Below are 108,977 nucleotides of genomic sequence, written 5' to 3'. Positions count from 1 at the left end.
GCTCCGGCAGGGCCGAGAACTCGTGCCCGAGGAGCGTCACGGTTCCGCCGTCCAGGCTCTCGAGCCCCAGCGCGAGCCGCGCGGTGGTGCTCTTGCCCGACCCGGACTCGCCGACGATGCCCAGCGTCTCCCCCGCGCGCAGCTCGAAGGACACGCCGTCGACGGCGCGGGTGACCGTGCCGTCCGCGGTGTGGAAACGCTTCTCGAGGTCGTGGCCGCTCAGGACCACGTCGCCGAGGGCGGGTCTCGGCGCAGGCTCCGGCGCTCCCGGAGTGAGCGCCCGGCCGCGCGTCGCCTCGCTCGGAACGGCGGCGATGAGAGCGCGCGTGTAGTCGTGCTGCGGATCCCCGAGCACCTCGGCGGACGGCCCCTGTTCCACCACCTCGCCGCCGCGCATCACGAGGATGTGGTCGGCGAGCCGGGCGACGACCGAGAGGTCGTGGCTGATCAGGATGAGCGACGCGCCCCGATCCTTCATCCCCTCCAGCTGCGCGAGCACCTGGGCCTGCACAGTGACGTCGAGCGCGGTCGTCGGCTCGTCGGCGATCACGATGTCGGGGTCGAGCGCGATGGCCGAGGCGATCAGCGCGCGCTGGCGGAGGCCGCCGGAGAGCTGGTCCGGCCGCTGCTTGGCGCGCTGCACGGGGAACGGGACGCCGACCCTCTTCAGCAGGTCGAGCACCCTCGCGGCGCGCGCCCGACGGTCGCCCCAGCCGTGCAGGCGGAGCGCCTCGGCGATCTCCCGACCGACGGGACGCAGCGGGTCGAGGGAGACCAGCGCATCCTGCAGCACGAAGCCGATGTCCCTGCCGCGCACCCGCCGCCACTGACGCGGACCGAACGCGAGGGCGTCCCGGTGATGGATGGTCAGCTCGTCCGCGTGCACGACGGCGTTCCTCCCGGCGAGACCGACGAGGCTCCGCGCCGTGACCGACTTGCCGGAGCCGGACTCGCCGACGATGGCGACGCACTCCCCCGGCAGCAGGTCGAAGCCGACGTCGTGCACGACGGGACGCAGCGCGCCGTCCACCCGGAAGCCGGTCCGCAGCCCGCGGACCCGCAGTCGCACCGCGGGGAAGTCGAGCTCGGCGACGTCCACATCCTCGGTCTCGGTGATCACGCTCATGAGCGCTCCCCTCTCTCCAGGCGGGCCTGGATGTGCCGCCCGATGGTGGTGGCCGCCAGCGCGACCGCGACGATGACGAGTCCAGGGATGACGACGAGCCACCAGGCCGTCGTCAGGTACGCGCGGCCCGCGTCGAGCAGCGCGCCCCACTCCGACGCGGGCGGCGCGACACCGAGACCGAGGAACGACAGGCTCGACGCCCAGACGATCGACTGGCCGATCGAGAGCGCGAACACGGCGACGAGCGGACGCAGCGCGTTCGGCAGGATGTGCGCGCGCACGATCCGCCAGCGCGAGTGCCCGAGCGCGGTCGCCGCCTCCACGTATCCCGAGTTCTTCGCGCCGAGGATCTGGCCACGGATCATCCGCGCGTACCCCGGAGCCGTTCCGATGCCGACCGCGAGCACCTGCGTCGCGGCACTCGGGCCGGCGATCGCGATGAGCAGCAGCGCGAGCAGCAGGGCCGGGAAGGCGAACAGGATCTCGACGAACCGGTCGATCACCGCGGCGACCGGCCGGACGCCGAGCGCGGCGAGCGTGCCGAGCACGAGCGCCAGCCCGACGCCGACCGCGGCCGCACCGAGCCCGATGGTGAGCGAGTCCCGCGCGCCGTAGACGACGCGGGTGTAGAGGTCGCGGCCCGACTCGTCGGTGCCGAAGGGATGCGCCCAGCTCGGCGCCTGCAGCGACGCCGCGTAGTCGGTCGCGGTCGGCGAGTGCACGGTGAGCAGCTGGGGCGCGATGACGGCGATCGCGAGCAGCACGGCGAAGGCGATCGCGGCGTAGAGGCCCCAGGGGGCGCGGGACAGACGCTCGCCCGCGGTGGGCCGGACGGGGGTGGTGGCGACGGCGGTCATGACAGCTCCAGCCGGGGGTCGACGACGGTGTAGACGACGTCCACGATGAGGTTCGCGACCACGTAGACGACCGCGACGAGGGTGACGATGCCGGTGACCACCGGCAGGTCCTGGGAGTTGACGGCGGCGACCAGCACCGATCCGATCCCGGGCCGGGAGAAGATCGACTCCACGATCACCGCACCGGAGAGGGTCGCGCCGAGCGCCCACCCCGAGAGCGTGACCGCGGGGATGACCGCGTGGCGGAGCACGTGCGTCAGGCGGATGCCCCACTCGCCCATCCCCCGCATCCGCGCCGACAGCACGAACGGCGCCTCGAGCGCGCGCTCGAACTCGGCGCGCACGCTCTGCGCCATGAACCCGGCGAGCGGGATCGCGAGGGTCAGCGCCGGCAGGACGATGCCGACGGGCGCGGTGCCGGAGATGATCGGGAACCAGCGCAGGCCGAGCCCGAACACGAGGAGCAGGATGATGCCGAGCCAGTAGGCGGGCAGCCCTGCGGTCACGACGTCCACCGTCGAGCCGAGGCCGCCGAGCCGGGGACCGCGCCCCGCCGTCAGCGTCACCCAGACCACCATGATCAGCCAGGCGAACAGGATGGCCGTGAGCGAGAGCGCGACGGTGCTGCCGAGCTGCTCGCCGATGACCTGGGTGACCGGGCGGAACTGCTGGTACGAGGTCCCGAAGTCGCCCGAGATCAGACCGCGCAGGTAGTCGACGTACTGCACGATCACCGGCTTGGTGAGGCCGTACTGGGCGTTGATCGCAGCCAGCTCCTCCGGCGTGCGCTGCTGCGCCTGACCGGCCCGGATGTTCAGGATGGTCGTCGCCCGGTCGCCGGGAAGCGCGAGCTGCGCGAAGAACGCGACCGTCGCCGCTCCCCACAGCACGACGAGCGCCGCGCCGACCTTCTTCAGCAGGGTCAGGCCGACGGCCCGAGCCCGGCGGGGACGGACGGAGGAGACGACCGCGGTCGCCGCCTCCGGCCGCTCCGCGACCGTGTCACTTGGTGAGATACGCGTCATAGAACGTCGGCCCTCCCTGTGCGTGCTCCTGCCAGACGTCGTGCAGCTTCGGCGAGACGGCGAGGGTGCTCAGCCGGTCGTAGACGCCGATCGAGAGGGCGTGCTCGGCGATGTAGTCCTGGGCCTTCTGGTAGGCCGCGTTCTGCGCGTCCACCGTGGTGGCCGAGTTGCCCTCGAGGATGTACTGCTCGAGCGTCGCGTCGTTGTAGAACGCGCTGTTCGAGTAGTTGGGGTGGTCGGCGGTGGACGGGCGCCAGTTGATGTAGAGGATGCCAGCGGTGACGCTGGTCCAGTACCCGGCCTGCAGGTCGTACGAGTCCGGCGTCGAGTACTTGCCGGAGAAGAACTCGCTCTGCGGCACCGGCACCAGCTTGACGTCGAAGCCGGCCTTCGCCGCCTGCTCCTTGACGCCCTGGAGGATGGCGGCGCCGTCGGCGTTGATGATCGAGCCCGCGCCGTAGGGCAGCGTGACGGTGAGCGTCGTGCCGCCCTTCTCACGGACGCCGGAGGCGTTCTTCCTCCAGCCCGCCGCATCCAGCAGGGCCGCCGACTTCTTCAGGTCCTGGCTGTAGAGCCCCGCCGCCTTCTCGCTGTAGCCCGGGGTCGCCTGGCTGACGCCGCCGTTGCCCTCGAACGGGATGACGCCGCGGCCGATCGTGTCGACGATCTGCTTGCGGTCGAGGCTGTACGCGAACGCCTGGCGCACGCGCTCGTCGGTGAACGGACCGACCGCGGTGTTGAACGAGATCTGCTGCGGACGGCCGGGCGTCACGTACTTCTCCAGCTGGTAGCCGCCGTTCTTCAGCACGCTCCACTGCACGGCAGGCACGTCGTAGATCGCATCCACCTGGCCGCCCTGCAGCGCGGCGACACGGGTGGTCGGGTCGGCGACGAACTTCCAGTCGATCTCGTCCACGTAGGCGGGCCCGGTGTGCTTGGCGTTGGCCGGCGGGGAGGTGTAGTCCTTGTTCTTCTTCAGGATGATGTCCTGCCCGCGGTTCCACTTCGACACCGTGAACGCGCCCGTGCCGATCGGCGCCTCGCAGTTCTGCGCCTGGGTCCGGGTCTGCAGCGCGTGCTGCGACTGGATGCCGAAGTAGCCCTGGCTGAGGTTGTCGGCCAGCCGCGGGTACGGCTTGGCGAGGTTCACCTGCAGGGTCTGGGCGTCGACGGCGACGGCGCTCTTGTAGTACCCGTCGAGCCACACCTTGGCGGTGCTGTTGCCGCCCTTCACCCAGTAGTCGAAGTTGTAGGCGACGGCCGCGGCCGTCAGCGGCGTGCCGTCGGTGAACTCGACGCCCTTCTTGAGCGTGAACGTCCAGGTCAGGCCGTCGGCCGACTGCTTCCACGCGGTGGCCAGCCACGGCACGACCGTGTGGTCGGCGTCGAGCGAGGTGAGGTTGTCGAGCACCTGGTACGAGAGGTAGGCCTGCTCGATCCAGCCGCCGAACACGCAGGCCGGCTCCTGCTGGTGGGCGTAGACGATGGTGCCGCCGTCGACCTTCTGGCCGGAACCGGAGGCCGCGGAGCCGCTCGCGCACGCCGACAGCGCGATGGCTCCGGTGAGCACGAGCGCCGCTGCGGCGAGGGGGCGGAGAGAACGGGAACGCATGAGGGACTCCTGGGATACGTCGATGGGGTGCGTCCCAGGATGCGAACTCCGCCACCCTCTGTCGACCGCCCGTGACGCCGTGTTTCGGCCCGAAACACGGCGTCACGCGGGCTGGTCGCCCGGCCTCCTCCGCGCTATGCGGGGCGCTGGGACGCGGCCAGCGGCAGGGTGCCAGCGGCGAGGATGCGGCCGTCGGCCGCCGCCGCGAGCACCCCGCGCGCGCCGTGGCCGGTCGCCCAGGGCACGCCGGCCTCGCCGAGCGCGAAGACCGCGGTCGCCAGCACGTCCGCGGTCGTCAGGTCCGCCGCGAACACGGTCGCGCTGACGAGTTCCCGCGCCGGGGCGCCGGTTCGCGCGTCGCGGATGTGCTCGCCGCGCTCGTAGGCGCCGGACGTCGCGACCGCCGCATCCCGCACCGTGAGCACGGCGAGCATCCGCTCCGGCGACTCCGGCGAGCGCACGCCGACGTTCCAGCCCTCCGACCCGGCGGGCGCCGCACCGACGACGACGTCGCCGCCCGCGTTCAGGCAGAACACGCGGACGCCGTGGCGGCGGATCGCTTCAGCCGCCCGCGCGGCCGCCCAGCCCTTCACGACGCCGTCCGTGTCGAGTTCGCCGTCCGGTCCGCGCACGTCGAAGGCGCCGCCGGTGGCGAGCCTGGCGCGCGCGGCGATGTCGAGCACCTCGCGCAGGTCGGGGCTCGCGTCCGCCTCGGTGCGCCTGCCGTCCAGGATGGCGCTCACCTCGCTGTCCGCGCGGTACCGGCTGAACCGGGCGTCCGCCTCCCGCAGCACCGCGAACGCCGCTTCGGCCGCGCGCGCCGCTGTCGCCTCGTCGGCCTCCCGGATGTCCACCGACATCGGGATGCCCATGACCGTCTCGACGCGCCTCACGCCTTGTCCAGTGCGGACTGGAGCGACTGGATGTAGCCCTCCGACGTGTAGGTCGCCCCCGACACGGTGTCGATCTTCGCCGACTGCGAGGCGAGCACCTCCTGCTCCAGCATCGGGGCGGCCTGCTGGTTGATCTCGACGCTGCGGCCGTCGCGGTCCGGGGACTGCAGCTCGGTGACCGCGGTGATGGTCGAGCCGTTGAGCGTGACCCGAACCTGGATCGCGCCGTAGCGCGTCTGTACCGTGTCGCCGTCGATCGTCCTGGCCGCCGGGTCGGCGGTCGCGCTCGGGGACGCGGTCGCGCTCGGGGACGCGGACGCGCTCGGGCTCGCGGTCGCCGTGGTGCTCGGTGTGGCCGCCGCGCTCGCCGTGCTGCGCGGGGCCAGCGCGGACACCTGCGCGCTCTCCGGCTGCGTCACGCCGTACAGGCGCACGCCGACCGTCAGTCCCAGGACCGTCAGGATGCCCGCGAACAGCAGGGTCCCGCGCCATCGTCTTTGTCTCATGCCATGCTCAGTTCTTCTCGGTGGATGAAGCGCCGCGGCACCATCAGCTCCCGCAGCGATCGTTCGGCGGTCACGGCCATCCCCTCCGGCCCGCAGATGAAGGCCTCGCGGGCGTGCGCGTCCGGCACCAGCCGGGCGAGCGCGGCGCTTCCGAGCGGGTCGTAGCCGAGCTCAGCGCGCCGGCCCGTCACCGGGATCACGGTCAGCCCGCGCATCGCCTGCAGCTCGGGCAGCAGGGCGAGGTGCGCCACCGAGTGGGCGCGGTACAGCAGCACCGGCTGATGCCCGCGCGCGGTCAGCTCCTCGGCGAGCGCGCGGATCGGCCCGATCCCGGCACCGCCGGCGATCAGCAGGATGCGCTCCCGGCTCGCGCGGTCGGCGGTGAAGTGGCCGAACGGTCCCTCGACGAAGGTCAGCGTCCCCGGCTTCAGGTGGCGCACGAGCGTCGAGTGGTCGCCGAGTGCCCCGACGGTGATGCGCAGCCGTCCCTGATGCGGGACGCGCGAGATCGAGTAGGGGTGCGCCGTCAGCAGGTGACCGCGCGCCAGGAACCGGAACAGCAGGAAGTTGCCCGCCCGGATGCCCAGCTCGTCGACGTGCGGGCCGTGGAACCAGACGGACGTCGTGCCCGCGTTCTCGGCGACCACCGCCTCCACCCGCAGCCGGTGCCGCCAGGCGCGAGCGGTCGGGAGGACGAACCGCCAGGTGAGCACGGCGGCCGCGGTTCCGAGATACAGCAGCAGCCACGCCGCCCGGTTGACGGGGTTGGCGACGAAGTGGGTGCCGCCGCTCAGCTGGTGGAGGAAGGTCAGGAAGATCGCGACGTACGTCGTCAGGTGCAACCAGTACCAGACCTCGTACGAGAGCCGGGCCCGCAGCAGCCTCGCGCTGCTCAGCCCGATGGCGAGGAACGCGATCGTGCCGACGAGGGCGGTGAGCATGTCGGGGTAGTCGCGGAGCACCCCGAGGAACGCGTCCCAGGGCAGCGACCGGTCGAGGATCATCGTGCCGAGCACCATGAACAGCACGTGCGTGACCACCAGCAGCACCACGGAGGTGCCCACCCACCGGTGCCAGAGCACCAGCCGGTCGAGTCCGACGGCGCGCTCGAACCACGGGATGCGCGCGATCAGCAGCACTTGCACGCACACCAGGTACGCGCCGACGAGGCCGGTCAGCTCGCCCGCCGTGGTGGCGAGAGCCGCGGGCGTGGCCGCGTAGGCCGCGGGCACATCCACCCACCACATCGCGAGCACGGCGAGGAACCCCGCAACCAGCACCGTGCGCAGGACCCGCTGCCGCCGCCGCTGCCGCGGCGCGTCGTCGGCGCGGGCGGAGACGCGGCGCGGGGTGGCGATGCTGGTCATGCTTCGACGATCCCGGACTTTCCTTTCCGGATTCTTAGCGCGGCTGGAAGCGCCCTGGGAATGGCCTATGGAGCCGCCCGTGCCTGTGGGCCTACGGGAAACTGTCGCCGATCTCGTAGGAGGCGAGCGTGTCCTCGTCGACGACGAGGTCCCGTTCCCCGTGCGACGTCGCGATCGTGAGGATGTACGAGGTCGGCGTCACCATGATGGCACCGGGCGCGGTGCCGTGTGCCGGCAGTCGCAGCTCACCGTGCTCGGCGCTCACGCGCTTGCCCGCGACGATCCCTTCCACTCCATCGCTCGAGAGGACTCGGCGACGCGCCGCCTCCATCCGCCAGATGGCGACACCTCCGACGGCCGCGACGGTGCCGAGCGGGCCCAAGAGGACGAGCACGCTCATCGTTCGTCACTCCTGCCGGAAGAACTGCCCGACATTCGCGGCAGCGGCCGATCGCCGTCTGTCCGCCAGGCGTCGAGCAGAACCCCTTCCCCGTCGCGGAGCTGGATGGAGAACAGTCGGCTGCCGGGATCGTCCGCCGGCTTCGTCACGCAGATCGCGGCGTACCCCTGACGGTCGGGCCACACGTCGGTGATCTGTTCCATCGCGACGGGAGACGACGCGGCGAGCGTTCTGATCGTCTGCATGTCGCTGTCGCGCGCTGCCACGACTGACCACCTCGACGCCCCGTCGCCCACCCACGAACCGCAACGCTCGGTCGCCTCTGGATCACTCGCGTGGGCGGCCTCCAAGCTCGTCGCATAGCCTCTGAGGTTTGTGGTGCTGCTGCACCCCGCGAGAAGCGCGGCGACAAGAAGGAGGGGGACGGCCGCGCGCCGCCTCCGGTGCCGCCCGCGCGCACCGACGGCTTCGGCGTTGATCACAGCCATCCGTTGATCGTCTCCACTCGATCAGGCGCGCCGAGGAAATCGAGACACACGATGCCGACGAGCGCGCCCGCGAAAACCCAGACGAGCGGCGAGTCCCAGCTGACGAACGCGAGGGCGAGGAGCGTGATCGATAGCATCCCTTTCCACGCCTGCTTGAGATAGAACGCCTGTGCGCCCACCAGGCCCCCGAAGAGCGCGAGCCGTCGCGCGGCCTTCACGGTTCGGGGCGTCCTCCCGAGAGGCCCGGGGAAGGTGTCGTAGACAACGATCGGGGACGGCGAGTTCCTCGTCTCCCGGATCCCGGCCGCGGCCGCCCCGAGCAGGGCCAGAGTGGCGAGGACGGCGACGACAGTGGCGAAGACGAATCCCGTGGCGGTCGCGAAGATTCCTGCGAGCCGGAAGAGAGCAGCGAAGACGAGCATGGTCGCTCCGCCGCGCCTTCGCTCCAACAACCGTGCCGCGCCGCGGAGTGGGAGAACGACGGCGGCCGACCATGCGAGAACGCCGATGATGACGACCGCGACGGCGATCACCGCCAACGGCACGTCGAAGTCATTCCGGAGCGCCAGCCGAATCAGACCGGCGACATTCACCAGGACGTTGGCACCACCGGACAACGCGACGAGTCCTGCCAGCACCCCGATCGCACGCGATGTCGGCGACGTCGTCCACCACGTCCACCCCGAGCACGACCTCCCGCTCGGCATCGTCGTCACGCGTCGCCCCAACGACACCGGCGAACGCAACCCTCAATGCTTCGCCTGCAACGTAGATGATCGGCCGCGGACCGACGTTCACGCGCAGATGGATGACTGAACACCGACCAAGGAAAGCAGCGAGCGGCGTCGATACTCACTGTTCGATCGAGATACCCGTGCGGACGCCCGCCGGAGCGCCGAGAAGCAGTGCCTCGCCGCGGCTGCTCGGGGGCTCACCCTCCTCCCCTCCGTGCACGGATGCGCGGTCTCCCGCCATCCACGGCCGCCCGTTCGCGCGGGCGTCGGCGGTGCGGGTTACCCTCGCCGGGTGACCGAGTCCTGTGCCGTGTGCGGTGCCGCCGCCCATCCGGGGGCGCCGCTTCCGCTGTGCCTTCCACACCTCCTGGTCGCGCACGACTGGGTGGACGGCGAGTACGGGATGACCGACCTGCTGCCCGCGCCGTGCGCCTTCTGCGGGTCACGGCTCGGGGTGCGCTACCCCTCCGGCTGGGTCTGCGCCGTCTGCGAGTGGCGTGCGGGCGAGCTGCCGCCGGAGGGCGTCACGTCGTCGCGGGTCGACGTCGTCTACTACCTGCGCTTCCGCGACCGGATCAAGATCGGCACGTCGGCGAACCCCGCGCAGCGGTTCACGAGCCTCCCGCACGACGAGGTGCTCGCCTTCGAGCGCGGGGATCGCGTGCTCGAGCAGCGCAGACACGCGCAGTTCGCGGGCCTGCGCATCCCGGGCACCGAGTGGTTCGAGACGGCCGACGACCTGCTCGCCCACGTGGATGCGGTGCGCGCGGGCGCCCCGGACCCCTGGGCGCTGCTCGCCCGCTGGCGCAGCGAGGCGGCCGCCCTGCGCGCCTGAGGCCGAGGGGCGGGTCGTTGCGCACGCCATCGGCGTCGGTCGCAACGTCTCGCCCCTCGGCCTCAGACGTGTGTGTGGGTCAGGCCACGGCGGGTTGTGTCACCGTGTCGCGGTCGTCGCCGTCCAGCTTCGCGGCGAGGCGCGCCATCTCCGCCGCCTCCGCCTCACGGGCGTCGAGGATGGACACCGCGCGGTCCCCGTCGGGCACCGCCGGCTCCAGCACGGCCACGGTGCGGTCCGAGCCGGCCACCTCGGCCTCCAGCCGGGCGAGTCCGGCGACCGCCGCGAGGTCCGCCGCCGCCGACGCGCTGGCACGCCGGGCCCTGACCACGAGGGCGGCAGCCACCGTCACGGCGCCCGCGCCGAGCGCGAGCACTCCCGCCGTGGCGAAGCCCTCGGTGTACCCGGCCTCCGCCGGCAGACCGCCGACGCCGAGGGTGCCGGTGACCAGCGCCGTCATCACGGCGGCGCCGAGCGCGGATCCAACGGTGCGCAGGTTGGCGTTCATCCCGCTGGCGATGCCGGTCTGGGTGGCTGGGACGCTCTGGACGACCACGCTCGTGATCGCCGCGTAGATGAGGCCGAGGCCGATTCCGAAGACGCCGGACGCGGTCGCGACGGCGAGAAGGGAACCGTGCCAGAACGCGAGCGACAGGCTGGCCGCGGCCATCAGCACGGCGGAGACCACGATCTGAGCGCGGAACGAGAGCCAGCGCTCGAGCGGTCCGCTCGCGAACCCGGTGACCGCCATGGTGACGAGCATCGGCAGCATCAGCATCCCCGACTCCGCGACGCTCGCGCCGAGCCCATAGCCGGTGCTGGCGGGGGTCTGCACGAAACGCGGGAAGTACGAGAACACCGAGAACATCGCGGCGCCGATGAAGATCGCGGCCGCGTTCATGGACCACACGCCGGGCTCGCGCATCAGGCGCATGTCGACCAGCGGGTGCCGGGAACGCAGCTCGACGACGATCCACGCCGCCAGGAGCACAGCGGCGACGACGAACAGGCCGACGACCTGCGGGGACGCCCATCCCCACTGCGAGCCGGTGCTGAGCGGAAGCAGCAGCGCGATCAGCCAGCCGGAGAGCAGCACGGCCGCCCACGGGTTCACCCCACCGGTCGCGCGGGTGGGCGACTCGGGGATGATCGCGAGCGCGAGCACCGCAGCCGTGACCGTCAGCGCGACGGGGACGAGGAACAGGCCGCGCCAGCTGAGCGCGTCGGCGAGCGGGCCGGCGAGCACAGTGCCGAGACCGCTGCCGATGGCGATGACGGACGCGATGGCGCCGATCGCCGAGGGCAGCCGGCGGGCAGGGAACTCGTCGCGGATGATGCCGAACGCCAGCGGGAACATCGCCCCGCCGAGGCCCTGGACGACACGGCCGCCGATGAGGACGCCGATGTTGGGCGCGACGGCGGCGATCACGCTGCCGAGGGCGACGGCCAGCAGCGCGAGGACGAACACGCGGCGCTTGCCGACGAGGTCGCCGACGCGGCCGAGCAGGGGCGTTGCGACCGCCGCGGCGATGAGCCAGGCGGTCATGGTCCAGGTGACGCCTGCGGTCGTCGTGTGCAGGTCAGACTGGATGACGGGGAGGACGGGGACGACGAGCGACTGGAGGGTCGCGAAGGAGCCGACGCTCAGGGCCAGGACGGCGAAGGTGGCGGCGGGACGGGATCGAGACATCAGGTTTGTTCCTTTTCTCGAAGGGATGCCGATGGTGGGCTACAATTGGAGGGAGGCTCCGATCGGAGGTTGCCTCCGGTTATGTAGAAGACATTACCGGAGGGTGCCTCCGGTTTGCAACCCCGAGTTTCGCGGACCCGCCACGACGGTCCCGTGCAGACTCCCGAATGGACAACCAGAGAGGTTCGAGACCGTGACCGCCCCCGCAGCAGCGACAGAGACCGTGCGCAGCCCGCTCGCCAAGCCGCAGCGGGCGGACGCCCGACGCAACTACGACGCGCTGCTCGCCGCGGCACGCGAGGCGTTCGCGGCGAACGGCACCGGCGCATCCCTCGAGGAGATCGCCCGCCGCGCGAACGTCGGCATCGGCACGCTCTACCGCAACTTCCCCACCCGCGACGCCCTGGTCGAGGCCGTCTACATCGACGAGGTGGATGCGGTGGTCCGGGCCGCACAGGACGCGACCTCCCTCGAGCCGTGGGCGGCCGTCCAGGCGTGGCTGCGCCGCTTCGTCAGCTACATCGGCACCAAGCACGCTCTGCTGGAGGGCCTCAACAAGGACTCCGCGGTGATGCTCAGCTGTCGCACCTCCCTGTACGACGCGGGCGAGCCGCTCATCCGCCGCGCGCAAGCGGCCGGCGAGCTGCGCGAGGACGCCACCATCGGCGACGTGATCCGCATGGTGTCCGGTATCGCCGGGGTCGCCTTCGACGACGACGAGCAGCGCGACCGGGTGATCGCGATGGCGATCGACGGCCTCCGCGCCCGCTGAGCGCCGCGGTTCCCTAGGCTTACTGCATGGAGCTGGGCGTCTACGCGGTCATCGCCGTCGCGGTGATCGTCGGCGTGGCCGCCTTCGCCCGAAAACTCGGCGTCGCCGCCCCGATCATCCTCGTGCTGGTCGGCGTGACGCTCTCCGTGCTCCCCGGCGTCCCTAAGATCGAGGTGCCGCCGGAGATCATCCTGGACGGCCTGCTCCCGCCGATCCTGTACGCGGCCGCGATCAGCGTCCCGCTCAACGACTTCCGCCGCAATCTGGCGCCGATCGCCGGGCTCTCGATCGTGCTCGTCGTGATCACGGCGTTCGCCTCCGGCTTCGTCCTGTTCACCCTGCTGCCCGACCTGAACCTCGCCGCGGCGATCGCGCTCGGCGCGATCATCAGCCCGCCGGACGCCGTCGCCGCGACCTCCGTCGGCCGCAAGCTCGGCCTCCCGCCCCGCCTGCTGACGGTGCTGGAGGGCGAGGGGCTGGTCAACGACGCCACCGCACTGGTGCTGCTGCGCACCGCCCTCGCCGCCGCGGTGGGGACGCTCGCCACCCCCCTCTCCGGCGTGCTGGACTTCTTCTCCGCCGTCATCATCGCGCTCGTGGTCGGCCTCGTCGTCGGCTTCGCGTCGGTGTGGGTCCGCTCCAAGCTCAGCGACCCGGTGCTCGACACGGCACTGTCCGTCGTCGTGCCGTTCGCAGCATTCGCGCCAACGGAGGCGCTGCACGGTTCCGGCGTGCTCGCGGTCGTCGTGACGGGTCTCTACACCGGGCACGCGGCGCCCCGGCACTTCACCGCGCAGGCACGGATCAGCGACCAGATCAACTGGCGCACCATCCAGTTCCTGCTCGAGAACGGCGTCTTCCTGCTCATCGGCCTCGAGCTGCGGACGCTGATCCTGGACGTGAAGCATCCCGAGATCCTCAGCGTCTGGGATGCGGTCGGCATCGGGTTGATCGCGATGGGCGCGCTCGTCATCATCCGCTTCGTGCTGATCGGCCCCCTCATCTACTTCCTCAAACACCGAGGCGAACGGCAGGAGAAGGCCGTGCTGCGGGAGTGGCTGATGATCAGCTACTTCCGAGATCACCCGGTGCGCTACCGCTGGCAGGCACTGCGCAAACAGCGCGCGGAGGCCCGCTACACGCGGCACCGCAGCGACCTGGAGGAGTACCGGCAGGAGGCGATCGACTGGCGGGGCGGCGTCGTGCTCGGCTGGTCTGGGATGCGCGGCGTCGTGACGCTCGCGGCGGCGCAGTCGCTGCCGACGGGGATCCCGTACCGCCCGCAGCTCATCCTGATCGCCTTCACGGTCGCGTTCGTCAGCCTTGTCGTGCAGGGCGGCACGCTGCCGTGGCTGATCCGCGTGCTCGGTCTGCAGGGCATCGACGTGAAGGACGACCGCCGGCTGCTCGCCCAGCTTCTCGACGACCTCAGCGAGACCGGACTGGCGGTGCTCGACGATCCGGAGGGCGCAGCAGGCACCTCCGCGCCGGTCGACCCGGAGGTGGTCGAGCGGGTTCGCCAGACGACCTACCTGCGCGCCGAGGCGGCGTGGGAGCGCTCCGTGATGTTCGACGAGCCGCCGGAGAGCCGGCCGCACCACGTCTACCGCAGCCTGCGGCTCGCGGTCGTGGACGCCGAACGCGACCGGCTGCTCCTGGAGCGCTCGCGCGGCGCGTACCCGTCGCGCATCCTGAGCGAGGCCCAGGCCATGCTCGACATCGAGGAGACCCGGCTGCGCTCGCGGTCCCGGTGAGCCGGCGGCGTCAGAAGTCCACGGGGTCGCGCAGCAGCGGGCAGGTCATGCAGTGCCCGCCTCCGCGTCCGCGCCCGAGCTCGGCGCCGACGATCGGGATGACCTCCACGCCCGCGCGGCGCAGGGCCTCATTCGTCGCGGTGTTGCGGTCGTAGGCGTAGACGACGCCCGGGCGCAGGGCCACCGCGTTGTTGCCGCTGTCCCACTGCTGGCGTTCGCTCTCGTAGTTGTCGCCCGCCGTCTCGATCACCCGCAGGCGCGGGAGGCCGAGGGCGGAGGCGACGACGTCGACGAACGCACGGTCGCCCTCGTCCCGGACGTCGACCGGAGACGCGCCGTCGCCCGGGCGGAGCGTGAACGTGTGCACGCGATCCATGATCTCCGGGTAGAGGGTCACGAGGTCGCGATCGGCGAACGTGAAGACGGTGTCCAGGTGCATCGCGGAGCGCAGCTTCGGCATGGCGGCCACTATGACCTGCTCGGCGGCTCCGGCGTCGAACAGGGCCGCCGCCGCCTGCGTGATCGCCTGGCGGGAGGTCCGCTCGCTCATGCCGATCAGGACCGCCCCGTTGCCGACGGGCATCACATCGCCGCCCTCCAGCGTGGACTGCCCCCAGTCCAGCTCGGGGTCGCCCCACCACACGGTCGCACCGGCGAACGCAGGGTGGAACCGGTAGACCGCCTTCATGAGCAGCGTCTCGTCGTGACGCGCCGGCCAGTAGAGCGGGTTCAGCGTCACGCCGCCGTAGATCCAGCACGTCGTGTCGCGGGTGTACAGGGTGTTCGGAAGCGGAGGCATCAGGTACTCGCGTACGCCCGTCGACTCTCGGGCGAGGGAGATGTAGCCGGTGCGGTAGTCCTCGGGGAGGTCGAGTGTCGACATCCCGCCGATCAGGAGCTCGGCCAGCCGGTCGTCCGGCAGGGCGTCGAGGAAGGCGCGGGTGCCCTCCACCAGCCCGAGGCCCACCCGGTTCGGCACCACCTTGCGGTCGAGCAGCCAGTCCCTCGCGCCGGGCTGCGCCATCGTCTCGGCGAGCACCTCGTGGAGTTCGAGCACGTCCACCCCGTTGGAGCGCAGGTCCGCCACGAACGCGGCGTGGTCGCGTTTCGCGTTCTCGACCCAGAGCACGTCGTCGAACAGCAGCTCATCGGCGTTCGTCGGCGTCAGCCGGTGGTGCGCGAGCCCCGGGGCGGCGACGAGCACACGCCGCAGCTGCCCCACCTCCGAGTGGACACCGAACGTCGTCTCCGTCATCTGTCGCCCTTCCCCTTGTCCTGGCTCAGTGTGTACCGACCCTGCCGTCGTCCCGGCCGTGTCGTCCCCCGGTCCGTGCCTCACAGCCGGATCCAGCCGACCGAGAGCGCGACGATCCCGGCGATCGCGCCGGCGATCGAGACGACGAGGATCACGATCTCCCGCCCACTGAACCACCGCCGCCCTTGCTCCCGTCGCACCATCACGAACAGGATCGTCGCCGGCGCGTAGATGATGAACGACAGGAGCACGAACGTGAGCCCGGCCGCGAACAGCAGGAACGCGGTGTAGACGGTCGCGAGGACGACCACCACCAGGTCGCGGCCCCAGCCGCGCGGTGACTCGTCGTACGTCTCCCGCGTGATCACGAGCTTCAGTCCATACAGCGCCGCGAGGAAGAACGGGATCAGGGTGAGCGCACTGGTGAGGTCGAGTGCCAGGTTGAGCGCGTCCTGCGCGAAGTAGATGACGACGAGGACGGCCTGCACGAAGATCGCCGTCAGCAGGAGCGCGGCCACGGGCACGTCCTGCGCGTTCGACCGGGCGAACACGCGAGGCATGTCGTGGTCCTTCGCCGCGACGAACAGCACCTCCGCCGCCATCAGCGACCAGGCGAGGTAGGCGCCGAGCACCGACACGATCAGGCCGATGCTCACGAACCAGGCGCCCCACGGGCCGACCGCGGCCTCCAGCACGCCGGCCATCGACGGCTGGCGGAGCTTCGCGATGTCCGCCATCGGGAGCACCCCGTAGGAGACGATCGTCACCGAGGCGAAGACCGCGAAGACGCTCACGAAGCCGAGGATGGTCGCCCGGCCGACATCCTGCCTGCGCTTGGCGTGCCGGGAGTACGTGCTCGCGCCCTCCACACCGAGGAAGACGAAGACCGTCACCAGCATGGTGTTACGCACCTGGTCGAAGAGCGAGCCGGCGTAATCGGCGCCGCCCCAGTTCGCCGCGAACACGTCCGGCTTCAGCACGAAGAGCGCGAGGAGGACGAACACCACGATCGGGACCAGCTTCGCGACGGTGACGATGCGGTTGATCGCCGCGGCCTCCTTGATCCCCCTTCGGATCAGGAAGTAGAAGCCCCAGAGGGCGGCCGAGGAGATCGCGATCGCGATGATCGTGTCGCCGTCGCCGAATGCCGGGACGACGGCGCCGATCGTCGACATGATGAAGACCCAGTAGAAGACCAGGCCGACGGAGGCGCTGGCCCAGTAGCCGAAGGCCGAGAAGAACCCCAGGTACTCGCCGAATCCCGCCTTCGCGTAGGCGAAGACGCCCGCGTCGAGCTGGGGCTTGCGGTTGGCCAGCAGCTGGAACACGAACGCGAGCATCAGCATCCCGACGCCGGCGATCGTCCACGCGATCAGCGCCCCGGCGACCCCCGTCTCCTGAGCGAAGCGGCGCGGGAGCGAGAACACCCCGGCGCCGACCATCGACCCGACGACCATGCCGGTCATCGTGATCAGGGAGAGTTTGGCGGGTGTCGACGCGGAGGTCCGCGTCTCCGTGGCCTGCTTCGTCATCCCGTCCGCCTCCCGAAACCCGAGTAGCAACCGATTCGGTGCCACCCTTTCACACACGCGGGCGCCCCTGCTAGGACGCAAATCGCGGCGGTACCCTGGTGGGGTCGAGGGAGGCACCATGAGCGACAGGCTCTTCGGCATGAGCTTCGCCAAGATCCACCCGCTGTACGTCGCGAAGGCGGAGCGGAAGGGCAGGAGCGAGGAGGATGTCGACACGGTCATCCGCTGGCTGACCGGCTACGACGACGCGGGGCTCCGCGATGCGATCGACGACGGCAGGGACTTGCGGGCGTTCTTCGCCGAGGCCCCCGCCATGAACCCCGACGCCGCACTGATCACCGGGATGATCTGCGGCGTGCGCGTGGAGGAGATCCAGGATCCGCTGATGCAGCGCATCCGCTACATGGACAAGCTCGTGGACGAGGTCGCGCGCGGCAAGCGGATGGAATCCATCCTGCGCAGTGCATAACCTGTCGAAATAGTTATCGGGTCTTGCGCCAGACGTTCGTCACCGTTCAGAATGGTTACGTGACCACGAAGCGAAGCACCCGCATCCACCGCTCCCGCGCCGACCGGGAGGCGCTCTCCTCCTACGTCGAGCTCGCCTCGAGCGCCGACCGGCGCCGCATCGACCGCGCGCAGGTCGCCGCCTTCGAGCAGTTGACGCCCGCCCAGCTGGACGTGCTCGTCGCCGACCTGATCGACGGCACCGAGACCGCCGCGACTCCCCCGCGCCGCAGCCTGCTGACCCGGCTCACCGGCGGCGAGGCCGGCTTCGCGACCGCGCTGCTCGCCGGTCTCGCGCTGGCGGGCGTCCTGACCGTCGGCAGCGTCGGAGCCGTCGCGCTCGCCACCAGCGGCGCCGACATGTCCGCCCAGGCGACGCACTCGGCGGTGGACACCTCGTTCGATCCGTTCTCCGACACTCCCGGCAGTGCTCTCGATTTTTGATTCATTCAAAACAACCCGATAGCCTCGAAGGCATGGACACGGCACGGCTGGAGGACGCACTGCGCGCCGCCGGTCTGCGGGTCACGCAGGGGCGGCTCGCCGTCCTCGATGCGCTCGACGCGCACCCCCACGCGGACGCCGACACGGTTTACCGCACGGTCCTCCCGGCGCTGCCGGGGACCTCGATCCAGAACGTCCACAACGTCCTGGGCGATCTCACCGCCGCCGGTCTGCTCCGGCGGATCGAGCCGGCGCACTCCCCCGCTCTCTACGAGCGGCGGATCGGCGACAACCACCACCACATCGTCTGCACATCGTGCGGCGCGGTGGCGGACGTCGACTGCGTCGTCGGCGATGCGCCCTGCCTGCATCCCTCGGATGCGTCGGGGTACGCGGTGAGTACGGCGGAGGTGACCTTCTGGGGGCTGTGCCCGTCCTGTCAGGAGCGCGCGGCGAAAGCCCCGTCGCGCGCCGAATGAGGTGAGGAGAACCATGTCCGAGAACCACACGACCACGCAGACCGGGACGCCGGTCGGCAGCGACGCGCACTCGTTGACCACGGGTGCGGACGGCGTCACCGCGCTGCACGACCGCTACCTGGTGGAGAAGCTGGCGCAGTTCAACCGCGAGCGGATCCCGGAGCGGATCGTTCACGCCAAGGGAGGCGGTGCGTTCGGCGAGTTCGTCGTCACCGGCAACGTGACAGCGTACACGAAGGCCGCGGTGTTCCAGCCCGGCACGAAGACCCGCACGGTGCAGCGGTTCTCGTCGGTCGCCGGCGAGCAGGGCTCGCCCGACACCTGGCGCGACGTCCGCGGCTTCTCGGTGAAGTTCTACACGACCGAGGGCAACTACGACATCGTCGGCAACAACACCCCCGTCTTCTTCATCCGCGACGGCATCAAGTTCCCCGACTTCATCCACTCGCAGAAGCGCCTGCCCGGCTCCGGCCTGCGCGACGCCGACATGCAGTGGGACTTCTGGACGCTGTCCCCCGAGTCCGCGCACCAGGTCACCTACCTCATGGGCGACCGCGGCCTGCCGCGCTCGTGGCGCACCATGCCCGGCTACGGCTCGCACACCTACCAGTGGATCAACGAGGCCGGCCAGCGGTTCTGGGTGAAGTACCACTTCCACGCACACCAGGGCAACGAGGAGATGCACGGCGCCGAGGCGGAGCGCATCGCCGGCGAGGACGCGGACTACTACCGCCGCGACCTGTACGAGGCCATCGAGCGCGGCGAGTTCCCGTCGTGGACGGTGTCCGTGCAGATCATGCCGTACGAGGACGCGAAGACCTACCGGTTCAACCCGTTCGACCTCACGAAGGTCTGGCCGCACGCGGACTACCCGCTGATCGAGCTCGGCGTCCACACCCTGAACGAGAACCCGGAGAACTTCTTCGCGCAGATCGAGCAGGCCGCGTTCTCGCCCGCCAACACGGTGCCCGGCATCGACATCAGCCCGGACAAGATGCTGATGGCGCGTGTCTTCTCCTACCCGGACGCGCAGCGCTACCGGGTCGGCACCAACTACAACGAGCTGCCGGTGAACGCGCCGGTCGCCCCGGTGCACAACTACTCGCAGGACGGCGCGGCCCGCCACGGGTTCAAGCCGGCGTCCGCACCCGTCTACGCGCCGAACTCGTTCGGCGGCCCGACGGCCGACCCGGCGGCCGCCGGCGAGGGCTCGTGGGAGACCGACGGCGAGCTCGTCCGCGCCGCGGCGACCCTGCACGCCGAGGACGACGACTTCGGCCAGGCCGGGACTCTGTACCGCGACGTCTACGACGACGCGGCCAAGGAGCGCTTCCTCGACACGATCGCGGGAGCCGTCGGCGGCGTGAAGAGCGACGAGATCCGCGAGCGCGCGGTCCAGTACTGGACGAACGTGGACGCGAACCTCGGCCAGGCCCTCCGCGCCCGCCTCGAGTCCGACGTCGCCGACCCCGACCAGGCGGCCGAGTACGTGGGCGTCGGCGAGTAACACCGCCCCGTCCCCAACCGTCGAGTACGCAGATCCTCTGCGTACTCGACGGTTTTCGGGCCACTTTCCGCGTACTCGACGGCGGTGGCCGAGGTCAGGCGGCCGGTGAGTCCGGCGGGATGACCACCAGGGCGCCCGATTCCGCGGCCGACCACACGCTCCCGTCGGCCGCGACCGCGATGCCGTGCGGCTCGTCCACGCCGCCGGGCAGCGGGTGGATGGTCACCCCGCCGTCCGCGGTGACGTGCGCCAGCGCATCCGCGCCCCAGAGGCTCGCCCACACCCCGCCGTTCGCGTCCGGCGCGACGGCGTGCGGCCGCGAGCCCTCGCCGAGAGGCACGATCGCCACCGTGCCGTCCCGGCCGCGCCGCGCGAGCGCGCCGGCGTTGATCAGCGCGACCCACACCGCGCCGTCCTCGGCGACGGCGAGACCGACGGGACCGGACCCCTCCGGCAGCTCCGTGAACTCGATCGCGGCGTCGCCGCCGCGCACCTGCCCGAGCGACGCCGCCGCATTGAGCGTGAACCAGATGTCGTCACCGGACGCGGCGACCATGGACACGAACGAACCGGGCCGCCCGACCGGGAACTCGTCGACGCGACCGAGGATGTCCACCCGCCCCAGCGCGTCGGCGCCGAGCTCGGTGAACCAGGCGGTCCCGTCACCGGGGGCGACGACGCCGAACGGCTGAGCGTCCGCGGTCGGCACCGGGATCTCGCCGATCAACGCCGGCTCCGGGCCGACGTGCAGCAGCCGATCGCCGGTCGTGTCGGTGACCCACACCGTGGACTCGGTCGCCGGTGCGACGACCGACGGCTGCGAGCCCTCGCCGAGCGCGAGGAACGCGACGGACCCGTCCGCATCCCTGCGACCGACACGCCCGCCGTGCACAAGGGTGAACCAGACGGCGCCGTCAGCGGTCGCCGCGACGCCGTACGGGCCCTCGCCCGGCTCACCGACCGGGATGCTCTGCGGTGCCGCGCTCACAGCGTCGCGTCGATGGTGCGGTCGTAGACGGTGCGGCCGCCGACCCGGATGCGGCCGTCGCCGAGCGGCTCGGTCACGAGCTCGGAACCCTCGCCCTGGCTGATCCGCAGGCCGCGGCCGAGCCTCGCCGTGACCGCGACGGCCGCGGCGCCGGTCGCCTCGTCCTCGATGATCCCCATCTCCGGCGCGAACATCCTGGCGCGCAGGCGGCCCTCCGCCTCGTCGATCCACGCGTACGCGCAGTGCTGACCGGAGGAGAAGGCGAGCGGATCGAGCGCATCCACATCCGCCGGCGACGCGAGGGGCAGCCATTCGAACTGCGGCGTCCACTCGGCGCGGGCCTCGATCCAGACCGTGGCTCCGTCGTCGTCGACGGTGACAGGGACGTCGCCCGCGCGCTCGCGCAGCACGTCCACCGGGGTCCGCCGGTCGGCCAGCCACCACGCCGTGCCGACGCTCGGGTGCCCGGCGAACGGGAGCTCCTTCGCCGGGGTGAAGATGCGGATCGCCGCGAAGCGTCCCGCCTCATCCAGCTCGTCGACGAACACGGTCTCGCTGAAGCCGAGGGCGGTGGCGATCTCCTGCTCCCGTCGTTCCGTCACCGCGGAGCCGAACACGATCCCCAGCTCGTTCCCGTTCGCTCCTCTGTCGTCGGTGAAAACGCGCACGACAACGACTTCGATCACATCGTCCATTCCCCCAGCCTGGCACGATGGTCGATAATCCCGCCATGACCAGTGACGAGGAGCTGATCGCCGTCCAGCACGCGGCGGATCGGCTCGCCGAGCGCTTCCCGGATGTCGCCCGGGAGCGCATCGACGAACTCGTCCGCACGCGGCACGCCGGTTACGCGGGCGCTCACGTGCGCGACTTCGTCCCCGTGCTCGTCGAGCACGACGTGCGGAAGGACATCATCGCCGGCGAGCTCTGACCCGGCGCCGGGCCGGCCGCGAACGGTCGCGACACGCCGTGTCCGGGCGATCGACACGGCGTGTCGCGACCGCTCGACCCGTCCGCGCACTGGACGCATCGCCGCGCCCGGTGGATGATGCCGGCATGGAGACCCCCAACGACAACGCACGCTCAGAAGAGGACGTCGCCGTGGAGCACGCGGCCGACCGCCTGGCCGACCGGTTCCCCGAGGTCGACAGGGACCGCATCGACGAGCTCGTCGAACAGCGGCATCACGACTTCGACGGCGCCCCGGTGCGCGACTTCGTCCCCGTGCTCGTCGAGCACGACGTGAAGCGGGAGCTGCGCGAGGACACGTAACGGGCACCAGAGAATATCGCGGCCGCGCGCCGGCCACCAGAGTGTCTAGCCCGGGATTTACTTGTTTTGTCTAGTCTGTCTAGACTATACTGATGAAACGTAGGGACGTCCTCAAGCGGCTGAAGGCGCAGGCCAGAGCGAGCGGTGTTTCGTACTCTGAACAGGAATTGACGAACCACACCGGCATCACCATCGGAAGCACCCGGTCGACGCTCAGCCGGCACGCCGAAATCGACGACGTCACCGCACGGAAGTTCTTCGATCAGTTCGCGGACGAGTTCGGAAAGGGATGGTGGCGCTGATGACGACATACCGGGTGACCGCCGAGCGCACCGCCAAGTGGTGGGTGCTCCAGGCCGAGGGAGCACCGGGCGCGATCAGCCAGGTCGCCCGTCTCGACCAGGCCGATCAGATCAAGGAGGCCATCGCCTTCGTCACCGGCGAGCCCAAGGATCGGATCGAGATCGAGCTCCGACCGGTCTTGCCCGCCGCGGCGGAGGAAGCGCACGAACTCGCGGTCAAGTACCGAGAGGAGGCCGCCGTCCTGAACAGCCGAGCCGCCTACTTCTCGCGCCGCGCCGCACACGATCTCGCGAACGCGGGCCTGACGGTGCGCGACATCGGCACCATCCTCGGCGTCTCGTACCAGCGGGCCCACCAGCTCGTCGTCGCCGACCTTTCCGCCTAGCGGCGCAGGATCACCCTGTAGACGGATGCGGCCGCCCGGCCGCCTGCGTTTGGCTTGAGGTCATGAGCTTGAGGACGACAGGGGGCGGCGCATGACCGCGAGCACGCCCGCGCGCAGGCGCGGGATCCGCACGGGGATGTGGGGCGCACTCGGCGTGGGAGGCGTCGCGGCCGTGGTGCTGGCTGCCTCCCTCGTGCAGACCGTCGTCCACGACAACGCGGATGCGGACTACCAGCTGGCGCGCAGGCTCGCGACCGCGCAGTACCGCGCTGCCGTGGACGCCCACCGGGGCTTCGACCGTGCTCACGCCAGGGCGGCGGCGCTGCGCGAGGCGGCCCAGCGCATCCACGACGAGGCGGCCGACGGTGGCTACCTGCTCCAGCCGAAGCTGAAGGACGTGCGCGACAGCATCGGCGACCTCGCGGGGGCGCTGCTGCTCGCCACCCTCCCACCCGGTGCGGCCCCGCGCGGCACGGGCACCCCGCACTCGACAACGGGCCAGCTGCAGGCGGAGACCAAGCGGCTGTTCGGCCTGGTCGGCGCGTACCGCTCGTGCGCGAAGGATACGGCCGCGCTGACCGGGAGGGTCGACCGCGGGATCCGCAGCGCCAGCCGCCGGCTCGCGGCCGTCGTCGGCGGCGGCGTCCCCGGCAGGGATGCGTCCGCCATGCCGAGCATCGACACGGACGCCGCCCGGTTCCTGGGCGCACTCGGCCCGATCGGTTCCGCGCAGCGCGAGGCGGTCGGCAGAGCCGCGGCGTCCGCGCGTTCGGGAGTCGCAGCCGGACGGGATCCCGCGCCGCTGCTGCTGGACTACCTCGCCACGGCGAAGTCGGCGCGGCTGGCCGTCCGCGGCCGCTGAGCGACGACCGACGGCCGGAAACCGGGTGTCAGGCGAGGCCGCGCGGGACCACGATCATCGGCACCGGCAGCTCACGCAGCATGGCGGCCGCGGTGCTGCCGAGGAAGAGCCGGTTCGGCTGGGCCAGCCGGCTGGAGCCGACGAGCACGACCTCTCCGGTGAGCCACTCGAGACGGGCGACGGCGTCCTGGATGCTGTCGCCCTTCGCGACGACGGCGCTCGCCACGACGCCGGTCGCCGCGCTCGCCTCCTCCAGCACGCTGGCGGCGTGGTGCTCGCCGACGCGCTCGCGTCCGCCCTGGAAGTCGCCGGGAAGGTCGAGCGCGAGCAGGGAGACGAGGCGCAGCGGGACACCGGCCGCCGCCGAGAGGCGCTCGCCCGTCGCGAGGACGTCGGCCGCGCCTGCCCTGGTGCCGACCATGCACGTGACGCGGGTGAGCTCCGTGGCCCGCTCCCGCCATCCCTCCGGCGCCAGCAGCACGGGCACGGACGCGGCGTGCAGCACCGCGCCGGCGACCGACCCGACGGTGAAGCGACCGAGCAGGCCGCCGCGGGCCGCTCCCACGACGAGGAGCGAGGCGCCGGACTCCTGCGCGGCGGCCAGCAGACCCTCCGCGAGCGAGTCGCCGTAGGCGACCCGCCCGCTGAAGGCGACCGACGACGGGACGCGGGTGCGCGCGTCGGCCAGCCAGCCCTCTGCGGTGTCGCGCAGGAGGGCGTCGTAGGCCGGGTCGTTCGGTACATTGCCGCGCCGGGAGGTCTCCGGCAGCACCAGGACGACGTCGAGCACCGCGCCGATCGACGCGGCCAGCGCGGAGCCGGCGGCGAGGGCGTCCTCGCCCGCCGGGGTCGCGGTGTAGCCGACCAGGATGCGCGGTGTCGACGTCGTCATGTCGTTCTTCCTCAGTTCGGGATGAGCGTGTACTTGGTGTCCAGGTACTCGTGGATGCCCTCCGCGCCGCCCTCGCGGCCGAGGCCGGACTGCTTCACGCCGCCGAACGGCGCGGCCGCGTTGGACACGAGACCCGTGTTGAGGCCCATCATCCCGGTGTCGATGTTCTCGATCATCCGCTGACCGCGGGCCAGGTCCTGCGTGAACACGTAGCCGACGAGTCCGTACTCGGTCTCGTTGGCGCGCGCCACGGCCTCGTCCTCGGTCGAGAACGTCGTGATCGCCAGGATCGGGCCGAAGATCTCCTCGCGGAGGATCTCGCTGCCCGGCTGGATGTCCGTGAGGACGGTCGGCTCGAAGAACGAGCCGGCGCCCTCCGGGGCGGTGCCGCCGGTGAGGACCCGCGCGCCGCGGGAGACCGCGTCCTCGACGAGCGCGGTCATGGAGGCGACCGCGCGGTCGTCGATCAGCGGGCCGATGGTCACGCCCTCCTCGGTGCCCCGGCCGATGCGCATCGCGTCGACCTTCTCGGTGACCCGGCGCGCGAACTCGTCAGCGACGGACTCGTGCACGATGAACCGGTTGGCGGCGGTGCAGGCCTGGCCGATGTTGCGGAACTTCGCGAGCATCGCGCCCTCGACCGCCTTGTCCAGGTCGGCGTCTCCGAAGACGACGAACGGGGCGTTGCCGCCGAGCTCCATCGAGGTGCGCAGCACGTTCTGGCCCGCCTGGGCGAGCAGCGTGCGGCCGACCGGGGTGGAGCCGGTGAACGAGAGCTTGCGCAGGCGCGGGTCGGCGATGATCGGCGCGGACACCGCTCCCGACGTGTTCGTCTGCACGACGTTGACGACGCCGTCCGGCAGGCCGGCGTCGGCGAGCAGCTGAGCGAACAGCAGCGTCGTCAGCGGGGTGAGCTCTGCGGGCTTCACCACGACGGTGCAGCCGGCGGCGAGCGCCGGGGCGATCTTGCGGGTCGCCATCGCCAGCGGGAAGTTCCACGGCGTGATGAAGAAGCTCGGGCCGACGGGACGCTGCGAGACGACCATGGTGCCGGTGCCCTCGGGGTTGGACCCGTAGCGACCGGAGATCCGCACGGCCTCCTCCGAGAACCAACGCAGGAACTCGCCGCCATAGGTGACCTCGCCGTTGGCCTCGGCCAGCGGCTTGCCCATCTCGAGGGTCATCAGCAGCGCGAAGTCGTCGCGGCGCTCCTGCAGCAGGTCGAAGGCGCGGCGGAGGATCTCGGCGCGGGTGCGCGGCGGGGTGGCGGCCCAGGCGTCCTGGGCGGCGACCGCCGCGTCGAGCGCGCGGATGCCGTCCTCGGGTGTCGCGTTGGCGATCCTCTTGATGACGCGGCCGGTCGCCGGGTCCTGCACCTGGATCTGCTCGCGGGTGCCGGCCTCCCAGCGTCCGCCGATGAACAGCCCGTCGGGGACGCGGGAGAGCAGGTCGGCCTCGCGTGCGCTCAGCTCGGTCGTGGTCACGGTGTCGACGGCGCTCATGCGTTGGCCACCGCCTCCGCGACGACGTCCAGCCCCTCGATGAGGAGGTGGTCGGGGATGCTCAGCGGCGGGAGGAAACGGATGACGTTGCCGTAGGTGCCGCAGGTGAGCAGCACGACGCCGGCCGCGTGCGCGGCGGCGGCGACGGCGGCGGTGAGGGCGGCGTCCGGCTCCCCGGTCTCCGGGTCGACGAGCTCGATGGCGACCATCGCGCCGCGGCCTCGCACCTCTGCGACGCGCGGGTCGGCGTCGCGCAGGGCGCCGAGCTTCTCGAACAGGATGCTGCCGATCTCGCGGGCGCGGGCCGCCAGGTCCTCCTGCTCGTACGTCTCGATCGCGGCGAGTGCGGCGACGCAGGCGAGCGGGTTGCCGCCGTAGGTGCCGCCGAGGCCGCCCACCTGTGGGGCGTCCATGATCTCGGCGCGGCCCGTGACCGCGGAGAGCGGCAGGCCGCCCGCGATGCCCTTGGCCGTGACGATCAGGTCGGGCACGATGCCGAACTGCTCGGAGGCGAACATGGTGCCGGTGCGGGCGAAGCCCGTCTGCACCTCGTCGGCGATGAAGACGACGCCGTTCGCGTTCGCCCACTCCTGCAGCGCCGGGAGGAAGCCGTCGGCGGGGACGATGAAGCCGCCCTCGCCCTGGATCGGCTCGATGATGATCGCGGCGAGGTTGCTCGCACCGATCTGCTTCTCGATCATGCTGATCGAGCGCTTGGCCGCCTCGGCGCCGCTCAGGCCGCCGTCGCGCAGCGGGTAGCTGAGCGGGGCGCGGTAGATCTCCGGTGCGAACGGGCCGAAGCCGTTCTTGTACGGCTGGTTCTTGGCGGTGAGGCCCATCGTGAGGTTGGTGCGGCCGTGGTAGGCGTGGTCGAACGCGACGACGGCCTGCTTGCCGGTGTAGTGCCTGGCGATCTTGACCGCGTTCTCGACCGCCTCGGCGCCCGAGTTGAACAGCGCGCTGCGCTTGGCGTGGTCCCCGGGGGTGAGCCGGTTGAGCGCCTCGGCCACATCCACGTACGAGTCGTACGGGGCGACGGTGAAACAGGTGTGCGTGAAGGCGGCGACCTGCGCCGTGACGGCGTCGACGACGCGCGGGGCCGAGTTGCCGACGCCGGTGACGGCGATGCCGGAGCCGAAGTCGATCAGCGAGTTGCCGTCGACGTCGACGAGCACCCCGCCGCCCGCGGCGACGGTGTAGACCGGGATGGTGGCGCCGACGCCCGCGGCGACGGCCTGGGCCTTGCGCTCGGCGCGCTTGCGCGACTCGGGGCCGGGGATCGGGGTGACGAGCCGGCGCTCCTGCGGGAGCGTGGGGCCGCCGACGGGAGTGCTGGTGGCGGTGGAGAGGATGGTCATGGCGGCATCGTAAGGAGCGTCGCCGACCATTCGCATGGACGATGCGTACAATTCGAGCGTCAGGAATCGACATCCTGGCAGATGGAGTCGTCGATGCCCGCCACCCTCGCCCAGCTGCTCGCCCGTCCCGAGCTCGGCCTGCGCCTGCTGACGCCGCCCGGCGTCGGCGACCTGGATGCGCCGCTCTCCTGGGCGCACAGCTCGGAGCTGCCGGACCCGACGCCGTTCCTCTCGCCGGGGCAGGTGCTGCTGATCACAGGCACCCCGGACGACGTGGAGGACTACGTGGGTCGCCTCGTACGCCACGGGATCGCGGGCCTCGGCTACGGGACGGAGGTGGTGCGATCGGGAACACCGGAGCAGCTCGTGGCCGCGTGCTCGCGTCTCGGGCTGCCGCTTTTCGAGGTGCCGTATCGCACGCCGTTCATCGCGGTCGCCCGCTTCGTCGCCGACCGGCTGGCCGCCGACGCGTACGCCAGGAACACCTGGGCGCTGCGCGCCTCCCGGGCGATCTCGCTCGCCGCGCTGCGACCGGACGCGCTCGGGGCGGTGCTCGCGGAGCTCGCCCGCCAGATCGAGCGCCCCGTCGCGCTGATCGGCGCGGACGGATCGCTCGCCAGGGCGGCGCCCGCCGGCGCCGTCGCCGGCGCCGCCGCGGCCGCGCTGACCGCGTCGGCAGAGCCGCTGCTGCGCAGCAGGCGGCGGGCCGCCGGCACGGCCGAGACCGACGCCGGCCCGTTCGCGCTGCAGACGCTCGGCGCCGCCGGACGGCTGCGCGGGGTCCTCGCGGTCGGCTCGGAGGGCCTCGACCAGGCCGCCCAGCAGGTCGTCACCGGGGTCGTGGCCCTCGCGGGCCTGGCGCTGGAGCAGAGCAGGGCGACGGACGCGGCACGCGCCCGGCTGCGGACCGCCGTCTGGCGGGCGCTGCTCGCCGGCGACCGCGACCTCGCCGACGCGGTCGCCGAACCGGTGCTCGGCGCGCTCCCCGACCCACCTGTGCGGGTCGCCGTGCTGGCGGGGTCGGGACTGGCCGCGGCCACGGACTGGCTGGAGAACCACGACGCCGGCTTCTTCGCCAGGGACGGCCAGGACCTCGTGCTCCTGGACGCGTCGGACGCGACCGCTCGCGAGCTCGCGAACCGGTTCGGCGTCCGAGGCGGCGTTTCGGCGCCCTCGACGCTGACCGGGCTCGCCGCCGCGCTCGCGCAGGCGGAGGTCGCCCGGTCGCGCGCGAGCGCCGAGCATCCCGTCCCGGCCTTCGACGACGTCGCCGCCGCCGGGATGCTCGCGCTGCTGCAGACGCCGGATGCGCGGGCCGTCGCGGCGACCGCGCTCGCACCGCTCGTCGCCGCCGATCCCGGGCTCCCCGCGGTGCTCCGCACCTGGCTGGACGCGGATGGGGTCTATGACGTCGCCGCGCGGCGACTCGGCATGCACCGGCACACGCTGCGCGCGCGCGTCGCCGATGCCGAGCGCCTGCTCGGTCGCGATCTCAGCGGGTTCGCCGCGCGGGCCGACCTCTACGCGGCGCTGCGCGCGGCCGGCTGAACGAGCGGCTGCAGCTCGAGCTCCGGCTGCGCCTCGTCCCGGTGCTTGCCTGCCGTCAGCGTGGCCGCCGCTCCGGCGGCGATGACGATGAAGACGACCGCGATCACCAGGTCGACGATCTGCCTGCGGGTCAGCCCGTCGTGGTGGGCGAGGGCGACCGTGGCCAGCCCGCTGTCGACGGCCGGCGTCGCCATCGCGCCGAACGCGACGGCGGCGACGACGAACGAGAAACCGAAAAGACACCAGGCGACTGCACGCATGAGCCCATTAGACCATCACCCCGCCTGCCGGCACCGGGGGTTGCGGGAGAGTCGCCGACGTGCCACCATGCAGCGCGTCGGCTTTGTGCGGACTCGTGCGGGACGGCCAGAATGGGCGGATGAGTATTCCGATCTCGGGGACGCACTACGGCCTCACCGCCGGCGACTACCACGCCACCATCGCCTCCGTCGGCGCATCGCTGCGCACGCTGGAGCACCGCGGCCGCCCGCTCGTCGTCCCCTTCGACGCCGACGAGGTCCGCCCGGCCTACCGGGGCGCGACGCTGGCGCCCTGGCCCAACCGCGTGGTCGACGGCCGCTACACCTTCGACGGCGTCGAGCAGCAGCTCCCGCTGACGGAGCCGGCGCGCGGTCACGCCCTGCACGGTCTCGCGACCTGGCTCGACTTCGAGCCGGTCGACCGCGCGGCGGACTCGGTCACCCTGGTGGCGACCATCCAGGCGCAGGACGGCTACCCGCACCGCGTGGAGGTGGCCGTCGCGTTCAGCCTCGACGAGGCCGGTCTGCACACCACCGTCACCGCCACCAACGCCGGCACCTCGCGCGCGCCGTGGGGCACCGGCCCTCATCCCTACCTGGTGGCGGGCGAGGGGCGTGTGGACGACTGGACGCTCACGCTGCCGGCCGACTCCGTGCTCACGGTCACCGAGGACCGGCTGATCCCGGTCGCGCTGGAGGAGGTCGCGGGCGGCGGCTTCGACTTCCGCTCGCCGCGCGCCATCGCCGACACCTTCATCGACCACGCCTTCACGGGCCTGCACCGCGGCGACGACGGCACGACGACCGTCACGCTGCGCGCACCCGAGGGCACGGGGGTGGAGATGGTGTGGGACACCGCGTGCCCGTGGGTGCAGGTGCACACGGCGGATCGCGACATCCCGGCCCTGAACCGTCTCGGTCTCGCGGTCGAGCCGATGACGTGCCCGCCCGACGCGTTCAACTCCGGCACCGACCTGGTCATCCTCGAGCCCGGCGCCTCGGCCGGCGCCGGCTGGACCATCCGCGCGCTCTGAGCGCGACTGTCCCCGTTCGGTACGGATGCCCCTGTCCGAGCAGGGCCGAAACGTACCGAACAGGGACAGTTAAGTGCCCGCACGGGCGCAAAGGACCTCGCCGGGACCTGGCCGCCCACGACGGCGGCCGGGTCCCGGCGAGGGTGTGCGCGCGGCCATCCACGACTGGCCGCGCGCAGCTCGAGGGGCGGGCTAGCTGCCCGCCGGCACGGCGGCGGAAACGATCGCGGCCGCCGTCTCGCGCCCGACGCGGATCGCGCCGTCGACGTGCTGGTAGCCCTTGCCCGCCATGTCGCTGCAGGAGAAGTGGATGGACCCGACCGGCGTGCGCAGGTCGGCGCCGTAGCGCGCGAGGCCGCCCATGTCGAAGCTCGCGGCGTATGCGCCGCGCGTCCACTCCTCGCTCCCCCAGTCGCTCTCGTAGTACACGACCGGGTTCAGCGCCTGCTCGCCGTAGTAGTGGGCGAGCGAGGAGAGGATGCGCGCCTTGCGCTCCTGGCGCGTCAGCCGGAACACCTCGTCGGCCGCCTCGTCGGAGACGAAGCCGACCAGGGTGCCGCGCGGGTCGCCGTGGTAGCTGTTGTCGTAGGCCTCGTGCACCAGCTCGTACGGGCTGAACGCGGTGCCGCTGTAGCCGAGGTCGCGCCAGAACGGGGTCTCGTAGACGGCGTGCACCTTGATGACGAAGCCCATCGAGAGGTGCTGGTGCAGCTGCTGCTGGCGGCGCGGGAGCGGCGGCTCGTAGGAGATGCGGCTGATGAGCACCGGCGGCACAGCGAGGATCGCGAACCGGGCGCGCACCTGCACACCGTCCGCGATCGCGGTCACGCCGGTCTCGTCCCAGCGCAGGGTGCGGACGGGGGCGTTCAGGTGCACGTCGTCGCCGAGGCGCTGGGCGAGCAGCAGCGGCACCTGCTGAAGTCCGCCCTTGACGCGCTTGTCCAGGATGAAGTCGGCGTCGACGAGGTTCGAGAAGCTGCCGGCGCTGGCGGCCATGAGCAGCGCCTGCAGCGCGGAGAACGCGTGGGCGGGCTTGGTGAGCATGGCGCCGGCGATGAACATGCCGATGTTGCGCCGGGCCTCCTCGTCGTCGGTCTGCGTCTCGAGCCAGCGGCGGAACGAGATCTCGTCCAGTTCCTTGGCGCGCGGGTGCGCCCACGGACGGTCGGGGTCGATCTCGGCGACCAGCGCGTCCAGGCGCTCGATGAGGTCGACCATCACCTTCTCGGTGGAGGGGGCGACCGGGAAGATGTCGCCCTCGAAGGTGCGGCGCTCGCCGTTCTCACCGAGGTAGATGTTGATGCCGTCGCGGTAGCGCGAATAGGTCTCGAGGCCCAGATCGGCGAGGGTGTCGATCAGCGCGTCCTGGTCAGGCGAGACCCACTGGCCGCCGATCTCCAGGGTGGCGCCGTCGACGTCGTCCGTCCACAGCCGGCCGCCGACGCGGTCGCGCGCCTCGAGCACGGCGACGCTCAGTCCGGCCTTCTTCAGCTCCGTCGCGGCGGTGAGGCCGGACGCTCCAGCGCCGACGATGACCACGTCACGTTCGATGCTGTCCATCGCTATCAACTCCTCCATCGGGTCACGAGGATGCTAGGCGTCCCGCGCGCGGGGTTTCCTGTACAGGCTGTCGAAGAACTCACGCCGGGACCGCCAACGCGTATGAGGCAGGGCGACATCCTCAGCGCACGGCGGGCGCCGCGGCACCGCTGACCCGCAAGTAGACGATGAGCCAGCTGAACACGAGGACGCCGGCCACGAGTTCCGCCGCTGTCAGCACGTAGTACCCGATGACGAAGAACACCAGCGCCACCACGATCGCGGCGAAGAACACGTAGCCGAGCACGAAGAACGAGCGCGGCGCCTCGGGCAGCGCCGCGCGCACCCAGAACACGACGAGCGCGAACACCAGCACCATCCCCACCGCTGACACGTTGTGCAGCACCTGCGAGACGTTCAAGGGGAAGATCCCGACGCAGGCGAGCAGGACGCCGATCAGGATGAGTCCAACGCGCACCCGGAGCACCGCCGCGTGCCGCCGCGGGTCCTCGATGCCGCGCGCGTCCGTCGCGTAACGCGCGATCGCTGTGACGATGACCCCGGCGATGATGAGCGTGAGGTTGAACGCTAGCGACGAGACGCTCCTCGTCATCCCGAGGGCGCTCAGGTGCAGCATCCACCAGTGCGGGTCAGGCGCGCTGAGCATCGCGGTGAGGATGCCGATCACGGCGAACGCCGCCAGGAGCGTGGAGAGCCGCATCAGATCCATCCCGGCGGAGGACGCGAACACCGCGTAGGCCGTGACGCCGATCACAGCGCCGGCGAGCACCGCGGCGGACAGGAAGTACACCGTCGCGTCCTGGAAGCCGTCGGCGAGCACCGCCCCGAGCACCAGCCAGCCGAGCAGGGCGACGATGCCGTACGCGAGGGCGATCGCGAAGGTGTCGACGATGTCCGCACCGGTGGCGCGCCCGGCCGTGCCGCGCCCGCGCCCGTCCGACGCCTCGAACGGCGTGAGGCCCTGCCGGTGCCAGAGCCGGCCGGCCGTGTAGGTCAGGAAGCCGACGATGCCCGCGGCGATCGCGGCGAACTGGCCGACCGAACCGGGACCGGCGATCGGCAGGCTGCGCCCCCAGAACGAGAGCAGGGCCACGACGCCGCAGACGACGAAGGCCCCGCCCCCGACGACGATGGCGGCGCCCTCCACGCCGAGCCGCGGCGGCGCCATGCTCTCCGTCGCGACCATCGCCATCGCCTCCCTCACTGCGCCGCCCCCTGGCGGTCGGGCACAATGTAACTCCGCGGGGGCGGCGTGGCTACGGCGCGTTTCGGGCGGTCGGGAGGCGGATCGGGATGTCCACGGCGAGTGCGGGCGAGAGACTCGATGCCGTGCGGCGCGCGGGACGGATCGACGCGGCGCTCCGGCTCGGCCGCCGGCTGGCAGGCGGTCGCAACAACGACGTGTTCGAGGTCCTCGGCGGCGACGAGGCGCTCTGTCTGAAGGTTTACCCGCCGCGACGGCGCGACGGGTTCGTGCGGGAGGGGGCGGTGCTGGATGCGCTCCGCGACGTCCTGCCGGGCCGGGTGCCCCGGCTCGTCGCCGCCGAACCGGCCGCCTCCGCGATCCTGATGTCCCGGGTGCCCGGCGCCCCCCTCGTGGCCGGCGCGGTGACCGAAGCGGTCGTCGCGGCGATCGTCGACGTGCTGGGCTCATTGTACGCGATCGACGTGAATGAGCTGCGGATACCCGAGGTCCGTTGGTCGCCCCGAGCGATGTTCGACCGTGTCGAGGCCCTGATCCGCGATGCAGCCGGGAGCGAGGCGTCGTCCGAGTGGCGGGAGTGAGCCGGCCGCCTCGGCATCCCGTCGCTGCTGGCGCACGGCAGGGGCCGGGCGTGCGTGGGGCGGGGCGACCCGGCTCTCGGCAACATCCTGTGGGACGGGACGGAGGCGCGCCTCGTCGACTTCGAGGATGCCGGACGCAGCGACGTCGCGCACGAGATCGCCGAGTTTCTCGAGCATCCGCAGCAGCGGAATCTGCCGGCGGCCGCGCGCGAACGGGTCGCCGCCGAGCTCCTCGCGCCGGACGAGCAAACGGCCCTGGCGGCATCGCGGTGGCTGCTGCGATCCTTCTGGGCGGTCCGGGTGCCGGACGAGACGTCGCGGACGCGACTGGCGGAGCTGACCGGCGCCGCATCCCTTCGCGACCTCACCGCGATGTGAGGACGCCGGCGACGCCCGCGCGACGACACCCGCGCGACGACACCCGCCGGGCGCCTCAGCGCAGCGCGCGGAGGTATCGCCGGCGGGCGACGCGCTGGGCGGCGCGGAGGAGCGGGTACAGCGCTCGCCACGGCTGCTGCGGGGCCGCGCGGGTCAGCGAGCGGACGGTGAGCACGATGCAACCGCTGCGCTCGTCGCGGTGGACGATGAACGCCTCCTCGCCGTCGACCGGGTGCCCGGGCAGCGTGCGGTAGGCGAAGCCGGCGCGGTCGGCGCGTTCGACGACCGAGACGACCTCGACCGGCTCGACGATGGTCAGACCGAGCACCCGCGCCCGGATGCGCAGCCTCTGTCCGGGCGCGACGGGTCCCGGCGCATCCACCAGGAACCCGCTCCTGGTCTTCACCCGCCAGCGCAGCACGTCGTCCACCGCGCGCCGCCAGTGCTCGTCGCCGCGGCCGATCACGGCAGAGACCTCCGAGCGCCGGAAGTCGGGATCGCTCGCGCCCCACCGGGGCGCCTCCGGCATCGTCATGACCGCTCCCCCCGGATGGCGGCGGCGAGCGCATCCCGGAAGGCGAGGATCGCGGGATGACCGGCCCGCGACGCCCTGGTCAGGGTGAACAGGGTGCGCTCGGGACGGCCGGGCAGGTCGCGCAGGCGGACGCCGGCGGTGTTCTCCGCGCCGAGCAGGTCGGGAAGCACGGTGACCGCGTGCCCGGTGCGGACCAGGTGGACGTGCGTGATGAGGTCCACCCCGTCGAAGCGCACCCGCGGCTCGAAACCGGCCGTGCGGCAGAGGTCCCTCCCCCAGTCCCCCGGGGCCGTGCCGACGGGGTCCAGCGCCCAGGCGGCTGCGGCCAGCGCCTCCAGGGTCGTCGCGTCGCTCCACGGGCCGACGGCAGGGGTGGCCAACCGCAGCCGGTCGCCGCGCAGGTCCACGCGGTGGAACCGGGCGTTCGGCGGCACCGGCCGGCCCGGGTACTCCTCGCCGAGCACGACGTCGAAGTCGCCGCCGTGGAGTCCGGAGGTGGCGCCGCCCGCCTCGCGCTGTGCGACGTCCACCCGGAGGTCCGGATGCCGCTCCGCGAGGTCGGTGAGCACGGCGGGGAGGACCGACAGCGCGACGGTCTGGAAGGTCGCGACGCGGAGCACCCCGGCCACGCGGTCGCGCGCGGCGGCGAGCTCGGACTCGGCCGTCTCCAGCTCCGCCATGGCGACCCGCGCGTGCCCGAGCAGCAGGTGGGCGTCCGCCGTCAACCGCACACCGCGGCCCACCGGCTCGAGGAGCCGGACGCCCGCCTCGCGTTCCAGTTGTGCGAGCTGCTCGGACACGGTCGACGGCGCGAACGACAGCGCCTGCGCGACCGCGGCCAGGGTGCCGCGGCGGTCGAGCTCGTCGAGCAGGGCGAGGCGTTGCAGGCTGAACACGCTCGCCTCCCATCTCATCGGAACCTCCGATGAGTATAGATCGGAAACATCCGCTGGACCGAATGGAACCGCCCCGCGAGGATGGAGGGGTGAATCGCACGCCCCATCCCTCGATCGCCGCGCTGATGGTGCTCGGGTCGTGCGTCTCCCTGCAGTTCGGCGCGGCCATCGCGACTCCCCTGTTCGGCGTGTTCGGCCCGGCGCTCACGACCGCAGGGCGGCTGCTGCTCGCGGGTGCGGTGCTCGTCGCCGTCTTCCGGCCACGGTTCTGGACGTGGACCCGGCGGCAGTGGGGCGCCGTCCTGCTCTTCGGGGTGGCGATGGCGGGGATGAACGCCTGCTTCTACGCCTCCATCGACCGCATCCCGCTCGGCATCGCGGTGACGATCGAGTTCATCGGGCCGCTCGCCCTCGCCGCGGTGCTCTCGCGCCGGCTGCGCGACATCGGCTGGGTGCTGCTCGCCGGGGCGGCGATCGTCGTCCTCGGGCTCGACGGCACGGGCGACGGCAGGCCGCTCGACATCGTCGGTGTGCTCTTCGCGCTCGCGGCGGGCGGCTTCTGGGCCGGGTACATCCTCTCCGGGACGCGCGTCGGCGCCCTGGTGCCCGGGCACGGGGCGCTCGCGATGGCGGTCGTCGTCGGCGCCGCGGTGGTGGCGCCGTTCGGGATCGGCTCGGCCGGCGCACTCGCCGCCTCCCCGGCCCTGCTGCTCCCGCTCGCCGCGGTCGCCGTCCTGTCCTCGGTGATCCCGTACACGCTGGAGTTCGCCTCGATGCGCGGGCTCGATCCGCGCGCCTTCGGTGTGCTGCTCAGTCTGGAACCGGCGGTGGCGACACTCGCAGGCTGGATGCTGCTCGGCCAGAGCGTGACCTGGCTGCACATCGCCGCGATGGCGGCGGTCGTCGTCGCCTCCACCGGGTCCACGCTCGGCGCGGCGCGCCGGCCGGCCCCGGCCCCCGCCCGCGACGTCCGCCACGACACCCCGACGGCGCCCACCCCCGTCGCCGGCTGACCCAGCGCCCGGTCACCCCGGCGACGAGTCGAATCGTGACGAATTCGGGCCATTCGGCGCATATTCACGACATTCGTCACGACTCGGCTGCGCCAGGAGCCCTCCGCGCACGTCGTGCGGCGAACGGACGCGCTCAGGTCGTGCCGGGGCCGGCGTCGTCGACCTCGACCAGCTGCGCGTCCGGGACGTTGGCAGGCGTCGGCCCGTGCGCGACCCGGAGCATGGCGCTGACCATCGCGTTCGCGACCGCGATGAGCGGGACCGCGAACAGCGCGCCCGGCACGCCGGCGATGCCGGTCCCCGCCGCGACGCCGATCACCACCGCGAGCGGATGCACCTTCACCGCCCCGCCGACCAGCAGCGGTTGCATCACGTGCGCCTCGAGCAGGTGCACGAGCAGCACACCCGCCAACATGATGACGGCCTGGATCGGGCCGGCGAACACCAGCGCGATCCCCACCGCGATGATTCCGGAGACGATCGCGCCGATGACCGGGATGAACGAGAACAGCAGCACGATCACGCCGATCGGGATGGCGAGCGGCAGACCGAGGAAGAACGCGACGAGGCCGATCCCGACGCCGTTCACCGCGGCGACGAGGATCTGCACGCGCACGAACGCGGTGAGCGTCGACCATCCCGCGTCTCCCGCGGCGTGGATGGCCGGGCGGCCGTTCGCCGGGAACAGCCGGGTGACCCACCGCCAGATCCCGCCGCCGTCGATGAGCATGAAGATGGTGGCGAAGATCGCGATCAGGGCGCCCGCGAGCAGGTGACCGGTGGTGGAGCCCACCTGCAGCGCGCCGCCGATCAGCGCCGAGCTGTCCCGCTGGGCGAAGGCTCCTGCGCTCTGGATCCACGCGGAGAACTGGCTGTCGCTCACGTTCCACGGCGGCTGCCGGAGCGCGGACCGCGCGCGGTCGTACGCGGCGACCGACTCGTGCTCCAGCCGCGGCAGACCCGCGCGCACCTGCCAGACGACCAGCAGCACCAGGCCCGCGATGATGGCGGCGAAGACGACGAGGCAGAGCGTGATCGCCGCCCACTTCGGCCAGCGGTGGCGCACCAGCCCGGCGACGCTCGGCTGCAGCAGCGCCGCCACGAGCAGCGCCACCAGCAGCGGCACCACGATCTCGTGGAACACGATCACCAGGTAGACGACCAGCCCGGCGAGGGCGGCGATCACCAGGAGGCGCCACGACCACTCGGAGGCGGCGCGCACGCCTCCCGGTACGGACGACTCGTGGACGGGCGGGCTCTTGCGCGAAAACGCGATCATGACGGTCCCCTCACTACTGCGGTCGCCCGACCATACGCCGCGCAACGCGGCCCGTCGCAGGGGTTGCGTCAGCGCCCAGTCGAGGGGACGCGACACGCCGTTGCCGAGGACAGCGCGCGGCGTGTCGTGTCCTCTCTTGCGGCTCAGGCGGCGCGACGGGGCTGTCGGCGGCGCGAGGCCTGCCGGGCGCCGTCCTGATCGCGGAGAGCAGCCGCGATGCGCGGCTGCTCTCCGGGGATGTCGAGGCGGACAGGGGGAAGTCCGGCGCGGCGTCGGACCCAGACGGCCCGGCGGATCAGCGGAAGGCGGCTCACGGGGTGCGACGGTATCCGCTCATCCCGGGCGGGTCAAGCCGGGCCGCCGTGCGCCGTGGATGGCGCGGCCGGCTCACGCGTCGACGTCCGCCCCCAGCTCCGGCGCCCCCGCCTCCTCCGTGCCGTGCCCGATCTGCGCGTACACGCGGGGGTTCCGCCGCTTCAGCACGACGCCCCAGACCACCCCGACGACGCCGGCCGCGATGACGATCGCGGGCAGGACGAACGTGGTCGCCGACGGCGGTGCCGTGGGGTCGCTCGTCAGCAGGGTGTTGAAGTAGACGACGATCAGGATGAACACCACGCCGAGGAGCACACCGGCGATCGCCGGGGCCACCGCCCGCTGCCAACCGCCGAGCCCGTGCCCGGTGCGCCGGAAGAACCCGATCACGGCAAAGGATACGATCGCCATCAGCAGCACCAGGCCGAGCGCCCCGGTGTTCGTCAGCCACGAGAACAGGGTGAGCACGGGGAACAGGATCGCCGGGGCGCCCTTCGGCGGCACCCAGCCGACGCTCGCGAGGGCGAAGGCGACGATGACGACCACCGCCAGGATCGTCTGCGTGAGCGATCCCGCCCACGGGGCGCGGCTGTGCGAGCGGACCCTGGCGAGCCACGACGGCAGGACACCCTCGCGGCCGAGCGAGAAGAAGTAGCGGGCGACCGCGTTGTGGAAGCTGACCAGCGACGCGAACAGGCTGGTGATGAACAGCACCTGCGCGATGTCGCTGATGAGCACGCCGACGTTCGACTGCAGGAACGAGAAGATCAGGTCCGGACCCTGCTCGGTGGAGTCCGCAACGACGTTGCTCGGGCCGGACGCGACGGTCATCGCCCACGAGGAGAGCGCGTAGAAGATCGCGATCACGCCGACGGCGGTGTAGGTGGCCCTGGCGACCGTCCGCTTCGGGTCCTTGGACTCCTCGCCGTAGATCGCCGCTGACTCGAATCCCATGAACGCCGCGATGCCGAACGCGAACACGGCGCCGATGCCGGGCACGAACAGCGAGGACGGGCTCAGCGCCTGCCCGCTCACGCCCTCCGGCGCGACGACGAAGGCGGCGATGTCGTAGACGATGACCACGAGGAACTCCAGCGCCACCAGCACGCCGAGCACCTTCGCCGACAGGTCGACCCGGTTCACGCCGAGCGCACCGACGATCGCGATGCAGACCAGGATGGGCAGCCACCACGGCACATCCCAGCCGAACTTCGTGTTCAGCAGGGACGCCACCTGATAGCCGAACAGCCCGTACACCCCGATCTGCATGGCGTTGTAGGAGACCAGCGCCACGAGCGAGACGCCGACGCCCATCGGCCGGCCCATGCCCTGCGCCACGTACGAATAGAACGCGCCGGCGTTGGTCACGTAGCGGCTCATCGCGGCATAGCCGACCGCGAAGATCGCGAGCGTGCCGCCCAGCAGCAGGAAGGACAGCGGCACGCCGAGCACCCCCGTGACGGCGAAGGTGGTCGTCACCCCGCCGGCGAGGACGGTCAGCGGAGCGGAGGCCGCGACGATCATGAAGGTGACGGCCGGCACGCCGAGCCGGCGGTGCGTTGCCGCGGGTGCGCCGGTGATCACGGCCGCGTCGTGTGTGGAGGTCACTCTCTACTCCCTTGTGAAAGCGCGCACACGGATGTGCGACTCCACCGATCCAAGCGGCACGCGCGCGCGACGGCTTGCACGCGGGCGCACGCCGTTTGTCCGCCGGGGAACAGAGCAGGCGGGCTCAGGCCTCGCCCGCGCCAGCGGCGAATTCGAGAAGCTGTCGCTGCATGTCGGCGTAGGACGTGGCGGCGGGGACCGGGCGCCCCTCGCGCACGGCGACCGCAGCGTCCACCGCCGCGTCGATGGCGACACGATACGGCAGCGAGCCGGTGCTGACCCTCCGGATGCCGAGGTCGCCGAGCTGCGCGAGCGACAGCCCCGGCACGACAAGCACGTTCAGCGGCAGCGGGATCGCGGCGGCGAGGCCCTCCAGAGTCGCCGGGTCGGCGGCGCCCGGCACGAAGACGCCGTCCGCACCGGCGTCGGCGTAGGCCAGCGCCCGATCCGTGACGGCCTCGACGGTGTCGTCCTCGTGGAACCAGTACGAGTCGACCCGCGCGTTCACGAACACGTCGGGCGCAGCGGCCTTGATCGCGCGGATCTTCGCGGCGGGGACCGCCGGATCCACGAGCCTGCCTTCCGCAGAGTCTTCGAGGTTGACGCCCGAGACGCCGAGCCCGGCGACGAAGGCGCCCACCTCCGCAGGGTCGCTGCTGTAGCCGTCCTCGATGTCCGCGGTGAGGTGCACGGGCAGGGAGCGGATCCGGTTCAGGAGCGCGACCGTCGCGTCCCTGCTCGCCCCTCCGGCATCCGGCCGCCCGGTGGCGGCGTTCACGCCGAAGCTCGTGGTGCCGATGGCCCGGAACCCGGCCGCCGCGAAGGCGATGGCGGAACCCGCGTCCCATGCGTTGGGGAGCAGCAGCGGCTCCGGCTGGAAGTGCAGATCGCGGAACGACATCGGCTCACCCTTCGACGCCAGAAGGGTAGCGCGCGTGCGCGGGGTCGCGGCAGCCCGCCCCGTCAGTCCCAGGTTGCCGGCGCCGCCTGCATGGCGACGATGCGGTCGCCCTCGACGGTGAACAGCAGCAGCGCGACCGATCCGTCCGGCCGGCGGGAGAGCACGCCGAACCGCCCGTCGGACTCGACGATGCGGAAGTCGGTGCCCGCGTTCGCCGTGCGGAAGGCGGTGGCGCCGTGGGCGATCTGCTCCGGCCCGCGGACGACGCGCACGCCCTCGGCGCCCTCGTCGATGCGGAACACCACGTCCGGGTGCAGGATGCGCACGAGCCGCTCGACATCGCCGCTGCCCGCCGCCTCCAGGAACGCCTCGACGACGGCGCGCTGCTGCGCCTTCGTCGCACGCGGACGACCCGGCACGTCGTCGGCGCCGCGCACCCGCTCGCGCGCTCGGCTGGCGAGCTTCCTCGTGGCCTGCGGCGTGCGGTCGAGGATGCCGGCGATGTCGTCGAACGGGAGCCCGAACACGTCGTGCAGCACGTAGGCCAGGCGTTCCTCCGGGCTCAGGCGGTCGAGGACGATCACCAGCGCCTCGGTGACACGGTCGACCTGCTCGGCGCGCAGGGCGGGATCCCCGCTCATCGCCGCGCCGGCGGCGACCGCGGACGGGCCGGACGGGCCGACCGCGGTCGCGCCGCCGGGCCCGGCATCCTCCACCAGCGGGTCCTCCCTGCGTCGCCCGCGGGAGCGCAGCAGGTCGAGGCTGATCCGGCTGACGACGCGGGTCAGCCAGGCGCGCAGGTCGCCGATGGCGGAGTCCTGGCGGCGCAGCCGGAACCAGGCCTCCTGCACCGCGTCCTCCGCGTCCGCCCGCGAGCCCAGCATCCGGTAGGCGACGGCGACGAGGTAGGACCGCTGCCGGTCGAACTCGGCCGCGAGCTCCGTCTGAGTCGTCTCCGTCATGAGCGCACCGTCCCTCCCGATGGTCCGTCCGCGTGCCACGCTAGCGCGCCGGCTGCAGCTCGGGGGCGATGTTGTGGTTGCGCGCGAAGACGTTGTGCGGGTCGTACTCCGCCTTGAGCGCGCCGAGCCGGCGAGCCGTCTCCTCCGGGTAGACGGCGGCGACGTCGTCGGCCGATGCCGTGGCGAGGAAGTTCGCGTAGGCGCCGGAGACGTGCGGAGCCAGGCGGTCCCAGGTGCGGGTGATGGCCGGCGCGGCCGCAGCGAGCGCGGGCTGCGGCCCGCCCGCGAACGTGGTGATCATCGCGGCGGCGTCGCGGTGCGCGAAGGCGGTCTCCTCGGACGGCACTCGGCCCATCGCCCCGCCGAGCGCGTGAACGCTGATCACGGCCGGCTGCTCCTCGCCGGCGATCTCCGCCAGCGTCGCCATGGCCTCCCGCAGGGAGGGGGCGGGCACGAACGCGTCGCGCACGCTCAGCCCGAACCCGGGTGGAAGCGCACCGCCCGGCTCCAGGACGTCGGCGTACGCCCGCCGCGCGACGTCGTCGCCGAGGACCGTGCCGAGCCGCCGGATGGGGTCGATCACGCGCCGTGCCGCGTCGTCGTCGCCGTCGACCGCCACCACGATCTCGACCGGGGCCTCGCGGCCGCCCGCGAACGGGTTCGCGAGCTTCGCGACCGAGCTGAGCTCGTCCGGTGCGCCGTGCACGTACTCGGCCCAGGCGGGCAGGATGCGGCCGGCCTCGGCGGCGGGGAACGTGATGCGCCCGAATGTCAGCTCCCCTCCGGGATGCGCCTCGAACTCGAACGCCGTGACGACGCCGAAGTTGCCTCCGCCGCCCCGCACCGCCCAGAAGAGGTCGGCGTTCCGCTCGCGGTCGGCGACCACGAACTCGCCCGCCGCGGTCACCAGCTCGACCGCCGCCAGGCTGTCCAGCGCGAGTCCCTGCGACCGCACCATCCAGCCGATGCCGCCGGAGAGCGTCAGACCACCGACGCCGACGCTCGCGGTGTCTCCCGAAGAGATGACGAGGCCGTGCGGCGCCAGGGCAGCGCAGACCGCGCCCCAGCGCGCACCGCCGCCGACGCGGACACGGTCGCCGCCCAGCAGCTCCACGCCGGACAGCGCGGCGAGGTCGAGAACGATGCCCCCGTCCAGCGTGCCGAAGCCGGCGAACGAGTGCCCGCCGCCGCGCACCGCGAGGGGCATCCCGGACGTGGCCGCGAAGGCGACCGCCGTCCTCACGTCATCCGCTCCCCCGGCCTGGACCACGACGGCCGGCTCTGCCGCGGCGAGCGGGGTGCGGCTGGCCGCGTCGTAGTCGGCATCCCCCGCGGCGATGACCCGTCCGCCGATGCTCCGGCGCAGCGCTTCGATCGACTCCAGCATGTCTTCTCCTCGTCGTCCTCGTGCGCGCTCGATGCGCGCACAGAAGAGAAGACGCCGCAGGCGGCACGGATGTGACGGATCGACGGGAAATCGGCAGAGAGAAGGCCGTGGCGGCCGCCGGCCTGACCGGGAGAGGTCGTCGCCTCGGGCCGCCACGGCCCTGTCGAGTGGAACGATACGCCCGCTCCATGCGGGAACACAATAGCTGCGGGGCCGCAATTCCTAGGAATCCGAAACACCGGCCCCGTCAGCCTGGCGCGGTCACCTCAGGTCGGCGATGATGCGCCCGACGTCCGGGGTGCCCCAGCCCGTCGGGCGGTCCCAGCCGGCCGTCGCGGAGTAGCCGCCCGAGTAGGTGGGCGTGATGTTGCTGCCCTGGGTGACGTCGAAGAGGATGCCCTTCGCCGCCCAGCCCGCCGCGTACCGCTGCCCGACGTTGCCGACCGTGTGCCCGACCGCCTGGATGGTGTCGGCCGTCAGCGCCGCCCACTGCGGGGATCCCGCAGACGTGCCCCCGAAGTAGTAGAGGCCGTTCGCGTCGCCGCCGAGGAACCCGAGGTAGGTGAGCACGCCGGTGTAGACGCTCGCGTTGTACGCGACGTCCGACCCACCCTTGGGCAGGAACAGGCTCGGGGCCCCGCCGGTCTCGCCCACCACGCCGAACGCGCAGGTGAGCGGGCAGTCCGCGTAGTCGCCCCACACCGTGTCGTGCGGCTTGTTCAGGCCGCTGCCCGCCCAGACGTTGGTGCCGCCGACGGCGGTGACATTCGGGTCGGAGGCGGGGAACCCGAAGTTCGGGTAGCCGGCGCCGTTGTCCGATCCATCGTCGCCGGAGGAGGCGAACAGGGACATCCCGGCGGCGGCCGCCGTGGCGAACGTCTTCTGCACCTGGGTCGTCTGCCCGTTGTTCGCGTGCGGGGACGAGATCAGGTAGTCGGCCTCGCCGTAGCTCATCGACAGCACGTTGCCGAGCCGGTTGTCCACCGCGTAGCGCACGGCGTTGTCGAGGCTCGCGCCGTGGTCGTTGGCCGCGACGACGAGCGCGATGTCCGCGCCTGGCGCCACCGCATGCGCCCACTGCACATCGAGCGAGGTCTCCTCGGCCCAGCCGGTCTGCGTTCCGCGGCCGTTCCACGTGGGCTTGCCTCCCGGGTAGTAGACCGTCAGGTGCGGGGCGGGCAGGCCGAACGTCTGCGAGAACGTCGCGAGGTCGGAGGCGACGGTCGGGCTGCCGAAGGCGTCGACGATGACGACCGTCTGGCCCGTGCCCGCGGGCACGCCGTTGATCGTCGCGGGGATGTCGTAGGCCGCGCGGATGCTCTGCGGAGTCTGGCAGGCCACGGCTCCCCCGGTCTGGGCGAGGCAGTCGGCCGGTGTGAACGACGGCTTCAGGGCGCTGGTCGCGAGCGTCGCCTTCTCGACGATGGGATGGACGGTGTAGACCCCGCTCGTGGCGGGGGCGGCTGCCGGCGTGGTCGCCGCCGTCGCCGGAGCGGTGGCTCCGACGGCCAGGGCGGCGGCCCCCGCGATCGCGAGGGCGAGTGAGACGAGCGATGTGCGTTTCATGGTGCTCCCTTGTCCCGCCGTCGCTCCGTCGCGACGGCACAGCGGCACAGTACGCCGCGTGGAGTTGTGCGGAGAAGACAGCGGGAGGGCGAGGCCGCCCGTTTCTGAACGGTTTCGCAGGAGCGGGAATCCTGCGTCTTGACGCCTCGCCGTTGCACTCCTACATTATCGATTACTCACTATCGATAGGAGCAACGATGCTCGTTTCATCACGTGCGCGCCGCCGGCGCGGCGCCATCGGGGCGGCCGTCACCGCGGCGACCACCCTGATCATCGGTCTGACCGCCACCCCGGCCCTCGCCGCGGCAGCGGGCCCGGAATCGGGGACGACCTACTACGTGTCCGTGGACGGCGCACCGAGCGCGGACGGGCGCTCCGCCTCCAGCGCCTTCCGCACCATCCAGCAGTGCGCCGATCGCGCCCAGCCGGGAGACACCTGCCTGATCGGCTCCGGCACCTACCGGGAGACGGTCACGCCGCCGCGCTCTGGCACCGCGGCAGACCCGATCGTGTTCCGTGCGGCGCCCGGCGCGACGGTCGTCGTCAGCGGTGCGGAGCGCCTCAGCGGCTTCGCCCCGGTGCTGCAGAAGGACCTGGACCGCATCGCCGCGACCGATCCGTACGCCGCGGAATCGCTGTTCAGCCGGGCGGTCGCGGACCGGAAGATCTTCAGCGTCGCGGCCGACCTCGGCTCCGCGGGCGCGGAGGCGCAGGTCTTCACCGACGGCGCCATGGACATCGAGGCCTCGTACCCGTTCCCCGGCACGGACCTGCTCGACCCGGTCGTGGAGCGCGCGCAGGCAGGCTCGGCGGACGCGACGATCGTCGATCCCGCACTCACCCGTCCGGCCGGATACTGGGACGGGGCACGCGCCCTGACCTCCTACTGGTACATCACCACCACCGGGACCGTCGCGAGCTCCGCCGTGGGCTCGGTCACCCTGACCAGCGCGCCCGTCTGCGTGCACAAGGTGGTGCCGACCGACACCTGGTACCGACTCTCCGGCAAGATCGGCGAGCTGGGGCATCCCGGCTCGTACTTCTACGACGCGCAGGCCAAGCGGCTATACGTCTACAGCGACGACAACCCCAACCGGCACCGGATCGAAGCGAAAGCCCGCGACCTGGCCTTCGACCTGACAACGGCGAGCAACGTCACCGTCGAGGGGATCGGCCTGTTCGCCTCGACCATCCGCACCGGGGATGCGAGCACCGGCGTCACGCTCGACGGCATCGACGGCCGCTACCTCAGCCACTACTGGGACGTCACCCGGGGCACCACGAACTGCGGCGAGAACGTCACCCGCGGCGTCGCGGACACCGGCATCGTGCTGAAGGGCACCGGCAACACCATCCGCAACAGCCACCTGCAGTACAGCGCGGGCAACGGCGTCTCCCTCGGCGGCCACGGCAACACGGCCGTCGACAACACGATCAGCGACGTGGACTACGCGGGCACCTACGCCGCGGCCGTCGCCGTCCAGGGCCACAGCCAGACCGTGACCCACAACACGATGCAGCGCTCAGGCCGCAGCGGCATCAACCTGCAGTGGAACGGGGTCGCCGGCACCACGGCGGGACCGGACAGGATCGCGTTCAACGACATCTCCGGCTACGCGACGCTGAGCCTCGACACTGCGGCGATCTACTCGTGCTGCTCGGCGCGCATGGAGGGCACCCGCATCGATCACAACGTGCTGCACGATCCGAACCCGCGCGCCGGCGGCGTCTATCCGTTCGGGATGTCCGGCATCTATGCCGACAACGGCATGAGCGATCTGCAGATCGACAACAACGTCGGCTGGGGCAATCCGGAGGGCACCGTCGAGCTCAACGGGCTCGGCTCCGGATCGCACGACAACGCGGTCTACAACAACACCGGCGGGATGACGCTGTTCTACGTGCGCGAGCCCGGTCAGTCGACGGGCACGAAGATCTACAACAACATCGGGCCGATCAAGGGGATCGACCGCGCGACCGAGGGCGGTCTCGTCCTGTCGAACAACCTGACGGACGGCGACCCGCTGTTCGTGGACGCGGCCGCCCACGACTATCGCCTTCAGCCCGGCTCCCCCGCCCGGAACGCCGCGATTCCGCTGCCCGGGGTGAACGACGGCTCGACCGATCCGGTGCCGAGCCTCGGCGCCTTCCCGTACGGCGCCCCGGCGTGGGAGGCCGGCGCGCGGCGCTGACCAAAGGAACGCACGAGGGCCGCTCCGCTCGGGGCGGCCCTCGTGTCTGAGCGGCCCGCGCCGGGCGTTCACCGATTATCGATTATGCTGGAGGAATCGCGCGCGAGGGCGGGCGGCGAGAGGACGACATGACGCAACGGCTGGTATTCGCGGGCGACTCGATCACGGACGCGGGCCGCGACCGGTCCGACGACGGCTCCTACGGCGACGGCTACGTCGCCCTGATCGTGGAGGCGCTTGCGGAGGACACGGAGGCGGTGGTGCTCAACCGCGGCATCGCCGGCGATCGCGTCGTCGACCTGGAACGCCGCTGGCAGCGGGACGTGCTCGACGCGCGGCCGGACATCCTGACGGTCTACGTCGGGGTGAACGACATGTGGCGCCGCTTCGACAGCGACGACCCCACCTCCGCCGCCGACTACGAGGCCGGCTACCGGCGCCTCCTGGACGCGGTGGACGCCGCAGCCCGGCTCCTCCTGATCGAGCCGTTCTTCCTGCCGCTGAACGACGACCAGGGCGCGTGGACGGCGGACCTGGACGAGAAGCGGGCCGTCGTCGCCCGGATCGCCGAGGACACCGGCGCCCGGCTCGTCCCACTGCAGGACACGATGAGCCGCGCGGCGGCCGAGCACGGCGTTGCCGCGATCGCGCCGGACGGCGTGCATCCGACGCCCGCCGGCTCCCGGCTGATCGCGGACGCCTGGCTCGCGGCGTACGCGTCCGTGACCGGAGACGACACCCGTGCGGCGGAGGCGGGGGCACGATGACCGACCACCTCGGCTCGCTCTCCGAGCTCAAGCGCGGCCTGCTCTCCGACCAGATCTACGAGCTGATGAAGACGATGATCAAGGACGGCACGCTCGCCCCCGGCGAGCAGCTCGTCGAGTCGCAGCTGGCCAAGCGGATGCAGGTCAGCCAGGCGCCGGTCCGGGACGCGCTCAAGCAGCTCGCGCACGAGGGCCTCGTCTCGCACGTGCGGCACCTCGGCAACTTCGTCGCCAGCTACTCCGACGAGGAGGTCGCCCAGGCCCGGTTCGCCCGCGCGGAGCTGGAGGCCATCGCCGGCCGGCTCGCCTGCGGACGGCTCACGCCCGAGGCGCGCACGCAGCTGAGCGGCCTGATCGAGCGGATGCACGAGGCGGCGGACGCGAAGGATCTCGGCGCGTTCCGCGAGTTCGACTTCGTCTTCCACCGCAGCGTGATCGAGGCCGGCGGGAACAGCTACCTGCCGCGCTGGTGGGACATCATCGAGCCCGGGCTGCGCTCGATGCACGTGCTCGGTGACCCGGCCTTCGAGGGCGATTGGCACGAGGTCGCCGACTGGCACAAGAGCCTGCTCGACCTGCTCGATGGGGACGACCCGGACGCCGCCGCCGCGCTGTTCCGGGCGCACGCGGCGGGCACGCTGCTGCCCGAGCGGGAGGCGGGCGACGCCGCGGCGGGCGACGCGGCTCAGAGCCGGTAGAGCACGCGGGCGGTCCCGCCCCAGAACCCCTGCGCGGCCTCGGCGGTGAGCGGCGGCAGCGCGGCACCGATCCGCCGGACCAGCTCGGGGTACGGCGCGACCCGCGCCGACATCGGCCAGTCGCTGCCGAACAGCAGCCGGTGGATGCCGAAGGCGTCGAGCGCAACGTCGACGGCGGTCCGGAGCCGCGAGCCGTCCTGGTCACCCGCCGTCGCGATCCCGGAGAGCTTCGCCCACGCGTTCGGCAGCGCGGCGACCGCGCGCAGCCCGCGCTCCCACGCGACGTCCGGGTCGCCGGCGCCGAGGCCGAGGTGGCAGAGGACGAAGCGGGTGCGCGGGTGCCGCGCCAGCACCGCGGCGACGCCGTCCAGCTGCTCCGCCCGCACCAGGAACTCCACGACCCCGTCCGCCGCGGCCACCCGCTCGCAGGCCGCATCCAGACCGGCGACGTCCGCCAGGTCGGCGCGGCGATCCGGAACGGCGACCCGCATCCCCCGAGCCGGGCCGCCGACGAGGGAGACGGCCCAGCCGTCCGGGTCGGCCGGGTCGTACTGGACGACGGCGCCGGCGAGCAGCGGGTCGCACATCCCGGTGAGCCAGAGCGCCTCCGCGCGGCTCGCTCCGGCCTGCACCGCGATCGCGCCGGTGAGCGGCCCCGGGCCGGGGCCGGGGACCGGTGTCGGGCTCGCCGCAAGCGGCGCGGCCGCGGCGGCGAGGTCCGCGAGCCGGACGGTCTCCGGCAGGCCCAGCCCTGGCCGGAACCACGGCAGCTCGACGCGGTCGAGTTCCCAGAGATGGATGTGCGCGTCGAGCACGCCACTCATCCCGGCACCCGGGCGACCGCGTCCTCCAGCTCGTCCCAGAGCTCGTCGGGGATGCGCGCGTGCTCCGCGTCCGCGAACGCCGCCACCTCCTCCGGGGTCCGCGCGCCGACGACGACGGCCTCCACCGGCTCCCGGCGCAGCGGGTAGCGCGCGGCGACGGTCGGCAGCTCGACGCCGCGGGCGAGGCAGAGCTCACGCAGCCGCAGCGCCGTGGCGCGCAGCCCGGGGGCGGCCTCCCGGTAGTCGAAGTAGGGCGAGCCGACCGGGTCGGCGAGGATGCCCGAGTTGTAGACGCCGGCCGCGATCACACCGATTCCACGCGAGACCGCCGCGGGCAGTAGCTCGGCCTCGGCCGTGCGGTCGAGCAGGGTGGTCCTGCCCGCGATCATCACCACGTCGAGATCGGCCTCGCGGACGAACCGGGTCAGCGGCTCAGGCCACACCATACCGACGCCGACCGCACGCACGACCCCCTCCTCGCGCAGCCGCAGCAGTGCGGGGAGCGCATCGCGCAGCGCCGCATCCACGTCGGCCGGATCGTGAAGGTGGAGCAGGTCGATCCGGTCGGTTCCGAGCCGGAGCAGGCTGCCCTCGACGCTGCGAAGGACACCGTCGGCGGTCAGGTCGCCGACGGTGTCCCGTCCGATGCCGCCGACCGGGACGTCCTCCCCTGCGGCATCGACGATGCGCCGGCCGACCTTGGTCGCGATCACGACGCTGTCGCGGTCGACACCGGCGAGCGCCCGGCCGAGCCGGCGCTCGCTCGCGCCGGCGCCGTAGTGCGGCGCCGTGTCGAAGAAGCGGATTCCGCGCTCCAGCGCTGCCGTGACGGTGGCGTCAGCGTCCGCGTCCGCCACCGCCCGGTACAGGTTGCCGATCGGGGCGCAGCCGAGCCCGAACGCTACGGACACGCCGGGGGTCGCGGTCAGAGGGCGAAGGCCTGCGCGGAACGCCACGCCTCGTACTCCTCTCGCGTGTCCGGGGTCAGCGGGTAGTAGTCGCTCAGCCGCGCGCCGCCGTCGAGACGGTGCCTGCTGAACGTCTCCCAGTCCTCGTGGTCGCGTGCCGCCTCGATCACCTGGCCGCTCATGGCCTGCGGCACGATCACCGGGCCGTCGTCGTCAGCGATGACGACGTCCCCTGGCATGCAGAGCGCGCCGCCGACGGCGACCGGCACGTCGTAGCCCCACGGGAACAGCTCTGTCTGCGACGCGTAGTGCGGCGTCGTGCCCGTCGACCACACCGGGAGGCCGAGCTCGCGGATGCGGCCGGCGTCGCGGATCCGGCCGTCGACGACGATCCCGACGCCGCCCTTGCGCTTGAAATAGCGCGCGAGGATGTCGCCGATGCAGCCGGAGAACCGGCTGCCGTACGCCTGCACGACGAGGACGTCGCCCGGCTGCACCTGCTCGAGCACCGCCCAGAGCGCGGTGTGCCGCTCGACGTACTCCTGGCCGAGCCCGGAGGCGAGGTCCTCGCGCTGCGGCATGAACTGCAGGGTGATGGCGGAGCCGACGATGCGCTGGCCCGGCGTGAGCGGGACAGGACCGTCGACGTAGGAGCGGCTGATGCCCATCCCGTGCAGCTTGGCGCACGCGGTGGCGGACGACACGGTGTCGAGGCCCGCGATCGTGTCCGGGTCGGCCCGGCGGTACGCGTCCCCGCGCACGGGCAGGGCGAAATCGGGATGCGGGAGGGCGCCTGCGGCGTCGGTCATGGTCACTCCTTCGAGTCGGCGGTCTGGGCGATGGCCGGCGCGCCACGATGGTGGGCCGGCGCGTCTGCGGGTGCGGTGACGAGCACGAGGTCGATGCGGTGCGCGGGGGGCAGGAGCACCTCGACGCCGTTGGCGTCGGTGTCCACGAGCGCGTGGCCCTGGCGTCCGGCCACCGCGGCGTATGCGGTGGTCGGTCCTGGGTAGTCGGCGCCGTCGGCGGTTCCGAACCCCACGGCGGTGAGCCGCGCGCGACCGAAGCGCGAGGGGCGCACCACGACCCGCCTCGCATGCCGCGGCGAGACGTTCACGAGCTGCAGCTCGATCCGGTCGCGGTCGAGGACGGTCACGAGAGCGGCGACGTCGGCCGGCAGCCCCGGCCGCCCCCGGTCCGCGTCCTCGTACTCGACGGCGGCGAACGGCAGGCCGCCGTTGTACAGCACCTGCGGAGCCCCGGACACCAGCTGGGTGAGCACCTCGGTGACCACCGGGTTCACCCGCTGCCAGAAGTGCAGGTGCACGGTCGATGGGTCGCTGTCGTCGGCGTCGATCATCGCAACGCGTCGCGCCACCTGCCCGAGCGCCATCGAGAGCGCCAGCTCCGGGTAGTCGGGGAGGCGGCCGTCCAGAAAGTCGAGCCAGGGCGCCTCGTGCCCCGCCTCCGCCTTGTCGCGGAACGGCTTCACGGGTTCGTCCGTCGCCGGCAGGCCATCCCTGACGATCCGCAGCCGCTCGCGGTCGGCGTCGCCGCGCGACCACCACCACAGCCAGGTCGGCAGCTCGAGCGGCATCGGCGCGTAGTCGAACCAGCCGTCGCGGCCGAAGCGGTGCGGGACCAGCATCCCCGGCTTCTCGGCGTCCTTCCCGAGCCGGGCCAGCCAGCCGCCGCGGAGGCTGTACGGCGTGTCGGCGACGGGGGCGACGATCGCCTCCGCGAGCACCGCGTCGAGCACCGCCCGCGCCGTGTCCAGGTGGGCGTCGTCGCCGGTGACGAGCGCAGCGTTCAGCCCGGAGACGACGGTGGCCATGCCGACCGACGGCAGGCCGTGCGGCCACGTCCAGCCGTAGTGGCCGCCGAACCAGCGGCCGTCGTGCAGGCCGCCGACCGTGCCGTCCGGCGCGACGCTGTCGGGCACGAGCCCGCCGTTCGCGCGCGCCCGCTGCGCCCATCCCCCGACGTAGCGCTCGATCCAGTCGGCGGACGCCGGGTCGCCGTCGTACAGCCAGCGGTTGGCCACGAGGCTGGTCGCCGCCAGGTTGACGACGACGTCGCCGGTGGCGGCGCGCTGCATCGCCTCCCCCATCGCGCGGGCGCGGGCGGGATCGGCCAGGTCGCTCCAGCGCTCGATGCCGTCCACGTACTCCAGCGGCAGGCCGTAGCGCTCCATCTCGGCGAGGTCGGCGGAGTATGGCTGGACGACGTCGTTCAGACCCGGCCGCGGGCCGAGCGCCCCGTTGTGCGGGGCGCGGACGATGTTGTGCTCCGGGTCGTAGTTTCCGGCCGCCGGGTCGGTGTAGAGCTCCGCGAACCGGCGCGCCCGCGCGGCGAAGTGCGGGTCGCCGGGATCCGCGGCGCAGATGCCGTAGAAGAACAGCAGCGACTCCCCCTGATGGAACCAGTCGTAGCCGTTCTCGTACTCGTCGGTGAGCATCCCCGCCGCGGTCAGCTGCGCGGTCACGCCGTTCCAGTGCCGCTTGGCCGCGGCGAGCACCTCGTCGCTGCCGCCGAGCAGGTAGAACGCTGGCCAGTTGAAGAACGGCTCGTAGAGGTCGTCGACGCCGTCGCGGTCGGTGAAGACCGCGGGGAAGCGCACGCCGCCGTCCTCGTGGGTGTAACGAGCGGCGAAGAGCCGCCAGGCGTCCTCGATGTCGTCGAACAGCCTGCGCTGCAGCACCGCCCAGGCGGGGATCGTGCTCGCGGGCACCCCGGTGATCGTCTCCACGGTCCTCAGCCCTTCGTCGCCCCGGCGACCAGGCCGCCGATGATGTGCCGTTGCATGATGATGAAGAAGATGACGATCGGCGCGATCGCCAGCAGCAGGGTCGGGAAGACGACCGTGTAGTCGGTCGAGAACTCGCCGACCGCTGCGTAGACGCCCGTCGTCACCGTGTAGATCCCGGAGCCGGGCCCCAGGATGATCTGCGGGCTCACGAAGTCGTTCCAGACGCCGATGGAGTTGAGCACGACGACCGTGGCGACCACCGGCCGCATGATCGGGAACACGCAGGACCAGAAGATCCGGATGCGGCCCGCGCCGTCCAGCGCTGCGGCCTCGTCGATGTCGCGCGGGACCGTGCGCAGATACGCGCTGAACAGGAAGATCGTCACCGGCAGCGTCGCCGCCGTCTCGAACAGGATGAAGCCAGGGATGGTGTTGATCAGCCCCAGCACCCGCAGCACGAACACGACGGGGATCAGCGTGACCTGCCCGGGGATGAAGAGCCCGGACACGAACAGGAGCAGCAGCGCCATGTGCCACTTCTTGCGGCCGCGGGCGATGACGTACGCGACCGGCGCCGACAGCAGGATGCAGAACAGGTTGACCAGCGCGACGAACAGCAGCGTGATCCCGTAGGCCGCGATCACGTTGAACTTGGAGCTGGTGATCGCGTTCCACAGGAACTCGAACGTGAACGAGCCCGCCGAGATCTCCAGCGGATGCCGGATGATCTCGTCCTGCGGCTTGAACGCGCTGATCACCAGCACGTACAGCGGCACCAGCATGACGACGGAGATCGCGCCGAGCACGATCCAGCGCACCGTCGCCGCCAGGGGCGAGCGACCGCCCCGGGCCGGGCCGCCGCTCCGGCGACGACGGGACGGACGCCGACGGTCGTCGAGCGGGTCGGCGAGCAGCGCCTCCGCGCCGAGGTTCGGCGTGTCCTGAAGGGATGTCGTCATCAGTCGGTCACCTTCCGCTCTGCGCCCCTGCGGGCGAATGTGACGGCGAGCCCGATCGCCGCGGTGACGATCAGCAGCACCACGGACTGGGCGGCGCCGAGGCCGAGCTTCGACTGCGCGAAGGAGTCCTTGAGGATCTGGTAGACGATCGTCTGCGTCGATCCGGCCGGCCCGCCGTCGGTCAGCGCGAGCACGACGTCGTAGACCTTCAGCAGGCCGACCAGCGTGAGCACCAGGTTCACCGTCACCACCGGCGCGATCATCGGAACGGTGATGCTGCGGAACTGCTGCCAGCGGCCGGCGCCGTCGACGGTGGCCGCCTCGTAGTACTCGCTCGGCACCGACTTGATGCCGGCGATGTAGAGGATCATGTTGAAGCCGAAGTGCGCCCACACGATCGTGAGGATCACCGTCGCCTTGGCGAACGTGACGTCGGTGAGGAACGGGACCGGGCCGATCCCGAACGCGCCGAGGAGTCCGTTCACGGCGCCGTGCGGGGACAGCAGCGCCGACCAGAGGAAGCCGATGATCAGCGCGCTGATGATGTACGGGTAGAAGAAGATCGTCCGCAGCACCGTGTTCGCACGGCCCGCGCCCGAGATCAGCGCGGCGAGGGCGAGGCCGATGCCGTTGCAGAGGATGGTGCCCACCACCGCGATCACGCCGGTGTAGACGACCGCGTCGATGGTGCGCGGGTTCCGGAACGCGAACCGGTAGTTCTCGAAGCCGATGAAGTCGAAGCGCAGGCTGTAGCCGTTCCAGTCGGTCAGGCTGAGCACGAACGCCAGGATCATCGGGACGATGAACATGGCGATGAAGACGATTACCGCCGGTCCCGCCATGACCAGCCCGGCCAGCCGGTCGCCGACGCTCGCACGTCGTCGGCGCCTGCGCCGTTCGGCGTCGGCGACGGGAGCGCCGACGGGACGGGACACCGTGTTGTCGATCATCATGGCAAGACTTCCGTTGAGGGCTCTGACGGGTGCGGACCGGGGACGCGGCGGCCGCGGCGGGAGGCCCGCCGCGGCCGTCGCGCTACTTCGTGTTGGCGGAGAACCAGGCGTCCATCGCCTTGTTCACGTCCGCCGCCGAGGTCCCGCCGAGCAGCGCCTGCGTCTGGGCGTTGATCTCGGTCGAGTAGCCGTCGGGGAGGGTGCGCTGGCCGTAGCCCTGGCCGGTCGGCGTGTAGGAGGCGTCCGGGGTGTCGGCGACGATCTTCAGCAGCTCCTTGCCGAGGTCGTCCATGTCGTACTCGTAGCCGGCCCGGTAGTTGCCGTCGACCTTCAGCTGGTCGAGGATGGCCGCCTTGTCGGTGACGAGGTACTCGACGAGCTTCGCCGCCGCATCCACGTGCTTGGCGTCCCGCATGATCACGTAGGGGCTGGCGATGTTCGCGCCCATCGCCGGCTTGTCGACGCCGTCGAAGGCGGGGGCGCGGAACACGCCGATCTTCGCCGGGTCCTTGGCCGCGGCCTCGCTCGCCACGAACCAGCTGCCCATCGGGTAGAGCGCGGACTTGCCCGCCAGGAAGTTCTGCTCGGCGTCCGGGTACTTGATGCCGAGGGCGTCGTCGTTCACATAGCCCTTGGCGATCCAGTCGGCATAGGTGTCGACCGCGTCGCCGTAGGTCTTGCTGAACGTGAGGGAGCCCTTGGTCATCTTGGCGTACCAGTCCGGGTGCTCAGCGATCACGCTGGGCAGGCCGACGGTCTGCAGGGCGTAGCTGGACATCCAGTCGCCGCCGGTCTGGATCGGCGTCCAGCCGGCCTTCTTCAGCTTGGCGAGGTCGTCGGAGAACTCCTCCACGGTCGTGGGCGTCTCGGCGATGCCCGCGGCAGCGAACGCGTCCTTGTTGTAGAACCAGAGGCTCTGCAGCTGCATGCCGATGCCCGCCATGTAGTTCTTGCCGTCGATCGTGTACTGGTCGGCGAGCGGGCCCTTCGACGCCCAGTCGTACTTCGAGAGGTCGAGGAGTTCGGGCGCGAGCGTGGTCGTCGGCGGGAGCGACTCGACGACGTCCGGCGCGTCACCGGCGGCGAGCAGCCGCGGGACGGCGGCGGCGACGCCCTCCGCGCCCGGGTTCTGGATGACGACGTCGATGTCGGGGTGCGCCTTCTCGAACGGCGCGACGAGGGAGTTCCACCACTCCTCGGTCAGGTTGGGCGTGACGTTGACGAGGAGGCTGACCTTCGTCTTGCCGCCTCCCGCGTCGGAACCACCGGCGGCGCAGCCGCTCAGCGCGAGACCGACGGTGGCGAGGGCGCCGACCGCGATCATGATTCGTCGTCTTCCGATCATCGTTGATCCTCTCCTGTGCGCGGCCTCCGTGGCACGCGTCTCACACCATAATCGATAATCGGTTATGTCGCAAACGAGCGCGCAGAACTCAGGCCCCGCCGGAGAGCAGAGAAGGACGACGCGGATCAGGAGGGGTCGTCGAGATCCTCGACGCGGATGGAGAGGGCGCGCGTGACGAAGAGCTCGACGGCTCTCGCCTCGGTGGCGAACGAGACGAACCCGCCCCCGGCATGCGCGGCGGCGACGATCCGGCGCTTCAATTCATCCAGATCGCCGAGCGGCACAAATCGCTCTCCGTCGATGACCAGCAACCGCCTACGCATCCGACCCCCTCGCGGCACACCGTACGCCTCCCGCGTCAAGAGGGTGCGCGCGGCCGAAACAGGGGGATGCTGAGGGGATGAATGTCCCTGTCTACGCCGTCGTCCTGCCGCACGAGCTGGCGCCCGAGGTGATCGGCGTCTACTTCGAACGCGCCGAGGCGGAGGCGGCCGCGGAGGCGACGGACGGCCCGGCCGTCGTCGACCGGTCGATTCTGCACGCCTGACAATCCCCTCCGTCCGCTGGCCATTGTGCCCCGAACGGGTCACACTGGATGGACACCCTCCGGTTGACGTGAAGCCTCGATTGGCAACCGATTCTTTGCCCCCTTCCGGACTGACCGAGGAGGGCACCACCATGGGATACCTCACCTACGAGGACCACGACATCGAGTTCGACGACCGGACTCTCGCGCACCTGCACATCGTCATCGTCAACAAGCTCCGGCACGGCCAGAGCTTCGCGATGTCCTGGAGGGACCCCGCCGAGCGGGGCGGCGGTCGCACCAGCATCTGGCTGCACCCCGCCGTCACCCTGCGCTTCCACTTCGACGGCTCACGCACCCCCGCGCTCAACCGGGACTGGCTGACGATGCTCGCCGACTCGGCGGACAGCTCGCGCGGACTCGTTGTCGAGCGCGAGGAGAACATCCCCGCACCGACGGACGCACCGCACATCACGCTCCCCGACGCTCAAGGCATCAGAGGCGTCCCGTCCGAGTCGCGGGTCGCAGTCGGCCAGATGTAGGGAAGGTCGTCCGGGACACCGGGGAACAGCGGTCCGTAGAACCCGGGATCCTTCCGGATCAGGTTCGATCGGTGGCTGCGGTGGAACGCCGGGTCGCCGATCCACGGCGGCAGGTCGAGCTTCTCCTGCCGCATTCCCTCCACCTCGGGCGCGAACGCGAGCACCTGAGGGCGGACGGTGTCCGCGTGGCCGAGCGCGATCCATGCGTCGGCGCTCGCCAACGCGTACGCGGTGAGGGCGGGGACGTACCCGCGCCACATCTTCGCGGCGGGATGGTTCCGCCAGCCGTACCCCGGCACAGTGATCGCGCGCAGCACCTGGAGGGCTTCCACCCGCTGCTTGCCCAGCCGGGCGCGATCGAGCACGCGCACGCTCTCGGCGAAGGACGGGTAGGGCAGGAAGGTCTGCACATCGTCACCGTACGCGCGGCGGGGCGGGCGCCAACTCGCCGGCCGGCCGGCAGCTCGGCCCGCGTGTCAGTCGGCTCCGTCGGACGCGCGCCGATCGGCGAGCACGCCGACCTGGCGCGCGTGCACGTCGCCGACGAACTCCCAGCCGGGTTTCGCCGTCGGGCCGACGCGCGGGTCGTCCGGGTCGCGGTCGGCCGTGAGCGCGTCTACGTACGCGCGGTCGAGCGCGATCCGCGCCCGGAGGTCCTTGGCTCGCCCGACGGATCCGTGCCCGGGGATCACCGCCTCCACACCGTCCGCGACGCCCTCAAGCAGGTCGAGCGCCTCCCGGTAGTCGCCGAGCGGGTCCGTCGCGTCGCGGAGGTCGAGCATCGGGACGAAGACGTCGGAGAGCATGTCCCCGGCCACGAGCACGCCGCGTTCCTCGATGAGCAGCGCCGCGTGGCCAACGGTGTGCGCGCGGTGCTCCACGATGCGCACGCGGGGGCCGTCCCACGGCACCTCAGCGGTTCCCCCGGGAAGCCCATCGACCGCGCCGAGCAGTTCGAAGGGCACGTCCTCCGGGATGCCGAACCTCGCCCGGTCGATGCCGCCGGCCAGCCGGGCGTGAGCCGTGGTCGCGCCGAGCGCTGTGGCCCAGCGGGGTGGAGCGCCCAGGGCCTGATGCCACAGCAGGTGATCCCAGTGCGGGTGGGTCGAGAAGCCCGCCGCCACGGTCTCACCCGCTGCGGCGAGGTCGCCCGCCAGGCAGGTGATCTCCGCCTCGTGCACCCCGGCGTCGATCACCAGCACGCCGCTCGGGCCCTCGACGACCACTGCGTTGCTCTGGCAGAACGTGCTCTCGTGCACCAGCACGCCCTCCGCCACTCGTCTCAGCACGAGGACAGAGTAGCCGTCGCTCCGCCTGGCCTCCACCCTCGATGATCCGCCCGATCGTCGTGTCGGGGCGGCGGGCGTACAGTCACCGCCATGACGGCACGGAAGCTCATCCTGATCCGGCACGGCGAGAGCACCGCGAACGTGGCGGCGGCCGCCGCGGAGGCCGCGGGCGAGGAGACGATCGCCGTCCCCGCCCGCGACGCCGACGTCCCGCTCTCGGAGCTCGGTGAACGCCAGGCCGGGGCGCTCCGCCCGCGGCTGGAGGACGAGCTCGCGAGGCTCGGCGGCGATGTGGTGTTCCGCTGCTCGCCGTACCTGCGCGCGATCGACACCGCACGGCTGGCCCTCGGCGACGCCACCGCGGACCTCGCGATCGACGAGCGGCTGCGCGACCGCGAGCTCGGCGTCCTGGATGCGCTGACCGCCCGGGGCGTGGACGCCCGCCTTCCGCAGGAGGCCGCGCGCAGGCGCTGGCTGGGCAAGTTCTACTACCGGCCGCCGGGCGGCGAGGCGTGGACGGATGTCGCGCTGCGGCTCCGGTCGTTCCTCCGCGATCTGCCGGTCGCGCCGAGCGGGGCCGCGGTCCTGTTCACACACGACGCGGTGGTCAGCCTGTTCCTGTACCTCCTCCTCGGCTGGAGCGAGCAGCAGCTCGACGAGTTCCTGCTCACGCGCACGGTGGCGAACGCGTCCATCACCACGCTGGAGCACGACGGCACCGGCTGGAGCATCGGCGTGTTCGCCGACGTCGAGCACCTGGGCGAGGTCGGCGTCCCGAGCACCGAGCATCCGGGAGCCGCCCGTGTCACGGAGTAGCCGGACCTTGCCCGCCGAGACGGTCGACCCCGCGTTCCTGCGCGGCTGGCCACTGCCCGAGCCGGGCGACTCCAAACGGTCGCGCGGGCAGCTCGTGGTGGTCGGCGGCGCCCGCCGCTCCCCCGGCGCCGCGCTGCTCGCCGGCCGGGCCGCCCTGCGCGTCGGCGCCGGCCGCCTCACCCTCGGCATCGGCGCAAGCGCCGCCGCGGCGAGCGCCGTCGCGTTCCCCGAATCCGGTGTCGTCCCGCTCGGGGAGAGCCGGGCGGGCGCGGTGCTCGCCCGTTCGCTGCCCTCGGTCGCGGCGGATGCCGCGGAGGCGGACGCGGTGCTCCTCGGCCCCGGTCTCGACGACATCGACGAGTGCAGGGGGATGCTGCGCCGGCTCCCCCGGCTGCTGCGCCGCGAGGCCGTGCTGGTGCTCGACGCGTACGCGCTGGCCGCGGTCGCCGGCAAGCCGCGCCTGGCGCGCACCCCGTGCATCCTGACCCCGAACCCGATCGAGGCCGGGAACCTGCTCGGTCACGACTTCGACGACCCGGCCGAGGCCGCGTCCCGGATCGCCCGCCGCTACGGCGCCGTCGTCTCCTGCCAGGGCTTCGTGGCCGACCCCGGCGGCCGGCTGCTCCGCGTCGCCGACGGCGGCCCGGTGCTCGGCACCTCGGGAAGCGGCGACGCCCTCGCCGGCGCGATCGCCGGCCTCGCCGCTCGCGGCTGTACGCCGCTTCAGGCGGCGGCCTGGGGGACCTACCTGCACAGCGCGGCGGGCAGCACGCTCGCCCGCCACATCGCCCCGCTCGGCGTGCTCGCCGGCGAGATCGCGGACCGCCTCGCCGCCGAGCTGGCGGCGGTGGAGGCGGTGGAGACGGACTAGACGTCGCATCCGCGAGCGTGCGAGCATGCCGGCGTGTCCAGCGCCGATCACCAGACCGTACGGATCCTCGAGGGCCGCTTCGTCCTCGAGCGGGCAGCCGACGCACCGGTCACCGCCGACGCCGACGTTCTCGCCACGGTCAACGGCCCCGATGGCGGCGCCGTCATGCGGCGCACGGACACAGCGGAGGACACCTGGGTCGCCCTCTGGAACGGGGATGCGGCACACCCGCCGGACGCGACCGGGATGCTCGCCGCGATCGTCGCGCCGCTCGCCGCCGGTGCCATTGCGGTCTGGGTCGCCGCGAGCTTCGACGGCGACATCGTCCTGGTGCCGGCCGCCCGGCTGGACGAGGCGTGCGACCTCCTCCGGAACGCCGGTCACCGAATCGACGGCTGATCGCCGGCGCCGATGCGTGGCTCCCGCTCACGGTTCGCCCCGCCTGCGTCCTGAACCACGCGTGGACGGCGGGCTCCCCGAGATCGAAGGCTGTCCACGCCCCTCACACCTCGCGGGCACCCGCAACCATGGCCTCCGGCCACCGACCGCGGTATCGTCGCGGCATGTGCCGGAACATCCGTTGCCTTCACAATTTCGAGCCGCCGACGACCGATGACGAGGTGCGGGAGGCCGCCCTCCAGTTCGTCCGGAAGGTCAGCGGCTCGACCCGCCCGTCCCGCGCGAACACGGCCGCGTTCGAGCAGGCGATCGACGAGATCGCCGAGGCGACCAGGCGGATGCTCGATCAGCTCGTCACGAACGCGCCGCCGAAGAGCCGCGAGGCCGAGGCGGTCAAGGGCCGGCAGCGGCACGAGAAGCGCATGGAGCGCGAGGTGAGGATCCGCACCGCCTCGGCGTGACGCGACACGGGCGGCGAACAGACGGCGGCGGACGGGAGGTCGCGACGATGAGCGCTTCCGCGGTGTACTTCGGCTACCGCGACGCCACGGCGGCGGTCCGCTGGCTCAAGGCCGTCGGCTTCCGGGTTCTCGCGCAGCAGCGCGGCGAGGACGGGACGCTGGTGCACGCCGAGCTCGGGCGGGAGGACCTGGTGGTCATGCTGGGAGAGGACGATTCCGGGTTCGGCGTCCCCGAGCTCGCGGGCGCATCCACCGGGGTCGGTGTGTGCCTCGTGACCGACGACGTCGACGGCCTGTTCGAGCGGGCCGTCGCCGCAGGCGGGTCCGCGGTGCTGACGCCGGAGGACACGGGATGGGGTGGCCGCAGGGCGCGCGTGCTCGATCCGGAGGGCCGCGAGTGGAGCTTCGGCGACTACCGGCCGGGGTCGTGAATTCCGGAGATCTCGAGCGGCGCGCCGGTGACGGATCCGTATCTCCGGACTCTCGGGCATTCCGGCACGAGATCTCCGGAGGAGCGAACGGCGCCCGTCTTACGACGCCTGCGCCGCGGTCGCGAGTTCCGCGTAGCCGGCCGCCGCGAGCCAGGCCCGCATCGTGTCCCGGCTGCGGGTGAGGCACGTGATGCGGTCCTCCACTCCGGCGAGCTCGTCGGCGATCTCGCCCGCGACGGTTCGCGTGCACTGCGCGGCGGTCTCGGTCCCCCGCACGCCCTCCATGTCGAGCAGCATCCGGATGAGCCGCGTCGTCATCCCCGCACCGAGGAGCCCCCGGATGCGTTCGACGGTCGCCACGTCCGCCTCCGCGTAGTCGCGGTAGCCGTTCGCGGATCGGGTGGAGGCCAGCAGCCCCTGCTCCTCGTAGTAACGCAGCAGGCGTGGCGCGACGCCCGCCCGCTCCGAGAGCTCGCCGATCTTCATATCGTGCCCGCCCCTCTTGACCTTCACATCGATGTCAATGTTTACGGTACGGAGATGACCGCATCCACCGCAACCCTCCGATCGTCCGGGGCCCGCCGCCGCGGCGGCACGCCGCTGCTCCTCGCGCTGGGACTCACCCTGTTCGCCTCCGTCAGCACCGAGCTGCTGCCGCCCGCACTCATCCTCGGCATGTCGTCGACGCTCGGGGTGGACGCTGCGGCGGTCGGCGCGCTGGTCACGGTGTGGGCCGTGACGATCGTGGTCTGCACGGTCCCCGCGGTCCGGCTGACCCGCCGCCTCCCCCGCCGCGCTCTGCTGACCGCGTCCCTGCTGCTCTTCGCGGCCGCGACGCTGGTGGTCGCGCTCGTGCCGTCCTTCGCCGTCGTCGTCGCCGCCCGGATCGTCTCGGCACTCGCCGCCGCCGTGTCCTGGTCGGTCGTCTTCGCATATGTGCCGCGGCTGGTGCCGGAGGAGCGCCTGGGCAGGGCCATGGCCATCGTGCTCGGCGGCGGGACGCTGGCCTCCGTTCTCGGTGTCCCGATCGGCGCGGCGCTCGCCGCCGCCGGGGGATGGCAGTGGGCGTTCCTCGGTGCGGCCGTGCTGCTCGCCCTCTCGGCCGCGGCGCTCGCGCGCGGGCTGCCCGCGCTCGACCCGCCGGGCGACGACGGCCGGTCGCGCCGCGGCATCGACCGCAGCGCGATCCCGGTCGGCGCGCTGCTCGGCGCCGGCGCCCTGCTCCTGACCGGATACATGACCGTGTACGCCTTCATCGTCCCGGTGCTCGGCGCGGCAGGGGTGCGGCCGGTCCAGGCCAGCGCCGTGCTGCTGGCCGCGGGCATCGCCGGCGCCGTCGCCCTGGTGGCGGGCGGGGCGCTCGGCGACCGCTTCCCCGACGGGACGCTTCTGGTCCTCGTCGCCACCATCGCCGCCGGGGCCGTCCTGCTGGCCGTCGCTACGTCCCCTGGCGCTGCGATCGCCGGCGCGGTCGCCCTCGGCTTCGGGATCGGCGGCCTCCCTCCCGTCTTCCAGGCCCGGATCGCGCGCACGGCATCGCCCGCGTTCCGCGACCTGGCGGTGAGCCTGTTCGTGGTGATCCTGAACGTCGGGATCGCCGCGGGCTCGGCCACCGGCGCCGCCATCCTCGGCACCGGTGGCCTCGGCACCCTCGCGGTCGTGGCGTCGGCGCTGGCCGTGGCGGCGCTGCTCGCGTTCGCCCTGACCCTCGCCGTCACACGCCAGACGTCCCGTCGCCAGCGGCCGTGATTCGGCGTCGGGAGAAGTTGGGGTACTGTGCCCGAAGATGGTTACGCGTCGCTAGGGAGGATTGCACCAGGCATGATCGTGAACAGGCTGACAGTGGATGGCAAAGACTACTTCCTCCCCGACCCCGTCGACGACCTCCGTCGCCGGATCCTCGAAGCGGTCAAGAGCGGCGGCGACTACGTCAACATCCCCGGCCTGCGCGGTGGTCCCGGGCTCGACATCCTGTTCTCCCCCGGCATGCCCGTGACGTGGGTGAAGATGGACATCCCCGACGCCCCGGCCCCGGGTGAGTCCGACCACCTCTCCGTCTCCGGGCTCGACGGCTTCGACCTTTAGACGGCCGACCGGTTCTCCGCGGCCAGCCAGTCCTCCAGCTCGTACCGCGGCGCGGGACGGGCGATGTAGTAGCCCTGAGCGCGATCGCACCCCGCCTCGCGCACGAGCGCGAACTGCTGGGCGGTCTCGACGCCCTCCGCGACCACGCGCATCCCGCTCCGGTGCGCCGTGCGGACCACGCCGGCGATCGCGTCGAGGTCCCCCTCTGCAACGAGGCTGCGGTCGAGCTTTAGCTCGCCCGCGCGCAGTGCCGCGGCGCGCTCCAGCGAGGAGTGCCCGGAGCCGAAGTCGTCGATGGAGACGGTGACGCCCCAGTCCCGCACGATGTCGAGGCGCGCGGCCATCACGTAGGGGTCGCTCAGAAGCTCGGCCTCGGTGACCTCCAGGATGAGGTCGTCGGCCGGGATGCCGGAGTAGGCGAGCTCGCGCTCGAGTTCGTCGAAGAAGGCGTCGGTCGCCAGCTGGAGGGGCGACACGTTGACGGCGATGCCGAGGTCCTCGCCGCGGTCGTGCCACATCCTGCCGTAGCGGCAGCACTCCGCCAGCGAGAATCGGCCCAGGTCGTGGATGCTCCCCGTCGCCTCGGCGAGCGCGACGAAGTCGGAGGGCGGGATCGGGCCGAGCTCGTGATGGGTCCAGCGGCTCAGCCCCTCGAGGGCCACGACGCGTCCCGTCGCCAGGTCGATCTGCGGCTGGAAGACGACCTGGAGGCGCTGCTCGGCGATCGCGACGGACAGGTCGGCCGCGACGACCTCGCAGGTCGTCATCGCGCGTCTCCCAGAACGTCCATCCTCGTGATGATCGCCTCCCGGCGCCCGTCTGTCAACCGGAGCGCCCCGGATCGGTGTTCTCCCGGAATTCTGGGGTAGATTCGGGTGACCCGCGTCGTGCCGCGGCCCGAGGATGCGTTAGGAGTGCGTCGTGAGACCTGTCTCCGCAGACGATTTCCCCTGTGCTCTTGTGCGTCTGGATGCGGCCGGCGACATCGTCGAGGCGAACGAGCTGTTCCTGGACTGGACCGGGCTCGGCCGCGAGGACGCGCTCGGCCGACCCGCCGCCGCGATCGTCGACGTGCCGGACGCGCACAGCTCGGACCTCGGCGCCCTCCGCTGCGCGGACGGCTCGCAGCGCGCCGTCCTGGTCAGCCGCTCCCGCACCGCGGACGGGGAGCTGCTCGCCATCGCGGACGCGACCGCCCGGGCCGAGTACGAGGCGGAGTTGACGCGCACGTGGGCGCTGCAGGAACGAACCAGGATCCGCCTGGAGCTCGTCATCGAGGCGGCGATCGCCTTCTCGGCCGCGCACAGCGAGACCGAGCTCTCCGGCATCCTCGCCGGGACGGCGGCGCGCGCCTACCAGGCCGAGGAGTCCGCGGTCTTCCTTCTCGACGAACGCGGGACGTTCCGGCAGGTCGCGGGCACCAATCCGCTGGAGCACGCCATCCACACTCCGTCGCTGGTCTCCCAGTTCGCGGCGGCCGGCCACGTGGTCACCCTCAGCGGCGTGGCCGCGGCGGGCGCGTTCTCGCCCGCTCTCGCCCGTGCGTTCGAGGCGGCAGGCGTCCACTCGGTCCTCGTCGCCCCGATCCGGCACGACGACGAACTGTTCGGCGTCTTCGTCTGCTTCTTCCTGCACCCGCGCCAGTTCGACAACGAGGCCGCCCCGCTCGCCGACGCTCTCGCGGGCCAGGCAGCGCAGACGGCGACGAGCCTCCGGCTGCAGGAGCAGCTCGAGCACGCCGCGATGCACGACGAGGTCACCGGCCTGCCCAACCGCCGCCGCCTGGAGGCCCAGCTGCTCGAGTACCCGGCGAGCGCCACGCCGTCGGGTGCTGTCGCCGCGCTGTTCATCGACCTCGACGGCTTCAAGGCCGTCAACGACTCCTTCGGCCACCACGCCGGCGACCGGCTGCTGAGCGAGGTGGGTCTGCGCATCCGCCAGGCGGTCCGGCAGGACGACTTCGTCAGCCGCTACGGCGGGGACGAGTTCGTCGTCGTCTGCGAGGTCCCCGACGCCTCGTCCGCGCACGACGTCGCCGAGCGCATCCGCACCGCCATCGACGAGCCGTTCGCCGGGCTGCCGCCCGAGCTCGCGGTCCACGCCAGCATCGGCCTGGCCGTGGCGGAGAACACCGGCGCGGGCTGGAACCCCGACGGCCTCATCCGCCGCGCCGACCACGCGATGTACACGGCCAAGAACTCGGGCGGCAACCGGATCGTCCACGTCTCGACTGTCGGCTGACCCCCTGGCTCGGCCCGGGCGCGCGACCTGCTCAGCACCGAGCGGCTAGGAAGCGGCGCCTCCGAGGTTCAGCGCGCCCGAGCGGACGGCCGCGACGACGCCGCCGTCGACGAGCAGGTCCGTGCCGGTGATGAACGACGCGTTCGGGCCGAGGAGGAACTCCGCCGCCGACGCGATGTCCGTCGGTGTGCCGACGCGGCCGGTTCCCGACGCCGAGATCATCCCCCGCATCATCGCCCCGCTCTCGCCGGCCAGCTCCGCCTGTCCCATCGGCGTCGAGATGACGCCGGGGCTGATCGAGTTGACGCGAGCTCCCCGCTCGCCCCACGCCAGGCTGGCGGCCTGCACCCGGAGCTGATTCGCGCGCTTCGCGATCCCGTACGCGGCGCCGGCATCGGCGATGGCGCCCTCGGCGAGGAACGGCAGGGACAGGAGCTGGTCCGTCGGCGTGAGCGCGAGGGCGCTCTCGAGCTCGGCGGGCAGCCGGCCGGTCGCCATGGTGCCCGCCATGCTCGCGATGACCACGCCAGCGCCGCCCGGCGCGATCACGCGGGCGAACTCGTCCAGCCCGATCGCGACGCCGAGCAGGTCGACGTTCAGGATGGCGCCGACCGGCGCCTGCACCGGCGAGAGCCCCGCCGTGTGGACCACGGTCGTCACCCGGCCGAGCTCCGCCGCGCGGTCCGCCAGTGCGGCGACGGACGCGCGGGAGGACACGTCGACGCGCTGCGTGGTCACGGCGAAGCCGTCTCCACCGAGCGCCTCCGTGAGCCGGGTCAGCAGCTCTTCGTTGAAGTCACCGAGCAGCACCCGCCTGCCGGCTCCGATCCGCCGGGCGATCGTCTCGCCCATCCCACCCGCTCCGACGACGACGACGACTTCGTCCGACATGTGCTTCACCTTCCGAGAGGAATTATGAGACTCAGGGTCTCTGTATTCGCCGACGCTATCAGGTCGCGTAGTGTCGGTGCTATGCCACAGCGAGGACGTCCGCGCAACGAGCGCACCCGGGCGGACATCCTCGCGGCCGCGGGCGAGCTCCTCCGGGAGCAGGGCTACGACGCCGCCACCATCAGCGCGATCGCGGAGCGTGCCGGCGTCGGCAGGCAGACGGTGTACCGCAGGTGGCCGTCCAAGGCGGCGCTGTTCGCGGACGCGGTGCTGGGTGGCGCCACCGGCGTGGATGGGCCGGGCGGCCCCGCGAAGATCGGCTCCCTCGCGGAGTGGATCGGCCGCTTCGGCGGCGCCCTCGCGACTCCCGACTCCGCCGCCCTCGTGCGGGCGCTGACGGCCGCCGCGGCGGCGGACGCCGACGAGTCGGAGAAGCTCTACACCCAGCTCACGAAGCCGGCGCACGCCCAACTGGCCGACCTCCTCGAAGCGGCCGGCGGCTCAGAGCGTGCGGACGCCGAACTGCTCGCCGACGCGCTCCTCGGCGCCCTGCTCTTCCGGGCCCTGACCCGCGCCTCGATCGACGACGCCTACACCGCCCGCCTGGCGCGCCTGACCCTCGCTTCGCGGCGCGAGGAGTAGCCAGGCGGGCGCGTGCGGGCGCGCGTGTCAGCCGAGGGCGGCCGAGAGGTCCAGGCCGGCCAGGCGCTCGGGGTCGGCCAGGACGTCGAGGCCGACGATCCGTCCGTCGTCGCCCAGCTCGAAGGCCATCAGCGAGGCGACCCGGCCGTGCACGACGGCCGCCACACCCGGCCGGCCGCCGAGCAGGATCGGGATGGAGTGCGCGGCCAGGCGCGCGGCCGTCACCGCCGAGGCCGCGATCTCGTCCGCGCCGCGCAGGCGCACGACCGAGGACCCGTAGTCCGCATCCAGCACCGCGTCCGCGTCGAGCAGCGCGAGCAGGCTGCTCAGGTCGCCGTCCTGCACCGCCCGCAGCCACGCGTCCACCACCTCGCGCCCGCGCCTGCCGTCGGCTCGTGGGGCGGGCTCCGTGCCGCGCACGCGCCGCCGGGCCCGCGAGACCAGCTGTCTGGTCGCGGCCGGCGATCGGCCGATGGTCTCGGCGATCTCGTCGAACGGCTGCCCGAACACGTCGTGCAGCACGAAGGCCAGACGCTCCACGGGGGCCAGCAGGTCAAGAACGGTCATCAGCGCGACCGCGACGCGTTCGTTGTCGGCGGCGACGGAGGCGGGGTCCGGCTCGTCAGACGGACGCTCCTCCCACGCCTCGACGACCCAGCGGTCCGCCCTCGCGACCCGGGCCGAGCGGAGTACGTCCAGGCTCAGCCGCGAGACGACCGTCGTCAGCCATGCGTCCAGGTTCTCGATCGAGTCGGCGTCCGCCAGTGCGAGCTTCAGCCACGCGTCCTGCAGCACGTCGTCCGCTTCGGCGGCGGAGCCGAGCAACCGGGTCGCGACGGCGCGCAGCCGCGGGCGCCTGAGCTCGAAGGCGGCGGCGAGGGTATCCGGATCGATGGTCATGTCACATTCTCCTTCTGCGATGCGTCGTCATGTCGACGGGGCAGCCGGCCCCGATGTGACGAAGGAGCGATCATGTCCAGCACCGTTCTCGTGACCGGAGGCACCGGAAACCTCGGCCGCCACACCGTCCCGCTGCTCTCCGCCCGGGGCTGCGGCGTCCGCATCCTCACCCGTCACCCGCGCACCGCCGCGGACGGCGTCGAGTACGCCGGGGGCGACACCGTGGCGGGCGACGGCCTCGCGGAGGCGATGGAAGGGATGGACGTCGTGCTGCACCTGGCCGGCGGGCCGAAGGGCGACGACGTCGCCACCCGCAATGTCGCCGAGGCCGCCCGCGCCGCCGGGGTCGGCCACCTGCTGCTGATCTCGGTGATCGGGGCGGACGCGGTGCCGATCGGCTACTTCCGGCGCAAGGCGGAGTCCGAGCGCATCCTCGCCGACTCCGGCGTGCCGTGGACGGTGCTGCGGGCGGCGCAGTTCCACGAGTTCGCGCACGGGATGGTCCGCGGGATCGCCAAGCTGCCGGTGGTGCCCGTGCTGAAGGACGTGCGGCTGGAACCGGTGGCGGTCCAGGATGTGGCCGCCCGGCTCGCGGAGCTGACGGTGGGGCCGCCGCAGGGTCTCGTCGCCGACCTCGCCGGTCCGGAGGTGCTCCCGCTCGAGACGCTCATCGACGACCTGCCCGGCCGGCGGCGCCCGCACCTGCGCATCGCCGTGCCGGGCGCGGTCGGGCACGCCTACCGGTCGGAGGCGAACCTCGCGGGTCCGGAAGCGACCAGGGGCACGGGCACGTGGAGGGAGTATCTGGCCGCGCTCCCGGCCGCCGCGGCGTGAACTGTGGGACGGTGGAGGGGTGACGTCTTCACAGAGCCTGAGCGACACCGACCGCCGCACGGTCGCGTCGTGGGCCGCGGACTGCGCGGAACACGTCGTGCACCTGTTCGAGGAGCACTCCCCCGGGAACCCCGTCCCCCGCGAGGCCATCGACCGCGTCCGCGCCTACGCCCGCGGCGAGCTCTCCGCCGCCGAGGAGATCAAACGGCGGTTCGTCGCCGGTCGCGCCGCCTCGGGCGTCGACGACCCAGCGGCCGCCGCGGCCGCTCGCGCCGCCGCACAGGCGGCCGCCGTCGCGCACATGGGCGCCCACGCCCTGGGGGCGGCCGCCTACGCGGCGAAGGCGGCCGCCCTGGCCGCCCCGGAGGACGCGCACGCGCTCGACGACGAGGTCGGCTGGCAGCTCGACCGGATGACGGACGAGGTCCGCCGCGCGCTCGCCCGCCTTCCCGCGCTCGGCGAGGACGCGGCAGGGCCTCTGGGATCGGGACTGCTCGCCTCCGGGACGCTCGGCGAGGTCATCCGCGCGATCCAGGCGGACCTGAGGAGGCCGCGCCCGGCGGCGCGGTAGTCAGCGCGCGAGCATCCTGGCGCGCTGTGCGACCAGCTCGTCGTAGCTGCCGTTCCTCTCGGCCCAACGGTGCATCTGCACGCCCTGCACCAGGATCTGGTTCGGGGTCGGCTCCTGCTCGAGGAGGTCCATGACCTCGGTCGCGAAGTCGTCAAGGTCGAGCGCGTGCGGGTTGACCTTCTCCTGACCCGCCGTCGCCACCGCGGGCGGCACCAGCTCGACGACGTCGACCCCGCTCCCCGCGAGCTGCACGCGCAGAGCCTCCGAGTAGGCGTGCACGCCGGCCTTGGACGCGGCGTAGCTCGCCATCGGCGGGAACGGGAGGTACGCGATCCCGGAGGTCACGGTCACGATCGTGCCCCCGCCGCGGCCGATCAGGTGCGGCGTGAACGCGTCGATCACGCGGATGGTGCCGAGCAGGTTGGTCTCGACGGTCAGCTCCGCCGCCGGGAAGTGCGCGGGGTCGCGCAGGTCCTCCAGCAGCATGACTCCAGACATGGTCACGACCGTGTCCAGTCCGGGATGCGCGGCCAGCACGGCGTCGCGCGCCTGAGCGACAGACGCCGGGTCCGTCACGTCGATGCGGACCGTGCCGAAACCCTCCGCGCCCAGTTCCGCGAGGGCGTCGTCGTCGCGGCCGCCGACCACCACCGTGCTCCCGGCGGCGGCGAACCGGCGCGCGAGCTCGCGCCCGATGCCGGAGGTGCCGCCCGCGATGAAGACGGTGCGTGTGCTGATGTCCATGGGATGTGCCTTTCGTCTCGTCCCCGGCGCCTCACCGGGGGCTCGTGATCGAGTCTCCGGCGGCGCCGGCGGACGCGGCAGAGCCCCGTCGTTCCGGGGGTCCGGCAGGGCATCCCCAGGGCGCCGAGCGGCGGGTTAGCGTGGCAGCATGACCGATGAGGACAGGACGAACCGGCTCGGCGCCTACCTGCGCGCGCGCCGCGACCTGGTCACCCCCGCGCAGGCCGGGCTGCCGGCGGGCGACAACCGCCGGGTGCCGGGGCTCCGCCGGGAGGAGGTCGCGATGCTCGCGGGCATCAGCGCCGACTACTACCTGCGCCTGGAGCGGGGACGGGACGCGAACCCGTCCGTGCAGGTGCTGGAGTCGCTCGCCCGCGTTCTGCAGCTCGACGACGTCGAGCGGGCGTACCTGATCGGGCTCGGCTCCGGCCGGCCGCGCACGACCCGCAGGCGCACGGAGGAGCGCGTGCCGGAGCGGCTGCACCACTTGCTGGCGAACCTCGGCGTCCCGGCGTTCGTGGAGGGCCGCTCGTTCGACGTGCTCGCCTCCAACGCGCTCGCCGTCGCGCTCTCGCCCCGGTTGCGTCCGGGACACAACCGGCTGCGCTCGCTGCTGCTCGACCCGGAGGAGCAGGCCTTCCAGCGCGACTGGACCGCCGCCACCGGCGGGATCGTCGCCGCCCTCCGGGCGAACATCGGGGACGACGTCGACGACCCGCGCTTCGTCGAGCTGGTGGGAGAGCTCGCGATCTCGAGCGAGCGCTTCCGGGCGCTCTGGGCGCGCCACGACGTCCGGAACCTGGAGGGCGGCACGGCCCTGCTGGACCACCCGGTGGTCGGCGAGCTGCGGCTGCACCGCGACAAGCTCCCCGTCGACGACGTCATCCTCGTGGTCTATTACCCCGATGCCGGCAGCGAGAGCGACGAGAAGCTGCGGCTGCTCGCGGGACTCGCGCAGTCGATCGATGCGACGCAGCCGCCGGCGCACGCCGTGGACGAGGAGCCGGGCCTCCGCGGCTAGAAACGGGGTTACGCGACGCCCCGGCGCTGGTGCACGATGGTGGCACTGCCGAAGGGAGCGGGCGATGCAGGTCTCGAGGGACGCGATCGCACGGAGGATCATCGACGAGATCGGCGCCGACGGCCCGGACGCGATCGGCTCGACGATGCTCGGCGCGATCGTGACCGGCGTCGCTCTCGCGGTCGGCGAGGACGACGTGAAGTACCTCGGCGCGGCCCTCCGCCGGTCGGAGCAGGTGCTGAGCGTCCACGTCGGCGTGTTCACGGCCGGGACCATCGTCACGGTCGAGGCGATGCTCTCGACGCAGAGCGGGCAGTCCGATGTGATCACCCGCGTCCACCGGCGCACCGACCTCGAACGCCTCGAGGTCGCGGGAGGGACCCCCTCCTTCCAGGCGGACGACCTCGCTGAGTGGCCGGGCCGGTTCACCGTCCGTGCGGTCTACCGGGACGGGCTGGAGCTCGTCATCCCGATGAGCGAGGCGGACACCCCGCAGAAGCGCAACTCGGTCTGGACGATCCTCAACGGGTTGAGGGAGGACCTGGGCGGCGGCCGCTGACCGGCGCGCCCCGCCGGCGCCGGAGCAGGGAGGCGACGACCCCGGCCGCGAAGAGCGCGGCGGCGAGCACCAGCCCGCCGGTCGGGTCGCTCCCCGTGCCGGGGAGGTCGCCGGCCGGCGTGGCCGGAGGCGCGGGAGGGGGCGACGGGGCCGGACCGGGAGCGTCGGCCCACACGGCGTACAGGGTGAGGTCGGCGGTGAGGGTGGAGACCACCAGCCGGTCGTAGGCGGGGTCCGGGGACGTCGCGGACGGCGAGGTCGCCCAGCCGAGGAAGTCGGTACCGGGACCGGTGAAGCGCAGATCGGAGGCGCCCGGGTAGGTGATCGAGGCCCCCGGCGGGCCGTCCCACGCCGTCGACGCACCGAGGCCGCCGTTCTCGCGGAAGGTCACCGTGAACCGGGGGTCCGGGTTCGCGTAGGCGGCGGTCAGCGTCACGGAGCCGGCGCCGAACCGGACGGTCCGGCCCGCCTGGTAGAGGCCGTCGCCCGGCACCGGGCTGGTGATGATGCGCATCGCGGCGGCGCCGGCGACCGGACGCCACCCGACGAAGACTTCGTCTCCGCGCCGCAGCGACGCACCGTCGGCGACGATCGCGCTGGAGCCGGCGTCGTAGCGGTACGGGTCGCGCGGGGCCGCCCCCGACGTGTTCCCGTCGCCGTCGTAGAGCATCGGGAACGGCGCCGCGGCCGGCTGCTGCCAGCGCGCGTAGAGGCGCAGGTCGCCACCGACCGGGGTGTCGAAGTCGTACGGGACGAAGAAGCCGTCCGCGGTGCGCTGGAACCAGCCGACGAAGGACTGGCTGTCCGGCTGCGGCGGGAGTGGGGCGGGCTCGGTCGCGGTGCCCTGGTCCTCCACCGTCTGGGTGAGGCCAACGATGGGATCGGGCGCGGACGGGTGGTCGTAGAACTGCACGGTGTGCGGGTCGTTCAGCCACTTGGCGTACAGCACGAGGTTGCTCGGCGGCATCGTGGCGCCGTCGAAGCCGAACGGCACGTTGAACTCCGAGTCGGTGTACCAGCCCTGGAACACGTCGTTGCCGCGTGTCGGGTCGTCGGGGGCGAGCTGCCCCAGCGAGCCCTCGTAGGGGATGCCGGAGACCGGCGGGATGGCCGTGCCGCCTCCCGTGACGAAGCTCAGCGTGTAGACGTTGCGGCTGTAGAACTGGTAGCGATACCTGTCGTTGATGTTGCCGCTGTTCTTCAGCTGATAGAGCCGATTCGTCGGCGCGTCGAGCTGGAAGTAGTTGCCGACCGTCGCGGCCCCGGTGCCATAGCCGACGTACGAGGTGAAGCCCTCGATCGGGCTCGCGACCTGCCTGTCGCCCGTCGTGGCCCAGTACCAGGCCGTCCGGAACTGCGAGAAGACCTGGTGCCCTGCCGGGATCTCGGCCCTGACCGTCGTCTTGTCGTTGTTGTAGAGGGTGGCGACGTGCAGCGGGTCGTTGGGGGTCCCGTCCGGGCCGATCACCGCGTCCGGGGCGGCGATCGACTGGTCGACCGTCTCGGTGTACACGAACCGCTGGGTCAGGTTCTGGGTCCTGCTCGCGGCCATCGCGCCGCTCAGCGATGTGGTCCTGGCGGTCAGGTCCACAGACCTCGTGTCCGCATACGCCCCGGTGTACGTGGCGTTGAAGACATCCGGCGTGACCTGCTGCGGACCCCAGCCGCGGAGCACGCAGCTCTGGTTCTGGGTGCCGGTGTCGAGGGCGGTGATGAGTTCCGAGCCGTCGGTCTGCGACAGGGAGACCGGCGCGACGTTCGCCGCCTTCATGTCGAAGCCGATCTTCTCGCGCACGGAGAACGTCCCGAGGAGCTGGCCGCCGCCCGGCTGCGTCGACTGGTAGTAGGTGGTCCCTCCGACGGTCATGGTGACGTCGTAGGTCCCCGTGCGAGCGCACGGCGTCGACGTGTTGAGCGTGCCGCCCGGGCTGATCAGCGCGAAGTCCGCCCGCCACAGCGCCCTGGTCAGGTACACGTTGACGACCGTGGATCCGTCACCCTTCACCGTGACGTCCTGCTGGCTGACGGCCAGGTCGGCGAACGTCATCGGATCGGGCTGCACACTCGCGGGATCCAGCTGCGCTCGCACCAGACCCTGGATCGAGGCGGGGACGTCGCTCTTGGCCGCGGGGCCGCTCACAGTCGTCCCCGCGACGGCGGTGGCGGTGATGTCGTCGAGGAAGTCGTAGGTGGCCGGATTCGCCAGCTGGGCGGGACTGAGGGCGCCGTCGGCCGCTCCCCACGCGGGCGGCGTCCCTCCCGCCGGGGTGAACACGGGCGCGGGATACCCGGCGGGCACCACGTTCGCCTTCTCCAGCCAATAGCTGACGTGGTAGTCCACGCTGTCCCCGCTCCATCCGGCGTAGAGGGTCGTCGTCGCCGTGATCGGGAAGACGACCGGCCGGCTGCGCGCCGCGTCCTCCCACCACTGCGTGAATGTGTAGCCGGTGCGCGTCGGCGGAGAGACGGCGGCGAGGTCGGCCGCGGTGAACTCGGTATCGGGTTCGAGGACGAACTCCGGCTCGACCGCCGTCCCGTCCGTCACGAACGAGACGGCGAAGCCGGCGGCGAAGAGCGGGACGAGCCGCAGGTTCGCGGTGACCGGCGACGAGAAGTCGTACGGCGTCCGCGTTGCGTCGCCCTGCCGGAACCAGTCGCCGGTGAACACCTGGCCCTCCGGAACCTGTGACACGTCGGGCGCGATGTCGCCGAGCGGAGCGCCGTCGGCCACCTCGTCGGCGTCGATGACGTGCCGCGCGTCGGACCCGGACGGCCCGGCGAGGAACTGCGCGACGTGGGTGTCGGTGAAGCGCGCGTCGACCACCAGATCGGAGGTGACAACGGTCGTCACGAAGTCGAAGGGCACGACCGAGCCGCCCGACTCCGTCACCCAGCCGTCGAAGACGCCGTCGGCCGCGGGCGGGGCGGGTTGCCGCGGCGCGTGGCCGCCGTCGACGACCAGCACGCTCGCTACGGTGCGGCCGAGCGAGCGGAAGGTCACGGTGTGGACGTTCCAGATTCCGGGATCCGTCGCGCTGCCGGCGGGCGCGGAGGCCGGTGCGGCGGCCGCTGCGGTCGCGGGCACGACGACGAGCGCGGGCGCGAGCAGACCGAGGAGCAGCCCGGCGACGAGCGCCCCGGCAGCCGCTCCCGGTCTCCTCACGCGATATCCCCCTCCGTCATCGCATACGGACCGGCCCAGTGTGCACCATTCGGGGGGTGGGCGGCCAGACCCGTTCTGCGGAGCCACTGGCCGCTCCACGCGAGGCGGCAGTATCCTTCCGCTGACGTCAGGGGGACGCGCGTGGCAGAGCTGCTGGTCGACTACATCACCTCTCTGGACGGCTTCGGCTCGGCCGAGGGCTGGCCCGGCCTGTGGGGAATGGGCGGTCCGGAGTACTTCGAGATGCTGGCCGCCGAGGCCGAGCGGGAGTACACCGTGCTGCTCGGCACGCGCACGTACCGACTGTTCGCGGAGTTCGCCCGCACCGGCGCCGAGGACATGGCCGAGCTGACCGCGCGACCCAAGATCGTCTTCTCGCGCACGCTGACCGAGCCGCTGGAGTGGGCGAACACAAGCCTGGTCGCGGGCGACGCCGTGGAGGCGGTGCGGGAGCTGAAGCGAACGGGGATCGAGCTGCGCACGATCGGCAGCCCCAGCCTGAGCCGCTCCCTGCTGCGGGCGGGGCTCGTCGACCGCTACCGGGTGGTGGTCTTCCCGGTCGTCAACGGGGCGTCGGGCGCCGACCGCATCTACGACGGCTGGCCGGATGTCGTCATGGAGTCCACCTCCATCCGGGTGCTGGACGGCCGGCTGGTGCTCTACGAGGCGGTGCCGCGGGTGCTCGACGCACCTCCGGGCCCGGGTGCGGCATGACGCTGCGGCTGGAGCGCTGGAGCGAGGACGACCTGCCGCTGCTGGAGGCGGCCAACACTCCCGAGATGACCAGGCACCTGGTCGGACCGGAGACGCCCGCACAGGTCGCCGACCGGCACGCCCGGTACCTGCGCGGCTGGGAGACCGGGGAGTCGCGGATGTTCCGGATCGTGGACGACGACCGCGTGGTCGGCTCGATCGGCTGGTGGTCGACACGGTGGAGGGACGCGGACGTGCACGAGACCGGCTGGTTCGTCCTGCCGGAGGCACAGGGACACGGGTTCGCGGCGGCGGCCGTCCCGCTGGTCGTCGACGATGTGCGCCGACACGGCCGGTACCCGCTTCTCATGGCGTTCCCGAATGTCGAGAACCCGGCGTCGAACCGGGTGTGCGAGCGGTCCGGCTTCACGCTGGCCGGGGACGAGGACATCCCGTTCCGCGGCGCCACGCTGCACCTGAACGTCTGGACGATGGCGCTGGCGCTGCCGCGCGACCGGGCGTAGGCGCCCGAGGCGACCTGGACGGAGGCGGCTCGGCGCATCCTCTTGCGTACGCTGTACGCATATGCATACACTGTACGCAGGAGGTCGACATGAACGACAACATCACCGAGAACCAGACCCGATCCGCGGACGGCACCCGCATCGCCTACCGCTCCACCAGCCGCGGTCCCGGCCTTGTGCTGGTGCCAGGGGCGCTTGCCGTCGCCCGTGATTTCGACGGGTTAGCCCGCGAGCTGGGCACCGCATTCACGGTCCACACCATCGAGCGACGCGGCCGCGGCGCGAGCGGCCCGCAGGGCGACGTATACGGCGCGGAGCGGGAGGTCGAGGACATCCTCGCGGTCGCCGCGGCCACCGGCTCCCGGCTCATCGCGGGGCACAGCTTCGGCGGTTTCCTCGCCCTGGAGGCCCTGCGGACGGGTCGCTTCGACGCCGGCGCGGTGTACGAGCCGGGGGTCCTGATCGGCGAGGACGACGAGCTCGTGGCGATGCGGTGGGCCGACCGCTGCGCGGCCGAGCTCGCGCGTGGCCGTCGGCACGCCGCGTTCACCACGTTCGTCCAGGGCGTGAACCCGGAGACAAGCGGAAAGGCGCCGCGGGTGGTGCTCTCCGCGATCATGCGGGTCGCGATCCCGCGCGAGGAGCGCCTCCAGAAGTACGCCCTGTTGGAGGGGACACTGCGGGAGCACCGCGAGGCCGCGAACCTGGCCGACCAGCCGGAGCGCTACCGCGGCGTCGAGGCTCCGGTCCTGCTGATGACGGGCAAGGAGGCGACGGCGACCTCCGCGGGCCGGGCCGCCGGGCGGCTGTCCGCGCTGCTGCCGTCCGCGCGCCTCCGGCTCTTCCCGGGCCTCGACCATTTCGGACCCGAGAAGCAGCCCGCCCTGGTCGCTGCCGCCGTGATCGATCACCTTCGGGCGACCGCTCCGGCGTCGAGTAGCGTTGACGGCGCGACCCCGTGAGCAGAAGGAGCGCCCCGTGACCGATCGTGTTCCCGCCCCGGGACTGCCGGAGCGCATCCGGGCGGCCTGGCAGGGCGGGAACGTGGCGCGACCGGGACTGTCCCTGCCGGTGATCCTCGCCGCCGCCGGCACGCTCGCCGACAGCGACGGCGTGGAGGCGGTGACGATCCGCAAGGTGAGCGCCGCGGTCGGCTGCTCGGCGATGGCCCTGTACCGGCACGTCGCCTCCCGCGACGAGTTGCTCCTGCTGGTGATGGACGAGGCCCTCGGGGCGCCGCCCGCCTGGCCCTCCGCCGAAGAGGCCTGGGACGCCGGGGTGAGCGCATGGACGGCCGGCCTGTTCGAACGCTACCTGGCGCATCCGTGGCTGCTCGACCTGCCGCTGCCGGGCGTCCCGCTCACCCCGCGGCACGCGTCCTGGGTCGAACGGCTCCTCACGATCACCGAGCCGCTGGCGCTCGACGTCGACGAACGCCTGGAGGCGGGGCTGCTGCTCGACGGCCACGCGCGCAACATCGCGAACCTCGCCCGTGCCCGCAGCGGCGGCGCGACCGTGTCGCCCGCCGAGCTGCTCGAGGTCGTCCCGCGCGCGGACTTCCCGCGCCTGTCCGCTGTCCTTCAGGGCGGACAGTTGCAGGACGAGGGCACACCCTCGATCGGTTTCGGTCTCGCGGTCATCCTGGACGGACTCCGCGCGCAGCTGGCGCGGCGCGGCTCCGCGCGCCCCTAGGGCTCGAGCACGATCCGGCCGAACACCGCCCCCGCGTCCATCCGGCGGTGCGCCTCCGCGGCCTCAGCGAGCGGCAGCACCTCGTGCACGACGGAGCCGAGCTCGCCCCGCGCCGCCCGCTCGAAGAGCTGCGCGCGGACACGGTTCCGCTCGGGAACGGGGACCGAATCCAGACTGAACGCGGCGATCGAACGGGAGAGCCGGAACCCGGTCAGCAGCGGGCGGCCGAAGTCGGCGGGCGGGAACCCGGCGACGGCGCCGACGAGCACGTAGCGGCCGTTCGGCGCGAGCCTGTCGACGAACGCGGGCACATCCTGGCCGCCGATGATGTCGACGATCACGTCGACCTGGTCGGGGAACGCGTCGTCCCCGGCGCCCGCCCGGTCGAGTAGGTGCGTGGCGCCGAGCCGCCGGAGGCGCCGCCCGCGTTCGGCCGACGACGTCGTGCCAGCGACGGCCGCCGCGCCCGCGTGCGCAGCGAGCTGGATCGCCGCGATGCCGATGCTTCCGGACGCGCCGCGCACGAGCACGGACTCGCCGGGCGCGAGGTGCGCGTGCGCGAGGGCGAAGTGCGCGACCGTCGCGGCGCTCCCCAGCGTCACCGCGTCGACGGAGTCCAGCGCGTCCGGGATGGCCGTGACGTCGTCGAGGCCGGCCGAGGCGTACTCGGCGTATCCGCCGGTGAGCCCGGTGAAGGCCCAGACCCGCCTGCCGAGCCAGCCGGGGTCCACGCCCGCGCCCACCGCCTCGACGACGCCGGCGACCTCGCTGCCGGGGACCATCCCCGGCTCCCCCGCCAGCCCGATGGTGCCGCGGCGGATCACCGCGTCCACACCGCCGACGCCGATCGCCTCCGTCCGCACCAGCAGCCGACCGGGTCCCGCCGCCGGCTTCGGGCGATCGGCCACCCGCATGCCGGCCGGGTCCCCGAACTCCTCGATGATCACTGCTTTCACGATTCCTCCTCGCCGCGTTCGAAGCTGTTACCCTTCGGACGGTAACGGACGCCTCCGTCCACTTACAGGAAGTGGAACAGATGACCCTGGAATCGACTCGGCTGCGCGCGGACGCGCAGGAGAACCGGGACCGCATCCTCGCCGCCGCGAGCGAGCTGTTCGCCGAGCGCGGCCTGGACGTCGGGATGCGCGACATCGCCCGGCGGGCGGGCGTCGGCCCCGCGACCCTGTACCGCCGGTTCCCGACCAGGCAGGACCTGATCGACGAGGCGTTCGCGGTGGAGACGGCGGCCTGCCGGCGGATCGTCGAGGACGGCTGCGCCGATCCCGATCCGTGGCGCGGGTTCAGCGAGGCGCTGCGCCGGCTGATCGTGCTCAACGTGCGCAACCGCGGGTTCGTGGATGCGCTCGTCTCGACCACCCCGTCGGCCGCGACCGCCGCCCACCGCCGAGAGCTGCTGGGGATGCTCGACGGTGTCGCGCGGCGCGCCAGGGAGCAGGGAACGCTGCGGGCGGACTACGCGCCCACCGACCTGATCCTCATCCTCTCCGCCGGCCGCGGCCTCAGCGCGTCGCGCCGCGACCTGCTCCCGGCCGCGGCACGCCGCTTCGCCGACCTCGCGATCGACGGCCTGCGCGCCTGACGCGGCCGGTCGCATCGCCGTGACGGTGAGACATCCGCGCCCCGGCAGCCGCCTTACCCCGCACCGCCCCCGAGGTCGTACGTCCGCAGCCGGCCGCACATCCCGAAGCCCCGCTCCCCCGGCGTCGGCGCGGCCGACCGAACGCGGCCCTGGCCCAGGTGGGACGCGTCGCCGGCGGCGATGGAGCGCGCGATCTCGAGCGAGCGTCGCGCCTGGGCGAGCGGTCCGTCGGCGATGAGCCGGTCCCAGGCGGCCGCGCGGTCCCGCACGAGGGCCCCCACCGCCGCGTACAGGTCCGCGAGCGCGCGCGGGTCACCGGACTCGGTGGCCTCCCGCAGCCGGGTGAAGCCGGCGACCGCCAGGTCGCGCCGACGGCGCGCCCGCTCGGCGCGGTCCTCGCCGCTGCCGAGGTCGGCGGCGGCCGCGTACTCCTCCGCGGAGGCGAGGATCTCGGGCGGGAACGTCATCACGGCGTCGCCGGCCTCTGGCAGCCCCGCGTTGCTCATCAGCACGACGACGCGCAGACCGCCGAGGTTGACCGCGCGGTGGATGGTGCCGGGCGTGAACGAGACGACCGTGCCCTCCTCCAGCGGCGTCTCGCGGAAGCCGTCGGCGGAGAGCGTCTGCAGCGTTCCCCGGCCGGAGGTCACGACGTACGCCTCGGTCGAGACCAGGTGGAGGTGCGGGGTGCCGCCGCGGCAGCCGTCCGGAGCCTCGGTGTCGTAGACATCCAGGTGCGACACCGCGGTTCCGCCGGGGAAGGTCGATCGGCTCATGAGTCGGACCGGACCCGCCCGCGCACCGCGTCCGCGAGCGCGGGGGCGTCGTCGGCATCGCCGTCCGCGATCCCGACGCCGTAGCGCAGCCGCAGCACGCCGTCCGCCGGGACTTCGTGCTCTTCGCTGAAGAACGGAGCCGGATTGAGCGCGGCGAAGTCCTCCGAGCGGGCGAACCACTGCGGCGGGTGCTGGAGGTTCCGGGTGTCGTCCAGCATCAGCAGCACCGACGACGCATCGGACTCGTCGTGTCTGCCGACGAACGCCATCCACTCGTGCCGCTGCCCGCGCAGCTCGTCGCCGCCGCTGACACCGGGAGCGACGAGCGTGCCGTCGGTGAACGACCGCGGGCCGCGCCAGAACAGTCCCCCGTAGCCCGCATTGTCGCGGCCGCGCGTGGTCGGAGAACCGATGGGGATCGCCTCGCCGCGCACGTTGCGCAACTCGGTGTCGAACGTGAGCACCCAGTCGTCGTCGCCCGCCGTCGTGGCCGTCAGCCTCCGGTGCTCCGTGAACCAGCGCTCGCCGGCCTGCGTGATCCACTCCAGGTCGTGCTCGATGACGACGGTTCCCGCCTCGCCGGTGATCCGTGCCTCCCCCGTGTGCCGCTGCGTCCCGTTGTTGGGCAGCCAGACATACCCCTCCCCGCGCACGTACGTCGGGCCGCCCCAGAAGTTCTCGTCGGCGACGACGGGGAGGGACCAGGTGATCCCCTTGTGCCAGACGTGGTCGTGGGGCCGGTACAGGCTGACCAGCCGGCCGCCGCGCGTGCGCAGCGGGTGGATGTACGGACGCGGCGACTCGACCGTCGGATGATCGGGCACGTACACGTAGCGGAACAGGTCGACGTCGCCGTCGCGCACGGTCACGGCGCGCCCGACCTCGTGGATCGCCTCCAGCCCCGTCATGCGATCTCCTCCTTCCGCGGCGGCCACGGCACGCGGCCGCCGCTCATCGACGTCAGGAACGGGTCGTCGCCCGCGATGGCACCCGCCGCGACAGGGATGCGCTGGAACGCGGACGCGTAGGTCGCCGCGGCGAACTCCAGGGTCCGGCGCGCGTCCGCCGTCGAGACCTCCGGCGCCTCGCCCGCGGCCAGCGCGTCGGCGATCGCCGCGAACTGGTCGCGGTGGGAGCTGCGGTCCACGGAAGCGGCGCCGGCGGCCCAGATCTCGGTCAGCTCCTCGTGCCCGGGTGCCGGGGTGAACGTCCAGTCGCCGCCGTCGTAACCGTAGACGTGCTCGACCTCGACGGTCGCGTGCTCGAAGTCGAAGCGCAGCCGGGAGCTCTCGCGCGGCGACACCAGCGAGTTGACGACGGTCGCCACCGCTCCGTTCTCGAAGCGAACCAGGGCGGCCGAGACATCCTCGGTGTCGGTCGGCCGGAGCTGCCGCGCCGCGATCGCCGTCACCTCCGCCCACGGGCCGAGCACCGCCAGCAGCACGTCGAACTGGTGGATGCCGTGACCCATCGTCGGGCCGCCGCCCTCCACCTCCCACCTGCCGCGCCACGGAACCGCGAAGTAGTCGTCGGTGCGGAACCACATCGTCTCGCAGGTGGCGACGAGCGGACGGCCGAGCACGCCCTCCCACACCAGCGCGCGCAGGTGCCGCACGGCCGGGCCGAAGCGGTGCTGGAACACCGTCAGCGTCGGCACGCCGGTCTCCTGCTCCACCCGGGCGATCTCGTCCAGCTCGGCCAGGCTCAGCGCGGTGGGCTTCTCGACGAGGGCAGGCACCCCCGCGCGCATGGCCTGGATGGCCAGCGCGGCATGCGTCTGCGGCGGGGTGCAGATGTGGACGAGGTCGACGCCTCCCGCGTCGAGCAGCTCGCCGGCGCTTCCGAACGTCTGGCCGACCCCGTAGGCGGCGGCGAACTCCCGAGCGCGTCCGGCGTCGATGTCCGACACCGCGACCAGCCGCATCCGGTCGCCGAGCGCGGCGATCGCCTGCGCGTGCGCGTGCGCGATGCCGCCGGTCCCGATGATGGCGGAGCGGATCGGCCCCCTCGGGCGGGGCGTCGATTGCGAACTCATGCGTCTCCTTCCTGTGCCGCGCGACGGCGTCGTTCCGCGGCGACGAGCGCGACGGCGGTGAGGCCGGGCGCGATGACGATCAGGGGCGGCAGCATCCACGCGACGACCAGCCCCACCCCGAGCCCGGCCAGCACCAGAAGGCTGCCGACCGGGTCGCCGACGGCGAGCGCTGCGCCCTCCCGCCACAGGCTCCCCCACCTGCTGCCGGGCGCCCAGAGCGCGGCCACCCGGCACGCGACGACGGCGACCGCTGCCGCGAGCACGCCGCTGACGACCGCGAGCGCGCCGCCGCCGGGGACGAGCCCCTGGACGCCGAGCGCCACGTTCACGAGCAGCATGCCGACGACGGCGGCGGACGCGAGGCCGGACAGCCAGCCGGACCGGATGGCCGACCACGCGAGCGAGAACAGGCTGCGCACCGAGTCCGGCCGGTCCGTCAGATGACCCTCGAGGTGACGGACACCGGCCGCGAGGGCCGGGACGGCCGTGACGATCGGCAGCGACAGCGCGGTGACCGCGAGTCCCACCACGAGCATCTCGCCGAACGCGCCGACGCCCCGGCCGCCGAAGCGCCGCATCCCGTCGAGCGGCGGCGCGCTCCTGCGACGGTCGTCCACCCGGCTCATCCCTTCAGCCCCTGGGTGGCCACCCCGGCGACGAGGTAGCGCTGGAACGCCATGAAGAACACCACGACCGGCAGCAGCGCGAGGATCGCCATCGCCATCTGCGCGCCGTAGTCGCTGCTCGAGGTCTGGTCGACGTAGAGCCGCAGGGCCAGCGGCATCGTGTAGGTGCCGGGGTCCTTCAGGTAGAGCAGCGGCCCGAAGAAGTCGTTCCACGACCAGATGAAGGCGAAGATCGAGCTCGTCACGAGCGCCGGCTTCATCAGCGGCAGGATCACCGAGACGAACGTGCGCACGTGGCCTGCGCCGTCGATCCGTGCCGCCTCGTCGAGCTCGCGGGGCAGGCCGCGCATGAACTGGATCATCAGGAACACGAAGAACGCGTCGGCGGCGAGGAACTTGCCCAGCAGCAGCGGCCAGTAGGTGTTGATCAGGCCCAGCTGGTTGAACACGATGTACTGCGGGATGATCACGACGTGGAACGGCAGCAGCATCGTCGCGATCATGCAGGCGAAGAAGAGCCCTCTGCCGGGGAAGCTGATCCTCGCGAAGGCGTACGCCGTCACCGAGCAGGAGACCACGACACCGATGACCGACGCGACCGCGAGGATCAGCGAGTTGGCGACGAACGTCCAGAACGAGATCCCGCCGATGCCCTTCAACGCGGTGACGTAGTTCTGCAGGCCGCCGTCGCGCGGGATGAGGTCGACCGACCCGATGATCTCGTTGCCCGGTTTGAACGACGACATCAGCATCCACACCGCCGGGTACAGGATGACGACGAGCACGGCGACGGCGAAGAGGTGGAACAGCACCGACTTCCATCCCCAGCGCCGGCGGCGTCCCCGCTGCTCGCGCCCGGCCGTCGGATCCGCGCCCGCGCTCGCCGGGGCGACCGGGCGGGTTCGGGTGTCCGTGGCGCTCATCGCTCGTCCCCCGCGTAGTGGACCCAGGCTTTGGAGGTGCGGAACAGCATGATCGTGACGATGCCCACCGCGATCACGAGCACCCATGCCATGGCGGAGGCGTACCCCATCTGGAAGTCGCGGAACCCGCGGAGGTAGAGGTACAGCGTGTAGAACAGCGTCGAGCCGGCCGGTCCCCCCGTCCCGTTCGAGATGATGTACGCGGAGTTGAAAATCTGGAAGGCATGGATGGTCTCCAGCAGCAGATTGAAGAACAGCACCGGCGAGAGCATCGGCAGCGTGACCGAGAAGAACCGCCGCACCGCCCCGGCGCCGTCGACGGACGCCGCCTCGTACAGTTCCGCCGGCACCTGCTTGAGCCCGGCGAGGAAGATCACCATCGGGGCGCCGAACTGCCACACCGTCAACAGGATCAGCATCGGCAGAGTGCGCGCGGGATCGCCCACCCATCCCCCCTCGCTCGCCGGCGGCCCGCCGATGAACGAGCCGATCTGGGAGACGACGCCGTTGTCGATGAACATCGCCTTCCACACGATGGCGATCGACACGCTGCCGCCGATGAGCGACGGGAGGTAGAACGCCGAGCGGTAGAAGCCCTGCCCTCGTCGCGGCTGGTTCAGCAGCATCGCCACGGCGAGCGCGGCGGCGAGCTTGAGCGGGGTGCCGACGAGCACGTAGAGGCCGGTGACCTTCACCGCCTGCAGGAAGTTCGGGTCCGTGAACAGGCGTGTGTAGTTGTCGAGGCCGGTGAACTCGGGCGCGGCGAACAGGTTGTAGTTCGTGAACGACAGGTAGAGCGAGGCGATCATCGGCCCCGCCGTGAGGGCGACGAAGCCGAGCAGCCACGGGCTCAGGAAGGCGTACCCTGCCCGGGCCTCCCGGCGCGCGCGGACAGAGCGCGCGCGCCGGGGACCGGTCGTGCGGTGGGTTGCCGTGGCCGTCATGAGCCCAGAGCCATCGACATCTCGGAGAAGAGCTCGTCGGCGAACTGCTTGCTGGTGATCTGGCCGTACTGCAGCTGCTGCGACAGGTCGCTCCACTTCGCCTCGATGGTCCCGTAGCCCGCGGGCAGGATGGGGTAGCTCGCGGTGAGCTGCTTCGAGACCGAGTCGAGGTAGTCCAGGTTGACGGTGTCCGCCGGCTGCTGGTCGACGGCGTCCCGGCCGGCCTCCGTCGCGGGCGTGCCGAGGGAGGTGCCGAAGATCTTCGCCACATCCGGCGAGGTGACCAGATAGTTCACCAGCGCGGCAGCGGCCTGCGGCTGCTTCGAGTTGGCGGAGACGCTGAGCAGCATGCTGGGCTTCGGGGCGAGGATGTGCGACTTCTTCCCCTCGTCCAGTGGCGGCGTCACCATCCCGATGTTCTCGGTGCCTGCGTCGGTCATCGCCTGCAGCACGGTCGTCGAGAAGTTGAACCAGACGGCGGTCTCGCCCGCGAGGAAGCCGCCGGAGGGCGAGAGCGCGATGCTCCGGTCGATCGGGTAGAAGTCGCCGCCCTTGCGCAGGCTGGACGCGCTGTCGAGATACGAGGTCACGTCCTTCTTCGTGAAGGCCGGCTTGCCCTCCTTCGTGAAGACCGCGTTCTTCTTCTGCATCAGGTGGTAGATGAAGTTGGGGAACCCGCCGGTGTAGTCCTCCGAGCCGTAGATCTTCGGGTCGGAGGAGGCTCCCGCCGCGTCGACCTTCTTGATGAACGCGTCGAACTCGTCCCACGTCATGTCACCGGTGGGGTAGGCGATCCCGAGCTTGTCGAGGACGTCCTTGTTGTACATCATCGACCACGCGTTGGTCCCGAGCGGGACGCTCTGGAGCTTGCCGTCGATGGTCCCGGAGCCGAGCACGTTGTCGGTGACGCCCTTCAGCGGAAGCAGGTTGTCGCGGTACGGGGTCAGGTCGCGGAGCAGGCTCTTGCTGGAGTACTCCCCCAGGTAGCCGGCGTCCATCATCACCACGTCGGGCAGCGCGTGGCCGGCGGCCTCGGTGTTGCGCGCGGTCCAGTAATCGCCCCACGCGTTGAAGTTCCTGACCACCTCGACGTTGGGATACTCCTTGTTGAACCCGGCGATGGCCTTCTCGAACCGGGCGGCCCGGTCGTCGTTCCCCCACCAGGAGAACGAGATCTTCGCCTTGGTGTCCTTGTCGAAGGTGATCTTCTCGGACGTCGATCCCCCTCCGGAGCCGCTGCAGCCCACGAGTGCGAGGGCGGCCGCGGCGGCGATCGCCACGGCTGTTGCGATCCTTCGTGACATGTGTTTCCTCCTCTTTGAGTCGGCCTGTGCGGCCTGGCCGGGCGACGCGTCGAGCGGCGCCCGAAGTCGGGTGGTGCGGGTCGGCGCTTCTCAGGCGCCGCCGGCGGCGACGCTCTCCTGCTCGGGGGCGGTGTCGCCCGCGACGAGCGCGCGCAGGGTCGCGAGCGGGAGCTTGGGCTCCCGACGCTCGGTCAGTAGGCCGTTGCGTTCCTGCATGGTGTCGGTCAACTGGGTCCAGCACCAGCCGGCGAGGCCGTCCGGCCGCGCCCGGAACCCTCGCGTCGCGGTGTTCACCGCCGAGAGGATGCTGCCGATGCGCGCGGCGTAGTCGCCCGCGTCCTCCGCCTCCGAGTAGCCCCAGGCGTCGGCCGGTCCCTCGTCCGCCGCCCAGGCCACCCCGCCGAACTCGGTCAGCATCACCGGCTGGCCGTCGTCGACCGTGCCGGGCAGCCGCACCTGCCGGCCGGAGGGGCCGATCCCCGCGATGAGGGCGCGCAGCTCGGCGTCGGTGACGTCGTAGCGGCGGAGCAGGACCTCCCCGTCCGCCTCGTAGTCGTGGAGCGTCCAGAGATCCGAGGTGCCCTGCTCCCAGCCGTCGTTGGAGATCACCGGCCGCGTGGGGTCGATGGCCCTGGTGAGCTGGTAGATGCCCTCCGCGAACGCGCGCTGGTCGGCACGGCCGGCGATGTGCTGCACGCCCCAGCTCTCGTTCAGCGGGACCCAGGTGACGATGCTCGGGTGGCTGCGGTCGCGCACGACCGCCTCGGTCCACTCGCCGACCGTGGCATGCACGGAACGACGGTCGAACGTGTAGGAAGCCGCCATCTCCCCCCAGACGAGGAGGCCGAGGCGGTCGGCCCAGTACAGGAAGCGGTCGTCCTCCACCTTCTGGTGGACGCGCACCGCGTTGAACCCCAGCTCGGCGATCAGCTCGGCTTCGCGCTTCAGCGCCGCTGCCGATGGCGCGGCCAGGTGCGAGGTCGGCCAGTACCCCTGGCTCAGCACGGAGCGCAGGACGACGGGCCGCTCGTTGAGCAGGAAGGCGCCGTCGGCGCAGCGCACGGAGCGGAGGCCCAGGTAGCTGGCCACGACGTCCTGCTCGACGCCGTCGACGTCCACGTGCACCCAGGTGTCGAGCAGGGTGGGATGCTCCGGAGACCACAGCAGCCTCTCGTACTCCTGCCCGTTCGCCTGGCCGGCGAGCGGGAACGTGACCGTCGCGACCGTGTCGTCGACGACCACCCGTGCAGAGCCCAGGATGCGCTCGTCGTGCGCCACGACGACCCGGACCGCTGACTCCACCCGCCGGCTGAGCTCGACGTCGACCGTCACGGTCCCGGCGGTCAGGTCGCTGCGCCACCACAGTCCCGTGACGTGCTGCGGGCGCACCGACTCCAGCCAGACCGGCTGCCAGATGCCGGTCGTGCGGTGGTACCAGATGGAGTGCGGCGTCTCGTGCCAGTCCTGCTTGCCGCGGGGCTGCGCGACGTCGTGGGGGTCGTCCTCCGCGCGGACGACGAGGACGTGGGTGCCGGTGTCCGCCGTGAGGGCATCGGTCACGTCGACCGAGAAGGGGGTGTGCCCGCCGGTGTGGCCGCCAACGAGCGTCCCGTCGACCCACACCTGCGCGCGGTAGTCGACCGCGCCGAAGTGGACGAGGAGCCGGTCGCCCGGTCGGTGCCCGGCGGCGTGCAGGTCGGCCTCGCCGAGCTCGCGCCGGTACCAGACGACGGGGTGGAAGCCGGTGTCGTGGATGCCGGAGTCCTCCGACTCCGGCGGGAACGGGACCGTGATCGTCAGCGGGAGCGCCCGGCCGTCGAACCAGCGCTCGGCGAGGCCGGCCGAGGCATCGTCGTACGCGAAGCCCCACTCGCCGTCGATGCCGTGGAAGGAGGAGCGCACCAGCTGCGGACGCGGTCGCGCCGGCTCCATGCGGCTCGCGCGCAGCGTCGCCGTCCCCGATCCGTCGTTGTTGGATGACACCTGTGCGACTCCCTCGTCCGTTGTGCGTCGTGCGTGCACCGGAAAGGGCTTTCCAGTGCTAGGACCCGACCATAGTTGAACGCTAAACTAGAGTCAAGAGGCAGCGCAGTCGACGGCGTGAAAGGATGATGAGATGCCGAGGGTGACGCTTGCCGATGTGGCCGAATCGGTCGGGGTGAGCGCGACCACCGTCTCCAACGTCGTGAACGGCACCGGCTGGGTCAGCGACGGCGTCAGGGCCCGCATCCTGGCGGCGATCGACGAGCTCGGCTACCGTCCCAACCTCGCGGCGCGCCAGTTGCGCAACGGCCGCAGCGGCCTCATCGCGCTCGTGGTCCCGGACCTGCGCGAGCCCTACTTCGCCGAGTTCGCGTCCCGCTTCGTCGCCCGCGCGCAGCGCCGGTCGTTCACGGTGCTCATCGCACAGACGAACGGCGACCGCGCGGCCGAACGCGACATGATGTCGGGCGTCGGCCTGCCAGCGCTCGACGGCATCGTGCTGAGCCCGCTGCAGCTCACGACCGACGACCTCGCCGGACGCAGCGCCGCTCCCCCGCTCATCCTCATCGGCGAGCAGGCGGAGGCCCTCGTCGGTCCCGGCGTCCAGCACGTCGGCATCGACAACGTCTCCGCCGCGGCGAGCGCGACGGCGCACCTCATCGCGCAGGGGCGCCGCCGCATCGCGGCGGTCGGGGTGCAGGAGTCCGGCCCGAGCGCCACCTCCCGGCTGCGATTCGACGGCTACCGGCAGGCGCTCGAGGCGGCCGGCCTCCCGGTCGATCCGGCGCTCTGGGCGACGGTCGAGCACTTCAACCGCGCCGAGGGCTCCCGCGCTCTACAGCGCCTGATCGATGACGGCGTCGCGTTCGACGCGCTGTTCTGCTTCAGCGACAGCCTGGCCCTCGGCGCGCTGTACACGCTCGGCTCGCACGGGATCGCCGTCCCGGACCGGGTCGCGGTGATGGGCTTCGACGGGATCGAGGAGGGCCGCTTCCACATCCCCGCCTTCTCGACCGTCAACCCCGGCGTCGAGGAGGCCGCAGACACCATCCTCGACCTCCTCGGATCGCGGACGTCACCGCCCGCGGCTCACCACAGCGTGCCGTACGAGATCATCGCCCGCTGAGCCGCGACGGCCCTTACTGCGGGTCGGTATACGGGATGTGGGCCGGGTCGGGATGCGTCAGCAGGCCCGACCGGGCGATGCCGCCCAGCCACGCGGCGCTCGGCTTCGGCGTGCGCTCGAATGTCTCCGCATCCCAGCCGATGAGACCGAAGGTGGGCTTGTAGCTGCCCCACTCGTAGTTGTCGAGCGCCGACCAGTGCAGGTATCCCTGGACGTCGACGCCATCGGCCATCGCGTCGTGCAGTCCGAGCAGCGCGTCGTGGGTGTAGTCGATACGGCGGGCGTCGTCCGCGGTGGCGATGCCGTTCTCCGTCACCAGCACCGGGGCCCCACCGGTCAGGTCCCAGGCGTGCCGGGCGGCGATCCCGAGCGCGGGAGGGAAGTACTCCCAGCCCGTGAGCGTCGTCTCAACACCCTCGCGCACGGGGACCGCGCCGTCCTTCCCGATGAACGTGCGCAGGTACGCCTGCACGCCGACGAAGTCGTCGCCGCGGGCGGCCTCGAGGAACAGGTCCTCGCGCGGGTGGCGGAAGGCGAGCATCTCCGCCTCGCAGCCCGGCTCGGCGTGGTACGCCTGGCCCGCGATCGCCCAGCCGGTCGCGGCCCCCGGCAGCTGGGTGAGGATCTCGCGCGACCGGCGGTGGGCGGCGACGAGCGCCTCGCTGACCGCGTCGTCCGGTGCGGGCAGGCCGATGGCGGCGAGGTCGCCCTCGTGCTTCCCGTGCATCATCGAGAGGATGTTCGGCTCGTTGATCGTGACGATCCGGCGCACGTCCCTCAGGATGGGCAGCACCGTCTCCACGTACCGGGCGAACCGGTCGACCGCGTCCCGGCCGTGCCAGCCGCCGCTCTCGGCGAACCAGCGCGGGCTGGTGAAGTGGTGGATGGTCACAACAGGCTCGAGCCCGGCGTCGATCGTGGTCTGGATCATCCGGCGGTAGTGCTGCAGCATCGCCCGCGAGACAAGGCCCTCCTCCGGCTCGATGCGCGCCCACTCGATGCTGAACCGGTAGGCGTTGAGCCCGGCGGCCGCCAGCAGCGCGATGTCCTCCGGGTAGCGGTGGAAGCTGTCCGCTGCGTCCCCGCTCGGCTCGGCGACGCCCGACCCCGGCGTGTGCTCGCGCACCCACCAGTCGGTGTTGATGTTGCTGCCCTCGATCTGGTGCGCGGCGGTCGACGCGCCCCAGAGGAAGCCGTCGGGGAACTGGCGGGGAGCCGTAGTCATGCGATGTCTCTTTCGGTTGTCACTTGATGCCGGTGCCGACGACGCTCTGCGTGAAGTAGCGCTGCAGAGCGAGGAACAGGACGACGACCGGCGCGATCACGAGCGTGGATCCGGCGAGCAGAAGCCCGTACTGTGTGGCGTTCTGCCCGACCGAGAACAGCGAGAGCGCGATCGGCAGGGTGTAGGTGCTCTGGCCTTGGGCGGCGACGAGCGGCCAGAGGAAGTTGTTCCACGAGGTGAGGAACGTGAGGATGGCGAGGGTCGCCAGCGGTGCGCCGCAGAGCGGCATCACGATGCGCAGGAAGATGCGCGCCTCCCCCGCCCCGTCCAGCCGGGCGGCCTCGATCAGCGAGTCCGGGATCCCGGCGATGAACTGGCGCATCAGGAACACGCCGATCGGCGACGCCAGGAAGGGCAGGAACAGCGAGGCGTACGTGTTGAGCAGGCCCAGCTTGCTCACCGTCACGAACATCGGGATGAACGTCACGACGGCCGGCACCATCAGCGTGATGAGCACGAGCGTGAACACGACGTTCTTGCCTCGGAAGCGCATCTTCGCCAGCGCGTAGCCCGCCATCGAGCAGAACACGAGGTTGCCGAGCACCGTCACCACGGCGACGACGAGCGTGTTCGTGAAGTACTGCCCGATGTTCAGCGGCCCGAACCACTGGGCGTAGTTGTCGAAGGTGAAGTGCTTCGGGAACCACGAGGTCGGGTCGCCGAGGATGTCGCCCTGCGTCTTGAACGAGCTGAGGAACATCCAGACCAGCGGCAGCAGCGTCACGACGAGCGCGACGACCAGCACGAGGTAGGTGATGGCGCGCGAGACGTCGAAGCCGCGTGTGCGGCGTCGCGTCGCCTGACGGGTGTCGGGCTGCGTCCGGTTCAGTGTGGTGGTCGTCATGTCAGTCCTGGGATCGCAGGGTCCGGAACTGGATGACGCTGACGAGCGCGATGACGATGAAGAGCAGGTAGCTCGCCGCCGACGCCAGGCCGTACTGTCCGAATCCGAACTGCTTGTAGATGAAGTAGGTGATCGAGAGGGTGGAGTCCAGCGGTCCGCCGCCGGTCATCACGAACGCCTCCTCGAAGAACTGGAGGTAGCCGACGCTGATCAGCACGCTGCCCAGCAGGATGGTCGGGCGCAGGATCGGCAGGGTGATCGCGGTGAAGCGCTTCCAGGCGCCGGCGCCGTCCATCATCCCGGCCTCCTGCACCTCGGCGGGCACGGCCTGGAGGCCGGCCAGGAAGATGATCATCAGCGTTCCGACGTTGCGCCAGGCGGCCATCACGATGATCGCGGGCATCGCCCACGTCGTCGAGTTCAGCCAGTCGGGACCGTGGATGCCGACCAGCGCCAGCACGCCGTTCAGGGGGCCGTCGTCCTGCAGGATGAAGCGCCAGCCGGTCGAGATCGCGACGATGCTGCAGACCACCGGCACGTAGAAGCCGACCCGGAACACGGCCCGGAACCGGCGGATGCCGTTGTTCAGCGCGACCGCGAGGGCGAGCGCCACGATCATCGTCAGCGGGATGCCCACCAGCACGAAGTAGGCCGTGTTGCCCAGCGAGTGCAGGAACTGCGCGTTGCCGAACAGCGAGATGTACTGGTCCAGCCCGACGAAGTTGACCCCGAACGGGCTCTGCACGTCGGTCGCCTTGAAGTCGGTGAACGACATCGCGAACGAGGACACCAGCGGCACGAGCGTGAAGACGCCGAAGATGATCAGGAACGGCGCGACGAAGATCCAGGGAGCCCAGGCCGACTGTCCGAGGCCGACCCGCCGCGACCGTCCCCGGCCGGGCCGCGCGGTGCGCGACCCGGCAGGGGCGAGAGTCGAGGAAGTCATTTCCCGGTGCCCACCCCGTCGGCGGCGCTCTGCAGCGCCTTCATCGCCTCGGCCGGGCTGGAGCCGCCGCGGACCATCTTCTCGAGCTGCGAGTCGGCGTCGGAGGAGACCTGGGTCCAGCCGGTGTTGGCCGGCGGGGACTTCGTGTCGCCGAGCTGGTCGCGGAAGACCTGCAGCAGCGGGTCGCTCTTCAGCTCGCCCTTGTCCCAGGCGCTGTCGACAGAGGGCAGGTCGCCCGTGAGCTTCCAGAACTGCGCCTGGACGTCCGGCTTGGAGAGGTACTGGACGAGCTTCCATGCGCCGTCGGCGTTCGACGCCTTCTTGAAGACGGCGAGGTCGGAGCCGCCGACGAACGACGTGGAGGACTTCTCCTTCGGGAAGCGCATCACGCCGATCTTGTCCTTGAACGCGTCGCCGCCGCCCGCCTGGGCGAGCTGGCTGATCTCGGCGGGCGCGTTGATGAGCATGGGCACCGAGCCGTTGGCGAAGTTCGCCTCGTTCGCGCCGACCGCCGTGTCCGCGCTCTTGTTGGAGATGCCGTCGGTGAAGTAGCTGTTGATGTACTCCATCGCCTTCACGTTCGCGGAGGTGTCGAACGTCCACTTCGTGCCGTCGGCGTTGGTGAGCTCGCCGCCGTTCGACCACAGGAACGGCAGGATCAGCTGAAAGTCGTCCGCGACCGCGCCGGTCGGAAGCGACATCCCGAACTTCGCGCCCGCCTTCTCCTGCATCGCCTTCGCCATGGCCTTGAGTCCGTCCCAGGTGGTGGGCGGGGTGGAGTAGCCGGCCTTCTCGGCGAGGTCCTTGCGGTAGTAGATCGCGCGGGTGTCGACGTACCACGGCACGCCCGCGTTCACGCCGTCGACCTTCGCCGCGTTGACGGCGGAGTCGTACATGCCGGAGGTGTCGACCGCGTCCGGGACGGTCTGGAACGCGTCCGCGAAGTCGGCCATCCAGGTCGTGCCCATCTGGGCGAGATCGGGGGTCGAGCCGCCGGCGATGGCCGTCTGGTACTTCTGGTGGGCCGAGGCCCACGGGATGGCCGTGATCTCGACCTTGGCGTCCGGGTTCTCCTTCTCGAAGCCCTTGACGATCTCCGGCAGGAACTGCGCCTCCGCGCCCTGCGCCCACACCTTGATCGTGCCTTTGGCCTTGCCGGACGAGATCGTGGCGGCCGAACCGCCCGCGTCCGAGCCATTGCTCCTGCCGCAGCCGGCGAGCACCAGCACGGTGGTCAGTGCGGCAGCTGCAGCGACGACCGCTCGCTTCCTCAACATCTTTGTCTCCCTCGGGACGTTCTCTTCTCCGACCGCCGGGGGTTGCCGGCCGGTTTGTCCCGGGTCAGTGTATGCGCGTACATTTTTAGATTGCAAGTCGGTCGAGCGTTTCTGTTTCGGCTCGGGATGCAGCAGGATAGCCACGCGCGCAGGGCGGCCGGAGCCCCTCTGCGCACACGAAGGAGACCGCATGGGTGACACCCCGACCGTGTACGACGTCGCAGCGCGCGTCGGCGTCTCGACGGCCACGATCTCCCGGTTCTTCCGCAACCCTGCCGTGGTGAAACCGGCCACCAGGGAGCTCATCGAGCGCGCCGTCGACGAACTCGGCTACACGCCGAGCGGGCTCGCCCGCGGCCTCGCCGAGAAGCACACCGGCGTCATCGGCCTGTACTCGTTCAGCGGCCACGAGCCGGACGAACTCGAGACGATCGACGCCGCCTCCGCCGACCTCGTGCGCACCGTGCGCGAGGAGGATTCCTCCCCCCGGCTCTACCCGCTGTTCGCGGACGAGGTGCTCCGCGGCGTCGAGCTGGAGTGCACCCTCCGCGGCATCCCGCTGGCCCTCGGCTGGCAGCAGGCGGACGCGAGCGGCGTCGCGATCGACGAGGTGGCACGACGTGTGGACGGGCTGATCGTGCTCCCCCACGTCATGTCCGACCAGGCGCTTCGCCGGCTCGGACGCACCAAGCCGATCGTGATGGTCAGCCACGAGCCCGCCCCGAGCACCGGCTTCAGCTCGGTGACGGTGAACAACCGGGCGGGGATGGCGGCCCTGACCGCGCACCTCGTCGAGACGCACGGCGTCGAGGAGTTCTGGTTCGCCGGACCGGCCGACGACTACGACCGCAGCAACCGCTACGCCGGGTTCCGGGAGGCGCTCACCGCGCGCGGCATCCCCGCCCCCGAGCCGCTGGCCCTCGGGGCGGGCGGCCGGATGGAGACGAAGAAGCTGTTCGCGCCGCTCGTCGCCGCCGGCCCGCTGCCCGGGGCGATCGTCTGCAGCTCCGACCAGACCGCCCTCGGCCTGCTCGAAGCGCTCGCGGCCGCCGGCGTCTCCGTGCCCGGCGACGTCATCGTCACCGGCTTCGACGGGATCGACGCCGGGCGCAGCGTCCGCCCGTCGCTCACCACGGTGCGCCAGCCGATGGATGCGCTCGGCCGGATCGCGGTCGAGCTCCTGGCCGACCGCATCGCCGACCCCGACACCGCACCCGAGAGCAGGATGCTCCCCGTGGAGCTCGTCCTCCGCCGCAGCTGCGGCTGCTGACCTTCCCGAGGGGCACGTTGTTGTCGCTTTTCGGGCAAGAAAGCGACAACCACGTGCCCTTCGGCGCGCGAAGGGCGGGGATGCGCGCGGGTTATGCGCGAGGGTCAGGGCGGAGGCCGTCGAGGCAGACGCCGACGACGCGCTCCAGCTGCCCCGACTGCGGGTAGTCGGCGAGGCCGATGCCGCTGAGCATCCGGAGGATGTCGTCGGCGGTCACATCCGTGCGCGCCTCGCCCGCCGCCTGCGCCGCGGCGAGGAGCGGTTCCGCTGTCCCGTAGATGCGCCGCCGCGCCGCGTAGACGATCTCCGTGTCGTGCGCCATCTCCTCCGCGAACGCGCGCTTGCCGATGATGAAGTCGACGAACCGGCGCAGCCAGGCGTCGAGCGCCTCACCCGGCGACCCGGCCCCCTCCCCCGCGCCGGGCGCGAGCAACTGGTCGACCTGACCCGAGTAGACGGCCTCGAACAGCGCGCCACGGGTCGGGAACCGCCGGTACAGCGTCGCGCTCCCCACACCCGCGCGCCGTGCCACCTCCTCCAGCGAGGCCGACGCCCCCGCCTCGGCGAACACCGCGGTCGCGGCCTCAACGATGCGCTCGTGATTGCGCCGGGCGTCGGCGCGGAGCGGGCGATCGGACATTTTCTGCCTCCCTCAGGAATAAGTGGGGGAATCCCCCCGTTTCGACTTTCGTAAGCGGGGGGCACCCCCCACTAATCCTAAGGAGCTACCGATGTCTTCCACAACGCCGACGCCGAGATGGCGCCGCACCGTCGTGCTGGCGCTCATCATGGGCGCGCAGCTGATGATGGTCCTCGACACCTCGATCGTCACGACGGCCCTCCCCCATCTGGTCGCCGAACTCGGCTTCTCCCCCACCTCGCTGTCGTGGGTGCAGAACGCCTACGTCCTCACCTTCGGCGGCCTGCTGCTGCTCGGCGCGCGCATCGGCGACCTCGCCGGGCGCCGTCGCGTCTTCGTGATCGCCGTCGCGGTCTTCGCGCTCGCGTCCCTGCTCGCCGGACTCGCCGTCAACGTGCCGACGCTGCTCGCCGCCCGCATCCTGCAGGGCGCCGCCTCGGCTTTCGCCATCCCGTCCACGCTCGCCCTCCTGGTCGGCGCCTACCCGGAGCCGGAACAGCGCAGCCGTGCCATCGCGATCTACAGCGCGGTGATCGGCGCGGGCGCGAGCGTCGGCATCATCGTCGGCGGCGTCTTCACCGACCTGCTCTCCTGGCGCTGGGGACTCCTCATCAACGTGCCGATCGGCCTGATCGTCGTGCTGCTCTCCCCGCGCTTCCTCACCGAGACCGCCCGCCGGCGCGGCAGCTTCGACCTGGCGGGCGCCCTGGCGATCACCGTCGGCATGACCGCCCTGGTCTGGGGCCTGATCGAGTCGAGCACCGCGGGCTGGACGTCGCCGATCGTCCTCGGTCTCCTCGCACTCGCGGCGGTGCTGGTCGCGGCCTTCGTGCTCATCGAGCGCCGAAGCGCCGAGCCGATCGTCCCACTCGGTCTGTTCGCGAACGCGACCCGGTCGGGCGCGTACATCGCCCGCGTCCTCATCGTCGGCGCGATGTTCTCGACGTTCTACTTCCTCAGCCAGTACCTGCAGGACGTCCTGCACTTCAGCGCGCTGCTCGCGGGCCTCAGCTTCATCCCACTGACCGGCATGTTCTTCGCGACGGTGTACGTGGTCCGCCCGCTGGTGCGATGGATGGGCCAGGAGCGGCTGCTCGTCGCCTCGCTGATCCTCGCCCTCGTGGGGATGGGCTGGCTCTCGACGGTCGGCGCAGGCACGGCGTTCCTGCCCTGGATCCTGCTGCCCCTGCTCGTCCTCGGCGTCGGTCAGGGCATCGCGATCATCCTGCTCACCCAGCTCGGGATGGCCGACGTGCCCGCGGAGCAGGCCGGCGCGGGCTCCGGACTGGTGAACACGGCACACCAGCTCGGCGGATCGGTCGGTCTCGCCATCCTGGCCGGCGTGTTCGTCGCGGCCGGCGGGGACCGGGCCGGGATCGCGGCGCAGGTCACCGGGTTCCAGAGCGTGTTCCACGTCGCGGCGGGCTTCTACGCGCTCGCCATCCTCGTCGGCGTCGTCATGCTCGTCGCCGCCCGCAGGTCGCGCGGCGGCGCGACGACGGCACCGGCCGCGACGGCACCCGCCGCGCCTGCCGCCGACCCCCGACTCGCCGAATCAAAATAACTTGTTTGACAGGTTATGCATTCGTATGCCAGGCTCATAACCGTTCTAACCAGTTATGAAAGGAAAGACATCATGGAACTGAAGCTCGAAATCGCCGTCATCCCCGTCGCGGACGTCGACCGCGCCAAGGACTTCTACGAGCGCGCCGGCTTCCGCCTGGACGCCGACTTCTCGACGGACAAGGGCCTGCGGGTCGTGCAGGTGACCCCTCCCGGATCGGAGGCGTCCGTCATCTTCGGCGAGAAGCTCACCAGCGCGGTCCCCGGCTCGTCGCAGGGCCTCCACCTCGTCACCGGCGACCTCGCCGGCGCCCGGGCGGAGCTGCTGGAGCGCGGCGTCGAGGTCAGCGAGATCTGGCACGACGCGGACGGCATCTTCCACTACGAGGGCGACGTGAACCGGGTCCCCGGACCGCACCCCGCCACCGACAGCTACGGCAGCTACGCCTCGTTCTCGGACCCGGATGGCAACGGCTGGACCATCCAGCAGGTCGTCAACCGCGCCCCGGGCCGCTGATGGGCGCGCACACCGAGGTCCGCGAGGTGGACCTGGTCGTCATCGGCGCCGGCCCGGTCGGCGAGAACGTCGCCGACAGGGCGATGCAGGGCGGCCTCGAGACCGTGATCGTGGAACGCGAACTGGTCGGCGGCGAGTGCTCCTACTGGGCCTGCGAACCGTCCAAGGCGCTCCTCCGCCCGGTCCACGCCGTCGAGCTCGCCCGCGCGACTCCCGGACTGTCGGAGCGGATCACGGGCGAGCTGGATGTGGAGGCGGTGCTGCGCAGGCGGGACGAGTCCACCAGCGGTTGGTCCGACGAGGACCAGGTGCGCTGGCTCGACCAGGCCGGGATCGCCCTGCTGCGCGGTCACGGCCGGCTGAGCGGCGAGCGCCGGGTCACCGTGACCCTCGCCGACGGCGGCACCGTCGAGCTGCGCGCCCGGCACGCGGTCGCGATCACGACCGGCTCCAGCGCGCGGATCCCCGGCATCCCGGGGCTCGCGGAGTCCGAGCCGTGGACGAACCGCGAGGCGACTGCGGTGCAGGAGCTGCCCGCACGGCTCGCCATCATCGGCGGCGGCGTGGTCGCCACCGAGATGGCGACCGCCTATCAGGCGCTCGGCTCGCAGGTCACGCTGATCGCCCGCGGCGGACTGCTCGGCGGGCTGGAGGAGTTCGCGGGCGAGGCCGTCGCGGAGGCCCTCCGCGGCGCCGGGGCGACCGTGCTCACCCGCACCGCCACCGAGGCGGTCGAGCGCGACGGCGGCGAGTACCGGATCCGGACGAGCGCCGGCACGGTGACCGCCGACCGGCTGCTGGTCGCGACCGGACGCGCGCCGGCCACCGGCGACGTCGGGCTGGAGACCGTGGGGCTGACGCCCGGCGCGTGGCTCCCGACCGACGACACCCTCCTCGTCGACGGCACCGACTGGCTCTACGCCGTCGGCGACGTGAACGGACGGGCCCTCCTCACCCACCAGGGCAAGTACCAGGCCCGTGCCGCCGGGGACGCGATCGCCGCCCGTGCCGCGGGTCGAGCCCTCGACGACGGGCCGTGGGGCGCCCACGTCGCCACCGCCGACCATGGCGCGGTGCCGCAGGTCGTGTTCACCTCCCCGGAGATCGCGTCCGTCGGCATCACCGCGGACGCCGCGCGTGCGGCGGGGCGCACCGTGCGCGTCGTCGACTACGACCTCGGACTGGTCGCCGGCGCCGCCCTCTCGCGCACCGGCTACCGCGGCCGGGCACGGCTGATCGTCGACCCCGACCGCGAGGTCGTCGTCGGCGCGACCTTCGTCGGCCCCGACGTCGCCGAGCTCGTCCAGACCGCGACGACGGCCATCGTCGGCGAGGTCCCGCTGAGCCGGCTGTGGCACGCCGTTCCGGCCTTCCCCACCGTCTCGGAGATCTGGCTGCGGCTCCTGGAGAGCTACGGCCGCGCATCCAGCAACACCGACCGAACAGGAGCAGCATCATGAGAATCGTCGACCGCATCTTCGGGCGGAACCTGGATCTGCCCGACACCCCCCTCGAGCCCGGCGTCACCCGGGCGGACGCGGAGGCCGTGGCCCGCTACGAGCGGCTGCTGGCATCGTCCTCCCCGAAGACGATCGAGCGGGTGCACGTCGAGGCGTTCGAGAAGCTGACGCCCGCGCAGCTCGACCTGCTCTTCGATCGCTTCACGGCGGAGGCGGCCACTCCCGCCGAGAAGCCGGCCGACGCCCGCCCGAAGAGCCTCGCGAAGGCGGCGGCCCGCTCCGAGAAGCGTCGCCCGGGAGCGATCCGGCGGGCGCTCGGCGACACCGACGACCCGGTGATGAAGACGATCGTCGGCTACACCATCTTCGACACGGTCGCGGACATCGCCCTCACCTCGGCCCTCTGGGCGAGCTTCGACGGCGGCCTCGGCTTCGACGGCTGGATCGACGGCGGCGACTGGTGGTGAGGCGGTTGCTAGCCTTCAACGGACACCAGCAGTGAGGACCGCCCATGACCACGTCTGCCCACGAGGAGCACCTGCGCCGCGCCATCCAGCTCGCCGCCGACGCGCGGGCGCACGGCAACCACCCCTTCGGCGCCGTGCTCGTGGGCCCGGACGGCAGGGTCGTCCTGGAGGCGGAGAACACGGTCACGAGCGGGAACGACGTCACCAACCACGCGGAGACCAACCTGGTCCGGATGGCCTCCCGCAGCATCCCTGCCGACGAGCTCCGGCAGCACACCCTCGTCACCTCGTGCGAGCCGTGCGCGATGTGCGCGGGCGCCATCTACTGGTCCGGGATCGGCGCGGTGGTCTACGGGCTGCCGGAGTCGGGCCTGCGCGCGGTGGCGGGCGACCACCCGGACACCCCGACGCTCGCCCACCCGTGCCGTCTGGTCTTCGCGGACGGCAACAGGGAGGTCACGGTCATCGGCCCGCTCCTGGAGGAGGAGGCCGCCGTGCCGCACGAGGGGTTCTGGGTCGGCTGACGCCGACGGTCGCCGCTTCTGCGGTAGCCCGTAACCCCTGCCCGCCCGCGCGCCGCCGCAGTGGTTACGCGGCGCCGCACTCACGGAATTCGGCGCTATTCGTCAACACCCCCTGGACCGTAGGGTCGTCCCCGTGGCAGCGATGAGGCCGCGCGGAAGGGAGAGTCATCATGGCTACCGTGCTCTACATGTCCGTCTCGCTGGACGGATTCGTCTCCACCCCGGACGACTTCCTCGGCGGCTCCGACGGCAACCGTCTGCACGATTGGTACGCGCCCGGAGGAGACGAGGCGGCGCTCACGGGCGACGCGAAGGCCCTCGCCGACGAGCTCGACGAGATCGGCGCGGTCGTGACCGGCCGCAGGACGGCCGAGCTGATGGACCACTGGGGCGGCGACGTGCACAACGGCGTCCCGATCTTTGTCCCCAGCCACCGGCCACCCGGCCCGGCCGCCCGCTGGGGCTACCCCAACGTCACGTACGTCCTCGACGGGATCCGCAGCGCAATCGCGCAGGCCGCGGCCGCCGCCGGCGACCGGAACGTCTATGTTCAGGGCGGCTACACCGCGAGAAAGGCAATCGAGGAGGGCGTGCTGGACGAGATCCAGGTGCACCTCATCCCGGTCCTCCTCGGGGATGGACACCGGCTGTTCGACACCCTCCCCGCCGAGGTTGAACTGGAGGTCCTCCGTGTGATCGACACGCCGCACGCCACCCACATCCGCTACCGCGTCCTCCGGTGAGCCCGCTAAGACCCGTGCGCCGTCGCCGGAGCCGTCGCGCTCGCGACGGGACGGGCGGGCTCATCCCGGCTCCCGGCGACGCGGGCGCTCGACCCGCGTTCCACGAGCGTCGGCTCCAGCGGTGCCGGTGATCGTCCCGTGCCCGGGCCGTCCAGCACCTCCAGGATCACGGTGAGCGCGGCCTCACCGAGAGCGCCGAAGTCCTGACGCACCGTCGTCAGGCCCGGGCGCAGGAACTGCGCTTCCGGGACGTCGTCGAAGCCGACGACGCTGACATCGCGCAGCACGTCGTAGCCACGTTCGGCGAGGGCGCCGATGAAACCCACCGCCATCGCGTCGTTGGCGATGAACGCGGCGGTGAAGGGTTCGGCGACCGGGAACGTGCGGCCGAACTCGTATCCGCTCGCCGCCGTCCAGTCTCCGACACCGTGCGGGCGCGCGTCTGTGTGGCCGAGGTCGATCAGGTGGCGCCGCCGCCCTAGGGTGGTGGGCATGAGCACAGCCGAGCCTCGAACCGCAGCTCCAGCACCCGCTCCCGCGTCCACGCCCACGCCCACGCCCACGCCCACCGGGACGATCGCCCTGATCGGCCCCGGAGCGATCGGGACCACCGTCGCGGCGGCCCTGCACGAGGCCGGCCGGCCCGTCCGGCTCTACGGGCGGACCGCTCGCGATCGCCTCGTTCTGCGCCGCGGCGATAGCGACACCGTCGTCCCCGGTCCGGTCGCCACCGACCCGACGACGGTCGGCGAGCCTGCCGAGCTCGTCTTCCTCGCGGTGAAGACGACCCAGCTGGCTGCCACGTCCTCGTGGCTGAACGCGCTTGTGGGCCCGCAGACCGTGGTCTGCGTCCTGCAGAACGGCGTCGAGCAGCTCGCGGCGCTGGAGCCGATCATGCCAGGGGCGCGGATCGTCCCCTCGGTGGTGTGGTTCCCCGCCGAGACGCAGCCAGACGGCTCTGTCCTGCTGCGCGGCGACGCGCGTCTCACGCTGCCGGACGATCCGGCGTCGGCGGTCGTGCGTCAGGCACTGCACGGCAGCTGGTGCGAGGTGGAGCTGTCCGCCGATTTCGCGTCCGTGGCCTGGCGCAAGCTGCTCCAGAACGCGGTCGCCGGGCTCATGGTGCTGACCGGCCGCCGGGCGGGGATGTTCCGCCGGGACGACATCGCGGCACTCGCGCTGGACTACCTGCGCGAGTGCCTCGCCGTCGCCCGCGCCGAGGGAGCGGCGTTGGACGACGACGTCCCGGCCGAGCTGCTGGCCCGGTTCCGGTCGTTCCCCGAAGACCTCGGCACGTCGATCCTCGCCGACCGGGAGGCCGGCCGGCCGCTCGAGTGGGACGCGCGCAACGGCGTGGTGCGACGCCTCGGACGGAAGCACGGCATCCCGACGCCGATCAGCGACGTGATCGTCCCCCTGCTCGCCGCGTCGAGCGACGGCGCCGACGCGGGCTAGATTCCACCCGCTCCTGACCCCATCTCGGCTGGGGCCTCGCGGACGGATCAGAGCACCCGGCTGAGCGCTTCGGTCATCGCCCGGAACCCGGGCGGCTCTGGAGCGAGCGGGGCTCCGTCGGCGGTCGCGCGCGTCCCATTCACGACGATGTCCGCGTAGCGGCGCCACAACTCGGGATCGTCCGCGCGTGTCGCGAGCGCGATTGTACTCACCATCGCGGCAAGGGCGATGGTGTCCTGGCGGGTGAAGCCGGGACGGAGCTCTCCGGCCGCGACCGCGTCGGCGATGAGGCGGTCGGCGGTGGAACCGAGCCGGTCGCTCAGTTCCGGTGGGAAGCGGTCGTAGCGACCGGGGGCGAACAGCACCGTGGCGAGGCTGCGGTCGGCGGCATGCAGCCCGATCATGCCGACGAGGTACGCGCGGAAGGCCTCGCCCGGGTCCGCCAGCTCGGCGGCCTCGTCGACCACCCGCATGATGGCGTCGATCCGGTCCTCGAAGAGGGCGTCCATCAGCGCCTGCTTGTCGGGGAACTTGCGGTAGATGGTGCCGATCCCGACCTTCGCGGCCGTCGCGACGTCACCGAGCGTCGCCGCCGGCCCGCGCTCCGCGAACACCCGGGTCGCGGCGTCGAGGATACGCCGGCGGTTGCGTTCCGCGTCCGCTCGCGGTCGCCTGCCGGACGGGGCTGGGGTGCTCACGCTGCCATCCTACCCGAATAAACGGATCCGGAGCTTCCGATTCCGTTTAATGCTACGGTGGGCACCAGCGACGCTCACCCGGAGCGTCGCCTGTCCCCTGGGAATGAGATCATCCCCTGCTCGTCGTCGTCGGATACGGTCCCGGAAACGGTCACGCCATCGCCCGCGAATTCGGAGGGAGGGGCTGGTCGGTCGCGGTGATCGGCCGCAACGCCGACCGGCTGGACGCCGGCGTCGCCGAGCTCGGCGCCGCCGGCATCGCCGCGCGGCCGTTCGTGGGCGACGCGAGCGACCCGGCATCCCTCAGCAGCACGTTGGAACGCATCCGCACCGAACTCGGCGCCGTGACCGCGCTCGCGCTTACCGCCTACCGGAGCGTCGCCGTGAACGACGTCCTCGACAGCGACCCGGCGCAGGTCGCGCACGTGTTCGACATCGGGGTCGCCGGGCTGCTCACCGCCGTCCAGGCAGTACGCGACGACCTCCGCGCGGCGGGCACCGGCTCGGTCCTCGTCGTCAACGGCGCCCTCGGTCTGCAGGACGACGCCATCGACGCGTACGCCGTCTCGTTCGGCGGCGACGGCGTCGCGCTGGAGTGCTCAGCCAAGACAAAGCTCGTCGGGCTGCTCGCCGCTCGCCTGCGCGAGGAGGGCGTCTACGTCGGCGAGATCGTCATCAACGGCTCGGTGAAGGGCTCCCCCTACGCGGGTCCGACGGCGATCGACCCTGCCGACATCGCCCACCGGCTCTGGACGATGGCCGAGGAGCGGACCGACGTCCACGTCCATATCACGGAACAGCGGCCCTGACGCGGCGACGGAAGGGAGACCGGGAGCGGGCGCCACGAACCCGCTCTTGACGCGTTCACCGTCGCTTGTATAGTTAGGTATATGCCTAACTATCACGACCAGCTCGACGGCGTGCTCCGCGCGCTCGCCGACCCGACGCGTCGCGCGGTCGTCGAGCGACTGGCGAAGGCGCCTGCGGTCGTGTCGGAGCTGGCGGAGCCGTTCGCCATGGCGCTCCCGTCGTTCCTGCAGCACCTCCGGGTGCTCGAGGACGCGGGCGTCATCACCTCCGAGAAGCACGGGAGGGTGCGCACCGTCACTCTCCGGCCGGGAGCCCTCGACGTGCTCCACCTGTGGCTCGGGGAGCAGCGCACGCCAGCGGAGCACCAGGCCGACCGGCTCGGCATCCACCTGATCCGCACCACCGAGAAGGAGCACTGACATGACCCGCGTCCGCATGGACCTCTTCGCCTCGCTCGACGGCTACACGCCCGACCCCGCCGATGCGACGCCCGACGAACCGATGGGCCCGGACTGGGGGCGCCTGACGGCCGCATACACCGCCACCCGCACCTTCCGCGCCAGGATCTTCGGGGACACCACCGGTGCCGGCACGACGGGAGTGGACGAGCGCTACGCCGCCGCGTTCTTCGAGGGCGTCGGCGCCGAGATCATGGGGGCCGGGATGTTCGGCCTGCACAGCTTCCCCGACGACCCGGACTGGAAGGGCTGGTGGGGCGAGCGGCCGCCGTTCGGCACCCCGGTCTACGTGCTCACGCACAGCGCGCCGCGGCCCTCCGTCGAGATGGCCGGCGGCACGACGTTCCACTTCCGCGACGCGAGCCCCGAGGACGTGCTCGCCGAGGCGACCCGGGCCGCCGGCGGCCGGGACGTGCGCATCGGCGGTGGATACGGCACCGCCAGCGCCTTCCTCCGAGCCGGACTCGTCGACGACCTGCATCTGATGGTGGCGCCGATCTTCCTCGGCCGGGGACACCGCCTGTTCGACGACCTCGCCGGCTTCGACGCCGACTACACCGTGACCAGCGAGGTCGCCGAGAGCGGCGAGCTCCACATCACCCTCACCCGCTGAGAAAGGAACGAATCATGACGATCGAACGCCGCCTGGCACGCTCCGGCTTCACGCTGACCCGCGACTACCCCGCACCGATCGAGCGCGTCTGGGACGCCTTCGCGGTCGAGCAGGAGAAGCTCGCCTGGTGGGGCGCCGGCGATGCCTTCGAGCAGAACCGCGAATGGGTCTTCGACTTCCGGGTCGGCGGCCGCGACATCGACGAGGCGAAGTTCCACGACGGACCCGTCTCGCGCTACGTCGCGACCTACACCGACATCGTGGAGCACGTCCGCATCGTGACGACCTACGACATGTGGCTCGACGGCGAGCACATGTCCACGTCCGTCGCCTCGCTGGAGTTCGACCCGATCGAGAGCGGAACGCGCTTCACGCACACCGAGCACGGCGTCTTCTTCGACCGCTTCTGGGCGGACGGGGTCAGCCGCGAGCGGGGCACGAAGGGGCTGATCGAGTCCCTCGGCCTCTACCTCACGCCTGCGCGCTGACCGCGTCGCCCTTCCGGATGCCCACCGCGGGCAGCAGGATGTCGTCGAGCACGCCCATGAGGAACGCACGGTCGACCGGCTTGCGCAGTACGAGCGTGCGGTAGGCGGCCATCGACGGCGCGAGGAGGGCGAGCTGGTCGATGTCCACGTCCGCCGGGATCTCGCCGCGGTCGACCGCCCGGCGCAGGAACACCCTGTTGATGGAGGCGCGCGGCTCGACGATCGCCTCGTTCACGGCGTCGGTGAACTCGGGACTCTGCGCGAGCATCGAGACCAAGCCGGCCATCACCTGCAGCTTCTTCTCGGCGTCCACGATCGTGTGCGGCTTCATCATCGCGATCAGATCCCCGCGAAGCGTCCCGGTGTCGGGCAGCTTCGCGGGGTCGGCATCCGCCTTCTTCATGCAGGCGACGGCCTCGATCACGAGGTCGGCCTTCGACGGCCAGCGCCGGTACACCGTGGCCTTGCCGGCCTTGGCGCGCGCGGCCACCATGTCCATGGTCATGCGGTCGTAGCCGACCTCTGCGAGCACGTCGAGGGCGGCGTCGAGGATCTCCGGGTCGCGCGTGTGGTCCCGCTTGCGCCCGAGCCTCGTCGCGGGGGCTGAAGTTTCCATTGCAGACAGTCTAGATGAATTTCTGAACAAAAGAGATCCGGAACTCGCGAGTTTCGTATATGCTGGCCCGCATGCCACAGACCTCGCCCACTCTTTCGCCGGCCGCACCCGGGCAGCCGGCCGCATCCACCCGCCGCTGGTGGACGCTCGTCACCGTCGCGCTGGCGCAGCTGATGGTCGTCCTCGACTCGACCGTCGTGAACATCGCACTGCCCTCCGCGCAGGCCGATCTCGGCTTCAGCAACGCGGACCGCCAGTGGATCGTGACCGCCTATTCGCTCGCCTTCGGCAGCCTCCTCCTCTTCGGCGGCCGCCTCTCCGACCTCATCGGCCGCAAACGCTCCTTCATCATCGGACTGATCGGGTTCGCCGGCGCCTCCGCGCTCGGCGGCGCGGCCACCACCTTCGGCCTGCTGGTCGGCGCGCGGGCCCTCCAGGGGGCGTTCGGCGCGCTGCTCGCCCCGACCGCCCTCGCCGTGCTGACAACGACCTTCACCGTGCCGAAGGAGCGCGCCCGCGCGTTCGGCATCTTCGGTGCCATCGCGGGAGCCGGCGGCGCCGTCGGCCTGCTGCTCGGCGGCGTGCTCACCGAGCAGCTCGACTGGCGCTGGAACCTCTACATCAACGTGGTCATCGCGATCGTCGCGATCGCGGGCGCCCTCGTCTTCGTCACCTCCGTGCCGCGCGTCGGACCGCGACCGAAGCTGGATGTGCCCGGCACCATCCTGGTCTCGGCCGCGCTGTTCTCGCTCGTGTACGGCTTCTCCAACGCGGAGTCCGACGGCTGGGACTCGCCGGCCTCGTGGGGCTTCCTCACCGCCGCGGGCGTGCTCCTGATCGCCTTCGTGCTCTGGCAGCGCCGTGCGGAGCACCCGCTGCTCCCGCTCCCGATCGTCCTGCACCGCAACCGGGCGGCGTCGTACAGCGCGATCCTGATCGCGGGCGCAGGGATGTTCGGCATCTTCCTGTTCGTCACCTACTACCTGCAGGCGACGCTGAAGTTCACGCCCATCCAGACGGGACTCGGCTTCCTGCCGATGATCGCGATGCTGGTGCTCGCCGCTCAGCTCTCGACCAACATCTTCCTGCCGCGCTTCGGACCGAAGGTCATGGTGCCGATCGGCATGACGATCGCCGCCAGCGGCATGGTCTACCTGACGCACCTCGGAGTGACCGCGAACTATGCTGTCGACCTTCTGCCTCCGCTCATGATCCTCGGCTTCGGGATGGGCTCGACGATGCCGGCGGCCATCCAGACCGCGACCCTCGGCGTCGACCGGCACTACGCGGGCGTGGCGTCCGCCATGGTCAACACCAGCCAGCAGGTCGGAGGCTCGATCGGCACGGCCCTGCTCAACACGCTGGCCGCGACCGCCGCGACCGACTACCTCGCGTCGCACCTGCCGCCGACCCCGGCCGTCGCGGCCGAGGCGGCCGTGCACAGCTACGCGACGGCGTATTGGTGGGGCGCGGCGTTCTTCGCGTTCGGCGCGGTGCTGACCGCGTTCCTCTACCGCCGGCGCCCCGTCACCGCCGCGGACTCGCCGGTCCGCGGTGCCGACACGGAGGCCGACGCCCCGGAGCCTGTCGTCGCCCACTGACCGTCATCCCGGCGTCACGGAGCGTACAACCCCCCGTCGAGCCCTCTCACGCCCGCGGCCCACTCGTCGTGGGCGGAGAGCTCGGCGGGGTAGCGCGCCGCCTCACGCTCGTCGAGGTCGATGCCCCAGCCGGGCGCCTCGTTCGGCGTGAGCCAGCCGTCGACGATGTCCAGCGTCCCGGGGAACACCTCGTGCGTCGCCTCGTTGTAGACGTGCCCTTCCTGGATGCCGAACGCGCTCGTCGTGACATCGACCGCCACGTTGGCGGCGGCGCCCACCGGCGAGGTGTCGCCCGGGGCGTGCCACGCGGTCCTGACTCCGAAGAACTCGGCGAGGGTGGCCAGCTTCTTGGCGGGCGTGAGGCCGCCGATCGCCGAGATGTGGGCGCGGATGAAGTCCACGCCTCCGCCGCTGATCAGCCGCGCGGCGTCGGTGAGGGAGGTGGCGAGCTCGCCGACCGCGATGGGCACCGGGGACTGCGAGCGCACCTCGGGGAGTCGGTCCCAGTGCTCGGGGGCCAGCACATCCTCCAGGAAGTACAGTCGGTACGGCTCCAGCGACCGGGCGAGGACGACCGCCTGCTTGGGCGTGAGCCGCGAGTGCACGTCGTGCAGCAGCTCGACGCCGTCGCCGAGGCGCTCGCGGGCCTGCTCGAACAGCCGGGGCAGACCGGCCAGGTACTCGCCGACGTTCCAGCCGCGCGGATACGGCGCGCCGGCGCGCGGCACCCCCTCGACCACAGGAGCGCCGTAGGTGCCGATGCCAGTCTGGCCGGACTGCAGCCGCACGTGGCGCCAGCCCTGCGCGACGAATTCCTCCGCCTGATCCAGCGTGCTCCGGATGTCACGGCCGCCGGCATGGATGTACGTGTCGGCCGCTGCCCGCACCTTGCCGCCGAGCAACTCGTGCACCGGAAGCCCCGCGCGCTTGCCCGCGATGTCCCACAGCGCCATGTCGAGGCCCGAGAGCGCGTTGTTCTCCACCGGGCCCTCGCGCCAGTAGCCGGAGTAGCGCGACAGCCGGGTCAGGTCGCCGATGTCACCGGGGTACCGCCCGACCACCAGCGGCGCGAGGTGCCGCTCGACGAACGCGACGACGGCGTGCCAGCGCTGGGTGAAGGTCGCGCAGCCGAGCCCGTACAGCCCGTCGACGTCGGTATCGACACGGACCACCACCAGGGGGATGCCCTCCGGCGCCGTCACGATGGCGCGGATGCCGGTGATGCGCACGGCCTCTCTGGCCGTCCACGGCTGGTCGAAGGTGTGGAACGGGGCGGTGTCACGCACGGAGGGCTCCCAACTCGAGCTCGTCGTCGGCCCGGTCGGGCCGGTGGATGGAGTGCTGCGGCTCGAAGCCGAGCAGGTCGCGCGCCCGTGTGGTGTCCACGAGCGGTCCGTGTGCGCCGATCACCCCACGCACAGGCACGGAGGGCGCGTAGGCACGGAGCAGCTCGGCGGCCGGGCGGTCGATCAGAAGGTCGTCCGCGCTGAGGCCGACGACGTGCGCACCGCTCAGCGGCACGGTCAGGGCCAGCTCGATGGCGCGGACACCGTCACGCAGGTCGAGGTACGCCCATCCCTCCCTGGCCATGCTCGACGGGTCGTTCGCGATGTCCTCCGCGCTCCGCAGGAGGGTGTCCCTGTCCTTGATGAGCGGGAACCGCAGCGCGACGCTGCTGATCCCCCAGCGCCGGAACGCCATCCGCGCGCTCGCCTCGTCGGCC

The 108,977-nt window shown here is 71.9% G+C and carries 116 protein-coding genes and 1 pseudogene (2 of these 117 cut by a window edge); 53 read left to right on the top strand and 64 right to left on the bottom strand.

The annotated features are described in order from the left end of the window. The 10 genes from AAME72_RS10765 to AAME72_RS10720 form a co-directional block, all read right to left on the bottom strand. Nucleotides 1-1,126, bottom strand: the 5' portion of a protein-coding gene (locus tag AAME72_RS10765) for an ABC transporter ATP-binding protein (protein WP_348786562.1). The gene continues 593 nt to the left of window position 1, outside the view; 1,126 of the gene's 1,719 nt are visible here — the first part of the coding sequence; the start codon lies at nucleotides 1,124-1,126; its stop codon lies off the left edge, out of view. Next, nucleotides 1,123-1,983 (bottom strand): ABC transporter permease, encoded by an 861-nt coding sequence (locus tag AAME72_RS10760; protein WP_348786561.1) that lies wholly within the window; start codon nucleotides 1,981-1,983, stop codon nucleotides 1,123-1,125. Before AAME72_RS10760 ends, AAME72_RS10765 begins: the two co-directional genes overlap by 4 nt. Then, entirely contained in the window at nucleotides 1,980-3,008 is a 1,029-nt protein-coding gene (locus AAME72_RS10755; protein WP_348786560.1) for an ABC transporter permease, read from the bottom strand. Before AAME72_RS10755 ends, AAME72_RS10760 begins: the two co-directional genes overlap by 4 nt. Then, nucleotides 2,986-4,620: an ABC transporter substrate-binding protein gene (locus AAME72_RS10750; RefSeq protein ID WP_348786559.1), complete on the bottom strand. Its 1,635-nt coding sequence runs from the start codon at nucleotides 4,618-4,620 to the stop codon at nucleotides 2,986-2,988. The genes AAME72_RS10755 and AAME72_RS10750 overlap by 23 nt, the downstream gene beginning before the upstream one ends. Before the next feature lie 134 nt (nucleotides 4,621-4,754). Further along, nucleotides 4,755-5,513, bottom strand: a complete 759-nt coding sequence (locus AAME72_RS10745; protein ID WP_348786558.1) for an FAD:protein FMN transferase — start codon at nucleotides 5,511-5,513, stop codon at nucleotides 4,755-4,757. Next, nucleotides 5,510-6,019, bottom strand: a complete 510-nt coding sequence (locus AAME72_RS10740) for an FMN-binding protein (protein WP_348786557.1) — start codon at nucleotides 6,017-6,019, stop codon at nucleotides 5,510-5,512. The genes AAME72_RS10745 and AAME72_RS10740 overlap by 4 nt, the downstream gene beginning before the upstream one ends. Beyond that, nucleotides 6,016-7,386, bottom strand: a complete 1,371-nt coding sequence (locus AAME72_RS10735) for a ferredoxin reductase family protein (RefSeq protein ID WP_348786556.1) — start codon at nucleotides 7,384-7,386, stop codon at nucleotides 6,016-6,018. The genes AAME72_RS10740 and AAME72_RS10735 overlap by 4 nt, the downstream gene beginning before the upstream one ends. Nucleotides 7,387-7,477: 91 nt before the next feature. Then, nucleotides 7,478-7,786, bottom strand: coding sequence for a hypothetical protein (locus AAME72_RS10730; protein ID WP_348786555.1), 309 nt, complete (start codon nucleotides 7,784-7,786; stop codon nucleotides 7,478-7,480). After that, nucleotides 7,783-8,274 (bottom strand): hypothetical protein, encoded by a 492-nt coding sequence (locus AAME72_RS10725; RefSeq protein ID WP_348786554.1) that lies wholly within the window; start codon nucleotides 8,272-8,274, stop codon nucleotides 7,783-7,785. The genes AAME72_RS10730 and AAME72_RS10725 overlap by 4 nt, the downstream gene beginning before the upstream one ends. Continuing rightward, nucleotides 8,265-8,912 (bottom strand): hypothetical protein, encoded by a 648-nt coding sequence (locus AAME72_RS10720; protein WP_348786553.1) that lies wholly within the window; start codon nucleotides 8,910-8,912, stop codon nucleotides 8,265-8,267. Before AAME72_RS10720 ends, AAME72_RS10725 begins: the two co-directional genes overlap by 10 nt. A gap of 388 nt (nucleotides 8,913-9,300) precedes the next feature. On the opposite strand from AAME72_RS10720, the gene AAME72_RS10715 reads away from it, so the two are divergent. Continuing rightward, nucleotides 9,301-9,843, top strand: coding sequence for a GIY-YIG nuclease family protein (locus tag AAME72_RS10715; protein WP_348786552.1), 543 nt, complete (start codon nucleotides 9,301-9,303; stop codon nucleotides 9,841-9,843). Nucleotides 9,844-9,922: 79 nt separating this feature from the next. On the opposite strand, the gene AAME72_RS10710 is transcribed toward AAME72_RS10715, so the two are convergent. After that, nucleotides 9,923-11,533 (bottom strand): MFS transporter, encoded by a 1,611-nt coding sequence (locus AAME72_RS10710; protein WP_348786551.1) that lies wholly within the window; start codon nucleotides 11,531-11,533, stop codon nucleotides 9,923-9,925. 193 nt (nucleotides 11,534-11,726) lie between these two features. Here AAME72_RS10710 and AAME72_RS10705 point away from each other — a divergent pair, with 193 nt between their 5' ends. Continuing rightward, complete coding sequence (locus tag AAME72_RS10705) at nucleotides 11,727-12,305, top strand: helix-turn-helix domain-containing protein (protein ID WP_348786550.1); 579 nt, start codon at nucleotides 11,727-11,729, stop codon at nucleotides 12,303-12,305. A gap of 26 nt (nucleotides 12,306-12,331) precedes the next feature. Then, on the top strand, nucleotides 12,332-14,059 hold the full coding sequence (locus tag AAME72_RS10700; RefSeq protein ID WP_348786549.1) for a sodium:proton antiporter: 1,728 nt from the start codon (nucleotides 12,332-12,334) through the stop codon (nucleotides 14,057-14,059). A 10-nt stretch (nucleotides 14,060-14,069) separates the two neighbouring features. Here AAME72_RS10700 and AAME72_RS10695 read toward each other — a convergent pair whose 3' ends face one another. Together AAME72_RS10695 and AAME72_RS10690 are read right to left on the bottom strand one after the other, a co-directional pair. Next, on the bottom strand, nucleotides 14,070-15,314 hold the full coding sequence (locus tag AAME72_RS10695) for an arginine deiminase (protein WP_348786548.1): 1,245 nt from the start codon (nucleotides 15,312-15,314) through the stop codon (nucleotides 14,070-14,072). Between the two features lie 80 nt (nucleotides 15,315-15,394). Next, nucleotides 15,395-16,846, bottom strand: a complete 1,452-nt coding sequence (locus AAME72_RS10690; protein ID WP_348786547.1) for a basic amino acid/polyamine antiporter — start codon at nucleotides 16,844-16,846, stop codon at nucleotides 15,395-15,397. A gap of 118 nt (nucleotides 16,847-16,964) precedes the next feature. Here AAME72_RS10690 and AAME72_RS10685 point away from each other — a divergent pair, with 118 nt between their 5' ends. The 4 genes from AAME72_RS10685 to AAME72_RS10670 are packed head-to-tail and all read left to right on the top strand — an operon-like array spanning nucleotide 16,965 to nucleotide 19,783. Next, a complete protein-coding gene (locus tag AAME72_RS10685) occupies nucleotides 16,965-17,315 on the top strand; it encodes a DUF2200 domain-containing protein (RefSeq protein WP_348786546.1) in 351 nt (116 codons plus the stop codon). A 59-nt stretch (nucleotides 17,316-17,374) separates the two neighbouring features. Then, entirely contained in the window at nucleotides 17,375-17,797 is a 423-nt protein-coding gene (locus AAME72_RS10680) for a hypothetical protein (RefSeq protein ID WP_348786545.1), read from the top strand. A 32-nt stretch (nucleotides 17,798-17,829) separates the two neighbouring features. Continuing rightward, a complete protein-coding gene (locus AAME72_RS10675) occupies nucleotides 17,830-18,276 on the top strand; it encodes a Fur family transcriptional regulator (RefSeq protein ID WP_348786544.1) in 447 nt (148 codons plus the stop codon). Nucleotides 18,277-18,289: 13 nt separating this feature from the next. After that, on the top strand, nucleotides 18,290-19,783 hold the full coding sequence (locus tag AAME72_RS10670) for a catalase (protein WP_348786543.1): 1,494 nt from the start codon (nucleotides 18,290-18,292) through the stop codon (nucleotides 19,781-19,783). A gap of 94 nt (nucleotides 19,784-19,877) precedes the next feature. Here AAME72_RS10670 and AAME72_RS10665 read toward each other — a convergent pair whose 3' ends face one another. Both AAME72_RS10665 and AAME72_RS10660 read right to left on the bottom strand, forming a co-directional pair. Then, entirely contained in the window at nucleotides 19,878-20,771 is an 894-nt protein-coding gene (locus AAME72_RS10665; protein ID WP_348786542.1) for a virginiamycin B lyase, read from the bottom strand. Continuing rightward, nucleotides 20,768-21,466 (bottom strand): PhzF family phenazine biosynthesis protein, encoded by a 699-nt coding sequence (locus AAME72_RS10660; RefSeq protein WP_348786541.1) that lies wholly within the window; start codon nucleotides 21,464-21,466, stop codon nucleotides 20,768-20,770. The genes AAME72_RS10665 and AAME72_RS10660 overlap by 4 nt, the downstream gene beginning before the upstream one ends. Nucleotides 21,467-21,501: 35 nt before the next feature. Between AAME72_RS10660 and AAME72_RS10655 the strand changes: the two genes are divergently transcribed. From AAME72_RS10655 to AAME72_RS10635, 5 genes are all read left to right on the top strand, one after another. Continuing rightward, complete coding sequence (locus AAME72_RS10655; RefSeq protein WP_348786540.1) at nucleotides 21,502-21,702, top strand: hypothetical protein; 201 nt, start codon at nucleotides 21,502-21,504, stop codon at nucleotides 21,700-21,702. Between the two features lie 125 nt (nucleotides 21,703-21,827). Continuing rightward, nucleotides 21,828-22,043 carry a hypothetical protein gene (locus tag AAME72_RS10650; protein WP_348786539.1) on the top strand — a complete coding sequence of 72 codons (216 nt, stop codon included), beginning with the start codon at nucleotides 21,828-21,830 and terminating at the stop codon, nucleotides 22,041-22,043. A gap of 92 nt (nucleotides 22,044-22,135) precedes the next feature. Next, the gene (locus AAME72_RS10645) at nucleotides 22,136-22,345 is read left to right on the top strand and encodes a ribonuclease PH (RefSeq protein WP_348786538.1); all 210 of its coding nucleotides are present in this window, start codon (nucleotides 22,136-22,138) and stop codon (nucleotides 22,343-22,345) included. Next, the gene (locus tag AAME72_RS10640; RefSeq protein WP_348786537.1) at nucleotides 22,345-22,731 is read left to right on the top strand and encodes a hypothetical protein; all 387 of its coding nucleotides are present in this window, start codon (nucleotides 22,345-22,347) and stop codon (nucleotides 22,729-22,731) included. The genes AAME72_RS10645 and AAME72_RS10640 overlap by 1 nt, the downstream gene beginning before the upstream one ends. A 91-nt stretch (nucleotides 22,732-22,822) precedes the next feature. Continuing rightward, nucleotides 22,823-23,593 carry a hypothetical protein gene (locus AAME72_RS10635; protein ID WP_348786536.1) on the top strand — a complete coding sequence of 257 codons (771 nt, stop codon included), beginning with the start codon at nucleotides 22,823-22,825 and terminating at the stop codon, nucleotides 23,591-23,593. A gap of 28 nt (nucleotides 23,594-23,621) precedes the next feature. Here the strand turns inward: AAME72_RS10635 and AAME72_RS10630 are convergent, their stop codons facing one another. From AAME72_RS10630 to gabT, 3 genes are read right to left on the bottom strand one after another with little or no spacing between them, the layout of a single operon-like run. Beyond that, nucleotides 23,622-24,485 (bottom strand): universal stress protein, encoded by an 864-nt coding sequence (locus AAME72_RS10630; RefSeq protein WP_348786535.1) that lies wholly within the window; start codon nucleotides 24,483-24,485, stop codon nucleotides 23,622-23,624. An 11-nt stretch (nucleotides 24,486-24,496) separates the two neighbouring features. Beyond that, nucleotides 24,497-25,987: an NAD-dependent succinate-semialdehyde dehydrogenase gene (locus AAME72_RS10625; RefSeq protein ID WP_348786534.1), complete on the bottom strand. Its 1,491-nt coding sequence runs from the start codon at nucleotides 25,985-25,987 to the stop codon at nucleotides 24,497-24,499. After that, on the bottom strand, nucleotides 25,984-27,345 hold the full coding sequence (gene gabT / locus AAME72_RS10620) for a 4-aminobutyrate--2-oxoglutarate transaminase (protein WP_348786533.1): 1,362 nt from the start codon (nucleotides 27,343-27,345) through the stop codon (nucleotides 25,984-25,986). The genes AAME72_RS10625 and gabT overlap by 4 nt, the downstream gene beginning before the upstream one ends. Nucleotides 27,346-27,438: 93 nt before the next feature. On the opposite strand from gabT, the gene AAME72_RS10615 reads away from it, so the two are divergent. Then, nucleotides 27,439-28,893: a PucR family transcriptional regulator gene (locus AAME72_RS10615; RefSeq protein WP_348786532.1), complete on the top strand. Its 1,455-nt coding sequence runs from the start codon at nucleotides 27,439-27,441 to the stop codon at nucleotides 28,891-28,893. Here the strand turns inward: AAME72_RS10615 and AAME72_RS10610 are convergent. After that, nucleotides 28,866-29,153 (bottom strand): hypothetical protein, encoded by a 288-nt coding sequence (locus AAME72_RS10610; RefSeq protein WP_348786531.1) that lies wholly within the window; start codon nucleotides 29,151-29,153, stop codon nucleotides 28,866-28,868. The genes AAME72_RS10615 and AAME72_RS10610 overlap by 28 nt on opposite strands. Nucleotides 29,154-29,272: 119 nt before the next feature. Between AAME72_RS10610 and AAME72_RS10605 the strand changes: the two genes are divergently transcribed. Then, the gene (locus AAME72_RS10605) at nucleotides 29,273-30,187 is read left to right on the top strand and encodes an aldose 1-epimerase family protein (protein WP_348786530.1); all 915 of its coding nucleotides are present in this window, start codon (nucleotides 29,273-29,275) and stop codon (nucleotides 30,185-30,187) included. Between the two features lie 192 nt (nucleotides 30,188-30,379). Here AAME72_RS10605 and AAME72_RS10600 read toward each other — a convergent pair whose 3' ends face one another. Both AAME72_RS10600 and AAME72_RS10595 read right to left on the bottom strand, forming a co-directional pair. Beyond that, nucleotides 30,380-31,747, bottom strand: coding sequence for an NAD(P)/FAD-dependent oxidoreductase (locus AAME72_RS10600; protein ID WP_348786529.1), 1,368 nt, complete (start codon nucleotides 31,745-31,747; stop codon nucleotides 30,380-30,382). Nucleotides 31,748-31,868: 121 nt separating this feature from the next. Beyond that, nucleotides 31,869-32,933 carry a DUF998 domain-containing protein gene (locus AAME72_RS10595; protein ID WP_348786528.1) on the bottom strand — a complete coding sequence of 355 codons (1,065 nt, stop codon included), beginning with the start codon at nucleotides 32,931-32,933 and terminating at the stop codon, nucleotides 31,869-31,871. A gap of 107 nt (nucleotides 32,934-33,040) precedes the next feature. Here AAME72_RS10595 and AAME72_RS10590 point away from each other — a divergent pair. After that, nucleotides 33,041-33,910, top strand: a pseudogene (locus tag AAME72_RS10590) (aminoglycoside phosphotransferase family protein). 55 nt (nucleotides 33,911-33,965) lie between these two features. Here the strand turns inward: AAME72_RS10590 and AAME72_RS10585 are convergent. Further along, nucleotides 33,966-34,445, bottom strand: a complete 480-nt coding sequence (locus AAME72_RS10585; protein ID WP_348786527.1) for a DUF1990 family protein — start codon at nucleotides 34,443-34,445, stop codon at nucleotides 33,966-33,968. After that, on the bottom strand, nucleotides 34,442-35,359 hold the full coding sequence (locus AAME72_RS10580; protein ID WP_348786526.1) for a LysR substrate-binding domain-containing protein: 918 nt from the start codon (nucleotides 35,357-35,359) through the stop codon (nucleotides 34,442-34,444). Before AAME72_RS10580 ends, AAME72_RS10585 begins: the two co-directional genes overlap by 4 nt. Nucleotides 35,360-35,430: 71 nt before the next feature. Here AAME72_RS10580 and AAME72_RS10575 point away from each other — a divergent pair, with 71 nt between their 5' ends. Further along, entirely contained in the window at nucleotides 35,431-36,354 is a 924-nt protein-coding gene (locus tag AAME72_RS10575; protein ID WP_348786525.1) for an EamA family transporter, read from the top strand. 133 nt (nucleotides 36,355-36,487) lie between these two features. Here the strand turns inward: AAME72_RS10575 and AAME72_RS10570 are convergent, their stop codons facing one another. The 6 genes from AAME72_RS10570 to AAME72_RS10545 form a co-directional block, all read right to left on the bottom strand. Next, nucleotides 36,488-37,633, bottom strand: coding sequence for an AI-2E family transporter (locus AAME72_RS10570; protein WP_348786524.1), 1,146 nt, complete (start codon nucleotides 37,631-37,633; stop codon nucleotides 36,488-36,490). A gap of 387 nt (nucleotides 37,634-38,020) precedes the next feature. Beyond that, nucleotides 38,021-39,556, bottom strand: coding sequence for an APC family permease (locus AAME72_RS10565; protein WP_348786523.1), 1,536 nt, complete (start codon nucleotides 39,554-39,556; stop codon nucleotides 38,021-38,023). 124 nt (nucleotides 39,557-39,680) lie between these two features. Next, complete coding sequence (locus AAME72_RS10560) at nucleotides 39,681-40,457, bottom strand: isocitrate lyase/phosphoenolpyruvate mutase family protein (RefSeq protein ID WP_348786522.1); 777 nt, start codon at nucleotides 40,455-40,457, stop codon at nucleotides 39,681-39,683. Between the two features lie 62 nt (nucleotides 40,458-40,519). Then, nucleotides 40,520-41,419: a sigma-70 family RNA polymerase sigma factor gene (locus AAME72_RS10555; RefSeq protein ID WP_348786521.1), complete on the bottom strand. Its 900-nt coding sequence runs from the start codon at nucleotides 41,417-41,419 to the stop codon at nucleotides 40,520-40,522. Between the two features lie 40 nt (nucleotides 41,420-41,459). After that, nucleotides 41,460-42,806, bottom strand: coding sequence for an FAD-binding oxidoreductase (locus tag AAME72_RS10550; protein WP_348786520.1), 1,347 nt, complete (start codon nucleotides 42,804-42,806; stop codon nucleotides 41,460-41,462). Between the two features lie 261 nt (nucleotides 42,807-43,067). Next, the gene (locus tag AAME72_RS10545; protein ID WP_348786519.1) at nucleotides 43,068-44,372 is read right to left on the bottom strand and encodes a S53 family peptidase; all 1,305 of its coding nucleotides are present in this window, start codon (nucleotides 44,370-44,372) and stop codon (nucleotides 43,068-43,070) included. 197 nt (nucleotides 44,373-44,569) lie between these two features. Between AAME72_RS10545 and AAME72_RS10540 the strand changes: the two genes are divergently transcribed. The 3 genes from AAME72_RS10540 (at nucleotide 44,570) to AAME72_RS10530 (ending at nucleotide 48,029) form a co-directional block, all read left to right on the top strand. Beyond that, nucleotides 44,570-46,564 carry a right-handed parallel beta-helix repeat-containing protein gene (locus AAME72_RS10540; RefSeq protein ID WP_348786518.1) on the top strand — a complete coding sequence of 665 codons (1,995 nt, stop codon included), beginning with the start codon at nucleotides 44,570-44,572 and terminating at the stop codon, nucleotides 46,562-46,564. 128 nt (nucleotides 46,565-46,692) lie between these two features. Further along, nucleotides 46,693-47,331: an SGNH/GDSL hydrolase family protein gene (locus AAME72_RS10535; protein ID WP_348786517.1), complete on the top strand. Its 639-nt coding sequence runs from the start codon at nucleotides 46,693-46,695 to the stop codon at nucleotides 47,329-47,331. Then, nucleotides 47,328-48,029: a GntR family transcriptional regulator gene (locus AAME72_RS10530; RefSeq protein ID WP_348786516.1), complete on the top strand. Its 702-nt coding sequence runs from the start codon at nucleotides 47,328-47,330 to the stop codon at nucleotides 48,027-48,029. The genes AAME72_RS10535 and AAME72_RS10530 overlap by 4 nt, the downstream gene beginning before the upstream one ends. On the opposite strand, the gene AAME72_RS10525 is transcribed toward AAME72_RS10530, so the two are convergent. From AAME72_RS10525 to AAME72_RS10490, 8 genes are all read right to left on the bottom strand, one after another. Beyond that, nucleotides 48,017-48,853: an amidohydrolase family protein gene (locus tag AAME72_RS10525; protein ID WP_348786515.1), complete on the bottom strand. Its 837-nt coding sequence runs from the start codon at nucleotides 48,851-48,853 to the stop codon at nucleotides 48,017-48,019. The genes AAME72_RS10530 and AAME72_RS10525 overlap by 13 nt on opposite strands. After that, nucleotides 48,850-49,809: an aldo/keto reductase gene (locus AAME72_RS10520; RefSeq protein ID WP_348786514.1), complete on the bottom strand. Its 960-nt coding sequence runs from the start codon at nucleotides 49,807-49,809 to the stop codon at nucleotides 48,850-48,852. Before AAME72_RS10520 ends, AAME72_RS10525 begins: the two co-directional genes overlap by 4 nt. Next, nucleotides 49,779-50,570, bottom strand: a complete 792-nt coding sequence (locus AAME72_RS10515; protein WP_348786513.1) for a ribonuclease activity regulator RraA — start codon at nucleotides 50,568-50,570, stop codon at nucleotides 49,779-49,781. Before AAME72_RS10515 ends, AAME72_RS10520 begins: the two co-directional genes overlap by 31 nt. Nucleotides 50,571-50,572: 2 nt before the next feature. Then, nucleotides 50,573-52,510, bottom strand: coding sequence for a hypothetical protein (locus AAME72_RS10510; RefSeq protein ID WP_348786512.1), 1,938 nt, complete (start codon nucleotides 52,508-52,510; stop codon nucleotides 50,573-50,575). 5 nt (nucleotides 52,511-52,515) lie between these two features. Continuing rightward, a complete protein-coding gene (locus AAME72_RS10505) occupies nucleotides 52,516-53,469 on the bottom strand; it encodes a carbohydrate ABC transporter permease (protein WP_348786511.1) in 954 nt (317 codons plus the stop codon). After that, a complete protein-coding gene (locus AAME72_RS10500) occupies nucleotides 53,469-54,422 on the bottom strand; it encodes a sugar ABC transporter permease (protein ID WP_348786510.1) in 954 nt (317 codons plus the stop codon). The genes AAME72_RS10505 and AAME72_RS10500 overlap by 1 nt, the downstream gene beginning before the upstream one ends. 82 nt (nucleotides 54,423-54,504) lie before the next feature. Further along, nucleotides 54,505-55,767 carry an extracellular solute-binding protein gene (locus AAME72_RS10495; protein ID WP_348786509.1) on the bottom strand — a complete coding sequence of 421 codons (1,263 nt, stop codon included), beginning with the start codon at nucleotides 55,765-55,767 and terminating at the stop codon, nucleotides 54,505-54,507. Between the two features lie 125 nt (nucleotides 55,768-55,892). Beyond that, nucleotides 55,893-56,078, bottom strand: coding sequence for a hypothetical protein (locus tag AAME72_RS10490; RefSeq protein ID WP_348786508.1), 186 nt, complete (start codon nucleotides 56,076-56,078; stop codon nucleotides 55,893-55,895). Nucleotides 56,079-56,167: 89 nt separating this feature from the next. Here AAME72_RS10490 and AAME72_RS10485 point away from each other — a divergent pair, with 89 nt between their 5' ends. Then, nucleotides 56,168-56,314, top strand: a complete 147-nt coding sequence (locus AAME72_RS10485; protein WP_348786507.1) for a hypothetical protein — start codon at nucleotides 56,168-56,170, stop codon at nucleotides 56,312-56,314. Between the two features lie 131 nt (nucleotides 56,315-56,445). Beyond that, complete coding sequence (locus tag AAME72_RS10480) at nucleotides 56,446-56,835, top strand: ATP-dependent DNA ligase (RefSeq protein ID WP_348786506.1); 390 nt, start codon at nucleotides 56,446-56,448, stop codon at nucleotides 56,833-56,835. On the opposite strand, the gene AAME72_RS10475 is transcribed toward AAME72_RS10480, so the two are convergent. After that, nucleotides 56,781-57,245 carry an MSMEG_6728 family protein gene (locus tag AAME72_RS10475; protein ID WP_348786505.1) on the bottom strand — a complete coding sequence of 155 codons (465 nt, stop codon included), beginning with the start codon at nucleotides 57,243-57,245 and terminating at the stop codon, nucleotides 56,781-56,783. The genes AAME72_RS10480 and AAME72_RS10475 overlap by 55 nt on opposite strands. Nucleotides 57,246-57,311: 66 nt before the next feature. Continuing rightward, nucleotides 57,312-58,124: an MBL fold metallo-hydrolase gene (locus tag AAME72_RS10470; protein WP_348786504.1), complete on the bottom strand. Its 813-nt coding sequence runs from the start codon at nucleotides 58,122-58,124 to the stop codon at nucleotides 57,312-57,314. Between the two features lie 90 nt (nucleotides 58,125-58,214). On the opposite strand from AAME72_RS10470, the gene AAME72_RS10465 reads away from it, so the two are divergent. The 5 genes from AAME72_RS10465 (at nucleotide 58,215) to AAME72_RS10445 (ending at nucleotide 61,102) form a co-directional block, all read left to right on the top strand. Continuing rightward, nucleotides 58,215-58,940 carry a histidine phosphatase family protein gene (locus AAME72_RS10465; RefSeq protein WP_348786503.1) on the top strand — a complete coding sequence of 242 codons (726 nt, stop codon included), beginning with the start codon at nucleotides 58,215-58,217 and terminating at the stop codon, nucleotides 58,938-58,940. Between the two features lie 7 nt (nucleotides 58,941-58,947). Continuing rightward, nucleotides 58,948-59,811 (top strand): NAD(P)H-hydrate dehydratase, encoded by an 864-nt coding sequence (locus tag AAME72_RS10460; protein WP_348786502.1) that lies wholly within the window; start codon nucleotides 58,948-58,950, stop codon nucleotides 59,809-59,811. 33 nt (nucleotides 59,812-59,844) lie between these two features. Beyond that, entirely contained in the window at nucleotides 59,845-60,210 is a 366-nt protein-coding gene (locus tag AAME72_RS10455; protein ID WP_348786501.1) for an ACT domain-containing protein, read from the top strand. A 164-nt stretch (nucleotides 60,211-60,374) separates the two neighbouring features. Next, nucleotides 60,375-60,671 (top strand): DUF2277 domain-containing protein, encoded by a 297-nt coding sequence (locus tag AAME72_RS10450; protein WP_348786500.1) that lies wholly within the window; start codon nucleotides 60,375-60,377, stop codon nucleotides 60,669-60,671. A 47-nt stretch (nucleotides 60,672-60,718) separates the two neighbouring features. After that, on the top strand, nucleotides 60,719-61,102 hold the full coding sequence (locus tag AAME72_RS10445; RefSeq protein ID WP_348786499.1) for a VOC family protein: 384 nt from the start codon (nucleotides 60,719-60,721) through the stop codon (nucleotides 61,100-61,102). Nucleotides 61,103-61,201: 99 nt separating this feature from the next. Here AAME72_RS10445 and AAME72_RS10440 read toward each other — a convergent pair whose 3' ends face one another. Next, nucleotides 61,202-61,588, bottom strand: a complete 387-nt coding sequence (locus AAME72_RS10440) for a MerR family transcriptional regulator (RefSeq protein WP_348786498.1) — start codon at nucleotides 61,586-61,588, stop codon at nucleotides 61,202-61,204. Nucleotides 61,589-61,642: 54 nt separating this feature from the next. Between AAME72_RS10440 and AAME72_RS10435 the strand changes: the two genes are divergently transcribed. Both AAME72_RS10435 and AAME72_RS10430 read left to right on the top strand, forming a co-directional pair. Further along, nucleotides 61,643-62,851, top strand: a complete 1,209-nt coding sequence (locus AAME72_RS10435; RefSeq protein WP_348786497.1) for an MFS transporter — start codon at nucleotides 61,643-61,645, stop codon at nucleotides 62,849-62,851. 72 nt (nucleotides 62,852-62,923) lie between these two features. Then, entirely contained in the window at nucleotides 62,924-63,187 is a 264-nt protein-coding gene (locus AAME72_RS10430; protein WP_348786496.1) for a hypothetical protein, read from the top strand. Here AAME72_RS10430 and AAME72_RS10425 read toward each other — a convergent pair. Further along, nucleotides 63,184-63,954, bottom strand: a complete 771-nt coding sequence (locus AAME72_RS10425; RefSeq protein WP_348786495.1) for an EAL domain-containing protein — start codon at nucleotides 63,952-63,954, stop codon at nucleotides 63,184-63,186. The two genes, AAME72_RS10430 and AAME72_RS10425, sit on opposite strands and share 4 nt — an antisense overlap. A 154-nt stretch (nucleotides 63,955-64,108) precedes the next feature. On the opposite strand from AAME72_RS10425, the gene AAME72_RS10420 reads away from it, so the two are divergent. Further along, on the top strand, nucleotides 64,109-65,428 hold the full coding sequence (locus AAME72_RS10420; protein WP_348786494.1) for a diguanylate cyclase: 1,320 nt from the start codon (nucleotides 64,109-64,111) through the stop codon (nucleotides 65,426-65,428). A gap of 45 nt (nucleotides 65,429-65,473) precedes the next feature. Here AAME72_RS10420 and AAME72_RS10415 read toward each other — a convergent pair whose 3' ends face one another. Further along, nucleotides 65,474-66,319, bottom strand: coding sequence for an SDR family oxidoreductase (locus tag AAME72_RS10415; protein ID WP_348786493.1), 846 nt, complete (start codon nucleotides 66,317-66,319; stop codon nucleotides 65,474-65,476). Between the two features lie 81 nt (nucleotides 66,320-66,400). Here AAME72_RS10415 and AAME72_RS10410 point away from each other — a divergent pair, with 81 nt between their 5' ends. Beyond that, a complete protein-coding gene (locus AAME72_RS10410; protein WP_348786492.1) occupies nucleotides 66,401-66,961 on the top strand; it encodes a helix-turn-helix domain-containing protein in 561 nt (186 codons plus the stop codon). Nucleotides 66,962-66,988: 27 nt separating this feature from the next. Here the strand turns inward: AAME72_RS10410 and AAME72_RS10405 are convergent, their stop codons facing one another. Further along, nucleotides 66,989-67,861, bottom strand: coding sequence for a sigma-70 family RNA polymerase sigma factor (locus AAME72_RS10405; RefSeq protein WP_348786491.1), 873 nt, complete (start codon nucleotides 67,859-67,861; stop codon nucleotides 66,989-66,991). A 72-nt stretch (nucleotides 67,862-67,933) separates the two neighbouring features. Between AAME72_RS10405 and AAME72_RS10400 the strand changes: the two genes are divergently transcribed. Both AAME72_RS10400 and AAME72_RS10395 read left to right on the top strand, forming a co-directional pair. Continuing rightward, nucleotides 67,934-68,695 carry an NAD(P)H-binding protein gene (locus AAME72_RS10400; protein ID WP_348786490.1) on the top strand — a complete coding sequence of 254 codons (762 nt, stop codon included), beginning with the start codon at nucleotides 67,934-67,936 and terminating at the stop codon, nucleotides 68,693-68,695. Nucleotides 68,696-68,714: 19 nt separating this feature from the next. Further along, nucleotides 68,715-69,266, top strand: a complete 552-nt coding sequence (locus AAME72_RS10395; protein WP_348786489.1) for a putative immunity protein — start codon at nucleotides 68,715-68,717, stop codon at nucleotides 69,264-69,266. Here the strand turns inward: AAME72_RS10395 and AAME72_RS10390 are convergent, their stop codons facing one another. After that, on the bottom strand, nucleotides 69,267-70,010 hold the full coding sequence (locus AAME72_RS10390) for an SDR family NAD(P)-dependent oxidoreductase (protein WP_348786488.1): 744 nt from the start codon (nucleotides 70,008-70,010) through the stop codon (nucleotides 69,267-69,269). A gap of 148 nt (nucleotides 70,011-70,158) precedes the next feature. Between AAME72_RS10390 and AAME72_RS10385 the strand changes: the two genes are divergently transcribed. After that, entirely contained in the window at nucleotides 70,159-71,031 is an 873-nt protein-coding gene (locus AAME72_RS10385; protein WP_348786487.1) for a helix-turn-helix transcriptional regulator, read from the top strand. Nucleotides 71,032-71,095: 64 nt separating this feature from the next. Further along, nucleotides 71,096-71,590 (top strand): hypothetical protein, encoded by a 495-nt coding sequence (locus tag AAME72_RS10380; protein ID WP_348786486.1) that lies wholly within the window; start codon nucleotides 71,096-71,098, stop codon nucleotides 71,588-71,590. Here the strand turns inward: AAME72_RS10380 and AAME72_RS10375 are convergent. After that, the gene (locus AAME72_RS10375; RefSeq protein WP_348786485.1) at nucleotides 71,553-74,753 is read right to left on the bottom strand and encodes an InlB B-repeat-containing protein; all 3,201 of its coding nucleotides are present in this window, start codon (nucleotides 74,751-74,753) and stop codon (nucleotides 71,553-71,555) included. The two genes, AAME72_RS10380 and AAME72_RS10375, sit on opposite strands and share 38 nt — an antisense overlap. Before the next feature lie 141 nt (nucleotides 74,754-74,894). Here AAME72_RS10375 and AAME72_RS10370 point away from each other — a divergent pair, with 141 nt between their 5' ends. From AAME72_RS10370 to AAME72_RS10355, 4 genes are all read left to right on the top strand, one after another. Further along, nucleotides 74,895-75,467, top strand: a complete 573-nt coding sequence (locus tag AAME72_RS10370) for a dihydrofolate reductase family protein (protein ID WP_348786484.1) — start codon at nucleotides 74,895-74,897, stop codon at nucleotides 75,465-75,467. After that, nucleotides 75,464-75,970, top strand: a complete 507-nt coding sequence (locus AAME72_RS10365) for a GNAT family N-acetyltransferase (RefSeq protein ID WP_348786483.1) — start codon at nucleotides 75,464-75,466, stop codon at nucleotides 75,968-75,970. The genes AAME72_RS10370 and AAME72_RS10365 overlap by 4 nt, the downstream gene beginning before the upstream one ends. Nucleotides 75,971-76,059: 89 nt before the next feature. Next, entirely contained in the window at nucleotides 76,060-76,932 is an 873-nt protein-coding gene (locus AAME72_RS10360; RefSeq protein WP_348786482.1) for an alpha/beta hydrolase, read from the top strand. Between the two features lie 16 nt (nucleotides 76,933-76,948). After that, nucleotides 76,949-77,662, top strand: a complete 714-nt coding sequence (locus AAME72_RS10355) for a TetR/AcrR family transcriptional regulator (protein ID WP_348786481.1) — start codon at nucleotides 76,949-76,951, stop codon at nucleotides 77,660-77,662. Here AAME72_RS10355 and AAME72_RS10350 read toward each other — a convergent pair. After that, nucleotides 77,659-78,618 carry a zinc-binding dehydrogenase gene (locus tag AAME72_RS10350; protein ID WP_348786480.1) on the bottom strand — a complete coding sequence of 320 codons (960 nt, stop codon included), beginning with the start codon at nucleotides 78,616-78,618 and terminating at the stop codon, nucleotides 77,659-77,661. The two genes, AAME72_RS10355 and AAME72_RS10350, sit on opposite strands and share 4 nt — an antisense overlap. An 80-nt stretch (nucleotides 78,619-78,698) precedes the next feature. On the opposite strand from AAME72_RS10350, the gene AAME72_RS10345 reads away from it, so the two are divergent. Beyond that, on the top strand, nucleotides 78,699-79,262 hold the full coding sequence (locus AAME72_RS10345) for a helix-turn-helix domain-containing protein (protein WP_348786479.1): 564 nt from the start codon (nucleotides 78,699-78,701) through the stop codon (nucleotides 79,260-79,262). A 53-nt stretch (nucleotides 79,263-79,315) separates the two neighbouring features. On the opposite strand, the gene AAME72_RS10340 is transcribed toward AAME72_RS10345, so the two are convergent. From AAME72_RS10340 to AAME72_RS10305, 8 genes are all read right to left on the bottom strand, one after another. Next, nucleotides 79,316-80,038 (bottom strand): cupin domain-containing protein, encoded by a 723-nt coding sequence (locus AAME72_RS10340; RefSeq protein WP_348786478.1) that lies wholly within the window; start codon nucleotides 80,036-80,038, stop codon nucleotides 79,316-79,318. Further along, a complete protein-coding gene (locus AAME72_RS10335; RefSeq protein ID WP_348786477.1) occupies nucleotides 80,035-80,946 on the bottom strand; it encodes a PmoA family protein in 912 nt (303 codons plus the stop codon). The genes AAME72_RS10340 and AAME72_RS10335 overlap by 4 nt, the downstream gene beginning before the upstream one ends. Then, a complete protein-coding gene (locus AAME72_RS10330) occupies nucleotides 80,943-82,073 on the bottom strand; it encodes a Gfo/Idh/MocA family oxidoreductase (RefSeq protein WP_348786476.1) in 1,131 nt (376 codons plus the stop codon). The genes AAME72_RS10335 and AAME72_RS10330 overlap by 4 nt, the downstream gene beginning before the upstream one ends. Beyond that, the gene (locus tag AAME72_RS10325) at nucleotides 82,070-82,699 is read right to left on the bottom strand and encodes a hypothetical protein (RefSeq protein WP_348786475.1); all 630 of its coding nucleotides are present in this window, start codon (nucleotides 82,697-82,699) and stop codon (nucleotides 82,070-82,072) included. The genes AAME72_RS10330 and AAME72_RS10325 overlap by 4 nt, the downstream gene beginning before the upstream one ends. Continuing rightward, a complete protein-coding gene (locus AAME72_RS10320) occupies nucleotides 82,696-83,622 on the bottom strand; it encodes a carbohydrate ABC transporter permease (RefSeq protein WP_348786474.1) in 927 nt (308 codons plus the stop codon). The genes AAME72_RS10325 and AAME72_RS10320 overlap by 4 nt, the downstream gene beginning before the upstream one ends. Then, on the bottom strand, nucleotides 83,619-84,566 hold the full coding sequence (locus tag AAME72_RS10315; RefSeq protein ID WP_348786473.1) for a sugar ABC transporter permease: 948 nt from the start codon (nucleotides 84,564-84,566) through the stop codon (nucleotides 83,619-83,621). The genes AAME72_RS10320 and AAME72_RS10315 overlap by 4 nt, the downstream gene beginning before the upstream one ends. Next, nucleotides 84,563-85,870, bottom strand: coding sequence for an extracellular solute-binding protein (locus AAME72_RS10310; protein ID WP_348786472.1), 1,308 nt, complete (start codon nucleotides 85,868-85,870; stop codon nucleotides 84,563-84,565). Before AAME72_RS10310 ends, AAME72_RS10315 begins: the two co-directional genes overlap by 4 nt. A gap of 90 nt (nucleotides 85,871-85,960) precedes the next feature. Continuing rightward, entirely contained in the window at nucleotides 85,961-87,853 is a 1,893-nt protein-coding gene (locus AAME72_RS10305) for a glycoside hydrolase family 2 TIM barrel-domain containing protein (RefSeq protein WP_348786471.1), read from the bottom strand. A gap of 133 nt (nucleotides 87,854-87,986) precedes the next feature. On the opposite strand from AAME72_RS10305, the gene AAME72_RS10300 reads away from it, so the two are divergent. Further along, complete coding sequence (locus AAME72_RS10300; protein ID WP_348786470.1) at nucleotides 87,987-88,979, top strand: LacI family DNA-binding transcriptional regulator; 993 nt, start codon at nucleotides 87,987-87,989, stop codon at nucleotides 88,977-88,979. Nucleotides 88,980-88,992: 13 nt separating this feature from the next. Here the strand turns inward: AAME72_RS10300 and AAME72_RS10295 are convergent, their stop codons facing one another. The 4 genes from AAME72_RS10295 to AAME72_RS10280 are packed head-to-tail and all read right to left on the bottom strand — an operon-like array spanning nucleotide 88,993 to nucleotide 93,331. Beyond that, a complete protein-coding gene (locus AAME72_RS10295; RefSeq protein ID WP_348786469.1) occupies nucleotides 88,993-90,204 on the bottom strand; it encodes a family 1 glycosylhydrolase in 1,212 nt (403 codons plus the stop codon). Nucleotides 90,205-90,223: 19 nt separating this feature from the next. Beyond that, complete coding sequence (locus AAME72_RS10290; RefSeq protein ID WP_348786468.1) at nucleotides 90,224-91,108, bottom strand: carbohydrate ABC transporter permease; 885 nt, start codon at nucleotides 91,106-91,108, stop codon at nucleotides 90,224-90,226. A 1-nt stretch (nucleotide 91,109) separates the two neighbouring features. After that, the gene (locus tag AAME72_RS10285) at nucleotides 91,110-92,054 is read right to left on the bottom strand and encodes a sugar ABC transporter permease (protein WP_348786467.1); all 945 of its coding nucleotides are present in this window, start codon (nucleotides 92,052-92,054) and stop codon (nucleotides 91,110-91,112) included. Further along, nucleotides 92,051-93,331 carry a sugar ABC transporter substrate-binding protein gene (locus AAME72_RS10280; RefSeq protein ID WP_348786466.1) on the bottom strand — a complete coding sequence of 427 codons (1,281 nt, stop codon included), beginning with the start codon at nucleotides 93,329-93,331 and terminating at the stop codon, nucleotides 92,051-92,053. Before AAME72_RS10280 ends, AAME72_RS10285 begins: the two co-directional genes overlap by 4 nt. A gap of 190 nt (nucleotides 93,332-93,521) precedes the next feature. Here AAME72_RS10280 and AAME72_RS10275 point away from each other — a divergent pair, with 190 nt between their 5' ends. Further along, nucleotides 93,522-94,601, top strand: a complete 1,080-nt coding sequence (locus AAME72_RS10275) for a LacI family DNA-binding transcriptional regulator (RefSeq protein WP_348786465.1) — start codon at nucleotides 93,522-93,524, stop codon at nucleotides 94,599-94,601. A 91-nt stretch (nucleotides 94,602-94,692) separates the two neighbouring features. Here AAME72_RS10275 and AAME72_RS10270 read toward each other — a convergent pair whose 3' ends face one another. Further along, nucleotides 94,693-95,241: a helix-turn-helix domain-containing protein gene (locus tag AAME72_RS10270; protein WP_348786464.1), complete on the bottom strand. Its 549-nt coding sequence runs from the start codon at nucleotides 95,239-95,241 to the stop codon at nucleotides 94,693-94,695. Between the two features lie 91 nt (nucleotides 95,242-95,332). On the opposite strand from AAME72_RS10270, the gene AAME72_RS10265 reads away from it, so the two are divergent. The 6 genes from AAME72_RS10265 to AAME72_RS10240 all read left to right on the top strand — a co-directional run bounded on the left by AAME72_RS10265 (nucleotide 95,333) and on the right by AAME72_RS10240 (nucleotide 100,515). Further along, complete coding sequence (locus AAME72_RS10265; protein ID WP_348786463.1) at nucleotides 95,333-96,805, top strand: MFS transporter; 1,473 nt, start codon at nucleotides 95,333-95,335, stop codon at nucleotides 96,803-96,805. 72 nt (nucleotides 96,806-96,877) lie between these two features. Continuing rightward, nucleotides 96,878-97,321: a VOC family protein gene (locus AAME72_RS10260; protein ID WP_348786462.1), complete on the top strand. Its 444-nt coding sequence runs from the start codon at nucleotides 96,878-96,880 to the stop codon at nucleotides 97,319-97,321. Continuing rightward, the gene (locus tag AAME72_RS10255) at nucleotides 97,321-98,781 is read left to right on the top strand and encodes an NAD(P)/FAD-dependent oxidoreductase (protein WP_348786461.1); all 1,461 of its coding nucleotides are present in this window, start codon (nucleotides 97,321-97,323) and stop codon (nucleotides 98,779-98,781) included. The genes AAME72_RS10260 and AAME72_RS10255 overlap by 1 nt, the downstream gene beginning before the upstream one ends. Then, nucleotides 98,778-99,248: a hypothetical protein gene (locus AAME72_RS10250; RefSeq protein ID WP_348786460.1), complete on the top strand. Its 471-nt coding sequence runs from the start codon at nucleotides 98,778-98,780 to the stop codon at nucleotides 99,246-99,248. Before AAME72_RS10255 ends, AAME72_RS10250 begins: the two co-directional genes overlap by 4 nt. A gap of 44 nt (nucleotides 99,249-99,292) precedes the next feature. Continuing rightward, complete coding sequence (locus AAME72_RS10245) at nucleotides 99,293-99,772, top strand: nucleoside deaminase (protein ID WP_348786459.1); 480 nt, start codon at nucleotides 99,293-99,295, stop codon at nucleotides 99,770-99,772. 170 nt (nucleotides 99,773-99,942) lie between these two features. Continuing rightward, nucleotides 99,943-100,515 (top strand): dihydrofolate reductase family protein, encoded by a 573-nt coding sequence (locus AAME72_RS10240; protein ID WP_348786458.1) that lies wholly within the window; start codon nucleotides 99,943-99,945, stop codon nucleotides 100,513-100,515. 5 nt (nucleotides 100,516-100,520) lie between these two features. Here the strand turns inward: AAME72_RS10240 and AAME72_RS10235 are convergent, their stop codons facing one another. Further along, complete coding sequence (locus AAME72_RS10235) at nucleotides 100,521-101,009, bottom strand: substrate-binding domain-containing protein (protein WP_348786457.1); 489 nt, start codon at nucleotides 101,007-101,009, stop codon at nucleotides 100,521-100,523. On the opposite strand from AAME72_RS10235, the gene AAME72_RS10230 reads away from it, so the two are divergent. Continuing rightward, nucleotides 101,008-101,970 (top strand): oxidoreductase, encoded by a 963-nt coding sequence (locus AAME72_RS10230; protein ID WP_348786456.1) that lies wholly within the window; start codon nucleotides 101,008-101,010, stop codon nucleotides 101,968-101,970. The genes AAME72_RS10235 and AAME72_RS10230 overlap by 2 nt on opposite strands. 47 nt (nucleotides 101,971-102,017) lie before the next feature. On the opposite strand, the gene AAME72_RS10225 is transcribed toward AAME72_RS10230, so the two are convergent. Further along, nucleotides 102,018-102,668 carry a TetR/AcrR family transcriptional regulator gene (locus tag AAME72_RS10225; RefSeq protein ID WP_348786455.1) on the bottom strand — a complete coding sequence of 217 codons (651 nt, stop codon included), beginning with the start codon at nucleotides 102,666-102,668 and terminating at the stop codon, nucleotides 102,018-102,020. 116 nt (nucleotides 102,669-102,784) lie between these two features. Here AAME72_RS10225 and AAME72_RS10220 point away from each other — a divergent pair, with 116 nt between their 5' ends. The 4 genes from AAME72_RS10220 (at nucleotide 102,785) to AAME72_RS10205 (ending at nucleotide 105,037) form a co-directional block, all read left to right on the top strand. Continuing rightward, nucleotides 102,785-103,477: an SDR family NAD(P)-dependent oxidoreductase gene (locus AAME72_RS10220; protein WP_348790115.1), complete on the top strand. Its 693-nt coding sequence runs from the start codon at nucleotides 102,785-102,787 to the stop codon at nucleotides 103,475-103,477. A gap of 81 nt (nucleotides 103,478-103,558) precedes the next feature. Continuing rightward, entirely contained in the window at nucleotides 103,559-103,897 is a 339-nt protein-coding gene (locus AAME72_RS10215) for a metalloregulator ArsR/SmtB family transcription factor (protein WP_348786454.1), read from the top strand. 1 nt (nucleotide 103,898) lies between these two features. After that, nucleotides 103,899-104,549 carry a dihydrofolate reductase family protein gene (locus AAME72_RS10210; RefSeq protein ID WP_348786453.1) on the top strand — a complete coding sequence of 217 codons (651 nt, stop codon included), beginning with the start codon at nucleotides 103,899-103,901 and terminating at the stop codon, nucleotides 104,547-104,549. A gap of 14 nt (nucleotides 104,550-104,563) precedes the next feature. After that, complete coding sequence (locus AAME72_RS10205; protein ID WP_348786452.1) at nucleotides 104,564-105,037, top strand: SRPBCC domain-containing protein; 474 nt, start codon at nucleotides 104,564-104,566, stop codon at nucleotides 105,035-105,037. On the opposite strand, the gene AAME72_RS10200 is transcribed toward AAME72_RS10205, so the two are convergent. Continuing rightward, nucleotides 105,021-105,653 carry a TetR/AcrR family transcriptional regulator gene (locus tag AAME72_RS10200; protein ID WP_348786451.1) on the bottom strand — a complete coding sequence of 211 codons (633 nt, stop codon included), beginning with the start codon at nucleotides 105,651-105,653 and terminating at the stop codon, nucleotides 105,021-105,023. The genes AAME72_RS10205 and AAME72_RS10200 overlap by 17 nt on opposite strands. A gap of 71 nt (nucleotides 105,654-105,724) precedes the next feature. On the opposite strand from AAME72_RS10200, the gene AAME72_RS10195 reads away from it, so the two are divergent. Then, nucleotides 105,725-107,254: an MFS transporter gene (locus AAME72_RS10195; protein ID WP_348786450.1), complete on the top strand. Its 1,530-nt coding sequence runs from the start codon at nucleotides 105,725-105,727 to the stop codon at nucleotides 107,252-107,254. Nucleotides 107,255-107,268: 14 nt separating this feature from the next. Here the strand turns inward: AAME72_RS10195 and AAME72_RS10190 are convergent, their stop codons facing one another. Both AAME72_RS10190 and AAME72_RS10185 read right to left on the bottom strand, forming a co-directional pair. Then, entirely contained in the window at nucleotides 107,269-108,540 is a 1,272-nt protein-coding gene (locus tag AAME72_RS10190) for an enolase C-terminal domain-like protein (RefSeq protein WP_348786449.1), read from the bottom strand. Then, nucleotides 108,533-108,977: the end of an NAD(P)-dependent oxidoreductase gene (locus AAME72_RS10185; protein ID WP_348786448.1), read on the bottom strand. The gene runs 464 nt beyond the window's last position; 445 of the gene's 909 nt are visible here — the last part of the coding sequence; its start codon lies off the right edge, out of view; its stop codon occupies nucleotides 108,533-108,535. The genes AAME72_RS10190 and AAME72_RS10185 overlap by 8 nt, the downstream gene beginning before the upstream one ends.

Source organism: Leifsonia sp. NPDC080035, assembly GCF_040050925.1.
Lineage (GTDB): Bacteria > Actinomycetota > Actinomycetes > Actinomycetales > Microbacteriaceae > Leifsonia.
This window is presented reverse-complemented; position numbering and strand designations above follow the sequence as displayed.

Excerpts from the sequence above, each read along its gene's own strand:
- AAME72_RS10560 (WP_348786522.1), bottom strand. The coding sequence starts at position 40,457 with ATGTCGTTCCGCGATCTGCACTTCCAGCCGGAGCCGCTGCTGCTCCCC.
- AAME72_RS10275 (WP_348786465.1), top strand. The coding sequence starts at position 93,522 with ATGGGTGACACCCCGACCGTGTACGACGTCGCAGCGCGCGTCGGCGTC.
- AAME72_RS10320 (WP_348786474.1), bottom strand. The coding sequence starts at position 83,622 with ATGAGCGCCACGGACACCCGAACCCGCCCGGTCGCCCCGGCGAGCGCG.
- AAME72_RS10200 (WP_348786451.1), bottom strand. The coding sequence starts at position 105,653 with ATGGAAACTTCAGCCCCCGCGACGAGGCTCGGGCGCAAGCGGGACCAC.
- AAME72_RS10345 (WP_348786479.1), top strand. The coding sequence starts at position 78,699 with ATGACCCTGGAATCGACTCGGCTGCGCGCGGACGCGCAGGAGAACCGG.
- AAME72_RS10610 (WP_348786531.1), bottom strand. The coding sequence starts at position 29,153 with ATGCGTGCAGTCGCCTGGTGTCTTTTCGGTTTCTCGTTCGTCGTCGCC.
- AAME72_RS10485 (WP_348786507.1), top strand. The coding sequence starts at position 56,168 with ATGAATGTCCCTGTCTACGCCGTCGTCCTGCCGCACGAGCTGGCGCCC.
- AAME72_RS10595 (WP_348786528.1), bottom strand. The coding sequence starts at position 32,933 with ATGGTCGCGACGGAGAGCATGGCGCCGCCGCGGCTCGGCGTGGAGGGC.
- AAME72_RS10645 (WP_348786538.1), top strand. The coding sequence starts at position 22,136 with ATGAAACGTAGGGACGTCCTCAAGCGGCTGAAGGCGCAGGCCAGAGCG.
- AAME72_RS10255 (WP_348786461.1), top strand. The coding sequence starts at position 97,321 with ATGGGCGCGCACACCGAGGTCCGCGAGGTGGACCTGGTCGTCATCGGC.
- AAME72_RS10390 (WP_348786488.1), bottom strand. The coding sequence starts at position 70,010 with ATGGACATCAGCACACGCACCGTCTTCATCGCGGGCGGCACCTCCGGC.
- AAME72_RS10380 (WP_348786486.1), top strand. The coding sequence starts at position 71,096 with ATGCAGGTCTCGAGGGACGCGATCGCACGGAGGATCATCGACGAGATC.
- AAME72_RS10365 (WP_348786483.1), top strand. The coding sequence starts at position 75,464 with ATGACGCTGCGGCTGGAGCGCTGGAGCGAGGACGACCTGCCGCTGCTG.
- AAME72_RS10555 (WP_348786521.1), bottom strand. The coding sequence starts at position 41,419 with ATGACGGAGACGACTCAGACGGAGCTCGCGGCCGAGTTCGACCGGCAG.
- AAME72_RS10215 (WP_348786454.1), top strand. The coding sequence starts at position 103,559 with ATGCCTAACTATCACGACCAGCTCGACGGCGTGCTCCGCGCGCTCGCC.
- AAME72_RS10655 (WP_348786540.1), top strand. The coding sequence starts at position 21,502 with ATGACCAGTGACGAGGAGCTGATCGCCGTCCAGCACGCGGCGGATCGG.
- AAME72_RS10700 (WP_348786549.1), top strand. The coding sequence starts at position 12,332 with ATGGAGCTGGGCGTCTACGCGGTCATCGCCGTCGCGGTGATCGTCGGC.
- AAME72_RS10500 (WP_348786510.1), bottom strand. The coding sequence starts at position 54,422 with ATGATGATCGACAACACGGTGTCCCGTCCCGTCGGCGCTCCCGTCGCC.
- AAME72_RS10545 (WP_348786519.1), bottom strand. The coding sequence starts at position 44,372 with ATGAAACGCACATCGCTCGTCTCACTCGCCCTCGCGATCGCGGGGGCC.
- AAME72_RS10495 (WP_348786509.1), bottom strand. The coding sequence starts at position 55,767 with ATGATCGGAAGACGACGAATCATGATCGCGGTCGGCGCCCTCGCCACC.
- AAME72_RS10235 (WP_348786457.1), bottom strand. The coding sequence starts at position 101,009 with ATGCCCACCACCCTAGGGCGGCGGCGCCACCTGATCGACCTCGGCCAC.
- AAME72_RS10605 (WP_348786530.1), top strand. The coding sequence starts at position 29,273 with ATGAGTATTCCGATCTCGGGGACGCACTACGGCCTCACCGCCGGCGAC.
- AAME72_RS10755 (WP_348786560.1), bottom strand. The coding sequence starts at position 3,008 with ATGACGCGTATCTCACCAAGTGACACGGTCGCGGAGCGGCCGGAGGCG.
- AAME72_RS10625 (WP_348786534.1), bottom strand. The coding sequence starts at position 25,987 with ATGAGCGCCGTCGACACCGTGACCACGACCGAGCTGAGCGCACGCGAG.
- AAME72_RS10630 (WP_348786535.1), bottom strand. The coding sequence starts at position 24,485 with ATGACGACGTCGACACCGCGCATCCTGGTCGGCTACACCGCGACCCCG.
- AAME72_RS10400 (WP_348786490.1), top strand. The coding sequence starts at position 67,934 with ATGTCCAGCACCGTTCTCGTGACCGGAGGCACCGGAAACCTCGGCCGC.
- AAME72_RS10550 (WP_348786520.1), bottom strand. The coding sequence starts at position 42,806 with ATGCTGGAGTCGATCGAAGCGCTGCGCCGGAGCATCGGCGGACGGGTC.
- AAME72_RS10290 (WP_348786468.1), bottom strand. The coding sequence starts at position 91,108 with ATGACGACCACCACACTGAACCGGACGCAGCCCGACACCCGTCAGGCG.
- AAME72_RS10675 (WP_348786544.1), top strand. The coding sequence starts at position 17,830 with ATGGACACGGCACGGCTGGAGGACGCACTGCGCGCCGCCGGTCTGCGG.
- AAME72_RS10760 (WP_348786561.1), bottom strand. The coding sequence starts at position 1,983 with ATGACCGCCGTCGCCACCACCCCCGTCCGGCCCACCGCGGGCGAGCGT.
- AAME72_RS10335 (WP_348786477.1), bottom strand. The coding sequence starts at position 80,946 with ATGACGGGGCTGGAGGCGATCCACGAGGTCGGGCGCGCCGTGACCGTG.
- AAME72_RS10230 (WP_348786456.1), top strand. The coding sequence starts at position 101,008 with ATGAGCACAGCCGAGCCTCGAACCGCAGCTCCAGCACCCGCTCCCGCG.
- AAME72_RS10505 (WP_348786511.1), bottom strand. The coding sequence starts at position 53,469 with ATGACGACATCCCTTCAGGACACGCCGAACCTCGGCGCGGAGGCGCTG.
- AAME72_RS10450 (WP_348786500.1), top strand. The coding sequence starts at position 60,375 with ATGTGCCGGAACATCCGTTGCCTTCACAATTTCGAGCCGCCGACGACC.
- AAME72_RS10310 (WP_348786472.1), bottom strand. The coding sequence starts at position 85,870 with ATGTCACGAAGGATCGCAACAGCCGTGGCGATCGCCGCCGCGGCCGCC.
- AAME72_RS10635 (WP_348786536.1), top strand. The coding sequence starts at position 22,823 with ATGACCGCGAGCACGCCCGCGCGCAGGCGCGGGATCCGCACGGGGATG.
- AAME72_RS10410 (WP_348786492.1), top strand. The coding sequence starts at position 66,401 with ATGCCACAGCGAGGACGTCCGCGCAACGAGCGCACCCGGGCGGACATC.
- AAME72_RS10480 (WP_348786506.1), top strand. The coding sequence starts at position 56,446 with ATGGGATACCTCACCTACGAGGACCACGACATCGAGTTCGACGACCGG.
- AAME72_RS10615 (WP_348786532.1), top strand. The coding sequence starts at position 27,439 with ATGCCCGCCACCCTCGCCCAGCTGCTCGCCCGTCCCGAGCTCGGCCTG.
- AAME72_RS10445 (WP_348786499.1), top strand. The coding sequence starts at position 60,719 with ATGAGCGCTTCCGCGGTGTACTTCGGCTACCGCGACGCCACGGCGGCG.
- AAME72_RS10245 (WP_348786459.1), top strand. The coding sequence starts at position 99,293 with ATGACCACGTCTGCCCACGAGGAGCACCTGCGCCGCGCCATCCAGCTC.
- AAME72_RS10660 (WP_348786541.1), bottom strand. The coding sequence starts at position 21,466 with ATGGACGATGTGATCGAAGTCGTTGTCGTGCGCGTTTTCACCGACGAC.
- AAME72_RS10265 (WP_348786463.1), top strand. The coding sequence starts at position 95,333 with ATGTCTTCCACAACGCCGACGCCGAGATGGCGCCGCACCGTCGTGCTG.
- AAME72_RS10695 (WP_348786548.1), bottom strand. The coding sequence starts at position 15,314 with ATGACGGAGACGACGTTCGGTGTCCACTCGGAGGTGGGGCAGCTGCGG.
- AAME72_RS10530 (WP_348786516.1), top strand. The coding sequence starts at position 47,328 with ATGACCGACCACCTCGGCTCGCTCTCCGAGCTCAAGCGCGGCCTGCTC.
- AAME72_RS10650 (WP_348786539.1), top strand. The coding sequence starts at position 21,828 with ATGGAGACCCCCAACGACAACGCACGCTCAGAAGAGGACGTCGCCGTG.
- AAME72_RS10585 (WP_348786527.1), bottom strand. The coding sequence starts at position 34,445 with ATGACGATGCCGGAGGCGCCCCGGTGGGGCGCGAGCGATCCCGACTTC.
- AAME72_RS10330 (WP_348786476.1), bottom strand. The coding sequence starts at position 82,073 with ATGAGTTCGCAATCGACGCCCCGCCCGAGGGGGCCGATCCGCTCCGCC.
- AAME72_RS10415 (WP_348786493.1), bottom strand. The coding sequence starts at position 66,319 with ATGTCGGACGAAGTCGTCGTCGTCGTCGGAGCGGGTGGGATGGGCGAG.
- AAME72_RS10730 (WP_348786555.1), bottom strand. The coding sequence starts at position 7,786 with ATGAGCGTGCTCGTCCTCTTGGGCCCGCTCGGCACCGTCGCGGCCGTC.
- AAME72_RS10710 (WP_348786551.1), bottom strand. The coding sequence starts at position 11,533 with ATGTCTCGATCCCGTCCCGCCGCCACCTTCGCCGTCCTGGCCCTGAGC.
- AAME72_RS10570 (WP_348786524.1), bottom strand. The coding sequence starts at position 37,633 with ATGATCGCGTTTTCGCGCAAGAGCCCGCCCGTCCACGAGTCGTCCGTA.
- AAME72_RS10640 (WP_348786537.1), top strand. The coding sequence starts at position 22,345 with ATGACGACATACCGGGTGACCGCCGAGCGCACCGCCAAGTGGTGGGTG.
- AAME72_RS10685 (WP_348786546.1), top strand. The coding sequence starts at position 16,965 with ATGAGCGACAGGCTCTTCGGCATGAGCTTCGCCAAGATCCACCCGCTG.
- AAME72_RS10735 (WP_348786556.1), bottom strand. The coding sequence starts at position 7,386 with ATGACCAGCATCGCCACCCCGCGCCGCGTCTCCGCCCGCGCCGACGAC.
- AAME72_RS10295 (WP_348786469.1), bottom strand. The coding sequence starts at position 90,204 with ATGACTACGGCTCCCCGCCAGTTCCCCGACGGCTTCCTCTGGGGCGCG.
- AAME72_RS10285 (WP_348786467.1), bottom strand. The coding sequence starts at position 92,054 with ATGACTTCCTCGACTCTCGCCCCTGCCGGGTCGCGCACCGCGCGGCCC.
- AAME72_RS10250 (WP_348786460.1), top strand. The coding sequence starts at position 98,778 with ATGAGAATCGTCGACCGCATCTTCGGGCGGAACCTGGATCTGCCCGAC.
- AAME72_RS10725 (WP_348786554.1), bottom strand. The coding sequence starts at position 8,274 with ATGGCTGTGATCAACGCCGAAGCCGTCGGTGCGCGCGGGCGGCACCGG.
- gabT (WP_348786533.1), bottom strand. The coding sequence starts at position 27,345 with ATGACCATCCTCTCCACCGCCACCAGCACTCCCGTCGGCGGCCCCACG.
- AAME72_RS10385 (WP_348786487.1), top strand. The coding sequence starts at position 70,159 with ATGACCGATGAGGACAGGACGAACCGGCTCGGCGCCTACCTGCGCGCG.
- AAME72_RS10425 (WP_348786495.1), bottom strand. The coding sequence starts at position 63,954 with ATGACGACCTGCGAGGTCGTCGCGGCCGACCTGTCCGTCGCGATCGCC.
- AAME72_RS10360 (WP_348786482.1), top strand. The coding sequence starts at position 76,060 with ATGAACGACAACATCACCGAGAACCAGACCCGATCCGCGGACGGCACC.
- AAME72_RS10315 (WP_348786473.1), bottom strand. The coding sequence starts at position 84,566 with ATGACGGCCACGGCAACCCACCGCACGACCGGTCCCCGGCGCGCGCGC.
- AAME72_RS10465 (WP_348786503.1), top strand. The coding sequence starts at position 58,215 with ATGACGGCACGGAAGCTCATCCTGATCCGGCACGGCGAGAGCACCGCG.
- AAME72_RS10440 (WP_348786498.1), bottom strand. The coding sequence starts at position 61,588 with ATGAAGATCGGCGAGCTCTCGGAGCGGGCGGGCGTCGCGCCACGCCTG.
- AAME72_RS10210 (WP_348786453.1), top strand. The coding sequence starts at position 103,899 with ATGACCCGCGTCCGCATGGACCTCTTCGCCTCGCTCGACGGCTACACG.
- AAME72_RS10270 (WP_348786464.1), bottom strand. The coding sequence starts at position 95,241 with ATGTCCGATCGCCCGCTCCGCGCCGACGCCCGGCGCAATCACGAGCGC.
- AAME72_RS10515 (WP_348786513.1), bottom strand. The coding sequence starts at position 50,570 with ATGACCGACGCCGCAGGCGCCCTCCCGCATCCCGATTTCGCCCTGCCC.
- AAME72_RS10535 (WP_348786517.1), top strand. The coding sequence starts at position 46,693 with ATGACGCAACGGCTGGTATTCGCGGGCGACTCGATCACGGACGCGGGC.
- AAME72_RS10240 (WP_348786458.1), top strand. The coding sequence starts at position 99,943 with ATGGCTACCGTGCTCTACATGTCCGTCTCGCTGGACGGATTCGTCTCC.
- AAME72_RS10740 (WP_348786557.1), bottom strand. The coding sequence starts at position 6,019 with ATGAGACAAAGACGATGGCGCGGGACCCTGCTGTTCGCGGGCATCCTG.
- AAME72_RS10300 (WP_348786470.1), top strand. The coding sequence starts at position 87,987 with ATGCCGAGGGTGACGCTTGCCGATGTGGCCGAATCGGTCGGGGTGAGC.
- AAME72_RS10670 (WP_348786543.1), top strand. The coding sequence starts at position 18,290 with ATGTCCGAGAACCACACGACCACGCAGACCGGGACGCCGGTCGGCAGC.
- AAME72_RS10430 (WP_348786496.1), top strand. The coding sequence starts at position 62,924 with ATGATCGTGAACAGGCTGACAGTGGATGGCAAAGACTACTTCCTCCCC.
- AAME72_RS10405 (WP_348786491.1), bottom strand. The coding sequence starts at position 67,861 with ATGACCATCGATCCGGATACCCTCGCCGCCGCCTTCGAGCTCAGGCGC.
- AAME72_RS10435 (WP_348786497.1), top strand. The coding sequence starts at position 61,643 with ATGACCGCATCCACCGCAACCCTCCGATCGTCCGGGGCCCGCCGCCGC.
- AAME72_RS10340 (WP_348786478.1), bottom strand. The coding sequence starts at position 80,038 with ATGAGCCGATCGACCTTCCCCGGCGGAACCGCGGTGTCGCACCTGGAT.
- AAME72_RS10260 (WP_348786462.1), top strand. The coding sequence starts at position 96,878 with ATGGAACTGAAGCTCGAAATCGCCGTCATCCCCGTCGCGGACGTCGAC.
- AAME72_RS10750 (WP_348786559.1), bottom strand. The coding sequence starts at position 4,620 with ATGCGTTCCCGTTCTCTCCGCCCCCTCGCCGCAGCGGCGCTCGTGCTC.
- AAME72_RS10525 (WP_348786515.1), bottom strand. The coding sequence starts at position 48,853 with ATGAGTGGCGTGCTCGACGCGCACATCCATCTCTGGGAACTCGACCGC.
- AAME72_RS10325 (WP_348786475.1), bottom strand. The coding sequence starts at position 82,699 with ATGAGCCGGGTGGACGACCGTCGCAGGAGCGCGCCGCCGCTCGACGGG.
- AAME72_RS10280 (WP_348786466.1), bottom strand. The coding sequence starts at position 93,331 with ATGTTGAGGAAGCGAGCGGTCGTCGCTGCAGCTGCCGCACTGACCACC.
- AAME72_RS10580 (WP_348786526.1), bottom strand. The coding sequence starts at position 35,359 with ATGAGATGGGAGGCGAGCGTGTTCAGCCTGCAACGCCTCGCCCTGCTC.
- AAME72_RS10205 (WP_348786452.1), top strand. The coding sequence starts at position 104,564 with ATGACGATCGAACGCCGCCTGGCACGCTCCGGCTTCACGCTGACCCGC.
- AAME72_RS10195 (WP_348786450.1), top strand. The coding sequence starts at position 105,725 with ATGCCACAGACCTCGCCCACTCTTTCGCCGGCCGCACCCGGGCAGCCG.
- AAME72_RS10540 (WP_348786518.1), top strand. The coding sequence starts at position 44,570 with ATGCTCGTTTCATCACGTGCGCGCCGCCGGCGCGGCGCCATCGGGGCG.
- AAME72_RS10600 (WP_348786529.1), bottom strand. The coding sequence starts at position 31,747 with ATGGACAGCATCGAACGTGACGTGGTCATCGTCGGCGCTGGAGCGTCC.
- AAME72_RS10690 (WP_348786547.1), bottom strand. The coding sequence starts at position 16,846 with ATGACGAAGCAGGCCACGGAGACGCGGACCTCCGCGTCGACACCCGCC.